Genomic DNA, 115,343 nt, shown 5'->3' with positions numbered 1-115,343 from the left:
CCTCTTCGCCGGTGATCAGCGACGCGCTGGTGGAGCAGGCGCTGGAAGGGGAAAACACCGCGCTGCCGACCTTTGTTGAGGCGCGTAACCAGTTTGAGCTTAACTATCTGCGTAAGCTGCTGCAAATCACCAAGGGCAATGTGACTCACGCGGCAAGAATGGCGGGGCGCAACCGCACCGAATTCTATAAGTTGCTTTCTCGACACGAGCTGGATGCAAACGATTTCAAAGAATAAATCTGCGGATTATGTTAGCTTTATTCGATCAAAAGACAGGCGACCTTTTCAAGGAATAGCATGAAAAAGATTGATGCGATTATTAAACCCTTCAAGCTGGACGACGTCCGCGAAGCGCTGGCAGAAGTCGGTATCACCGGGATGACGGTAACGGAAGTGAAAGGCTTTGGCCGTCAGAAAGGCCATACCGAGCTGTACCGTGGCGCGGAATATATGGTGGATTTTCTGCCGAAGGTAAAAATTGAAATTGTGGTTACCGACGACATCGTCGATACCTGCGTCGACACCATTATCCGTACTGCCCAGACCGGCAAGATCGGCGATGGTAAGATTTTTGTCTTCGACGTGGCTCGCGTTATTCGTATTCGTACCGGTGAAGAAGACGACGCGGCAATCTAAGCCGCGCCGTTAATTTGTCGGCCTGATAAGCGTAGCGCATCAGGCCGAGTGATTGCCGGATGGCGGCGTAAGCGCCTTATCCGGCCTACTCGCACAATACATTACAAGACTTTATGCGGACCGAAGCATTCGTAATGAATGTTCTCGTTTTTCACGCCCAGGCCGACCAGCTGCTTCGCGGCGAACTGCATGAAACCAACCGGACCGCACAGATAAAACTGCATCGCCGGATCGCTGATTGCGCTTTCCAGTTTGTTCAAATCCATCAGACCTACGCTATCAAACGCACCTTTCGCGCGATCGGCTTCGGTTGGCTCACGATACCAGGTGTGTGCACTAAAGCGTGGCAGCGTTTTGCCGAGTTCATTTACTTCATCAGCGAAGGCATGTACATCGCCATTTTCTGCCGCGTGGAACCAGTTAACCTGCGCCGTATGCTTCGCTTTTGCCAACGTGTCCAGCATCGCCAGCATTGGGGTTTGTCCCACGCCCGCGGAGATCAGAGATACCGGGGTGTCGGTCGCGACGTCCATAAAGAAATCGCCCGCAGGTGCGGCCAGGTGAACAACGTCGCCAACATTCGCATGGTTATGCAGCCAGGTGGAAACCTGACCACCGTCTTCACGCTTAACGGCAATACGATAGCCTTTGCCATCAGGTTTACGGGTCAGTGAGTACTGACGAATTTCCTGATGCGGGAAACCTTCCGGCTTTAACCAGACGCCCAGGTATTGTCCCGGATGATATTCAGCTACTGCGCCACCATCGACAGGTTCAAACTCAAAGCTGGTGATCAGTGCACTGCGTGGGGTTTTTGCCACGATGCGGAAAGGACGGGTACCTTCCCAGCCGCCATTTTTATTGGCATTTTCGCTATAGATTTGCGCTTCACGGTTGATGAAAACGTTCGCCAGTACGCCATACGCTTTACCCCACGCATCCAGAACTTCCTGGCCTGGGCTGAACATTTCGTCCAGCGTTGCCAGCAAATGACCACCCACGATGTTGTACTGCTCTGGTTTAATCTGGAAACTGGTATGCTTTTGCGCGATTTTCTCAACCGCTGGCAACAGCGCCGCCAGGTTTTCGATATTGCTGGCATACGCGGCAATCGCGTTAAACAGCGCCTCGCGCTGATCGCCATTACGCTGGTTACTCATGTTGAAAATTTCTTTCAGCTCTGGGTTATGCGTAAACATGCGATCATAGAAATGTGCGGTCAGCTTCGGACCTGTTTCAACCAGCAGGGGAATGGTGGCTTTCACTGTAGCGATGGTTTGTGCGTCAAGCATACGGTCTTCCTTTATCTGAGACTTTAATGATGTATGTAAAATACATCTTATAAAAAATACCCCTGCATTGTAAATGGTTCTTTGTAACTTTGCGTTGTAATGGTTACATCGTGAAAAATCTGCATCACAAACCTGAAAAGAAATCCGTTGAAATTCAGCAGACCTTTGTTCTCCAAAGCCTTGCGTGCCGTGAAGGTAATCGTTTGCGTAAAATCCTTTGTCAAGACCTGTTATCGAAGAATGATTCGGTTATACTGTTGGCCGTCGTCCAACGGGACTGCCTTTTTAGGCCGAAATTCTATTGTTAGCTGAGTCAGGAGATGCGGATGTTAAAGCGTGAAATGAACATTGCCGATTATGATGCCGAACTGTGGCAGGCTATGGAGCAGGAAAAAGTACGTCAGGAAGAGCACATCGAACTGATCGCCTCCGAAAACTACACCAGCCCGCGTGTTATGCAGGCGCAGGGTTCTCAGCTGACCAACAAATATGCTGAAGGTTATCCGGGCAAACGCTACTACGGCGGTTGCGAGTACGTTGATATCGTTGAGCAACTGGCTATCGATCGTGCAAAAGAGCTGTTTGGCGCTGACTACGCTAACGTACAGCCGCACTCTGGTTCTCAGGCTAACTTCGCTGTTTACACCGCTCTGCTGCAACCGGGCGATACCGTTCTGGGTATGAACCTGGCACAAGGCGGCCACCTGACTCACGGCTCCCCGGTTAACTTCTCCGGCAAACTGTACAACATCATCCCTTACGGTATTGATGAGTCCGGCAAAATTGACTACGAAGACATGGCGAAGCAGGCCAAAGAGCACAAACCGAAGATGATCATCGGTGGCTTCTCTGCGTACTCCGGCGTTGTTGACTGGGCAAAAATGCGTGAAATCGCTGACAGCATCGGCGCATACCTGTTCGTCGATATGGCGCACGTTGCGGGTCTGATTGCCGCAGGTGTTTATCCGAACCCGGTTCCACATGCACACGTTGTGACCACCACCACCCACAAAACCCTGGCGGGTCCACGCGGTGGCCTGATCCTGGCGAAAGGCGGTGACGAAGAGCTGTACAAAAAACTGAACTCTGCTGTGTTCCCAAGCGCGCAGGGCGGCCCGCTGATGCACGTGATCGCAGCGAAAGCCGTGGCGCTGAAAGAAGCGATGGAGCCTGAGTTCAAGGTTTACCAGCAGCAGGTTGCTAAAAACGCCAAAGCGATGGTGGAAGTGTTCCTGAACCGTGGATACAAAGTGGTTTCTGGCGGGACTGAAAACCACCTGTTCCTGCTGGATCTGGTTGATAAAAACCTGACCGGTAAAGAAGCTGACGCCGCACTGGGCCGCGCTAACATCACCGTGAACAAAAACAGCGTACCGAACGATCCGAAGAGCCCGTTTGTGACTTCCGGTATCCGTATCGGTTCTCCGGCAATCACTCGCCGTGGCTTCAAAGAAGCGGAAGCGAAAGAGCTGGCTGGCTGGATGTGTGACGTGCTGGACAACATCAATGACGAAGCCGTAATCGAGCGCGTCAAAGGTAAAGTTCTGGATATCTGCGCACGCTTCCCGGTTTACGCGTAAGCCATACTGATTGCTGGATGGCGGTGTAAACACCTTATCCGGCCTACAGGTAACTCACATGTAGGCCGGATAAAAGAAGTGCCATCCGGCAGTTATATTGACTTAAGCAAGATTGTTTCATCGACTAAAGCCGCCATTGGTGGCTTTTTCTTTGCCTGAATCCATTTTCTCAATAAACGTATTTCTCGGCCCTGATTCAACGTTACTGCGCCGACAATCACGCCATTCTGCAGGTTAAACCATATTGCTTTATGCGCATCTGAATTGCCGCGTATGAACCAGCTTTCTCCCTGCATTTCGCCAACAAATTGTAGGTTGTCATTAAATTGGTCGGTCCAGAACCAGTCTGGTGTCTTCTCCGGCAACGGCAGATTTAGCATTGCGGCGGCGGCAATCTGTGCCTGAAAATTGGCGTTTTCCCAGCTTTCCATGCGTACTAACGAACCGTCAGGCTTGCGCGTTATCGCTACGTCACCGGCGGCGAAAATGTCCGGGGCGGCGGTGGTGCAGGCGCTATCAACGATAATGCCGTTCGCCGTCTCCAGCCCCGCTTCGCGGGCCAGCGTATCATTCGCCACGATACCGATGCCGTAAACCATCACATCGGCCAGCAGCGTCTCGCCGTTTTGCAGCATCAGCGAGAGACACTCTCCCGCTTCGGCGTGTTCAATGGCGCTGTTAAGTAACACCCGCACGCCCGCCTGCTGGTGGCGGGCAAGCAGGTAGTCGCGCACCGGAGCAGGCGCGTTACGGCCCATGACCGTTGGTGCCAGCTCCACCACTGTCACCTGACAGCCTCGTTGAGTCGCGCTGGCCGCCAGTTCCAGACCAATGGTGCCCGCACCGACAATGACAATCGACTTACCCGGCAACAAAGTGTCGCGCAGGCGCTCGGCATCAGCGGCATGACGCAGAGTAAAGCATCGATCGCCCAGCTTATCCAACAGCGGAAGGGGGCGTGCCGCAGCGCCCGTCGCAATCAGTAGCCGATCCCACGGATAACTCTGCCCATCAGCCAGCACCAACTGATGCGTTTGGCGGCCGAGCGTCTGTACAGTAACACCCAGATGCAGCTGTACGTTGTGTTCCCGCCACCAGTCAGCGGGGAGTATCGGCTGAAGTTGCGGATTGTCGTCCAGCAGCATCGCTTTGGAGAGCGGTGGACGTTCATAGGGCTGATGCTGCTCATCGGAAAACAGGTGTAATTCGCCGTCAAATCCCTGCTGGCGCAGTGCGGCAGCAGCCATAGCAGCAGCCTGGCCGCCGCCGACGATAGCGATAGTTTTTTGGTTCATAACGCCTCCTCAGAGATCCAGTCCGGCGGCAACGTGACGAATACCGCGAATACCCAGACCGGCGTCGGCATTGATCATTACGCCACTTAATGTGCGGTTGTTGCGTTTTGACGCCAGCATCACATACGGGCCGGTAAAATCCGCAGGTTCAGGGAAGAACTGTAGCGGCAAGATAGCGGCGATTTTTTCCGGTGTCAGCGACTGCATAATCGATGTATCGTTTTGTCCCAACGCCTGCGGGCCGCGTAGATCTGTCGCCATACCGCACGGACCGACACCGTTAACACGTACCTTTGGCGCCAGCTCGTAGGCCAACTGGCGAATCAGCCCGGTAGCTGCATGTTTAGAGGCGGTATACAACGGCCCGCCGCCGCCGGGATACCACGACGCATTGGACAGGGTAAAGATGATGCTGCCTTCGCTGGCGATAAGTGCCGGGGCGCAGGCTTTCGCCCCCAGCAGATAACCCAGCACGTTGACGTTAAACAGCTCATGAAAGCCGCTCTCCAGTGCGTCTGCAGGCGTATTGACCAGCGAGGCGTTGTGATCCCATATGCCCGCATTACCGATAAAACAGTCCAGCTTGCCAAACGCTGTGAGGATTTGATCCACCGCGCGCTGATAGTCGGCGTAGCAGGTGACGTTGCCTTCGATTGCCAGTACATGTTCGCCAAAGCGCTGACGCAGACTGGCAACTTTAGCTGGCGACAGTTCCAGCGTGGCGACCTGCGCACCTTCTTCGATGAAACGCTCGACCAGCGCCAGGCCAAGGCCGGAGCCGCCGCCAGTGATAAAGACCACGTTATCGCGTAAATCGCTCATCTGGCGTCCTCCGGAATATCAACAAACACATCGCTACCGTCCACATATACTGCGTAGGTGGTTAGCGGATCGGTGGCGGGTAAACATAACGCCTTGCCGGTTTTCAGGCAGAAGCTGGCGGCATGCAGTGGGCATTCCACCGTAGCGTCTTCTTCCAGATAACCTTCCGACATCGAGGCGTTACCGTGGCTACAGCGATCGTTAATGGCATAGAACTCGCCGCCAACGTTGAACAGCGCGATGACGGGCGAGGTATCAAGCCGGAGCGCTTCACCCTCCGGCAAATCCCCTACAGGGCAGGCAAATACACGGCTCATCAGAACAGTACACTCAGGTTATGGGAGGTGATCACCGCTTGATCCAGCACGATCTCACGCGCCAGTAAGCGCCACTCATCGCCGGGCAAACGACGGACTTTGTCCACGCGCGTGCCGACGTAAAACGTCTCGTCCCGCTCTTTTTGCGCGCGATACAGCAGATAGTTGAGGCGCACGGCGAACACGTCGGGCACGTCGGTTTCGCTGATTTGTAAGTTACTAATCAGATGACGGGTACGCGACGGCGGTTCTTCCGCCCAGGCCATGCCGGTTTCCAGCCGCGCGATGCGGCGCTCAAGCTGGTCTTTGTTGTCGTTGAAAATCCAGGTGGTTGGTGGCTGCACGCCTTTGCGGCGGTCGCGCGTCTGGGCGTTGACCGTGGTACGCATGGTGTAGCGAATGTCGTCATCCAGCTGCGCCAGCCAGTCGCGAAACTGCCAGTCGTCGAGCATACGCGCTTCTTCATACAGAAACTGGCTGATGCGATGATGCAGTTCGAGAGAAACTAAAGTGCTCATTTCATCACCTCCTGCTGGTAGGCGGCGGTTTTCTCGTGCACTTCCTGCCAGCTTTCGCTGCTGAGCAAATCGGCCCAGCGTTGGTACATGCCACGCGCGGCGGTTTCCGAAAAGATGTAGTTGGTGATCCCCGGAATGCCGTCTTCACGGCGTTTCTCCTGGCCAAGCCCCATTTCCAGACACAATTTCGTGTTGCGTGCGCGATGACCTTTCAGCAGTTTTTGAATTTCACACCAGTTTTCCGAGTCGTCCTGCTCCAGGAACCCGGCGGGGCCAAAAGCCCGCGTGGCGCTGTTTTCAAACGCGGCTTTCACTTCATCAGAGGCGGCTTTATCGGTAATACAGAACGCCCACACCTCAACCTGATCCGGCCCACGCGGGTGCCAGACGCGCAGCGTGGCGGTACCGTTGAGCCAGGAAAGCGTGGGGAAAATGTTGTTGTGACCGGCCAGACGCAGGGCGCGAACTTTACCCAGACGCTGCTCGGCTTCCGCGTAGGTGTCGCGGTAGTAGCTGGAGACCTCACCGTCGACCCAGACGTTGGCATCGGGATTCTCAGTAAAGAAAAATCCGCTGCCGTGCCCATCCTGACCGAACTGTAGCGCGTCTTTGGCGGTTTCCCACACCGGGCGGGCGGTCTGACCATCGCCGAGGCGCTTATCGCTACCGTCGTCTTTCGCTCCCAGCACCTGCACCGCAGAGGCATGGCTGAACAGCGCGTGATACTGGTCGCTGGCAAACTGTTCGGCGGGGAATTTCCAGTTACAATCGATGGTCCACTTTTGTACGCCACCGACGATTTCGGTGCCGCCTTCACGACGATCGAGTACGCCGTCGAGATACCAGGCGATGTCGCCGAGATAATCGCCAAGCGCAGGCGCGGAGGTATCCCAGTTACCGAAAATCAGTCCCTTGTAGCTCTCTACGCCAGGCACTTCGTTCAGCCCCCAGTGCGATTTGCATAAACCTTGCGGATAAGCGCGCGGCTCCAGCGGGACGTCGATCAACTCGCCGTTAATACCGTACGACCAGCCGTGATACGGGCAGGTAAAGGCGCGGGTATTGCCGCAGTCGGCGTAGCTGACGCGCATCGCACGGTGGCGACACTGGTTGAGAAACGCTTTGATGCTGCCGTCTTTCTGGCGAACCACCACCACCGCATCCTCGCCCATGTAGGTGTTAAAAAAATCACCGGGTTTAGGGATTTGGCTTTCGTGGGCGAGAAATAGCCAGCAGCGTCCGAAGATGCGTTCCAGCTCCAGTTGGTAAATTTCAGGGTCGGTATAAATTCGTGGGGTTACGCGACCGTTTTGCGTGTCGATCAGTTGGTAGATGTCTAAATTTGAGGGTGTGGTCATATTTTTTAATCCTGAAAGCTAAGATGTATTGACCTTCTTTTTTTGTACCCTAAGGATGTTGCTGGTTAGTTATCAATCTGTGAAATAGTAAATTTCTACCAGTTGAGACATTTTTTCGATAACAAGGAGAAGGGCATGGAACTGAGGCACTTACGCTATTTCGTAGCAGTGGCGCAGGCGCTGAATTTCACCCGAGCGGCAGAAAAGCTGCATACCTCTCAGCCGTCGTTAAGCAGCCAGATCCGCGATCTTGAAACCTGCGTGGGCGTTCCGTTGCTGGTGCGGGATAAACGAAAAGTTGCGCTGACGGCGGCCGGTGAGTGCTTTTTACAGGATGCGCTGGCGATCCTCGAACAGGCGGAAAACGCCAAAGTTCGTGCCCGTCGAACGGTGCAGGAAGATAATCATTTCTCCATTGGCTTTGTCCCTTCCGCAGAGGTCAATCTGTTGCCGAAGGTGCTGCCTTTGTTTCGTTTAAAACAACCGGATACGCACATTGAACTGGTGAGTCTGATCACCACCGAGCAGGAAGAGAAGATCCTCAGCGGAGAGCTGGACGTTGGCTTAATGCGCCACCCGGTGTACAGCCCGGATCTCGATTATCTGGAGCTGATTCATGAGCCGTTGGTAGTTGTGTTACCGGTGAATCATCCGTTAGCTAATGAGCAGGCAATCTCCGCAGAACAACTACACGGCGTGAATTTCGTCAGTACCGATCCGGCCTATTCCGGCGCGTTAGCGATGATTGTCAAAAACTGGTTTCAGCAGCAAAAAAGCCAGCCTAACATTGTGCAAGTGGCAACCAACATTCTGGTGACCATGAACCTGGTCGGCATGGGGTTGGGGGTGACTTTGATACCCGGTTATATGAATAATTTTAATACCGGACAGGTGGTTTTTCGGCCAATTATTGGTGATGTCCCAACCATCGCGTTGCTGATGGCGTGGAAAAAAGGATCTCTCAAACCGGCACTGACCGATTTTATCGCCACGGTACACGAACGTTTGGCCGTGAGTCTGACGGTGTAATGGTTACAACTCGCTGAGCTGTGACTCGACATACAGATAGCCAATTCCCATGAGTTGCTGGGCACGATTGAGCTGACCGAAGCTTATCTGAGTCGCTCTGGCGCGCGGGTTATCACCGTGATCAAACGGGTTAAACCCGGTTTGCTGCACCAAGGTATTGAGCCAGCTATCGCCAAAAGCACAGCTACGACCGTACAACCATATCTGATTAATATTCAGTATATTCAGAAAGTTATATAAACTAAGCCCAATGGCGTTGGCGGCATGCTCGGCCCAGGCCTGAATACGAACATCACCGTTCTGCCAGGCAGTAATAAGCTGGTCGGTGGTGAGCGTTTCCGGATCGTAAAGGGACGTCGGCTGCGATTTCATCCACACGCGGGCCTGTTTTTTCAACGCGCTCAATGATGCCACCGTTTCCAGACAGCCATAGCGACCGCAGTCACAGGCAATTCCATCGGGATGAACGATGGTGTGTCCAATCTGGCCGCTGCCATACAGGCTACCGCGCCAGATATTGTCGTTAATCACAAACGATGAGCCGATACCGTAATCAACGTTAATCACGCAAAAATCACCGTTAGCCGCTGGGTTTTGCCATTTTTCGGCCAGCGCCAGCATCACGCAGTCATTGTCCAGGCGGACCTGTACGCCGAGCATCTCTTCCAGCAGATATTTTATTTCTACCGGTGTTTTCCACGGGGCCTGGGGCATGGTTTTTGATGCGCCGGTGATCGGATCAACCTGGCCGTGAACGCCGAGCGCCAGATTAATCGTGACCTCGGGAAATTGTCGACGGTATTCCCGCCAGTGTGCAGCCAGGGCTGACAGCAGCGCTTTGGGGGTTTCCGGCTTAATGACCTCATGACGCCAGTCGCCGATGGCAACCAGCCGTGCGTCCGCCAGTTGGCTGGTGATACTGGTAGGGGTGACGTTGATACATAGCGTCCATGCGCCTTTTTCTGGCAAATGATAGCTGCCGCTGCTCAAACCGCGCTGGCTTAAGGTTTTTCGCGAATGACTGATTCTCCCCTCATCCATCAGCTCTTCGAGGATATTGCTGACCGCCGGGATCGACAGGCCGGTGAGCTGCGCCAGCTGTGACTTGCTGAGCTGCTTTTCCCGCCACAGGTGCGACAAAAAGATCTGCTTATTCGCCTGACGAACCCTGGCGTTGTTGAACCCCGAACGCTGCATTCACTTAACTCCCTTAACTATATTGCGTGAGCATTGCGCATTTTAGCGCCACTTAACTGCCGCAGAATAGCATCAAGTTGAATTTTTACTTTTGCTTATTGAGTGGAGAGCGGCATGTACGGTTCAGTTAAAGTCTGGCAAGAAACGATCACCCTCCCAACGTGGACGGCGGGTGAAGAAGATGCCAACCCAATGTTTCTGGAAAAGCGGGTTTACCAGGGATCTTCTGGCGCGGTGTATCCGTATGGCGTGATTGATACGCTGACCGGCAAACGTGAAATGCGCGACTATCAGGCGGTGTGGATGGAGAATGACTTCATTCGCGTCATGCTGTTGCCGGAGTTAGGCGGGCGTATTCATCGAGCGTATGACAAAGTTCAGCAGCGCGATTTTGTCTACTACAACGAAGTGGTGAAGCCCGCTCTGGTTGGTTTGCTTGGGCCGTGGATCTCTGGTGGCATTGAATTTAACTGGCCGCAGCATCATCGCCCAACCACTTTTATGCCAGTCGATTTTACGCAGCAACAGGGTGAACACGGCGAATATACCGTATGGATGGGTGAGGTAGAACCTATGCGCGGTTTACAGGTGATGACCGGATTTACGCTGTATCCGGATCGCGCCCTGATCGAGATAACCGGGAAGGTGTTTAACGGTAACGCTACGCCGCGCCATTTTTTATGGTGGGCGAATCCAGCGGTGAAGGGCGGCGACGATCACCAGAGCGTGTTTCCGCCGGATGTGACCGCAGTATTTGACCACGGTAAGCGTGATGTTTCTGCGTTTCCTATCGCCACCGGTACATACTATAAAGTGGACTACTCGGCTGGCGTGGATATCTCGCGCTACAAAAACGTGCCGGTACCGACCTCCTACATGGCTGAAAAATCAGATTATGATTTTGTTGGCGCATGGCATCACGGTGAGCGAGGCGGTCTGCTACATGTGGCTGACCACCACGTTTCGCCAGGGAAAAAACAGTGGACCTGGGGCTATGGCGACTTTGGCGTTGCCTGGGATCGTAACCTTACCGATGACAACGGTCCTTATATTGAACTGATGACTGGGGTCTTTACCGACAACCAGCCGGATTTCACCTGGCTTGCGCCGTACGAAGAGAAAGTCTTTGTGCAAAACTTCCTGCCCTACAGCGAACTGGGCATGGTGCAAAACGCCAGTACGCAGTTGGCGCTTCGTCTGGTACGTGAGCGTAGCCAGCTTTCTGTGGGCGTTTATGCGATTGCGCCGCTGCACGACGTGCAGATTACGCTTTCTGCCGATGGACAACCGTTCTATGAGCATACGCTGACCCTGGAGCCCGGACAAAGCTGGCTGGCTGATGTGTCTGACGATAACCATGCGCGGGTAACGATGACTGTCACTGGCGCCGATGGCACTACGCTTTTGCAGTACGAAGAGCACATCGCGCAAGAGTTACCACTGCCATCGGCGGCCGTCGCGCCAGCGCTGCCAGAAGCGCTTTCTAATACCGATGAACTCTATTTTATTGGTCAGCATCTGGAGCAGTACAACCATGCCAGCCGCTATGCCGAAGATTATTATCGCCGCGCGCTGGACGTTGATCCGCTGGACTACCGCAATAATGTGGCCCTGGGGACGCTGGCGCTAAACCGCGCCGACTGGGCGCTGGCGGCACAATGTGCCGGCAAGGCGCTGGAGCGGGCGCATAAGCTCAATAAAAATCCGCGTGATGGCGAGGCGAGTATGCTGCTGGCCGCCGCACAGGAACGTCAGGGCGATGATGACAGCGCGTGGGATAATTATTATAAGGCCAGCTGGAGCGGCAACTGCCGGGATGCGGCTTTCTGGTCGTTAGCGCGTCTGGCGATGAAGCGTCAGGACTACGCTGGCGCATTGGAAAAGGTGGAGCAGAGCCTGCGCTTTAACGGCAGTAATAACCTGGCGATGGGATTGAAAGCGCTGGCGCTGGCAAAGCTCGATCGCAATGCGCAAGCGCTGGACTACATTCGCCAACAGCTGGTGGATTATCCGCTGAGCTATACCCTGCACTATGCGCGCTGGGCTATCTGCCAGGACGAGGCGACAGCGCTTGCGCTGATCTCGATTACCGGGCGGCGTGGGACCAACGCGTGTGAACTGGCAGGCTGGCTGACCTCTTTGGGGCAAAAGGATGCTGCCCGTGGCGTGCTGGAACTGCTCGACAGCCAGGAAACGCTGCCGATGCTGTGGCGCGCCTCGCTGAGCGATAATCCACACCCCTTCATTGAACGTGCTCGTGAGTGTCTGCAAAACCGCGTGCGTTTCCCCAATACGCTGGATGAAGTGCAGATGCTGCAAACTCTTGAGCAATGCGCTTTTGCCCGCTATTTACTCGGCTGTTTCTGGTACAGCAAACGGCGTTATGCCGAGGCGGTTTCCTGCTGGCAGTTCACGCTTGCGCAGGAAGCGGATTTCGCTCCGGCGCATCGTTTACTGGGGATTTACGCCTGGAACAAACTGCACGATGCGCAGCAGGCGAAACAGTATCTGTCGCAAGCCGTGGCGCTAGAGCCGCAAAATGCCCGCTTCCTGTTTGAACTCGACTATCTCAACAAGCTGATGGCACAACCGGCTGAACAGCGTCTGCAGCGGCTGGAAGCCAGCAAAGAGATTGTCTTCCAGCGTGATGATCTGACGGTGGAACTGCTCAGCTTGTGGAATGGGTTGGGGCGCTATGACGATGCCGCCGCAGTATTACGTGAGCGGGTGTTCCATCCGTGGGAAGGCGGTGAAGGTAAAGCCACCGGGCAATATCTGCTTAATCAATTACATCGTGCGCTGGCTGCCGTGCAGTCCGGCGACCCGCAAACTGCTATTACGCAACTGCAACAGGCGCTGCACTATCCGCAAAACCTCGGAGAAGGCCGTTTGCCAGGGCAAACGGATAACGACATCTGGTATTTGCTGGGGTATTGCGCGCAGCTGCAAGGCCATTTCGAAGAATCTCAGCGCTACTTCTCCCGTGCGACGCGCGGCGGAAGCTCACTGGATGCCGGACGTTACTACAACGACCAGCCAGTGGACTATCTCTTCTGGCAGGGTATGGCGCAGAGAAAACTTGGCGATGATGCAGAGGCGGACGCTCTGTTCAATAGCTTCCTGCAATGGGTTGAGTCGCATCACGACAACGTGCCGGATGTCGATTTCTTTGCCGTATCGCTACCCGACCTGGTGGTGCTGGATACCTCAGCAGAAGCAAAACACCAGCAACACTGCCTGTTTATCAATGCGCTCGGGCATCTGGGGCTAGGAAATAGCGCCGCCTGTCAGCGTGAACTTGATGAACTCCTGCAACTCAATCCGGCACATGACAAGGCATTACTGCTGCGTCACGCCATTAACGTAAGGCTTTTCCAGTAACACCCGAAACGGGTGGGGGATAACCTCACCCGAAACCTACTGTACCCTGCGTTTCCCTGAAAGAGGAATCATAATGAATAACGCGCAGACACATTTAAAGATTGGTTACGTCTGGACTATCTGCCTGGTTGCGGCCTGCGGAGGTTTACTGTTTGGCTATGACTGGGTGGTGATCGGCGGGGCAAAACCCTTCTATGAAGCATATTTCTCGATTTCCGATCCGGCGCAATCCGGCTGGGCGATGAGTTCCGCGCTGGTTGGTTGTATCTTTGGCGCACTGATTTCCGGCTGGTGCGCCGATAAATTTGGCCGAAAAATGCCGCTGATTCTTTCAGCGATCCTGTTTAGCGCTTCTGCTTGGGGAACTGCCGTCGCCAGCAATTTCGACATGTTTATTGTCTATCGCATTGTGGGTGGCGTGGGGATTGGTCTGGCGTCTGCGCTAAGTCCGCTGTATATCGCCGAGGTCAGCCCCGCTGAAAAGCGAGGTCGCTTTGTTGCCGTTAACCAGCTCACCATCGTCATTGGCGTGCTGGCGGCGCAGCTTATCAACCTGATGATTGCCGAACCTGTAGCCACAGGCGCTACGCAGCAGGCAATTGTTGAAAGCTGGAACGGTCAGACAGGCTGGCGCTGGATGTTTGGTGCTGAATTAGTGCCTGCGGTAATTTTCCTGGTGCTGATGTTCTTTGTACCTGAATCGCCGCGCTGGCTGGTGAAAGCGGGCAAAGCCGATCGTGCGCGTGCCATGCTGCAGCGCATTGGTTCGGCGGAATATGCCGGGCAAACGCTGAAAGAGATTGAACATACGCTGCAAAAAGATAATCACAAGGTCGCGTGGTCAACGCTGTTACAACCGCAGATCAAACCGATCGTGATTATTGGCATGGTGCTGGCAGTGTTCCAGCAGTGGTGTGGGATCAACGTTATTTTCAACTATGCGCAGGAGATCTTCGCCTCTGCCGGATTCGACATCAACGGTACGTTAAAATCGATCGTGGCGACAGGGATCATCAATCTGGTCTTTACCCTTGCTGCTCTGCCGTTAGTGGACAAAATTGGCCGTCGTAAATTGATGCTGTTCGGCGCGTCAGGATTGACGGTTATCTACGTACTGATTGCCGGGGCGTACGGGTTGGGCATTATGGGCTGGCCGGTTCTGGTTCTGGTGCTGGCGGCAATCGCGATTTATGCTCTGACGCTGGCGCCGGTGACCTGGGTGCTGCTATCAGAAATTTTTCCCAACCGCGTGCGCGGGCTGGCAATGTCGCTGGGGACGCTGGCGCTGTGGATTGCTTGTTTCCTGCTGACCTATACCTTCCCGCTGCTCAATGCGAGTCTGGGCGCGTCGGGAAGCTTCCTGCTGTACGGTGTGATTTGCGCGATGGGCTTCATCTATGTTCTGCGTAATGTACCGGAAACCAAAGGCGTGACGCTGGAAGCGCTGGAAGAACAGCTGGCGGCGCAGCATACAAAAGTTGGTGCATCAACCCAACCGCGAAGCGCCCGCTAATGGATGGTCTGCTGACGCTACAAAACGCACATCTGCGGATGTGCGTCGATCCGCAGGGCGGTTCTCTATTAAGCCTGGTTTCGTTACAACATCAACAGGCCATTTTACGCGAAGGTCATGGTCAGCGGCCTGGTGATTGCGGCCTGTTCCCGATGCTGCCGGTCGCGAATCGGGTGGCGGGAAATCGTTTTATGCTGCGCGGTGAAGAGGTGGTTTTACCTCAGCATGGCGCAGACGACACTTTCTTCCTGCACGGTGACGGCTGGCTGCAACGCTGGCAGATTATTACCGCTACCCAAAGCGGCTGTTTGCTGCAGTTGCGCAGTTGGCACCCCTGCGGCTACGACTATACGGCGCGGCTTTGCTATCAACTGGAAACCTCAAGCCTGCACGCCTCGTTGACGCTCACTCATTGCGGTGAACAGCCAATGATCTATGGCTGCGGGTTCCATCCGTTTTTCGCCTTTGATAAGCGCAGCACGGCGCAGTTCACCGCCGGCGGTTACTGGCCGGAGGGGGAACAGCATCTGCCGCTGGAATGGCAACGCGATATCCCTTCAGCGGCGGATTTCATGCATGCGCAATACGGTGAGGATAGCTGGCTGAATGTCGGATATTCTGGCTGGAGCGGGCGGGCCGTTATTCAGCGGGATGTGATGAAAGTCACGATTTTAGCGCAAACTCCGTGGTTGATGCTGTTCAGAATGTCGGGTGAGGAGTTCCTGTGCCTGGAGCCGCAAACGCATCCGGTGAATGCCCACAACATGCAGGGGCAGCCGGGATTGCAGGTTTTAGCGCAGGGAGAACGCTGCCATTTTGCGATGCAAATTAGCGTCGAATAGGGCAAAAATCATGTTATCTGCCTGTTAATGCTCTCTTGCGCCAGCCTGCGTTTGTCGCCAGACTATCGCCTCCAAACGGGAGGGATTCATGGCTTTGCATTCCACGCGCTGGCTGGCGCTCGGTTATTTCACCTACTTCTTTAGCTACGGTATCTTTCTGCCTTTCTGGAGCGTCTGGCTCGAAGGGTTAGGGCTGACGCCGGAAACCATCGGTTTACTGCTGGGCGCGGGGCTGATTGCCCGTTTTCTCGGTAGCTTGCTGATTGCACCGCGTGTGAGCGATCCCTCTCGGCTGATCTCAGCGTTACGTATTCTGGCCTTATTGACGTTGGTGTTTGCGCTGGCCTTCTGGGCGGGGACCAACGTGGCGTGGCTGATGGTGGTGATGGTCGGCTTTAACCTGTTTTTCTCTCCGCTGGTGCCGCTGACCGACGCACTGGCCAACACCTGGCAAAAACAGATAACCATGGATTACGGTCGGGTGCGACTGTGGGGATCCGTGGCCTTTGTGATCGGCTCTGCGTTGACCGGCAAACTGGTGAGCCTGTTCGACTATCGGGTGATCCTGGTCCTGTTATCGCTTGGCGCCGCCTCAATGCTGCTGGGCATGATGATTCGCCCGAGCGTGCAGCCAGCGGGTGAAAACCGTCAGCAGGAGAGCGCAGGATGGCCCGCCTGGCGCGCGCTAATAACCCAAAGCTGGCGCTTTCTGGCCTGCGTGAGTCTGCTGCAGGGCGCGCATGCAGCTTATTACGGTTTCAGCGCCATTTACTGGCAGTCTGCCGGGTATTCCGCTTCGGCGGTGGGCTATTTATGGTCATTAGGCGTGGTGGCGGAAGTGATTATTTTTGCGCTCAGCCACAAGCTGTTCCGCCGTTTTAGCGCTCGCGATCTTCTGCTGCTTTCCGCCGTTTGCGGCGTGGCGCGTTGGGGGCTGATGGGCTGGAGCACAGAGCTGCCATGGCTGATTGTGGTGCAAATCCTGCATTGCGGAACGTTTACCGTCTGCCACCTGGCGGCGATGCGTTACATTGCTGCGCGACAGGGCAGTGAAGTGATTCGTCTCCAGGCGGTATATTCTGCGGTGGCGATGGGCGGCAGTATCGCCATCATGACCGTTTTCGCCGGCTATCTGTACCAGAACTTGGGCAGCGGCGTATTCTGGGTGATGGCGCTGGTGGCGCTACCAGCTATCGTTCTGCGCCCGAAAGTGGTGGCGCAGCCTGCGACGTTATGATTCAAGGATTTTGCGGATCTGCTGCTGCTGGTGAGACGTAAGCGCCAGATCCGCATGAATCAGCGGGGGAGAAAACAGCGGTAGCGGCGTGGTGTACGGTGTAATAATCAGCGTTACGCCACGCGGCGCTCCCTCTTTTTGAAAGTCCTGCATCGGCATATGCTTTACGTTGAGCGGCAGCAGCGTCAGTTCGCGCAGCTGTTGCTCTATATGCGCTTCAAGTTGTTCGTTACTACCGGTCAGCAGGATAATCTGCTTTTCGTGCAAATCCTTCTCCTGCATCAGCCAGGCGCCGAAAATAACGGCGACCAGGCCGATCTCTTCTTCTGAAAACTGGACATCGTATTCCGCTTCAAAGCCGTGAATCGCCTCGCGGGTAGTTCGAACCAGCCGGGGATAAAGTCGGCTGAACTCCTCCGGTAGCGTGTTATCAATGCCGATGGCAAACACGCTGCGGTTCAGTGCCTGGGCCAGGTGGATATACAACTGGTCATTCAGCCCTTGCTCGTCGCTGAAGCGCACGTTGCCATACTCGCGAAAACGCAACACCAGCCGCGCAATAGCAAGGCGCAAGCGGCGATCCTGCTGGTGATTATCGCGGATCGGGTCGGGGATGCGGATCATTGAGAATAACAACGCCATAAACAGCGATTCGCCCAGCGGCGCACTTTGCATGACGTGGCGCTGCCAGTGGCGGCCAATTTCCTCGGCGAGCGGATACTCCGCGCAGGATTGCGCCCACCGTTGCTGGAGTGGATTAAACTCCGGGGTGATCCCCGCGTGGTGCTGTAGCAGACAATATTGTAAATACAAGCGCAGGAACTGGATGTCACGACACTCAAACGGCTTCTGTAAGCGCCGGGAGCACAGGTTGATGAGCGCATGCAGATTGGTGTCGTCATACAGAGTACGTGCGATACCTTGTTGTTTAAGAGCAATTTTTAAAGTGGGCGTGAAATGCTGAGCGATAAAAGTAGGGCAAATCCGCAGGCCACGGCGCAGCCACTGCAACAGACACAGACGCTGATTTAGCGGGGTTCCTTCGATCGCATAGCCACCATTCTGCGCGGTGGCTATCGTGAGCCGGTGATAGCGCTGGATTTCGAGCCCTGCGCCAATAATATCTTCCTGAACCGTGGCATCATCGACACCGTTGAGGCTGCTGAAGGTTTGTGTAGTCGCGATTTGCCCCGGCAGGAAAAGCGTCAGCAGAACCTGGCAACGGCGCTGGGGAGCGGAAAGTACAGATGGCGGAGCAAGCGTTGACATCATCTGTAGGGTCTCCCGTAAGTATGTTTGATAAGAATAGCTAAAGTTTGCTCATAGATTTGAGGAATGGAATGCTTTCCACCAGGAATGCTGGAGAGCGTCACAGAATTTTTAACGTGCGGAACAGATAGCGGGAGTGGAACGCAGCGCGTTAATCCGTTTTTTCACTGTTTTATCTTTTTGTTGAGATATAAAAAATGCCAGAGGGGGGAATGCTGGCGGAGGGAGGTATGAAAATGCTATCTCAGAGAAGTGAAAAACCTAAAGTGAACGTAGCAATACGACGGAGGCAACAGATTCATTACCTCCGTAACAGCTGTCTGGCGTTACTTCTCACGACTCAGCGTTAATCCCACATCGCCGCCCGGATGTACCGCCAGCAGCGTTTCCTTTGAGTATCCGCTCTCGCTCATCAGACAGGCACAGGCGGCGTCAAAGATAGCCAGCACCAGTAAAATAGAGGTGGTAGCCAACATGTTCAGCGGATCGGCCTCGCGCTGTACACCGGTGGAAATCACTAGCCTCGAGGCTTTAGCAATGGCCGAATCGGCGTTTTCAGTCACGCTCAGGATGGGCACATTCCTCGCAGCCAACCCGGGCAGCAGCCGGGTGAGCTCGTCCGAATTCCCCCCGCGTGACAGCATAATCACCAGGTCGTCGGAGCGTAAAAAACCGAGATCGCCATGCGCTGCGTCCGTCGCGTTGAGGTAAATCGCCGGACGTTCCACGCAAGCCAGCATATGTGCGACTTTACGCGCTGCAATGCCAGAGGTACCGACGCCGGTGACGACGATTTTGCCCTGACAACCGCGCAGCTCCGCCATCAGCGACTGCCAGACAGGTTCAGTCAGATGCTGCCCCAGACCCGCCAGGGCATCGCTATAGAGCTGGAATACGCCGCTGGCCTGAGACCAGGAGTTACTCATGCGTCCTCCTGCATCAACTGGCGGTATTTCATATGATCCTGATACATCTCGTGGAATACCCGATATTTGCGATCGTAGTACTGCTTAATGCGATTAGTCTGCGGGGTAACCGTTTTACCAATCCGGCTCATCGCTGACATTGCTTCCGGGAAGGTATCGAACACGCCTGCGGCGATAGTTCCCATCATGGCGCCACCCAGCAGCATGGCTTCGCTCTCTTCAGGCAGCAGCATCGCACAGCCGGTGGCGTTGGCATGCTCCTGAACGAAGATCGGGTTTTTCGTCCCGCCGCCGCTGGCCATAATGGTATCGATCGTGTAGCCGCTTTGATTCATCGTTTCAATGATATGACGGGTTCCCAGCGCAATGGCCTGAATGGTCGCGAGGTACTGTAACGCCATATCTTCCGGCGTGCGCGACAGCTTCAGTCCAGTGATAGCGCCTGTGAGCGTTGGGTTGGCGCGCGGTGAACGGTTGCCGTGGAAATAGGGCAGGATGTGCATGTCACGGGTTAAAAATGCGATATCTTCCGGCTCACCGGCCATTTTACGCAGCAGCGCATTCAACACTTCATAAATGGTCTGCCCTTGAGATTTCGCCTGGGTCAACAAGGTTTCGTAACAAGGATGCGACTGAATAACGTGGTCGATTAACGCCCCGGTTGCCGACTGTCCACCTTCGTTAAGCCAGTATTCTGGCAGCACTGCTGAGTAGTAAGGCCCCCAAACACCGCCGATAAAACGCGGCTCTTTGGAAATCGCCATGTGTCCGGTAGAGGTGCCGCCAATCAGCGCGACGCGGCGATCGAAATCCGCTACCTCGCCGGAAACACCGCTCGCGCCGAGCGTACCGAGCGTACCGGCGTGGGCATCGATGATCGAGACGCTGACAGCGGTCCCCGGAATCAGCCCCATTTCGCTGGCGGCGCGCGCAGAAAGACCATGACCAAGCGGTTCGCCCATAGTTTTCACGTAACGGCCAATTTTGGCGGCATCATGTTCCAGCAAGTCTTCCAGCCCAATCTGGCGGAAATAGCTGGCATCCCATTTGTCTTCATGGCCCATATAGGTCCATTTACACACCGTCGAGCACAGTGAGCGCGTGTCATCGCCCGTTGCGCGCCAGGTCAGGAAATCGGGCAGGTCAAAGTAGTATCCCGCATTGGCCCAGGTGTTGGGCATATGTTGCTTCAACCACAGCAGTTTGGGCGTTTGCATTTCCGGGGAGATAATACCGCCAACGTAGTCCAGCACCCGATGATGCAGGGCGTTAATGCGCTCAGCCTGAGTAATGGCGCGGTGATCCATCCACACAATGATATTCTGTTCGCTGCGCCCGGACGGACTAATGGTCAGTGGTTTACCTTCTTTGTCCAACACCACCAGTGAACAGGTCGCGTCAAAGCCCAGACCTTTCACCTGGATAGGGTTGATATCCGACTGGTTAATCGCATCGCGAACCGCGTTACACACCGCCTGCCAGATGTTATCGGAAGACTGCTCAACAAAATCGGCCTGCGGACGGTAAATCTCGATGGCCCGACTGGCCTGGCCGACCATTCTGCCGTTGAGATCAAACACGCCAGCACGGGCGCTTCCGGTTCCGACATCCACACCAATAAAGTAACTTGCCATAATTTTTTCTCCTGAAATCAGGCTTTACGATTCTGTAATGCGATAAAGAGGATCAGCACCGCGCCCCACAGCGCCATCGTCAGATAGCTGCTGACCCCCAGCAAGTTAAGGCCGCTTTCCAGCATTTGCAGCACAATCAGCGCCAGGACCAGGCCGATAATGCGTCCGAAGCCGCCATCCGGATTGATGCCGCCGAGTACGGAGGCAAGGATGGTGACCAGCAGGTAGGACTCACCGTATCCGGCTTTTGCCGAGTTGAATTTCGCCATCATCAGAATGGCGGCGACCCAGCCGAGCAGGGCTGAAATCACGTACACGGAAATTTGTACCCGTACGGTATTAACACCACTGTAGCGGGTAGCCTGTTCATTGGAGCCGACGAGATAAAGACTGCGCCCCAGCGTGGTGTGCTCCAGCAGTACCCATAGCAGGATTGCCACCAGGAAAAAGAGCAACAGCGCCACCGGAATACCCGCAATCGTGGCGTTGCCAAGGTACTGAATGGCGGTCGGGAAACCCGAAATCACCGTCCCGTTGGAGAGCAGAATATTCAGCCCGGAGATAAGTGTCATCGTGCCGAGGGTAGCGAGAATCGGTGAGACGCCGACCCAGGCAATCAGCGCGCCGTTGAGCGTACCGATAGCCACCGCCACGGCTGCGCCTGCCAGCAGCGCCAGCACCAGAAACAGCGGGTTATCCGGATGGGTAACGATAATCGCTGCCATTACCAGCGAGCAGGCGTTCGCCCCGGCAATAATTGACAGGTTAATGCCGCCGGTCAGCATGGTCATACCCATCCCGAGGGCCAGCATGCCGAGGATCGGTAACTGTGAGCCTATCGACTGGAAGTTAGCGACGCTAAAAAAACGGCTGCCGAGCATGGCTGAGAAAACCAGGGCGACGACCACAATAATGACGCATTGCAGACGAATGATGGCATCACCGGGTAAAAATCTGGCGATTGTTTTCATCTCAAAGCTCCCTTGCCAGTTTGCGTTTTTCGTTCCAGGCCGTGGCACTGATGCTGACCAGGATAATGGCGCCGCTGAATACGGTGTGCCAGTAAGAGGAGACGCTGAGTAGCGTCAGACCATTTTGTAAGAAGGCGAGCAAGACAACGCCTAGCAGGGTTCCGGTCAACGTACCGCGCCCGCCGCTCATGCTGGTTCCGCCGAGCACGACCGCCGCCAGCACCGTCAGCTCAAAGCCGAGCAGCGAATTGGGTGCAACTGACTGGGTGATTTGCGCCTGAACCACGGCGGCAACACCTGCCAGAATGCCCATATAGCCATAGACGTAGAAATGCAGTTTCAGCAGATTCAGCCCCAGGCGTGAGGCCGCGTCGCGGTTGCCGCCCATGGCGTAAACCTGACGGCCAAGACGGGTATAGTTCATCAGCACTGCGGTAAAGACGATCACCGCCGCCAGGCACAGCAGGGGCAGGGTCAGGCCGTAGTCGTAGCCATCTGCCGCGGTGAAGGAGAACCAGTTAATGCCGTTCATAAACCAGTCAGGGAAACCGTACAGCCAGGTACCTTTGGTGGCGTAAACCAGAAGACCGTAGTAGACGTTCAGCGTGGCGATGGTAATGATGATTGCCGGAACGCGCAGCCAGTAGACCAGGAAGCCATTAATCAGCCCAAGCAGCAGGCCCACCGCAATCGCAATGGTTAACGCCAGAGCGAAGTTGCCGCCGTGGCCGATCACCCAACTGGCCATCGCATACTGGGCAATCGCGGTCATCGCCGGAAATGAGATATCGATCCCACCGGAAATCAGCACCACAAACAACCCGCAGGCGAGAATGCCGAGAATCGCGTAGCTGGTGGCCACATCTGTCAGATTGCCGAGCGAGAGGAACTCATCGGTGCTGACACTTAGCCCAACCGCCAGCGCCACGACCAGCAGGCCCAGCCAGAATTCATGTTGCCCGATTAAACGGGACAGATGCATCTTATTCATTGATTACCTCGACCACTTCAGCAATCTCCTCTTCACGGCAGTGATGAGGATTAAATTCCGCCACCAGTCTGCCGCGACGCATCACCAGCACGCGGTGGCTGTTGTAATACGCTTCCGGAATTTCATCGCAAATCATCAGCACCGCCATACCTTGTTCCGCCAGATCGCGGGCGATCTGGTAAATGCCCTCTTTGTTGGCGATATCCACGCCGACGGTAGGCGAGTCGAGGATCAGAATGCGGGGATTGGTCGCCACCCATTTGGCAATGGCGATGCGCTGGGCATTGCCGCCGGAAAGCGTTTTGACCGGCAGGTGCGGATCGGACACTTTGATATTCAGTTCGCGGATCAAATCGGCGACCAGCTTTTGCGCTTTATGGTGATCGAGCAGGCCGCTGCCGGTATGCAGCTGATCAAAGACCGTGACGATGGTGTTGTCGTAGATCGACTGCTCCATGATCAGTCCCTGCGTCAGGCGATCTTCTGAGACGTAGCCGATCCCGTGCTTAATGGCGTCGTGGTTATTACGAAGCGTGACCGGCTGACCGTTAATACGCATCTCGCCGCTTTCCGGGTGCGTCATGCCAAACAGGCTCAAACAAAGCTCGGTACGCCCGGCGCCCAACAGGCCGACAATCGAGACAATCTCGCCGCCATGCAGCGACAGATTAATGTTCTGGTATTTGCCTCTGCGGCTGAGATTGCGCAGCTCCAGCAGGGGTTCTCGATCGTCGAATGATTTCTCCGGCAGCGGGCTGTAGTGGAAGCGTTGTCCGGTCATCAGGAAAGCCAGCTCGTGGCTGTCGAGTTCGCTGGCAGGATATGTGCCCACCAGTTTGCCGTCGCGCATGACGCTGATACGGTCTGCCACTTCCATTACTTCATCCAGACGATGGCTGACAAACACCACGCAAATGCCGGCCGCTTTAAGTTCGTTAACCACCTTCAGCAGTCCATTGACCTCCTGGCGGGTTAGCGAGGCGGTGGGCTCGTCCATAATCACCAGACGCGCATCTGCGGCAATTGCCCGGCAAATAGCGACCAGCTGTCGGTCGGCAATCGAGAGTTTTTCTACTTTTTTATCGGGATCGATATTCACCCCGATACGTTTCATGGCTGCCAGCGCCTGCTGTTTCATAGCACCACGACGCACCCAGATATCACCGCCCGGCAGATAGCGGTTGACCGCGATATTTTCCGCGACGCTAAAGTTGGGGAACAGCGACAGGTCCTGATAAATAACCTGAATGCCATAATGGGAAGAGAGCTGCGGCGTCAGGTGATGGAACAATTTTCCGTCGAGTAAAATCTGCGCGCCTTTTTCCGGGTGATAAACCCCGGAGATCACTTTAATAATGGTACTTTTACCACAGCCGTTTTGACCCGCCAGACAGTGAACTTCGCCTTTTCTCAGCGTCAGATTCACGTTATCCAGCGCCAGCACGCCCGGGAATTGTTTGCTGATATTCTCAAGAGTGATAAATGCGGTGGTGTCTGCCATGGACAATACCCCTGCGAGCGCCCTGACGGACGCTGAGTGTTAGTTTGGTTGATAGCGCCGACCAGACGGTCGGCGTTAAGGTTCCCTGGTGTTGGCTAAAGCCTTAGAAACCAAGTGATTGTGCGTTGTCTTTGGTGACTTCGAGGATCTTGTTAAAGCGGATCACTTTCTTCTCCGTGTCGATATCGGCTTTCCCTAAACCGTCGATACTCAGATCTGCATTGACTTCTTTGCCCTGCAACAGCTGATCGGCAACCGTTACCAGCGCATAGCCCGCATCTTTTGGATCCCACAGCAGCGCTTTTTTGATATCTCCACGCATCAGGTAAGGCGCAGCCTGCGCTGGCATGGCGATCCCGACAACGGCAATTTTATCTTTGGCGCGTTTTTTCTGCACAGCCTGACCCGCACCAATTGGACCCAGTGAGCCGAAGCCGATAATGCCCTTCATCTGCGGATAGGTTTTCATCAGATCCAGCGTTGTGGCGTAGGATTTATCAATGCTTTCCGCGACCGGCAGGCGTGAAGTGACCTCGAACATTTCCGGATATTTTTCTTTCTGGTACTTAATTGCATAATCAGCCCACGCGTTATGCAGTGGGACCGTCAGCGAACCAACATAGATTGCATACCCGCCTTTGCCGCCCATATTTTTCGCTAACTCATCGACGTTGGCTTGTGCGTATTTTTCACTATCGATGGTTTCGATATCCCACTGACCGATTTGCTCGTCCGGGGATTCGTGCGTCAGGACCACAATGCCTTTATCGCGCGCTTTTTTCAGTACTGGCTCAAGAACCTTGGCATCGTTCGGTACCACGATGATTGCGTTGACGTTTTTGGCGATCAGATCCTCAATCACTTTGACCTGCTGTGCCGGGTCCGGCGTAGACGGACCGGTCTGGTAAGCGTTCACATCCAGTTTTTTTGCTGCTTCGTTAACACCGGTTTCCATGCGGTTAAACCAGGGAATACCAGTGACTTTGGCAACCACAGCAATTTCATATTTTTCCGCCGCAAAGGACGTGCCGGACAACATGCATGCAGAAACCAGGGTTGCACTGAGTAATGCGAGTTTGAATTTCATAGTTGTACCTTTCGTAGGGGGCAGGACATGTCACGGCGTGAAGTTAACAACGAATGGAAGAGGGAATGAATCATAAGTTTGGAGAATGTGATATATGCCCATTATTGTTAATTTATGGAAATGAAATGGTTAATAATTGGTTAAATTTACATGATTTTAGATTCAGACATTCAAATTAAGTGTTAATAAAACATTAAAATGAAACTTTTAATTAACATTTTGTTATCATTTAACTTAAGATTTAACGCCGAAAAGGTGTTTGGGTGGAATTTCCCGAAGAAGAAATTATCGAAATTGAGAACTGAATCGATACCGGAAAAGGGTGCTCAACTTTTTTTCGTTCAATGATATCCTCGGCACACTTGCGCCAAATACGGCATCATTATTTGTGGCGGTGTTGATTTTTATCGTGGAGAACTCATGCAAGGCGTTAAACGTATCTTTATGACGTTGTTTCTCGCTGTCCTGTCTTTTGGCGCAGGTGCGCATCCCCACAGCTTTATTCATCTGAAAACCGAAGTTGTGAGCGAAAATGATCGGTTCGTCGCGCTAAAAATGCGCTGGATGATGGATGAAATCACGTCGGCGGATCTGCTTTACGACGCGGGGAATGCTAAACCTGGTGATGAAATTTGGAAAAAACTGGCGGCGGAAGTGATGGCCAACGTTCTCGGGCAGCACTATTTCACCGAAGTGTGGCACGATGGGAAAAAGGTAAAGTTTAAAAACAGACCGACGGAATATGGCATGGCGCGTGAAGAACACCAGGCGGTGCTGACGTTCGTTCTGCCGCTGGCCGAAGCTCAACCACTGAGCGGTCAAAAATATACTATTTCAACCTTCGATCCGACCTACTACGTCGATATGAGCTATGACAAAGACAGCGACGCCCGGCTTTCGCAGACCATAAGCCAGCAATGCCATATTTCAATGCATACGCCGACGCCGAATGAAAACATGTTGAGTTTTGCGCAGTCGCTGGATAAAGAAGACGCACCGCCGGAGGATATGGAGTTGGGTAAACAGTTTGCACAGACGGTGACGCTGCAATGTCAGTAGTTTATCAACAACGCGCAGCCAGACGCCGTTGGCTCACGCTATGGCCGCTGGCGGTCTTTTTGTTGCTGGCGACAGGCGGGGGGCTGTGGTTGTGGCAAGCCTGGCCTCAGGTAATGATGCACAGTGTCGTCTGGCAGCGCGACGTTAACCAGCAGATGAGCGGGTTGCTGAAAGCGGTTGCCGCGAACCCCACACGTGCGGGCGGATCTCTGCTGTTGTTTAGCTTTATATATGGGGTATTGCACGCATTGGGGCCGGGGCACGGCAAAATCGTCATCACGACCTGGCTTGCGACGCATCCGTCGAAGCTCAAGTCGAGCATTGGGCTGACGCTGGCGTCTTCCCTATTGCAGGGGCTGGTGGCAATAGGACTGGTGGTTGTAGTCCTCACGGTGCTGCAACTGCCTGCCCGACAGCTGCATATGAGCAGTTTCTGGCTGGAGAAAGGAAGTTATGCGCTGGTTGGCATGTTGGGCGTTTTATTGTGTGTCCGTGCGCTGAAGAAATTGCGCCAGCTGCTGATGCGCCCGAAATTTACCGCCTTTACGCCGCACCATGTGCATCACGAGGGCTGCGGCTGCGGGCATCAGCATTTGCCCAACCCGGAACAACTGCAAAGCGGCGATGACTGGCGCGCCCGGTTGATGATTATTCTCTCTATGGGCATGCGTCCCTGCTCTGGCGCAATTATGGTGCTGCTGTTCAGTAAAGTGGTTGGCGTCTTTAGCTGGGGTATGGCGTCGGCGTTGGCGATGGCGGCAGGAACCTCTTTGACGATTACGTCACTGGCTTTGCTGGTACATAGCTTTCGCTCATTGGCGGTGAAAATTAGCGGGCATAAAGCGCCGGTGCTGTGGCGACAGATTGGCTGGACGACGCTGGCGTTAGCCGGTGGTGCGGTGCTTATTGTTGCTGCGGTAGTGATGTGGATGAGCGCGGTGCCGGTAGGGCGAGGGATAAGACCATTTTAGGTTAGTGAGCGGAATGGTATGACTTGTAGGCCGGATAAGACGCGAAAGCGTCGCATCCGGCACCACAGCAGATTAACGCTTCAGCGCATCGCTCAGTTCGTCACGCATGTTAGCCAGCATGGCTTTAACAACGCGCGGGTTACCTGCAACGATGTTGCCGGTTGCCAGGTAGTTATGACCACCGGTGAAGTCGCAAACCAGTGCGCCAGCTTCACGTGCAATCAGCTCACCTGCTGCGAAATCCCATGGTTTCAGACCGATTTCGAAGTAACCGTCAACGCGCGCAGCGGCAACGTAAGCCAGATCCAGCGCAGCAGAACCTGTGCGGCGGAAGTCAGCGCACTCGGTAAACATTTTGCCAAGAATTTTCATGTAAGAAGCGGCGTGCTGCTTCGCTTTGAACGGGAAACCGGTGGCGATGATGGTGCCGTCCAGATCGCGGGCGGTGCTGCCACGCAGACGATAGCCGTTCAGCTGTGCGCCCTGGCCGCGAGTGGCGGTGAACAGTTCGTTACGCATTGGATCGTAAACAACGGCGACTTCAGTACGGCCTTTAATGCGTACTGCGATAGATACCGCGAAGTGCGGCAGACGTTTTACGAAGTTGGTAGTGCCATCCAGTGGATCGATAACCCATTGAACATCCTGATCTTCACCTGCGTGCTCACCGCTTTCTTCGGTGATGATGGTGTGCTGTGGGTAAGATTTGCGAATAGTTTCGATAATAATCGCTTCGGCGGCTTTATCGACGTTAGTCACGAAATCATTGCTGCCTTTCTGGCTGGTTTCTACAGAGTCTGGGGTTTCGTAGTGTTTGGCAATTACATTACCCGCCTTGCGCGCTGCGCGCACGGCTATGGTCAGCATCGGATGCATCGGTCTCTCTCACTGGATGTTAAAGAACGGGAAAACGGCGCAGAGTATAGCAGCGAGTTCGGAATATGTCTTCGTTTTATGATAATATGCCCGAATAATCTTTAGCCGAAGAAATACAATGCTGCAAAATATTCGAATCGTGCTGGTGGAAACCTCTCACACTGGCAACATGGGCTCTGTAGCCCGCGCAATGAAAACCATGGGTTTAACCAATCTGTGGCTGGTAAATCCACTGGTTAAACCGGACTCTCAGGCCATCGCTCTGGCGGCAGGTGCCAGTGATGTAATCGGCAGCGCGCAGATCGTCGATACTCTTGATGAAGCGCTGGCAGGTTGCAGCCTGGTAGTAGGCACCAGTGCGCGCTCCCGTACGCTACCGTGGCCGATGCTGGATCCGCGTGAATGCGGTTTAAAAAGCGTCTCTGAAGCGACGAATTCGCCCGTAGCGCTGGTGTTTGGCCGTGAACGTGTTGGCCTGACGAATGAAGAACTGCATAAGTGCCATTACCACGTCGCTATTGCCGCGAACCCGGAATACAGTTCGCTGAACCTGGCGATGGCGGTGCAGGTCATCTCTTATGAAGTGCGCATGGCCTGGCTGGCAACTCAGGAAAGTGAGAAGACCGCAGAATACGAAGAAGCTGAGTATCCGCTGGTCGATGATTTAGAGCGTTTTTACGGTCATCTGGAACAAACGCTGCTGTCGACCGGATTTATCCGTGAAGGGCATCCGGGGCAGGTGATGAACAAGCTGCGCCGTCTGTTTACGCGTGCGCGTCCTGAGAGCCAGGAGCTGAACATTTTGCGCGGAATTTTAGCTTCAATTGAGCAACAGAATAAAGGCAAGTAAACGTAACGCCTCCGGCAAGTAAAAATGGCACTGAAGGTTAAATACCTGACTAAATTAGTCAAGTAAATAGTTGACTGATTTAGTCGGGAATGTCAGACTTGCCCCTGCTATGCAATACCCCCATTTTACAATAAAAAACCCCGGGCAGGGGCGAGTTTGAGGCTAAGTAAGACATGAGACTGACATCAAAAGGGCGTTATGCCGTGACCGCAATGTTGGACGTTGCGCTCAACTCCGAAACGGGCCCGGTACCGTTGGCTGATATTTCTGAACGTCAGGGAATTTCCCTGTCATATCTGGAGCAGCTGTTTTCCCGTTTGCGTAAAAACGGTCTGGTTTCCAGCGTACGTGGACCAGGCGGCGGGTATCTGCTGGGTAAAGATGCCGGCAGCATCGCAGTAGGTGAAGTAATCAGCGCTGTGGACGAGTCTGTAGATGCGACCCGTTGCCAGGGCAAAGGCGGTTGTCAGGGCGGCGATAAATGCCTGACCCACGCGCTGTGGCGCGATCTGAGCGATCGTCTGACCGGTTTCCTCAACAACATTACGTTGGGCGAACTGGTGAATAATCAGGAGGTCCTGGATGTGTCTGGTCGCCAGCACACGCATGACGCTCCACGCACTAATCGTGCACAAGACGCGATCGACGTTAAGTTACGCGCATAATAAAAGTATTTTAGAATCAGGCCGGGGTGCTACACACCCCGTTAACTCGGTCGTACATCCAGCCGGTTGCCTGATTCCTTGCATTGAAGCGATGTACGGAGTTTATAGAGCAATGAAATTACCGATCTATCTCGACTACTCCGCAACCACGCCGGTGGACCCGCGTGTTGCCGAGAAAATGATGCAGTGTCTGACCCTGGACGGAAACTTTGGTAACCCAGCGTCTCGTTCACACCGTTTCGGCTGGCAGGCTGAAGAGGCGGTAGATATCGCCCGTAACCAGATTGCTGACCTCGTGGGCGCTGACCCGCGTGAAATCGTCTTTACTTCCGGTGCGACTGAATCCGATAACCTGGCGATTAAAGGTGCAGCCAACTTTTATCAGAAAAAAGGCAAGCACATCATCACCAGCAAAACCGAACACAAAGCCGTGCTGGACACCTGTCGTCAGCTGGAGCGCGAAGGATTTGAAGTCACCTACCTCGCCCCGCAGCGTAACGGCATTATTGACCTGAAAGAACTTGAAGCGGCAATGCGTGACGACACCATCCTCGTGTCCATCATGCACGTGAATAACGAAATCGGCGTGGTGCAGGATATCGCGACTATCGGCGAAATGTGCCGTGCGCGCGGCATCATCTATCACGTTGATGCGACCCAGAGCGTGGGCAAACTACCTATCGATCTGAGCCAACTGAAAGTTGATCTGATGTCCTTCTCCGGCCACAAAATCTATGGTCCGAAAGGTATCGGTGCGCTGTACGTGCGTCGTAAACCGCGTATTCGTATTGAAGCGCAGATGCACGGCGGCGGTCACGAGCGCGGTATGCGTTCCGGTACGCTGCCTGTGCACCAGATCGTCGGCATGGGTGAAGCTTACCGTATCGCTAAAGAAGAGATGGAAACCGAGATGGCGCGCCTGCGCAGTCTGCGTAACCGTCTGTGGGACGGCGTGAAAGATATGGAAGAAGTGTATCTTAACGGCGATCTCGAGCAGGGCGCACCGAACATTCTCAACGTTAGCTTCAACTATGTTGAAGGCGAATCGCTGATTATGGCGCTGAAAGATCTGGCTGTATCCTCCGGTTCTGCATGTACTTCTGCAAGCCTGGAGCCATCCTACGTGCTGCGCGCGCTGGGGATGACCGACGAGCTGGCACACAGCTCAATTCGTTTCTCTTTAGGTCGTTTCACTACCGAAGAAGAGATTGACTACGCCATTAATCTGGTTCGCAACTCCATCGGCCGCCTGCGTGACCTTTCTCCGCTGTGGGAAATGTTCAAACAGGGCGTGGATCTGAACAGCATTGAATGGTCACATCACTAATCGGTACCGATAAGGAGAATTCAGCATGGCTTACAGCGAAAAAGTAATCGATCATTACGAGAATCCACGTAACGTGGGGTCTTTTGACAACAGCGACGAGAACGTGGGCAGCGGCATGGTGGGTGCACCAGCCTGTGGCGACGTGATGAAGTTGCAGATCAAAGTCAACAATGAGGGTATCATTGAAGACGCGCGTTTCAAGACTTACGGCTGCGGTTCCGCTATTGCTTCCAGCTCTCTGGTTACCGAATGGGTAAAAGGGAAATCTCTGGACGAAGCACAGGCGATTAAAAACACCGATATCGCCGACGAGCTTGAACTGCCACCGGTGAAAATTCACTGCTCTATTCTGGCTGAAGACGCGATTAAAGCCGCGATTGCGGATTACAAAAGCAAACGTGAAGCAAAATAATTAAGAGTTGAGGTTTTATTATGTCGATTACCTTAAGCGACAGTGCAGCAGCGCGTGTAAATACCTTCCTGGCAAACCGCGGTAAAGGGTTTGGTCTGCGTCTGGGCGTGAGAACCTCCGGCTGCTCAGGTATGGCCTATGTACTGGAATTTGTTGACGAGCCGGCGGCTGAAGATACCGTGTTTGAAGACAAAGGCGTTAAAGTTGTGGTCGACGGTAAGAGCCTGCAATTCCTCGACGGTACGCAGTTAGACTTCGTCAAAGAAGGTCTGAACGAAGGGTTTAAGTTTACTAACCCGAACGTGAAAGACGAATGTGGATGCGGCGAAAGCTTCCACGTGTAACGCGCTTACCGATAACCCCACCGTGGTCGCCTGCGCGTGGGGTTTGTTTTACCTGACTCTCTGGTTTTGCTCCCGTGAACAACAGAGAATCGATGCCCTGAGAATGTTATGGACTACTTCACCCTCTTTGGCTTACCGGCCCGTTATCAGCTCGATACTCAGGCGCTGAGCCTACGTTTTCAGGATCTACAACGTCAGTATCATCCTGATAAATTTGCCAGCGGTTCCCAGGCGGAACAACTTGCTGCGGTTTCGCAGTCCGCCACTATCAACCAGGCCTGGCAAACGCTGCGTCATCCTTTGATGCGCGCCGAATACTTATTGTCTTTACACGGCTTTGACATCCGTAGCGAGCAGCACACGGTGCGCGATACCGCGTTTCTGATGGAACAACTGGAGCTGCGGGAAGAGCTGGACGAAATTGAACAGGCAAAAGACAGTCAACGTTTAGATGCGTTTATGCAACGCGTCAGCGAAATGTATAACGTTCGTCATCAACTGATGGTGGAACAGCTGGATAGCGAGACGTGGGACGCAGCGGCAGATACCGTGCGTAAGCTGCGTTTTCTCGATAAACTGCGAAGCAGTGCAGAACAACTCGAAGAAAAACTGCTCGATTTTTAATTTCCGGAAGCGAAAATGGCCTTATTACAAATTAGTGAGCCTGGTCTGAGCGCCGCGCCGCACCAGCGTCGTCTGGCGGTAGGTATCGATTTAGGCACCACCAACTCCCTGGTTGCGACCGTACGCAGCGGCCAGGCCGAAACGTTGGCAGACCATGAAGGTCGCCACCTGTTGCCGTCAGTGGTTCACTATCAGCAGCAGGGTTATTCTGTCGGTTACGATGCCCGCGCCAATGCTGCGCTGGATACGGCAAACACCGTCAGTTCGGTAAAACGCATGATGGGCCGCTCTCTGGCGGATATCCAGGCGCGTTACCCGCATCTGCCATATACGTTCCAGGCAAGCGAAAACGGCTTGCCGATGATTGAAACCGCTGCCGGATTGCTTAATCCGGTGCGCGTCTCCGCGGATATTCTGAAAGCGCTGGCCGCGCGGGCAACCGAATCACTGTCCGGCGAACTGGACGGCGTGGTAATCACCGTTCCGGCTTACTTTGACGATGCACAGCGTCAGGGGACCAAAGACGCCGCGCGTCTGGCGGGCTTGCACGTATTGCGTTTGTTGAACGAACCGACCGCAGCAGCGATTGCCTATGGTCTGGACTCCGGTCAGGAAGGCGTGATTGCTGTCTACGATCTTGGCGGCGGTACTTTTGATATTTCTATTCTGCGTCTGAGCCGCGGCGTGTTTGAAGTGCTGGCGACCGGCGGTGATTCCGCGCTCGGCGGCGACGATTTTGACCATCTGCTGGCCGATTATATTCGCGAGCAGGCTGGCGTGGCCGACCGTAGCGATAACCGCGTACAGCGCGAACTGCTGGATGCTGCTATTGCAGCGAAAATCGCGCTTAGCGACGCTGATTCTGTAACGGTTAACGTGGCGGGATGGCAGGGTGAAATCACCCGTGAAACCTTTAATGAACTCATTTCCGCACTGGTCAAGCGTACGCTGCTGGCCTGCCGTCGCGCGCTGAAAGATGCGGGCGTGGAGCCGCAGGATGTGCTGGAAGTGGTGATGGTCGGTGGTTCAACTCGCGTGCCATTGGTGCGTGAACGCGTCGGTGAATTTTTTGGCCGTACGCCGCTGACTTCTATTGACCCGGACAAAGTGGTCGCTATTGGTGCGGCAATCCAGGCAGATATTCTGGTCGGAAATAAACCGGACAGCGAAATGCTGCTGCTGGACGTTATCCCGCTGTCCCTGGGACTGGAAACCATGGGCGGTCTGGTGGAGAAAGTGATCCCACGTAACACCACGATTCCGGTGGCGCGCGCGCAGGACTTTACCACCTTTAAAGATGGCCAAACCGCGATGTCCATTCACGTAATGCAAGGCGAGCGTGAGCTGGTGCAGGACTGCCGTTCACTGGCGCGTTTTGCGCTGCGCGGCATCCCGGCATTGCCAGCTGGCGGCGCACACATCCGCGTGACCTTCCAGGTGGACGCCGATGGCCTGCTGAGCGTCACCGCCATGGAAAAATCCACCGGCGTTGAGTCCTCAATTCAGGTTAAACCGTCCTACGGTCTGACCGACAGTGAAATCGCCTCCATGATTCAGGATTCGATGAGTTTTGCCGAGCAGGACGTTAAAGCCCGTATGCTGGCAGAACAGAAAGTCGAAGCGGCACGCGTACTGGAAAGTTTATCCGGTGCGTTGAACGCTGATGCCGCGCTGTTAAGCGCCGCAGAACGTCAGGCTATCGACACCGCCGCCGCGCATTTGAGCGAGGTTGCACAGGGTGACGATGTTGACGCGATAGAACAAGCCATTAAAAACGTAGACAAACAAACCCAGGAATTCGCCGCTCGCCGCATGGACAAGTCCGTCCGTAGCGCGCTGAAAGGCCATTCCGTGGACGAGGTTTAATATGCCAAAGATTGTTATTTTGCCTCATCAGGATCTCTGTCCCGATGGCGCAGTTCTGGAAGCTGAGACCGGCGAAACCATTCTTGACGTTGCCCTGCGTAACGGTATCGAGATTGAACACGCCTGTGAAAAATCCTGTGCCTGCACAACCTGCCACTGCATCGTACGTGAAGGTTTTGATTCTTTGCCGGAAAGCACAGAAGAAGAAGACGACATGCTGGATAAAGCCTGGGGACTGGAGCCGGAGAGCCGTTTAAGCTGTCAGGCACGTGTCACCGAGGACGATTTAGTGGTCGAAATCCCACGTTACACAATCAATCATGCACGTGAGCATTAACAGAGGGTAGTATGGGACTGAAGTGGACCGATAGCCGTGAAATCGGCGAGGCGCTGTACGACGCGTTCCCCGATCTCGACCCCAAGACCGTTCGTTTCACCGATCTGCACCAGTGGATCTGTGACCTGGAAGAGTTCGATGATGATCCACAGGCATCGAACGAAAAAATCCTTGAGGCCATTTTGCTGGTCTGGCTGGACGAAGCCGAATAAGTCAACGGGCTGCCCACGGGTGGCCCGTTTTCCTGTATGCGCGAAAATAAGGATAAATAAAATGACAGAAGCCATGAAAATTACGCTTTCCACGCAACCCGCTGATGCCCGCTGGGGTGAAAAGGCGACATACAGCATTAATAATGATGGCATTACCCTGCACCTGAACGGAAAAGATGACCTCGGCCTTATCCAGCGCGCCGCCCGTAAAATTGACGGCCTGGGTATTAAACATGTCCAACTGGACGGTGAAGGCTGGGATACCGAACGTAGCTGGGCGTTCTGGCAGGGCTACAAAGGACCAAAAGGCACCCGCAAAGTTGAGTGGGCCGCTCTGGATGAGGCGCAGTGCAAAGAGCTGGATAACCGCCTGAAAATTATTGACTGGGTGCGCGATACCATTAACGCCCCGGCAGAAGAGCTGGGCCCGGAACAGCTGGCGCAACGCGCAGTAGACCTGCTGTGCTCTGTTGCCTGCGATAACGTCTCTTACCGCATCACTAAAGGCGAAGATCTGCGCGAGCAGAACTACATGGGATTGCATACCGTAGGTCGTGGCTCCGAACGTCCTCCGGTGCTGCTGGCGCTGGATTACAATCCAACTGGCGATAAAGAAGCCCCGGTTTATGCCTGCCTGGTGGGTAAGGGAATTACCTTTGACTCCGGCGGATACAGCATCAAGCAAAGCGCATTTATGGACTCGATGAAGTCTGATATGGGCGGCGCGGCAACGGTGACCGGCGCGCTGGCGTTCGCCATCACCCGTGGTCTGAACAAGCGCGTGAAGCTGTATCTGTGCTGCGCGGATAACCTGATCAGCGGTAACGCCTTTAAGCTCGGCGATATTATACACTATCGCAATGGTAAAAAAGTTGAAGTGATGAATACCGATGCCGAAGGGCGACTGGTACTGGCCGATGGCCTGATCGATGCCAGTGCACAGAAACCGGAACTGATTATTGATGCTGCGACGCTGACCGGCGCGGCGAAAACTGCGCTGGGCAACGATTACCATGCGCTGTTCAGCTTTGACGATCAACTGGCTACCCGTCTGCTGGCAAGTGCGGCGCAAGAAAACGAGCCGTTCTGGCGTCTGCCGTTGGCAGAGTTCCACCGTAGCCAACTGCCGTCTAACTTTGCCGAGCTGAATAATACCGGCAGTGCGGCCTATCCGGCTGGCGCAAGCACCGCGGCGGGCTTCCTGTCCCATTTTGTGGAAAACTATCAGCAAGGCTGGCTGCATATCGACTGCTCTGCAACCTATCGCAAAGCGCCAGTTGAGCAGTGGTCTGCGGGCGCAACTGGTCTGGGTGTGCGCACGATTGCAAATCTGCTGATTGCCTGAACGGTGTTTTTGTAGGCCGGGTAAGCGAAGTGCCACCCGGCATTTTGCCTGATGGCGACGCCGTGCGTCTTATCAGGCCTACAACCCATATACATAATTTGTGATCTCTATGTCCGAAACGAAAAACGAATTAGAAACCCTGCTGGAGCAAGCGGCGACAGAGCCTGCGCATCGTCCGGCATTTTTCCGTACTTTACTGGAGTCTACCGTCTGGGTGCCGGGTACAGCCGCAGAAGGCGAGGCGGTGGTTGAAGACAGCGCCCTCGATCTTCAGCACTGGGAAAAAGAAGACGGCACGACCGTGATCCCGTTCTTCACCTCCCTGGAAGCTCTTCAGCAGGCGGTTGAAGATGAGCAGGCATTTGTCGTCATGCCGGTGCGTACATTGTTTGAAATGACGCTCGGCGAAACGCTGTTTCTCAACGCGAAACTGCCGACCGGCAAAGAGTTTATGCCGCGTGAAATCAGCCTGCTGATGGGGGAAGAAGGGAATCCGCTCAGCACCCAGGAAGTACTGGAAGGCGGTGAATCGCTGATCCTCTCTGAAGTCGCTGAACCTCCGGCGCAGATGATTGACTCGCTGACTACGCTGTTTAAAACCATTAAGCCAGTAAAACGCGCGTTTCTCTGCTCAATCAAAGAAAGCGCGGAAGCCCAGCCGAATCTGCTGATTGGCATTGAAGCGGATGGCGATATTGAAGAGATTATTCATGCCACGGGGAGTGTTGCAACGGATACGTTACCGGGTGATGAACCGATTGATATTTGCCTGGTGAGGAAAGGTGAGAAGGGTGTGAGCCATTTTATCACTGAGCACATCGCACCGTTCTATGAACGTCGCTGGGGCGGTTTCCTGCGCGACTTTAAACAGAATCGGATTATCTGAGTGAAGGAAAGCCGCCCCGAAAGGCGGCTACCAAGCTTACTTGCTCTGGGCGCTGAGCGTCATGCGTGCAGAATTACCTGAGTAACTCTGATCACCGTGAAGACACAATGCACCAGATACAACAAGCACGATACAGAAGTATCGTATCTTCATTGCGCGGTCCATGCGAAGACCGCATCACGACAGCACCACTGGCGATAATGCCGTGATAGCAAGCACTGATGTACGCTTGCTTATACGGCCATGGGACATCCTTTCCTGAAACCAGTGCCCGCTTGCGAGGCGGCGAAAAGGGCCGGAAAAGATAATACCTCAAATAGTGAATAGTTTCGCAGCTAATTAACTTGACATTTACTCCCTTAAAAGGGACTATTTGCCCCCTGATGTACGCTTGCATTGCTATGGTGACATAGCCTGCTGGAAAGGCCGCGAACCGGACCAGCACAAAAAAACCGCTCATTTGAGCGGTTTTTTTGTGGACGAAAAAGATGAATAAATCAGATTTTATTTAGCCTCAGATGGTTCTACCGGTAAATCGTTGCGAGCACCCCACTCGCTCCATGCGCCGTCATACAATGCGACGTTAGAAACGCCCAGCGTGGCAAGCGCCAGCACCACCACGGCAGCCGTTACGCCGGAGCCGCAGCTGGCGATAATCGGGCGGTCAAAGCTCACGCCGTGACTGAAGAAAATAGCATCCAGTTCGTCGGTAGTTTTCAGCTCGCCGTCACGAACCAATTCTGTCCACGGTACATTAAGCGCACCGGGCACATGACCACGCTTCAGGCCAGGACGAGGTTCGTCAACTTCTGCGTTAAAACGCGCAGCCGGTCGCGCATCGACAATCTGTGCGGTTTTTTCATGACTGGCCAGCAGTACATCGGTAACACGCACAACAGCGCCAGGCGTAAAGGCCACGTTAAATTCACCTTCAGGTAAATCCTCATCGCCTTCCTTGAGCATTAGATCATCGCGCTTCCAGCCTGCCAGACCGCCCGCCAGAATGGAGACATTTTCGACGCCAAATGTCCGCAGCATCCACCATGCGCGTGGCGCGGAAAACAGATTACCGTCATCGTAGATAACCAGATGCTTATCCTGATCAACGCCCAGTTCGCGCATCGCAACGGCAAAAGCTTCCGGGCGCGGCATCATATGCGGTAGCGGTGAGGTATGATCGGAAAGCGCTTCAATATCAAAAAAGACTGCGCCAGGAATATGGCCCGCACGATACTCCTCGCCAACGTCGCGATCTTCCTGTCCTGGAGGTGCCATTCGGGCATCAAGAATTTGTATTTCCGGGTCGTCAATGTGTTCGGCAAGCCAGTCGGCAGCGACAAAGAAGGCGGTGGTCATAGGCATCTCCATTTTTACCAGGTTTTGGCAAATTGTCGGATGTTTACCGTAAAGCGACAAGTAAAACAGGCTGATTTGTCAGGTGAATCCACATTAATCACTAAAATTAAGACAACGTTGTTCAGTTACTGACTTCCACCGCCGGAAATCTGACGCATAATAGTTGTTCTACGTAGCTAACGGGCCACTACGGCCAGGGATGAAAAATGAAACATTTACGCGTAGCGGCCTGCATGCTGATGCTGGCACTGGTCGGGTGCGATAATAATAACGAAAAATCACCGACGGCTGCGAAGCCTGATGCGCCTGCGCCACAGACAGCGCCAGCAAAAGATAAGGCTCAATTACAAAAACTGATGCAGCAAAGCCAGGGCAAGTCGCTGACGCTGCTGGATGCCTCAGAGGTCCAGCTCGACGGTGCGGCAACGCTCGTGTTGACATTCTCCATTCCCCTCGATCCGGAACAAGATTTTTCCCGCGTCGTGCATGTTGTTGATAAAAAAAGCGGCAAAGTGGATGGTGCCTGGGAGCTGGCGCCAAATCTGAAAGAGCTACGCTTACGCCATCTTGAACCTAACCGGGAACTGGTCGTTACCATTGAGCGTGATTTGCTGGCGCTAAATAAAGCGACGTTCGCTATTGATTATGAAAAAAACATTACTACTCGCGACGTCCAGCCAAGCGTAGGGTTTGCCAGTCGCGGCTCGCTGCTGCCGGGAAAAGTGATTGAAGGGCTGCCGGTGATGGCCCTTAACGTTAACAGCGTAGATGTGAACTTCTTCCGCGTGAAGCCTGAGTCGCTCGGTGCGTTTGTCAGCCAGTGGGAATACCGCAATTCGTTGACTAACTGGGAATCTGACAATCTGCTGAAAATGGCGGAACTGGTGTATACCGGACGCTTTGACCTCAATCCTGCGCGCAACACCCGTGAGAAGCTGCTGTTGCCGCTGAGCGATATCAAGCCGTTGCAGCAAGCAGGTGTTTACATCGCGGTGATGAATCAGGCTGGACAATACAACTACAGTAATGCCGCTACGCTGTTCACGCTCAGCGATATTGGTGTGTCTGTACACCGTTACCATAATCAACTGGATGTCTTTACGCAGAGTCTGGAAAACGGCGCCGCGCAGCAGGGGATTGAGGTCACGTTACTCAATGAAAAAGGACAGACGTTGGCGCAGGCTACCAGCGACGCTCAGGGTCATGTCAAACTGGAGACTGATAAAGACGCGGCTTTATTGCTGGCCCGCAAAGACGGGCAAACCACGCTGCTGGATCTGAAGCTCCCGGCGTTGGATCTGGCTGAATTTGATATTGCCGGTGCGCCGGGATACAGCAAGCAGTTCTTTATGTTCGGCCCACGCGATCTCTATCGTCCCGGCGAAACGGTGATCCTCAACGGATTACTGCGTGACAGCGATGGCAAAACGTTGCCCGACCAACCGGTGAAGCTGGAGGTCGTGAAGCCCGACGGACAAGTGTTACGCTCGGTGGTTAGCCAACCGGAAAACGGCTTGTACCGCTTTAGCTGGCCGCTGGACACCAACGCGCCAACCGGCATGTGGCATATTCGGGCTAATACCGGTGATAACCAGTCGCGGATGTGGGATTTCCACGTCGAAGATTTTATGCCTGAGCGGATGGCGCTCAATCTCACCGCCAATAAGATCCCGGTGGCACCAACTGATGACGTGAAGTTTTCGGTAGTGGGCTACTACCTGTACGGTGCGCCCGCTAACGGCAATGCTCTGCAAGGGCAGCTTTTCCTGCGCCCGCTGCGCGAAGCGGTGCAGGCATTGCCGGGGTTCCAGTTTGGTAATATTGCCGAAGAAAATCTTTCCCGCAGCCTCGATGAAGTTCAGCTCACGCTGGATGACCACGGACGCGGCGAAGTGACCACCAACAGCCAGTGGCAGGAGACGCATTCCCCGTTACAGGTGGTTTTGCAAGCCAGTCTGCTGGAGTCAGGGGGCCGTCCGGTGACGCGTCGGGTTGAGCAAGCCATCTGGCCTGCGGATACGCTGCCGGGCATTCGTCCGCAGTTTGCAGCAAAAGCCGTCTATGACTACCGCACCGATACCACCGTGAATCAGCCTATCGTTGATGAAAACAGCAACGCCGCTTTCGACATTGTGTATGCCGATGCGCAAGGCGAGAAAAAAGCGGTGTCCGGTTTGCAGGTGCGTTTGATCCGCGAGCGACGAGATTATTACTGGAACTGGTCTGAAGGCGAGGGCTGGCAATCACAGTTCGATCAAAAGGATCTGGTTGAAGGTGAGCAGACTCTGGATCTTAAGGCCGATGAAACCGGTAAAGTCAGCTTCCCGGTTGAGTGGGGCGCCTATCGTCTGGAAGTGAAAGCTCCGAATGATGCGGTGAGCAGCGTACGCTTCTGGGCCGGTTATAGCTGGCAGGATAACAGCGACGGCAGTGGGGCTGTGCGTCCCGATCGCGTGACGCTGAAACTGGACAAACCCAGCTATCGTCCCGGTGATACCATGAAGCTGCACGTTGCCGCTCCCGCTGCTGGCAAAGGTTATGCGATGGTGGAATCCAGCGAAGGCCCGCTGTGGTGGCAAGAAATAGACGTACCGGCGGATGGTCTCGATATCTCCATCCCAATCGATAAAACCTGGAATCGCCACGATTTGTATCTTAGTGCGCTGGTGGTTCGTCCTGGCGACAAGTCCCGTTCGGCAACGCCAAAACGGGCGGTCGGTTTACTGCATTTGCCGTTAGGTGACGAAAACCGTCGTCTGGCGCTGGCGCTGGAAAACCCGGCGAAAATACGTCCAAACCAGCCGTTGACCGTCAAGATTAAAGCCAGCGTCAAAAATGGCGACGTACCAAAACAGGTTAACGTGCTGGTCTCTGCCGTTGATAGCGGGGTGCTAAACATTACCGATTACGCCACGCCGGATCCGTGGCAGGCGTTTTTCGGGCAAAAACGCTATGGCGCGGATATTTATGATATTTACGGCCAGGTGATCGAAGGGCAAGGACGCCTGGCGGCGCTGCGCTTTGGTGGTGATGGCGATGAATTAAAACGCGGCGGTAAGCCACCGGTTAATCACGTCAATATTGTGGCGCAACAGGCGCTGCCGGTCACGCTTAACGATCAGGGCGAAGGTACGGTGACGTTACCTATCGGTGATTTCAACGGCGAGCTGCGGGTAATGGCGCAGGCCTGGACGACGGATGACTTTGGCAGCAGCGAAAGCAAAGTGATTGTCGCCGCACCAGTAATTGCTGAGCTGAATATGCCGCGCTTTCTGGCGGGGGGAGATACGTCGCGCCTGACGCTGGACGTGACTAACCTGACTGACAAACCGCAAACGCTGAATATTAAGCTCGCGGCCAATGGTTTACTGGAGCTGATGGGGCAAGATCCCGCACCGGTAAATCTGGCGCCAGGCGTAAGGACTACGCTGTTTATTCCGGTGCGCGCGCGGGAAGGGTTTGGCGATGGCGAAATTCAGGCAGAAATTAGCGGTCTGACTTTACCGGGTGAAACGCTGCCTGTTCAGCATAAACAGTGGAAGATTGGCGTGCGTCCGGCGTTCCCGGCGCAAACCGTTAATAATGGTGTCGCACTTCAGCCGGGCGCGACCTGGCAGCTTCCGGGCGAAGAACTGACCAATTTCTCCCCTGTGACGATGCAAGGGCAACTGCTGTTCAGCGGTAAGCCGCCGCTAAACCTGGCGCGCTATATCCGCGAACTGAAAGCGTACCCTTACGGTTGTCTGGAGCAAACGGCGAGCGGGTTGTTCCCATCCTTATACACCAACGCAACGCAATTGAAGGCGTTAGGTATTGTGGGCGACAGCGATGAAAAACGTCGCGCGGCAGTTGATATTGGGATTTCCCGTTTAGTGCAGATGCAGCGTGATAACGGCGGTTTTGCGCTGTGGGATAAAAACGGCTCGGAAGAGTACTGGCTGACCGCGTATGTCATGGATTTCCTCGTCCGGGCAAATGAACAGGGCTACAGTGTCCCGGTAGAGGTGATTAACCGGGGCAACGAGCGGCTACTGCGCTATTTGCAGGATCCGGGCATGATGTCGATTCGCTATACCGACGACTCTTCAGCAAGCCGGTTTGCCGTACAAGCCTACGCCGCGTTGGTTCTGGCACATCAGCAAAAAGCTCCGCTCGGCGCATTGCGTGAGATCTGGGAGCGTCGTGCGCAAGCAGCCTCTGGTTTACCGCTGTTACAACTGGGGATCGCGCTGAAAAATATGGGCGATGCCAATCGCAGTGAACAGGCGTTGACGCTGGCCCTGAATACACCGCGCCGCGATACGCAACAGTGGATGGCGGATTACGGCAGTGCCTTACGGGATAACGCGTTGATGCTGGCCTTGCTCGAAGAGAACAAGATCAAACCTGACGTGCAGAATACGCTGCTGAACACGTTGTCAGAACAGGCCTTTGGACAGCGCTGGCTCTCGACTCAGGAAAATAATGCGTTGTTCCTTGCCGCGCGTACGTTACAGGATTTGCCTGGTACGTGGCAGGCGCAAACGTCACTCTCGGAACAACCATTAGCAGGGGATAAATCGCTAACCCGCAATCTGGATGCCGATGCGCTGTCTACGCTGAGCGTCACCAATACCGGTAATCTACCGCTGTGGTTGCGTCTGGATGTGAGTGGTTATCCACAAACCGCACCGACGCCTGCCAGCAACGTTCTGCATATTGAGCGGCAAATCCTGGGAATTGACGGAAATAGCAAATCGCTGGATTCGCTGCGTAGCGGCGAACTGGTGCTGGTCTGGCTGGAGGTAAAAGCCAGCCAGAACGTGCCGGATGCGCTGGTGGTCGATTTACTGCCAGCAGGACTGGAACTGGAAAACCAGAATCTGGCCAACGGCAGTGCCAGCCTGCAGGATAGCGGCAGCGAAGTGGCGAATCTGCTCAATCAGATGCAGCAGGCAGATATCCAGCACGTTGAGTTCCGTGACGATCGCTTTGTCGCCGCGGTGGCGGTCAACGAAGGACAACCGGTTACGCTGGTGTATCTGGCGCGGGCGGTAACGCCGGGGACCTACCGGGTTCCTGTCCCGCAGGTGGAATCAATGTATATTCCGCAGTGGCGCGCGACCGGTGCGACAGAGGGACTTTTGATTGTCAGACCGTAAATGATACGCGGGTTGGGTAAACGCGGCTGCTGGCTCTGGCTGGCAGCCGTTGCACTATTGTTTGTGGCGGCGGTTTGGGCGGCAGATAAAATCTGGCCGCTGCCGCTGCACGAAGTCGATCCGGCGCGGGTCGTGGTGGCGCATGATGGTACGCCGCTGTGGCGCTTTGCCGATGCGGATGGTATCTGGCGGTATCCGGTAACGATTGATGAGGTGTCGCCCCGCTACCTTGAGGCGTTAATTAACTACGAAGACCGCTGGTTCTGGAAGCATCCCGGCGTCAATCCGTTTTCAGTACTGCGCGCGGCATGGCAAGACCTCTCCTCTGGGCGTGTGGTTTCTGGCGGCAGTACGCTCACCATGCAGGTCGCACGATTACTCGATCCCCATCCGCGCACCTTTGGCGGCAAGTTTCGCCAGCTCTGGCGCGCATTGCAGCTGGAATGGCATCTCTCCAAACGCGACATCCTGACACTGTATCTCAACCGCGCGCCGTTTGGCGGTACGCTGCAGGGCGTGGGGGCGGCCAGCTGGGCTTATCTTGGTAAATCACCCGTGCAATTGAGTTACTCCGATGCCGCGCTGCTGGCTGTTTTGCCACAGGCACCGAGCCGTCTGCGTCCGGATCGCTGGCCGGACCGTGCTGAAGCGGCGCGTAATAAAGTGCTCGAACGTATGGCGACCCAGGGCATTTGGCCTGCCAGACAGGTGCAGGAGTCGCGTGAAGAACCGGTCTGGCTGGCGCCCCGGCAAATGCCGCAGTTAGCACCGTTATTCTCGCGCATGATGTTGGGAAAAAGCCGAAGCGATAAAATCGTGACTACCCTTGATGCCGGATTGCAGCGTCAACTGGAAGAGCTGGCGCAAAACTGGAAGGGGCGCTTACCTGCGCGCAGTTCGCTGGCGATGATCGTGGTCGATCACACCGATATGAGCGTGCGTGGCTGGGTGGGGTCGGTAGATATGAATGACGACTCTCGTTTTGGTCATGTGGATATGGTGAATGCGATCCGTTCGCCTGGCTCGGTGCTGAAGCCGTTTGTTTATGGCCTGGCGCTGGATGACGGACTCATCCATCCCGCTTCGTTATTGCAGGATGTCCCGCGGCGAACCGGGGACTATCGACCGGGGAATTTTGACAGCGGTTTTCATGGCCCGGTGAGCATGAGCGAAGCGCTGGTGCGCTCGCTGAATTTACCCGCCGTGCAGGTACTCGAAGCCTATGGCCCGAAGCGTTTTGCCGCATCGTTACGTAACGTCGGCTTACCGCTGTATCTGCCCGCAGGGGCTACGCCGAATCTGTCGCTGATTTTAGGTGGCGCGGGGGCAAGGTTGGAAGATATGGCCGCAGCGTACAGCGCCTTTGCCCGCCAGGGAAAAGCGGGAAAACTGCGTCTGCAGCCGGGTGACCCACTACTGGAACGTCCGTTGATGTCGGCGGGCGCGGCGTGGATTATTCGCCGCATTATGGCTGACGAAGCGCAACCGCTGCCGGATAACGCGCTGAGCAGAGTGGTCCCTCTGGCGTGGAAAACGGGTACCAGCTATGGCTATCGCGATGCCTGGGCGATTGGCGTTAATGCGCGTTATGTGATCGGTATCTGGACCGGCAGGCCCGATGGTACGCCAGTGGTGGGGCAGTTTGGTTTCGCCAGTGCCGTGCCGTTGCTCAATCAGGTCAACAATCTTTTGCTCTCTCGCGGGACAAATCAGCCGGAAGATCCACGCCCTGAATCCGTGAGTCGTGGTGTGGTGTGCTGGCCGGGCGGGCAATCTCTTGCCTCCGGTGACAGCAACTGCCGTCGCCGTCTGGCAACCTGGTTACTGGATGGCAGTCAGCCGCCAACGTTATTATTGCCCGAGCAGGAAGGGGTTAATGGCATTCGTTTTCCTGTCTGGCTGGATGATGAAGGCAAACGTGTGGCGGCGGATTGCCCGCAGGCGCACGAGCAAACGTTAATCGTTTGGCCGTTGCCGCTGGAGCCATGGCTACCGGAATCAGAACGTCGTGGGGCGAGATTACCGCCAGTTTCTGCCACATGTCCGCCGCTGGGACAAGACGCTTCGCAGCCGTTGCAGTTGACAGGCATTCGTGATGGCGCGATTGTGAAGCGTTTACCCGGTTCTGCTCAAGCCTCATTGCCGGTGCAAACCAGCGGTGGGAGCGGTGAACGCTGGTGGTTTCTTAACGGTGAAAGGCTGGATGAACGCGGACGTCGTCTTACGTTACGGCTGGCGACTAAAGGGGATTATCAACTGCTGGTGATGGATGATGCAGGCCAGGTAGCGACGGTGAGATTTTCGATGCAGTAGACCAGTTAGTGACTGTTTGTTGCTAAAATTCATCTTATTTTAAAGAAATGTTACCTTCATCAATAGTCAATTGCCGGGATGCTCTTTATAATCCGCGCCAGGTCGTACATCTATATAGACAACAACAGAACACATTACAGAGGTTATCATGGCTATTGAACGTACTTTTTCCATCATCAAACCAAACGCGGTGGCAAAAAACGTTATTGGGAGCATCTTTGCGCGCTTTGAAGCAGCAGGGTTCAAAATCGTCGGGACTAAAATGCTGCACCTGACCGTTGAGCAGGCGCGTGGTTTCTATGCTGAGCACGATGGCAAACCGTTCTTTGACGGTCTGGTTGAATTCATGACCTCTGGTCCGATCGTTGTTTCTGTTCTGGAAAGCGAAAATGCCGTACAGCGTCATCGCGATCTGCTGGGCGCAACCAACCCAGCGAATGCGCTGGCCGGTACTCTGCGTGCAGACTATGCTGACAGCTTCACCGAGAACGGTACTCACGGTTCCGACTCCGTTGAGTCAGCGGCGCGCGAAATCGCCTATTTCTTTGGTGAAGGTGAGGTTTGCCCGCGCACTCGCTAATCTCCTGCGTCTTTCACGTCGCAGATGCGTTGGCTGCATTCGTTTACCCCGGTCACATAGTTTTCTATGCTCCCGGGGATGCTCGAACTTGCCGCCTTCCTGCGACGCGAAATCCTTTGGAGATGAATTAGCGATTTACATATTATTTTCGCTAATGCTTCGTGCAAACGTGGCATCCCTGCGCCAGACTTTGTACAATGCAACGCCCCGGAAGAGCAGATCGCTTGCCGGGGCGTTTCTTTTTAACCCTCCACGGGCCACAACGTGTAACAACGAGGCCGGAAAAAAATATGTCTGAATTAGTTAACACCTCTGAAGTCGTCATTCCTGCGGTTCCAAATAAAAATGGAAAAATTAACCTGCTGGATCTGAACCGTCAGCAAATGCGCGAATTCTTCAAAGAGATGGGCGAAAAACCATTTCGTGCCGATCAGGTCATGAAGTGGATGTACCACTATTGCAGCGACAACTTTGATGACATGACTGACATCAATAAGGTGCTGCGTAACAAGCTGAAAGAAGTGGCTGAAATTCGCGCCCCGGAAGTGGTGGAAGAGCAGCGTTCTTCTGACGGTACGATCAAATGGGCTATCGCTGTTGGCGATCAGCGCGTTGAAACGGTGTATATCCCGGAAGACGATCGTGCGACCCTGTGTGTTTCTTCACAGGTCGGTTGCGCATTAGAGTGTAAATTCTGCTCTACGGCGCAACAGGGCTTTAACCGTAACCTGCGGGTATCGGAGATCATTGGCCAGGTCTGGCGCGCGGCGAAAATCGTCGGCGCGGTCAAAGCAACGGGCGTGCGTCCTATCACCAACGTGGTGATGATGGGGATGGGTGAGCCGCTGCTCAACCTGACCAACGTAGTGCCGGCGATGGAAATCATGCTGGATGACTTCGGTTTTGGGTTGTCCAAGCGTCGCGTCACGCTCTCCACCTCGGGCGTTGTCCCTGCGCTGGATAAGCTGGGTGATATGATTGACGTCGCGCTGGCGATTTCTCTGCATGCGCCGAACGATGAAATTCGTGACGAAATTGTACCGATCAACAAAAAGTACAATATCGAAACATTCCTTGGCGCGGTTCGTCGTTATCTGGAGAAATCCAACGCTAACCAGGGCCGTGTGACCATTGAGTATGTGATGTTAGATCACATCAATGATGGCACTGAACACGCGCATCAGCTGGCAGAACTGCTGAAAGATACGCCGTGTAAGATCAACCTGATCCCGTGGAACCCGTTCCCGGGCGCGCCGTATGGCCGTAGTTCTAACAGCCGTATCGATCGTTTCTCCAAAGTGTTGATGAGCTATGGTTTCACCACCATTGTGCGTAAAACACGTGGCGATGACATCGATGCAGCCTGTGGTCAGTTGGCGGGCGACGTTATCGACCGTACCAAGCGTACTTTGCGTAAGCGTATGCAGGGCGACGCTATCGACATTAAGACCGTTTGATGTTGGCGCACTACGGTATAATTCTTGTACCGTAGTGCAACGTAAGCCATATGAGGTTTTTTGTTGTCGTCGTCAGGTCAATAATAACGGTGCGTTTTTGTCGACTTTAAGGCAGTATGTAACGGCGTAACAAGTGTTTAGCCCTCAGGTTTACGCCGTTTTGTCATTGATAGTCTGACCGTTTTATACTGTCTGACGAAGGTTAACTGACCAGATGTTTCGCGGTGTGGGTGAGCATTGTGGCTCGCCGGCATCAGAACCCAAATATTACGCAGCTGTAGCGAATGAATACTGAAGCCACGCACGACAAAAATGAAACACTATCCACCGGCATTCGTCTGCGCAATGCCCGTGAACAACTCGGATTCAGCCAGCAGGCAGTCGCGGAGCGACTTTGCCTGAAGGTCTCCACGGTACGCGATATTGAAGAAGATAAGGCGCCAGCCGATCTTGCTTCAACATTCCTGCGCGGGTATATCCGTTCTTATGCGCGTCTGGTGCATATTCCTGAAGAAGAACTGTTGCCAGGGCTGGAAAAACAGGCTCCGATTCGTCCTGCCAAAGTCGCACCGATGCAGAGCTTCTCGCTCGGTAAGCGTCGTAAGAAACGCGACGGCTGGTTAATGACCTTTACCTGGCTGGTACTGTTTGTCGTTGTCGGACTGACTGGCGCCTGGTGGTGGCAGAACCATAAAGCGCAGCAGGAAGAGATCACCACCATGGCCGATCAATCCTCCGCTGAGTTGAATGCCGGTAAAGAGGGTGCGCAGAATGTACCGCTAGATACCAGCGCTGCAGCAAGCCCGGATACCACGTCGGCTGTTGAAAATGGCGCGGTAACGGATTCAGCGCCAGCGCAACAAGATACCGCAGCGGCTCAGGCCCCGGCAGTTGATGCGCAACAAAACGCCGTCGTTGCCCCTTCTCAGGCTAACGTCGATACTGCAACCACAGCGCCAGCTACCGCGGCACCGCTGCCGACCGATCAGGCAGGTGTGACTACACCTGCAGCCGATCCTAACGCGCTGGTGATGAACTTTACCGCCGATTGCTGGCTGGAAGTCACCGATGCGACCGGTAAAAAACTGTTCAGCGGGATGCAGCGTAAAGATGGCAATCTGAATTTGACCGGTCAGGCACCGTACAAACTGAAGATTGGTGCTCCGGCGGCAGTGCAGATTCAGTTCCAGGGTAAACCTGTCGATCTGAGTCGTTTTATCAGAACTAACCAGGTTGCGCGTCTGACCGTTAATGCCGAACAATCACCGGCTCAGTAACAGACGGCAATGCGGGAGATTTTTTAATGCATAACCAGGCTCCAATTCAACGTAGAAAATCGACACGCATTTACGTTGGGAACGTGCCGATCGGCGATGGTGCGCCCATCGCCGTACAGTCTATGACTAATACGCGTACCACGGACGTGGAAGCGACGGTTAATCAGATTAAAGCGCTGGAACGCGTAGGCGCAGACATTGTTCGTGTCTCTGTACCGACAATGGATGCCGCAGAAGCGTTCAGGCTTATCAAACAGCAGGTTAACGTCCCGCTGGTTGCCGATATACACTTCGACTATCGTATCGCACTGAAGGTGGCGGAATACGGCGTTGATTGCCTGCGTATTAACCCAGGTAATATCGGCAGTGAAGAGCGTATTCGCATGGTGGTGGATTGCGCTCGTGATAAAAATATTCCTATCCGTATCGGCGTCAACGCCGGATCGCTGGAAAAAGATCTGCAGGAAAAATACGGTGAACCGACGCCTCAGGCGCTGCTGGAATCCGCGATGCGCCACGTGGATCACCTCGATCGTCTGAACTTCGATCAATTCAAAGTTAGTGTTAAAGCGTCTGACGTTTTCCTCGCCGTAGAATCCTATCGCCTGCTGGCGAAACAGATCGATCAACCGTTGCATCTGGGGATCACCGAAGCTGGTGGCCTGCGTAGTGGTTCGGTGAAGTCCGCGATCGGCCTTGGCCTGCTGTTATCTGAAGGGATCGGCGATACGCTGCGTGTTTCTCTGGCGGCCGATCCGGTGGAAGAGATCAAAGTTGGTTTCGATATCCTGAAATCGCTGCGCATTCGCGCGCGCGGGATCAACTTCATCGCTTGCCCAACCTGTTCGCGTCAGGAGTTTGACGTTATCGGTACGGTTAACGCGCTGGAGCAACGCCTGGAGGATATCATTACGCCAATGGACGTTTCGATCATCGGCTGCGTAGTAAACGGCCCTGGTGAAGCGCTGGTTTCTACGCTGGGCGTGACGGGCGGTAACAAGAAAAGCGGCCTGTATGAAGACGGCGTGCGTAAGGACAGACTCGATAACGACGACATGATTACGCAGCTTGAAGCCCGCATTCGTGCCAAAGCAAGTATTCTGGACGAAGCGCGTCGTATCGACGTGCAGCAGCTTGAAAAATAACAACGTGATGGGAAGCGGCATGCTTCCCGTGTATGATTGAACCCGCATGGCGCCCGCATTGTTCGGGTTAGCGCTGAGGGTTCATTTTTATATTCATAAAGAGAATAAACGTGGCAAAAAACATTCAAGCCATTCGCGGCATGAACGATTATCTGCCTGGCGAAACCGCCATCTGGCAGCGCATTGAAGGCACTCTTAAAAACGTGCTCGGCAGCTACGGTTACAGTGAAATCCGCTTGCCGATTGTAGAGCAGACCCCGTTATTCAAACGCGCGATCGGTGAAGTCACCGACGTGGTTGAAAAAGAGATGTATACCTTTGAGGACCGTAATGGCGACAGCCTGACGTTGCGTCCTGAAGGGACTGCGGGCTGCGTACGCGCCGGCATCGAACATGGTCTCCTGTACAATCAGGAACAGCGTCTGTGGTATATCGGGCCGATGTTCCGCCACGAACGTCCGCAGAAAGGACGCTATCGTCAATTCCATCAGCTGGGTGTCGAAGTGTTTGGCCTGCAAGGCCCGGACATCGATGCGGAACTGATTATGCTGACCGCTCGCTGGTGGCGCGCGCTGGGTATTTCTCAGCATGTCAGCCTGGAGCTGAACTCGATCGGTTCGCTTGAAGCCCGCGCTAACTACCGTGATGCGCTGGTTGCCTACCTGGAACTGCACAAAGAGAAACTGGACGAAGACTGCAAGCGCCGTATGTACACCAACCCGCTGCGCGTTCTCGACTCCAAAAACCCGGAAGTGCAGGCGCTGCTCAACGACGCGCCTGCACTGGGCGACTATCTGGATGACGACTCGCGCGAGCACTTCGCGGGCTTGTGCAAACTGCTGGAGTCCGCAGGCATTGCTTACACCGTCAATCAGCGTCTGGTTCGTGGTCTTGATTACTACAACCGCACCGTATTTGAGTGGGTCACCAGCAGCCTGGGCTCTCAGGGTACCGTGTGTGCCGGTGGTCGTTACGACGGTCTGGTAGAGCAACTTGGCGGTCGTGCAACGCCTGCCGTGGGCTTTGCTATGGGTCTGGAACGACTTGTTTTGTTAGTTCAGGCAGTTAATCCGGAATTTAACGCAGATCCTGTTGTCGATATATACCTGGTCGCTTCAGGGGCGGACACGCAGTCGGCAGCAATGACGCTTGCAGAACGTCTGCGCGATGAAGTTCCTGGTGTGAAACTGATGACAAACCACGGTGGCGGCAACTTTAAGAAACAGTTTGCCCGTGCCGATAAGTGGGGCGCCCGCGTTGCACTGGTACTGGGCGAGTCCGAAGTGGCTGACGGTACTGTTGTAGTGAAGGATTTGCGCTCTGGTGAGCAAACGGCAGTAGCGCAGGATAGCGTTGCCGCGCATTTGCGCACTTTACTGGGCTAAGGAGAAGGACAGCGTGGAAATTTACGAGAACGAACACGACCAGGTTGATGCGGTAAAACGCTTCTTTGCTGAAAACGGCAAGGCGCTGGCTGTTGGGATCATTTTAGGGGTTGGCGCGCTGGTTGGTTGGCGTTACTGGACCAGCCATCAGACGGAGTCCGCACGCTCTGCTTCTCTGGCGTATCAAAATACGGTAACTGCGGTTAGCGCGGGTAAACCGGACAGCATTCCTGCCGCTGAGAAATTTGCTGCAGAGAATAAAAATACCTATGGCGCGCTGGCTTCACTGGAACTGGCGCAGCAGTTTGTTGACCAAAATGAACTTGAGAAAGCCGCAAGCCAACTGCAACAAGGCTTGGCTGCGACCAGCGATGAAAATCTCAAAGCAGTGATAAACCTGCGTCTGGCTCGTGTTCAGGTTCAGCTTAAACAGGCTGATACCGCGCTGAAAACACTCGAAACCATTAAAGGTGAAGGGTGGGCGGCCATTGTTGCCGATCTGCGTGGTGAAGCGTTGTTGAGTAAAGGCGACAAACAAGGTGCGCGTAGCGCATGGGAAGCGGGTGTGAAAAGCGATGCCTCTCCTGCTCTGAGCGAAATGATGCAGATGAAAATCAATAATTTGTCCATCTGAGAGGGACCCGATGCAATTGCGTAAATTACTTCTGCCAGGGCTGCTTTCCGTTACCCTATTGAGCGGCTGTTCACTGTTTAGTGGCGAAGAAGATGTCGTTAAGATGTCCCCATTACCGGTGGTTGAAAACCAGTTTACTCCGTCTACGGAATGGAGCACCTCTGTAGGAAACGGTATTGGTGATTTCTATTCCAATCTTCATCCTGCGCTGGCGGATAACGTTGTCTATGCTGCCTCTCGCGCTGGTGTAGTTAAAGCGTTGAACGCAGGCGACGGCAAAGAAGTCTGGTCTGTGAATCTGGGTGAGAAAGATGGCTGGTTCTCCCGTGCATCTGCACAGCTTTCTGGCGGTGTAACCGTGGCCGGCGGTCATGTTTATATCGGCAGTGAAAAAGCACAGGTTTATGCGCTGAACACCAGTGACGGTACTACCGCATGGCAGACGAAAGTCGCTGGTGAAGCGCTGTCTCGTCCTGTTGTGAGCGATGGCGTGGTATTGATCCACACCAGCAACGGTCAGTTGCAGGCCTTAAACGAAGCCGACGGCGCCATCAAATGGACCGTTAACCTCGACATGCCTTCTCTGTCTCTGCGTGGCGAATCCGCTCCGGCAACCGCCTTTGGCGCAGCTATTGTTGGCGGTGATAACGGTCGCGTAAGCGCTGTGCTGATGCAGCAGGGCCAGATGATTTGGCAGCAGCGTATCTCTCAGGCGACAGGCCCAACGGAAATCGATCGTCTGAGCGACGTTGATACCACGCCGGTTATCGTCAATGGCGTTGTTTACGCGCTGGCTTATAATGGTAACCTGACGGCGTTGGATCTGCGCAGTGGTCAGATCATGTGGAAACGCGAACTGGGCTCGGTGAATGATTTCATCGTCGACGGTAACCGTATCTACCTGGTTGACCAGAACGATCGCGTGCTGGCACTGACCACCGATGGCGGCGTGACGCTGTGGACGCAAAGCGATCTGCTGCACCGTCTGCTGACGTCCCCGGTATTGTATAACGGCAATCTGGTCGTCGGTGATAGCGAAGGCTACCTGCACTGGATTAACGTTGACGATGGCCGTTTTGTTGCCCAGCAGAAAGTTGACAGCTCAGGTTTCCTGACCGAGCCGGTCTCTGCTGATGGTAAACTGCTGATCCAGGCGAAAGACGGTACGCTGTACTCTATTACGCGTTAATCGTCGCGGCCGCTCGCTTTGAAAAACGGCTCCTGGTGCAGGGGCCGTTTTACTGTTTTTAACAACGGAGCAAAAATGTGCCCGTTGTCTGATGATTTTTTAAATGAGGCTTTAAACATGGTACCTGTGGTCGCGCTTGTCGGGCGCCCTAACGTTGGCAAATCCACGTTATTTAACCGTCTAACTCGCACCCGAGATGCGCTGGTTGCGGATTTCCCGGGTCTGACTCGTGACCGTAAGTACGGTCGTGCGGAAATTGAAGGCCGCGAGTTTATCTGTATTGATACCGGCGGTATTGATGGCACCGAAGACGGTGTTGAAACCCGTATGGCGGAACAGTCGCTGTTGGCTATCGAAGAAGCGGACGTTGTGCTGTTCATGGTGGATGCGCGTGCTGGCCTGATGCCAGCGGATGCAGCTATTGCGAAACATCTGCGCTCGCGCCAGAAACCGACGTTCCTGGTAGCCAACAAAACTGACGGACTCGATCCTGACCAGGCGGTTGTTGATTTCTACTCTCTGGGTCTGGGTGAAATTTATCCGATCGCGGCGTCCCATGGTCGTGGCGTTCTCAGCCTGCTGGAGCATGTTCTGCTGCCGTGGATGGATGACGTTGCTCCGCAGGAAGAAGTCGACGAAGACGCGGAATACTGGGCGCAGCTGGAAGCCAAAGAAAATGGCGAAGAAGAGCCTGAAGATGATTTCAATCCGCAGGATTTGCCGATCAAACTGGCGATCGTGGGTCGCCCGAACGTAGGTAAGTCCACACTTACTAACCGTATTCTTGGCGAAGATCGTGTGGTGGTTTACGACATGCCGGGGACCACGCGTGACAGTATTTATATTCCGATGCAGCGCGATGAGCGCGAATATGTGCTTATCGATACCGCGGGCGTGCGTAAGCGCGGCAAAATTACCGAAGCGGTAGAAAAATTCTCAGTTATCAAAACGCTGCAGGCGATTGAAGATGCCAACGTGGTGATGCTGGTGATTGACGCGCGCGAAGGGATTTCCGATCAGGACCTGTCGCTGCTGGGCTTTATCCTCAACAGTGGGCGCTCACTTGTTATCGTTGTGAACAAGTGGGATGGTCTGACGCAGGAAGTAAAAGAGCAGGTCAAAGAGACGCTGGACTTCCGTCTGGGCTTTATTGATTTTGCACGCGTACACTTTATCTCTGCGCTGCACGGCAGCGGTGTGGGTAATCTGTTTGAATCGGTCCGTGAAGCGTATGACAGCTCCACCCGTCGCGTGAGCACCGCGATGCTGACGCGCATCATGACCATGGCAGTAGAAGATCATCAGCCGCCACTGGTGCGTGGTCGTCGTGTGAAGCTGAAATACGCCCACGCGGGCGGTTATAACCCGCCAATTGTGGTGATTCACGGTAACCAGGTCAAAGACCTGCCGGATTCCTACAAGCGTTATCTGATGAACTATTTCCGCAAATCTCTGGACGTAATGGGGACGCCGATCCGTATTCAGTTCAAAGAAGGGGAAAACCCGTTTGCCAACAAACGCAATACGCTGACTCCGACTCAGATGCGTAAACGTAAGCGTTTGATTAAACACATTAAAAAAAGTAAGTAATCGTTGCTGATGCAGATGAAAACCCGCGCTTGTCGCGGGTTTTTTTCGTTATTCCAACGTCAACCTCAGCCCGCGCAATGTCAATCACTATTCGTTTTTTACCAAGTTTAAATCTAAGAAAGTAGACAATTGTCGAGTTTTCATCTTAAAGTCCCCCGGTTGGTACTAGACAAAACTACTGCCAGGTTATCAAATGGTTAAATAAATCTTCGCCGCATGTAAAAAATCGACCAGCTACGTAACTGGTCGGCGTACATCGCGGTGTTTACACGCACGACGACATAACTTTCGGGAGAATTATGCAATCCTCTGTTAATCAAAAAGAAAGCCGAACTTTCTTCGGTCATCCTTATCCGCTCGGCTCATTGTTCTTTACTGAGATGTGGGAGCGTTTTTCGTTTTATGGCATTCGTCCGTTACTGATCCTGTTTATGGCGGCTACCGTTTATGACGGTGGCATGGGACTGGCGCGTGAAAATGCCTCGGCGATTGTCGGTATCTTTGCCGGTACCATGTATCTTGCTGCGCTGCCAGGTGGCTGGCTGGCGGATAACTGGCTTGGTCAGCAAAAAGCGGTGTGGTATGGCTCCATCCTGATAGCACTTGGTCACCTGTCGATTGCACTCTCGGCCATCATGGGTGACAACCTGTTTTTTATTGGCCTGATGTTCATTGTGCTCGGTTCTGGCCTGTTCAAAACCTGTATCTCGGTGATGGTGGGTACGCTGTATAAAAAAGGCGATGCGCGCCGCGACGGCGGTTTCTCGCTGTTCTACATGGGTATCAACCTGGGTTCCTTCATCGCGCCATTGATCTCCGGCTGGCTGATTAAAACTCACGGCTGGCACTGGGGTTTTGGTATCGGTGGTATCGGAATGTTGGTGGCATTGCTCATCTTCCGTATCTTTGCCGTTCCGGCGATGAAACGCTACGATAGCGAAGTGGGCCTGGACTCGACCTGGAACAGCCCGGTTGTGAAACGTAATGGTGTGGGCGCGTGGCTGCTGGCGCTGGCAGTTGGTGTAGCAATTGTTGTTACCCTGATTGCGCAGGGAGTGATTGTGATTAACCCGGTCGCGGTTGCCAGCATGCTGGTGTACGTGATTGCCGCGTCAGTTGCGCTTTACTTTATCTATCTGTTCGTCTTTGCGGGGCTGAACCGTAAAGAACGCGCCAGGCTGCTGGTTTGCTTTATCCTGCTGGTTTCCGCTGCGTTCTTCTGGTCTGCCTTTGAGCAGAAACCTACCTCGTTCAACCTGTTCGCCAACGACTACACTAACCGTATGATCGGCGATTTTGAAATCCCGGCAGTATGGTTCCAGTCGATTAACGCTTTGTTCATCATTCTGCTGGCCCCGGTATTCAGCTGGGCGTGGCCAAAACTGGCGAGCATGAATATTCGCCCAAGCAGTATCACCAAGTTTGTCATCGGCATTCTCTGCGCAGCGGCGGGCTTTGGCGTGATGATGCTGGCGGCGCAAGACGTGCTGGCAAATGGCGGCGCGGGTGTTTCTCCATTCTGGCTGGTAGGCAGTATCCTGATGCTTACGCTCGGCGAGCTGTGTCTGAGCCCAATTGGTCTGGCGACCATGACGCTGTTGGCACCGGAAAGAATGCGTGGACAGATGATGGGTCTGTGGTTCTGCGCCAGTGCGCTGGGTAACCTGGCCGCGGGTCTGATTGGTGGTCATGTGAAGGCCGACCAGCTTGATATGCTGCCAGATCTCTTCGCGCGCTGCTCGATTGCGCTGCTTATCTGCGCCGCGGTACTGATCGTTCTCATTGTTCCGATTCGTCGCATGCTGGAGAATACACAGACTAAACCGGCAACTAGCGCCTGATAGCACCTCGATGATGCCGGGGCAGACGTTATGCCCCGGTAATTCAACTTTTGAGGTGAGAACATGCTGTTAGGGTTTGTTGGGCTGGGCGCAGTCGTTGAAACGGCATACTTGCCCGCATTACGTAGCCTCTTCGGTGATTCATTACGCTGTGTGGGGTTTGATGTTCAACCCACAAAACAGCCAGCAGGCGTGACGCGTTGTACGTCGCTCGAAGAGCTGCTTACTCAGCCTCTTGATACCCTGTTCATCACGACCGCATCCTTGCATCACCTTGAGGTGCTTGAACAGGCCCTGGCCTCTCCCATCGCACGTATCGTGGTTGAAAAACCTATTGTCGCCACGCTCTCCCAAATTGAAAAACTGAAAATGCTGCTGGCTCAACCAGGAGCCGCCGATCGTGTACTGGCACTCGACCACTGGATGGCGCGCATCGAAACGGTGAAACGAGGGTTGGTCAGCACTTTTGCCGAGATTGTGAAAATCGAAGGTTTTTTGCAGGAGCCAAGTGGATTTAACGCTGCAGGGGAGCCGATAGCGCTTAACTTTGCCACCGGTGAACCGGACACGCGTGAACTTCGCCACCCGGATGGCGTGATTCTGGATATCGGTACGCACGTGTTAGCAATGCTGCGGGAAACGGTACGGTATCTGGGAGGGAATAATGAGATGGTGCTGCGGTTAGTGAGTGCTAAAGACCGTCTGGGACGTGATATCCCCCAGAGTGACCTGACCACGGCAGAAGGCGAGGCGCATCTTCAGGGGCAGATTAGTGGCATTCCACTGGATATCTGGCTCAACAAATATGCGGGGCCAGCTGGTGGGCAAAAAGGTCTGCGGCTTTATCTGCGTGACGGACGTATTATCAGCCATGACCGACGCGGTACAGAAGATGTACTGGAAGTGATTGACGGCGAGGTGGTACAACGCTGGAGCATTACCGGTACGATTTACGCCCATTGTCTCGCTGAGCAAATTCTGGGAGCGCAAAGTTTGTTTGAACGTTGTCCGCAGGAGGTGAGCCAAACGACACTGCGCAGGCTGGAAGAAGTGGAGTGCCTGTTAACATTGCAGCAGCAGTTACGTGGGCCACATTAAGTGCATGGTGTTAAAATAAAAGCAGCAATACATTTTCTGTATAAGGACACGATATGTCGATTACCTGCCCGGATTGTCATGCAGAGCTGGAGCCGCAAAATGGTGTGGCGCACTGCGAGCATTGTCACAAAGATATTCAACTGGAAGCGCGTTGTCCGGAATGCCATCTGCCACTGCAAGTATTAAAAGCCTGCGGAGCGGTGGATTATTTCTGTCAGAACGGCCATGGCCTTATTTCGAAGAAACGCGTGGAATATAATGTCATAATATAAATTATATTATGAATAATTTTTGCTGATTAATATTTATTATGAATGCTAATCAGCTTTAATCATTATTATTACAAATATTTTATCTTGCTTTGATAATCTGGCTGATTTTTTAGGATTATATTTAGGTTATAAAGGCATTCATTAGCGTGAATCATAAATATAATGTTCCTGCTGTACAGCAACTTTGTTAATACAGGAACATGTTATGGCCCGAAGGGCGCGCTTTGTTATCTTGCTTGTTCTATTCGTTTCTGGCGCAGTTATTGCCGGGGACAATATTGTTGCGCCTGCAGCAACCAATAACATAAGTGAGTCTACGTTGCCCGATCTCGGCAGTGAGTCGGTACTAAAAGAACAGCATAATAACGAAGATCAATCCATTAAAGAGAAAGGTGTCGACTATTTTATTAACTCTGCGACACAAGGCTTTGAAAACCTGACGCCTGACGCGTTGAAATCACAGGCGCAAAGCTATTTGCAAAATCAAATTACCTCCTCCACGCAATCGTATATAGAAGGGTTAATGTCACCGTACGGAAAAGTACGGACCAGTTTATCTGTTGGCGAAGGGGGCGATCTTGATGGTAGCTCTCTCGACTATTTTGTTCCCTTATACGACAACCAATATACATTGATTTTTACCCAAATCTCCGCGCAGCGTAAAGAGGACCGGACCATTGGAAATATCGGTTTTGGCTTGCGTCAAAATGTGGGGGATTGGTTACTCGGCGGCAACGCTTTTTATGACTACGATTTTAGCCGTGGGCACCGTCGCTTAGGTTTGGGCACTGAGGCATGGACAGATTATCTGAAGCTCTCTGGCAACTATTACCATCCACTTTCTGACTGGAAAGAGTCTGAGGATTTCGAGTTTTATGAAGAGCGCCCCGCCCGGGGATGGGATATTCGGGCTGAAAGCTGGCTGTCATTTTATCCACAGATCGGTGGGAAATTAGTCTACGAGCAGTACTATGGCGATGAAGTGGCATTATTTGGTACCGACAATTTACAAAAAAATCCCCATGCGGTAACCGTTGGTCTCAATTACATGCCTGTGCCGATGGTCACGTTGGGTGCAGATTACAAAGCCGGCACTGGAGATAATGCCGACCTTAGCATCAACGCAACCGTCACTTATCAGTTAGGTACGCCCCTGGCGGCTCAGCTTGATCCGGAAAACGTAAAAATTCAGCGCTCTTTAATGGGCAGTCGTACCGATTTTGTCGAGCGTAATAATTTTATCGTTCTTGAATACCGTGAAAAAGATCCCCTTGATGTTGCGTTATGGCTCAAAGCCGATGCGACCAATGTCCATCCTGAATGCGTAATTGAAGACACGCCTGAGTCTGCGGTGGGACTGGAGAAATGTAAGTGGACGATCAATGCGCTTGTCTCTCATCACTACAAAATCATCTCCGCCTCCTGGCAGGCAAAAAATAATGCCAATCGCACATTAGTGATGCCAGTAGTAAAAGCTGATGCCCTCACTGAAGGGAATAATAACCGCTGGAATCTGGCCCTCCCTGCGTGGGTCAATGCGGATACAGAAGCACAGCGTACAGAGTTAAATACCTGGAAAGTGCGCATGACCCTGGAAGATGAAAAGGGGAATAAGCAAAACTCGGGTGCTGTGGAAATTACCGTCCAGCAGGATCGTAAAATCGAATTGATTGTCGATAACGTCGCCGACGCCGATCGTACCGATCATAGCCATGAGGCCAGCGCTTTGGCGGATGGCGTCGATGGTGTTGTGATGGACCTGGTGCTGACTGATTCATTTGGGGATACGACCGATCGTAACGGTAAAGTGCTGGTGGATGAGGCTATGGCGCCTGAACTCTATGACAGCAATGACAAAAAGGTGTCGCTTTCTTCCACCGCTTGTACCGCCGAATTGCCCTGCGTCTTCATTGCCAGCCGTGACAAAAAGGCGGGAACCGTCACGCTCTCCAGTACGCTTCCTGGGACGTTTCGCTGGAAAGCGAAGGAAGACGTCTACGGCGACAGTAACTATGTTGACGTGACGTTTACCGGTGATGCGTTTGATGCGTTGAATGCGCTCATTTATCAAATGAAAACATCTTCTCCCGTTAATTTGAGCGGCAAACAAGATAGGCATCCTGTCGTTAATAATACCTATCGATTTGTACTGTGGCGTGATGCCAATAAAGACGGCGTTTTCCAGATGTCAGAACAACTGGCAGAAGATGAAATGGCGCTTTATGACTATCAATGGGAATTTACCGGGCAAAGCGTGACGGGAAATACCGGAGCACAAGCCAATACCCGCAATGAAGATCTGGTGTTGCCAGCAACAAATAGAGAGGCTGCGCAAAAATTCGCTGCTCATGAGCAGGATGGTATTCAGGGCTATGGCATACGCGTGGTGTATAGCCAGAAATAGTGTCAGCGTAGTGGCTGACCAGCCAGTCGCTGAATGTTGAAGAAAAAGGAGAGTCTTGATGCAATTAGTATTAAAACGGCGGCTGACGAAGGTCGCACTGGCGTTGGCTGTGGCAGGGTATTGTGCTGTGCCTGCAGTCGCGGCTAATGGGAATCTGAAAGCCGGTCAGTGGCAAAGCGCGACAGAAAGTACCGGTACTATTCAAGGGACTATCCCGTGGATTACACGGGCTGCAGATAAAACGGCGGAAACGGATAAAGCACATGTCACGGTGACGATTGACCGTGGTAGTCGAACCGTGGCAACTGAAGGTGACCGGCAGTTTCACGCGGGCGACAAAGTGAAGGTCAACTGGGCTATCGGCGATACGGAAGGTGACCTGGATGCGGATAACACGGCGACCAAAGCGACTGTGCAGTGGATGAGCTATAGCGATCAGAATGGCGGCGATGCACAAGAGATAGGTACAAAAGGCAGCGACACCTATGAAATTCAGGCTGCGGATGCCGATCGCTACATCGGTATTAAAATTACGCCTACCACAACTACCGGCGATCCGAATGTTGCCACAGAATTGCTGCTAAACGATCTGTCGACCAACGCTGGCGGTGGTTCTGACGATGATGACATTCCGGAAGGTCCGGTGGTCGATGCAAATGTCCACGTCGTCATCTACGAGGCGGGTACAACAACCAATCTGTTGGGCACGAGCACCAAACTTAAAACCAACACCACCTATAAAGTGCTGCTGTGGAAAGATAAAAACGCCAGTCGCTCTTACGATGCAGGTGAAGAAGTTACCAGTGATTACAACTACCGCTGGAAATTCACCGGTAACAGTCTGCAGTTGGGCACTGTGGGTGGGATTGTCAACGCTACCTACAACAATAGCGATCTGGTTATTCCGCTTACCAACGCCGAAGCGAAGGCTGCCTTCGATTATGCCGATGGCGTTACCCTCGGCAACGATGGCGTCCAGGGATATGGCTTGTCTATCGACTACCAACGTAAATAAAACCGTGCAAGACCGCTTCCTTAGGGAGCGGTTTTTCCGCGCCCTGTGTTTAGCTCGGGGTTAAGCAAAGTGTGTTGAAACGCGAACACAGAATAAATGGGTAGTGACTGCTCAAGGATGGGGGATCTGGCAGGTGAATAAAGTTTATCGCTCTTTACTGGCGTTAGCTCTGTTAATGGGTGCAGTGCCGGTACTTTCTGCACTAAAAAGTGGGGCATGGCAGGAGTTGCGCACAGCTACGGATGCGATAAACGGCACCCCGCCGACGGCGGACAGCGCGTTCGTTCCGGTTTATCAGGGCAGCGTTGTCCTCTCTCCCGGTGAAGCGCACGCTGTGGCCTTCAGCGCGATGCCCCGCGACTTCAGCGTTGACGATTCAGCCAGCGCACTGCAGCTGGCTAATCCGCTCGATACCGAGGGCGATCTGTTCGCCATACCGCCGCTGCGCTGGGAAAGCGAACAGACGCCCGCTATCAGTTTAGTCTGGGCAGATGCCGCTACACCGGATGAACCGCTTAACCCACAGCCAGTCGCCAATAAAACGTTCTGTGCGCAGAATATGGCCGGCGGGCATTACGTGGTCTGGCCGCAGCTGGAAGATAGCAGCGCGCTACCCGCGCTTTACCTCATTACGTCGACGGGAACACCGCACAGCAATACGGTTGCTTTAACCGAACAAAAAGTGGCGATTGACGTAGCTACCGCCGTGGGCGAGCCACTGTCACTCAGCGCCGTGCCGATGGACGATACGTTAAAAGCAGCCAAGGTCAAAGCAGGGGAAAGTATCACGCTGACCGTTACCACCCGCGATTGCGCCGGTAACGTGGTGGGCAATACCGCATTTATTATTACCCGCAGCGATGCGCTTAACCGCCAGAACATCGTCAATAATAATGCACCGGTACACGTTGGTGATACGGAACTGACCACCACGGCGACGGAATACCACGGTGTTACGGGCGCTGACGGCAAAGCGACAGTGACCGTCACCCAGGCAAACGGTCCCGGCGTAAAAACTACCCTGACGGTGATGCCGGCAAACAATATGGCGCTAAAAGACAGCGTCGATGTCATTTTCACCACCCTGACCAGCCCGGACAGCGACAAAGCGGCGATGTGGGGGCATATGGAAGAAAGCGCTACGGCAAACGTCGATGGCGTCACCTATACCTTCACGCGTCCAAAACTGGCGGCGGAAACCAGTGGCACTAGTGCTACTTTTGCTGCCAGCAATGAAAGCTGGGCGCAGTTTACCTGGGATAGCGCGGATAACCACTGTGCCATTTTGCCGGATGCCGAACAGCTGGTGGCGCTGCGGGCCGCCCACAGCACCGCGGCGGCCTATCCCGGTTGGCCAATTGATACCTACTGGTCGTCCACGAAAGATCAGCTCGATATTTATCACTACGCCACCAGTATGGGGAGCGGGGCGGTGATACGAGAAAGCAACAGTACGGCTTTACTGGTGAGCTGCGTGGATAAAGCGCTGCCTTTAGCGTATCCACAAATCACGCTTTCTCCCGATGCGCCATACAAGGCGGAAGTCGGCGAGACGATTGATGTGATAGCCAGCGTGGTTGACCGGAATACCAATAAACCGTTGCCTTATCGCTATCTTGAACTGTTTGTCGACCCCGCCTCTAACCGTAAAGGGGAGCATAAAGATGAGTGGGATAATCTGCGGGTCGTTGTCCGTAGTGATGATATGCGTGCATCGTCCCCGGAACACTATACCGGGGTAACGGACGCGAACGGTCAGGTACATTTGTCGTTAAGTCATGACAGTGGGGTAGGGGTAGAAACGCCGATCCACATTGTGATGGCGGATGATGAAGGCGCAAGCATCACGTTCCCCTTTAATGTGATTTTTACGGTGATAACCAGCCCGGACGTTGACGGGGCGAATATGTATGGCCATATGCAACGGGGTATTGTGGAGAAGGGTAATCTCTACAAGCGTCCGCTATTGGCGTCCGAAACAAGTCATAAAACCGGTCAGCAAAGTGAAAATAGCGAAGAATGGGCCACCTTCGATTCTCTGATCTCTGCCACGAATCAATGCGGCGCAGGTCAGGTCCCCGACACGGGTTCTCTTGAAACGCTCTACAGCGCACATCCTGATAATAAAATCCTGACAGAACACGGCTGGCCGACGGCGTCTGATGCTTATATGGCCGATGATGCCACGCAGATGGCGTACTTTAATCTGGACGATGGTAGCAAGGGGGTCGGTGGCTCAGCCCACTATCTGACCTGTTCAGCCAATGAAATGGTGGCTCAACTGAGCGTCTATTTCAATGACGATGTTTCGTTACGCCTGCCCGTCGCCAAAACTGGTGAGCAAATCAAAATGAACGTCCATTCACAAAATGCGTTGAACGGAGCAACGATAGCGAATGTGAAGTTTTCAGTCACCATGGGGCTCGGCAAAAATCGCAGCGGGATGACCACCGGCTTTACTGACCCAAGTCAGGGGGAATTGCTATTTGACAGCGTTGCCTATGGCGCGGGTACATCTTCAATGACGTATGAGGGGATGACGGATGCGAACGGTGACGCGCAAATTATTCTTGCGCAGCCACGCGGCGTGGGGTTAATCACACCGCTAAGCGTAGTACCGATTGATTCACTGCTGAACTCGCCTATCTCGCGTAGCGTGAAGTTTACCGTTCCGACAAGCCCGGATACGCCAAAAGCCCATATGTGGGGGCATATGGCGGACGCCGTAACCGTGGATAATCTCACGTTTGAACGCCCGAAACTGGCGGCAGAGTCAGGGGCAACCCGAACCCAGGATGAAGCGAATGAAACCTGGGCTCGCCTCACACATGCCGATGCGCTGGGAAATACCGCAGCCGGGGGATGTGCGCTTAATCGTCTGCCACGTATCGACCAGCTTACCACTTTGTACAATGCCAACAATGACGGCGAGATACATACGGTTGCCGGATGGCCTGTGGGGCTGGACTACTGGTCCGTCACGTACGCCAGCCAGTCCAGCTGGCAACAGATATCGTTGTCGGGTGGTGAGGTGACGGCGGGGGGCGATGTTTCGGATTACGTCAGTTGCCTGACCAGCGATAACCCGGCGGCGGCGTCCATCACCATTGAACCGGTGGATGCGTCGCAGTGGTATGACAACAACGTTAATAGCGTACATGCGGTAAGAGTGAAGAAAGGCGAGACGCTACAACTGAAGGTCACGGTGAAAGACGCCAATGGAAACCCTGTGCCGCAAGCGCCTTTTGTCATGAGCCGTGGTGATGGTTTTACCCGACAGAATGTTAAACATGCCGCTGGCAGCGGTGATGATATTGTGTCGCCGGTGGTCATTGACGGCGAATCTGTTAACGACACGGCGACGAAAATCGGCGGCCTGACGGGCGTGGACGGCAGCAAAATCATCAATGTGACCCGCCCGGATACGCATGGCACTAAAGTGGCGATAACGGCGGCGCTGTACGGCAATGCCAGCGTGAGTGCCAGCCTCGACACCATCTTTACGGTGGTCACCAGCCCCGACTCGGACAAGGCGACGCTGTGGGGGCATATGACGGACACGCTGACGGCGGCAGACGGTACGAACTACCACCGGCCGCAGCTGTACGGGGAGTTAAGCAGCACCAACAATGTGACGAGCTATACGGAAGATAACGAGGTGTGGGCCGGGTTCTATGGGCCTGATAGCGGTAAGAGCAATCCGGACAGTTGCGCCAAAGGCTACTATCCCACGGTCAGTTCGCTGGATTCTCTGTACAGTAAATATCCTGACAGAAGTATCAAAACAGTGCAGGGCTGGCCTATTGACCGTTCTTACTGGAGCGGCACCTACAGTAGCTCGTTCTCGACTGAAACGTTCTCACGTTATTCGGCAGTTGACCTGGACGATGGCAGCCATCAGACATTATCCGCGACGGACGCTAACGGGAGACAGTACCAGATTTGTTCGGATACGCAGACGGCGCAGGCGGTATTGATTACGCTCACGTCAACGCTGACGCAGGATGCCACTGCGCAGGCGGTGAAGGTAAAAACGGGCGATACCATTCCACTGCTGATCACCACCACCGATGCCGCTGGCAACCCGGTGGGGAATATCCCATTTACCCTTAAACGTGACAAAGGAACAGCCCGTACCACTACTTATACCACCTGGAGTACGCCAACGATGCAACTGACGCAGAGCGGGCAGGCGTCGCAGAGCTGGAGTTTCAACGGAACATACTACGGCGTGACGGGCGCAGACGGTACGCTGGCTGTCGATTTGGCTGAGAGTAGTGGGCCAGGCGTCAAAAACGTGCTGACCGCCGGTCTATATAACAGCACAACGGTTACTGCGTCGCTGCCTGCGGTGTTTACGACAATCACCAGCCCGGACAGCAATAAAGCCAATATGTGGGGCCATATGCCGGAAACCTTCACCGCCAGCAACGGCACTGAATTTATGCGTCCCAGACTTATGGATGAGCTGGATTCAGCCACTGATACGACTGCCGTTATAGAGAATAATGAAAAGTGGTATACGGTGAAAAACATCGAGAAAGGACGTGGCGCCTGCGCAATGAACCGGATGCCGCGAGCCGCTGATTTGACCTCATTGTCTCAAGGTCATCCGAATGGCGCGTTAGCGACAGATTTAGGCCTCCCGATGATAACGTCGAAATCATGGTGGGCGGGTGATATGGCGATAAAAAGTCAAACCTCGCTGGCGTATCAATATATGAGTCTGAAGACGGGTGTTATCAACACGAACTCAGCATCGACCGTAAGTAATGTTGCACAATTGTGTCTGACCACGGCGCATGAGTCGTTCATCTCCCTTGACTCCAGCGCGTGGAATGAAGAAAAACAGGCTTTTGTGGCGAAAAAAGGCGAGGCGATACCGGTAACCGTAACCGTGACGGACGCAGCCGGCAGGCCGCAGGCGAATACGGTTGTGAGGGTGATGCGCGGCTTTTCATCCTCCCGCAGCAATACATCGGTATCCACCAGTGCGGCAACCATGACGCTCACCCCCACTTCGCCATTGGGGACGGTACTGACCAACTTCACTGGCAACAGTAGCTTGTATGAAGCGACCGGTGAGGATGGTATGTTGCAGTTAACATTAAATCAGGACAATACCACCGGGCTGAAAACGACTATTACCGCCAGCCTGGCAAGTGACAGCCTGGTGAAGGCCAGCAAAGACACCACCTTTACCGTCATTACCAGCCCTGATGTGGCGTCAGCAGATTACTGGGGGCATATGCCGGAGACGGTGCCGGGACCGGATAACGTTGTTTATCAGCGTCCCCACTTGCAGGCAGAAGCACCGTCGGGGGTAGGTTATCTCCTGTACAATAACGAAAAATGGGCCGCGCCGACGCCTGGGCAGGTGCTTTCGACGGATAAATCCGTATGCGGTATTGCGTTTACGCCGATGATGAGCGACCAACAGGCGCTGTATCAGCGTTATCCTCATGGTACGCTGGAAGCGCAGTATGGCTGGCCGGTGAAATCCGATCAGCTCTGGTGGCCGGCTGATTTAAAGTCAGGAAATGCCTATCACACTCTGAACCTGAATACTGGTCAGGTATCCAAGCAGACGAATTCCTCAACGAAAGAGATGCAGGCTTGTCTGGTTGACGCGCGTAATATCCCTGGCTTAATCACGCTGACCTCGACGGTGATGGATGTGGCGAAAGCAGCAGCTGTAGTGAAGAAAGGCGAAGCTATTCCGCTGACGGTGACGGTGAAAGACCGCGCTGGTAATCCAATGCCAAATGAGCCGTTTACCCTGAGTCGATCTGATGCGGAAAGTCGGAACGGTACTGCATACACAGTGAATGGCGCAGACGATTTAACATTGCAGGCGCTGTCTCCTTCGTTGTCAACGACATCAATGACGACAACCAGCGTCGTGTTTAGCGGTGTAACTGGGGCTGACGGTACGGCAACCTTTACGGTGCGCCAGGATGCGAGCCTGGGGTTAAAAACGGCGCTAACGGTTACCGCGACCAATGATGTGTTGCTAGCAACCACCTCAACGCTTGACGTGATATTTACCGTAATAACCAGCCCGGACAGCAACAGCGCCGCTATGTGGGGTCATATGCCGGACACTCTAAGTGTTGATAGCATAACGCTACACCGGCCGCTGCTGTATAGGGAATCCCCTGGAGCAACGGACCAGAGGACGGATAATTATGAATCATGGGCCGGTGTCTATTCTCGAGATACTGGTACTGGCTATGATATGAGCAATAACTGTGGTGGGGTGGCCTATTTCCCGGAAAAAAGTTTACTGGAGAAAATGAGAGACGAACAGATAGCAACAGCTAACGGATGGCCTGTGTCTGTACTGCGTTATGTGAGCCGTACACCTTCGACGTATAACTATTGCGAGGTTTCGTTAAATGAAGGGGGCATCACAAATTGCCCAACAACCCCGACGGGGTCGAATTCGGGCGGGATAGGCTATGGGGCCTGTATTGTGCCGTAAATGCTCACATAGAACGAGGCAAGTAAGAACGTTATTGCGAACGGCGTGGCTTTTTAGTTGGGGTAATGTTGTGAACTTCGCTGGTAATCCAGCCGTCCTCCAGTCGGGTGGTCAGTAGATCGCCCGCTTTCACCTGTTTTACTTTTTTCAGCACCTCTCCATTCTGTGCGGTGGAGACGCTATAGCCGCGCGCTAATGTTGCCAGCGGGCTGACGGCTTCCAGATGGGTGACCGCGTTGCCGAAACGCTCGCGCTGCTCGCTTAGCCGCGCGCGAATATTTTCCGCCAGTCGATATTCCAGCTGCTGAATACGTGTTTGCACGCGGTGGATACGCGGCTGTGGGTTCTGCTGGTTCAGCCGCTGCAGCATGCGCTGCTGACGCTGATTGGCCTGTTTAATTTTATTCTCAAGTGCGAAGTTCATTCTCTGACGCAGTCGTTCCAGCACGGTCTGCTGGCGGGCCAGACGCAGCTGCGGATGCTGCTGTTGCAAGCGGTGATTAAGCTGGGTAAATCGGCGAGTTCGGTTGGCGAGATAGTAATCCATCGCCATTTCCAGACGTTGTTGACCATGCTGAATTTGACGCAGCAGCTCGAGCTGATTGCGGCTGACAATTTCTGCAGCCGCCGACGGCGTTGGCGCGCGCAGGTCGCCGACAAAATCGGCAATGGTCACATCGGTTTCATGGCCGACGGCGCTGACCACCGGAATGCGGCTGGCAAATATCGCCCGTGCTACGCGCTCGTCGTTAAAGCTCCACAAATCTTCCAGCGAGCCGCCGCCGCGCCCGACGATTAATACGTCACACTCGCCACGGGCGTTTGCCAGCTCAATTGCGCGCACAATCTGCCCCGGCGCATCGTCGCCCTGGACAGCGGTTGGATAGATAATAACGGGCAGGGAAGGGTCGCGGCGTTTCAATACGTGGAGAATATCGTGTAGCGCTGCCCCGGTTTTCGAGGTGATCACCCCGACGCAGTGGGCCGGTGAGGGCAGCGTTTTTTTGAACTGCTGATCGAACAGCCCTTCAGCCTGCAGTTTGGCCTTCAGTTGCTCATACTTCTGTTGCAACAGACCTTCACCCGCAGGCTGCATGCTCTCAACAATTATCTGGTAGTCCCCACGCGGCTCATACAATGTAATGTTGGCGCGCACCAGCACCTGTTGCCCGTGCTGCGGGCGGAACGTTACCCGGCGGTTGCTGTTGCGAAACATCGCGCAGCGAACCTGAGCGGTGTCATCTTTGAGCGTGAAGTACCAGTGACCGGAGGACGGCTGAGTGAAATTGGAGATTTCACCGCTGATCCACACTTGCCCCATTTCCTGTTCAAGCAGCAAACGAACCGTCTGATTCAGGCGGCTTACGGTAAAAATTGAGGTGGTCTGAGAGGATAACATGTGAGCGGGATCAAATTCTAAATCAGCAGGTTATTCAGTCGAAAGTAACATGCTCACAGAGGAGCGCAAGGTTTTTTTGCAAAAAAGTGTGGATGCAATCGGTTACGCTCTGTATAATGCCGCGGCAATATTTAATAACCTCCCAGGTGAGATATTGCCCATGCTACGTATCGCAAAAGAAGCCCTGACGTTTGACGACGTCCTCCTCGTTCCCGCTCATTCTACCGTTCTGCCGAATACTGCTGACCTCAGCACCCAGTTGACGAAAACCATTCGCCTGAACATTCCTATGCTCTCCGCAGCAATGGACACCGTGACGGAAGCGCGCCTGGCAATTGCCCTGGCCCAGGAAGGCGGCATCGGTTTTATCCACAAAAACATGTCCATCGAGCGCCAGGCTGAAGAAGTTCGCCGCGTGAAAAAACACGAATCTGGCGTGGTAACTGACCCACAGACCGTACTGCCAACCACTACTCTGCGCGAAGTGAAAGAACTGACCGAGCGTAACGGCTTTGCAGGCTACCCGGTGGTGACTGAAGATAACGAACTGGTCGGTATCATCACCGGCCGTGATGTGCGTTTTGTGACTGACCTGAACCAGCCGGTTAGCGTATATATGACGCCAAAAGAGCGTCTGGTGACCGTTCGTGAAGGCGAAGCGCGCGATGTCGTTTTCGCCAAAATGCACGAAAAACGCGTTGAGAAAGCGCTGGTTGTTGATGACAGCTTCCATCTGCTCGGTATGATCACCGTTAAAGATTTCCAGAAAGCTGAACGTAAACCTAACGCCTGTAAAGACGAGCATGGTCGTCTGCGCGTGGGCGCTGCGGTTGGCGCGGGCGCAGGTAACGAAGAGCGTGTTGACGCGCTGGTTGCCGCGGGCGTTGACGTACTGCTGATTGACTCCTCTCACGGCCACTCTGAAGGCGTACTGCAGCGTATTCGTGAAACTCGCGCTAAATATCCTGATCTGCAGATTATCGGCGGGAACGTTGCTACGGGCGCAGGTGCTCGCGCTTTGGCTGAAGCTGGCTGCAGCGCTGTTAAAGTGGGTATCGGCCCTGGCTCCATCTGTACTACCCGTATCGTGACCGGCGTCGGTGTTCCGCAGATCACCGCCGTTTCTGATGCCGTTGAAGCGTTGGAAGGCACTGGTATTCCAGTTATCGCCGATGGCGGTATTCGTTTCTCCGGCGACATCGCTAAAGCGATTGCCGCTGGTGCTGCCGCAGTGATGGTTGGTTCCATGCTGGCGGGTACTGAAGAATCCCCGGGCGAAATCGAACTGTACCAGGGCCGTTCTTACAAATCTTACCGCGGTATGGGTTCTCTGGGCGCGATGTCCAAAGGGTCTTCTGACCGTTACTTCCAGAGCGATAACGCCGCTGACAAACTGGTCCCGGAAGGTATCGAAGGCCGCGTAGCCTATAAAGGCCGCCTGAAAGAGATCATTCACCAGCAGATGGGCGGCCTGCGCTCCTGTATGGGGCTGACCGGCTGTGGTACTATCGACGCGCTGCGAACGAAAGCAGAGTTTGTACGCATCAGCGGTGCGGGTATTCAGGAAAGTCACGTTCACGATGTGACCATCACCAAAGAGTCCCCTAACTACCGCATGGGCTCCTGATAAGTTTCCGCGCCCGGCTATATGCCGGGCGAATTTGTTTCACTTGCCTCGGAATTAGCGTCAATGACAGACAATATTCATAAACATCGCATTCTCATCCTCGATTTCGGCTCGCAGTACACTCAGCTGGTTGCACGTCGCGTACGTGAACTGGGCGTCTACTGTGAACTGTGGGCATGGGATGTTACGGAAGCACAAATTCGCGAATTCAACCCAAGCGGTATTATTCTTTCCGGTGGCCCGGAAAGTACCACCGAAGAAAACAGCCCGCGTGCGCCGGAATACGTTTTCAATGCGGGCGTGCCGGTGTTCGGCGTGTGCTACGGCATGCAGACCATGGCAATGCAGCTCGGTGGTCATGTTGAAGGTTCTAACGAACGTGAATTTGGCTATGCGCAGGTTGAAGTTCAGACCGACAGCGCGCTTGTCCGCGGTATTGAAGACTCCCTGACCGCAGACGGTAAACCGTTGCTGGATGTGTGGATGAGCCACGGCGACAAAGTGACTGCCATTCCGGAAGGTTTCGTGACTGTTGCCAGCACCGACAGCTGCCCGTTTGCTATCATGGCGCACGAAGAAAAACGCTTCTATGGCGTGCAGTTCCACCCGGAAGTTACCCACACCCGTCAGGGCATGCGCATGCTGGAGCGTTTTGTGCGCGATATCTGCCAGTGTGAAGCGCTGTGGACGCCGGCAAAAATTATCGATGACGCCGTTGCCCGCATTCGTGAGCAGGTTGGCAATGACAAAGTTATCCTCGGTCTGTCCGGTGGCGTTGACTCCTCTGTGACTGCGATGCTACTGCACCGTGCGATCGGTAAAAACCTGACCTGCGTGTTCGTCGACAACGGTCTGCTGCGCCTGAACGAAGCCCAGCAGGTAATGGATATGTTTGGTGACCATTTCGGCCTGAACATCGTTCACGTTGAAGGCGAACAGCGTTTCCTCGACGCGCTGAAAGGCGAGAACGACCCGGAAGCGAAACGTAAGATCATCGGCCGCGTATTCGTTGAAGTGTTCGACGAAGAAGCGCTGAAGCTGGAAGACGTTAAGTGGCTGGCACAGGGAACCATCTACCCGGACGTGATCGAATCCGCGGCATCTGCCACCGGTAAAGCGCACGTTATCAAATCTCACCACAACGTGGGCGGTTTGCCGAAAGAGATGAAGATGGGTCTGGTTGAGCCGCTGCGTGAGCTGTTCAAAGACGAAGTGCGTAAAATCGGTCTGGAACTGGGTCTGCCGTACGACATGCTGTACCGTCACCCGTTCCCGGGACCGGGGCTGGGGGTACGTGTGCTTGGCGAAGTGAAGAAAGAGTACTGCGACCTGCTGCGTCGCGCGGATGCTATCTTCATTGAAGAACTGCACAAAGCTGACCTGTACAACAAGGTAAGCCAGGCGTTCACCGTGTTCCTGCCGGTACGTTCCGTTGGCGTCATGGGCGATGGCCGTAAGTACGACTGGGTTGTTTCCCTGCGTGCAGTAGAAACCATCGACTTTATGACCGCGCACTGGGCGCACCTGCCGTATGATTTCTTAGGCCGCGTCTCTAACCGCATCATTAACGAAGTGAACGGCATTTCCCGCGTCGTTTATGATATCAGCGGTAAGCCACCGGCTACCATTGAGTGGGAATGATTCCGCGTCTGGCACAGCCAGGCACCTGATGGCATGAAATGCCGCTAAGCCCGCGTAATTGCGGGCTTTTTTTTGTTTGTGTTTGGCACGATCTGGCAACGGGAGGAAGCGCCAAGCACCGTTTGAGCATGGCATTAAAGCTGGTATTATGGTTTGGCGATGCCATGATTGATGCCGATACCATGCTGCGTTCTTTTGTGTGTTCATGGTATTAATATTCTATAAGTTACTGTTTCGTAAGAAAAAATACGATAAATTCGAGATTTTTTCAGCATGGTATCGGAGACGAAGAAGGACAAGGTACATGCTGACCGATACCAAGCTGCGCAATCTCAAGCCCAGGGACAAACTCTACAAAGTGAATGACCGGGAAGGTCTCTATGTGGCAGTGACTCCAGCCGGCTCCATCTCGTTCCGTTACAACTACTCAATCAACGGTCGGCAGGAGACCATCACCTTTGGGCGTTATGGTGTCGGTGGCATCACCCTGGCCGAAGCCCGCGAGCTGTTGGGTGACGCCAAGAAGATGGTTGCGGCGGGCAAGTCGCCGGCCAAGGAGAAAGCCCGAGACAAGGCGCGGGTGAAAGATGCAGAGACGTTCGGTGCCTGGGCGGAGAAGTGGCTGCGTGGCTACCAGATGGCCGACTCCACCCGCGATATGCGCCGCTCGGTTTATGAGCGTGAGCTGAAGCCGAAATTCAGCAATCAGAAGCTGGTGGAGATCACCCACGAAGACTTGCGGGCGCTGGCTGATGCCATTGTTGAGCGAGGCGCACCGGCCACCGCCGTTCATGTGCGTGAAATCGTGTTGCAGGTATTTCGCTGGGCCATCGAGCGTGGGCAGAAGGTCGAAAACCCGGCAGAACTGGTGCGCCCAACAAGCATCGCTCGATTCGAGCCACGTGACCGAGCGTTGACGCCAGAAGAAATTGGGCTGATGTACCAGTACATGGAGCGAGTGGGCACAAGCCCAACAAACCGTGCGGCGGCCAAGCTGTTATTGCTGACGATGGTGCGCAAGAGCGAGCTGACCAATGCGACCTGGAGCGAGATCAATTTCAGCGAAGCGTTGTGGACGATTCCAAAGGAGCGGATGAAACGCCGTAACCCGCACCTGGTATTTCTGTCCCAGCAGGCTCTGGATATTTTCATTGCCATGAAAACCTTTGCCGGTGGTTCCGACTTCGTTTTGCCATCACGGTACGACTCGGATGCGCCGATGAGCGCTGCCACACTTAACCAGGTGCTGACGCTGACTTACAAGGCGGCGCAGAAAGATGGGAAGTCACTTACCAAGTTCGGACCGCATGATTTGCGGCGCACAGCCAGCACGCTGTTGCATGAGGCCGGCTACAACACCGACTGGATCGAGAAGTGCCTGGCGCACGAGCAGAAGGGCGTGAGGGCTGTCTACAACAAGGCTGAGTACCGCGAGCAGCGGGCGGCGATGTTGCAGGATTGGGCCGATATGATTGATGAGTGGACTTCGGGAGGCAGTAAGGGTTGATGTTTTTGCTATCTTTGATAGCATTGAAGTTGATGCCGTGAATTTATAAATAAGGCCGCCATTGGCATCGGGCAGGTCAATTACCGATTAGCTGCTTCGCGCAGCTACTCGATGAATAGCAACTATTCATTTGAGAGGTATTGACCCATGCAAAATATAAAGACCCTCATCAACAGGAAGAAGCTCCTGGAGATGATCCCGCTTTCGACACGAACAATTTATAACCTGGAGCAGCGAGGGGATTTTCCACGCCGTATCGCGTTAACCAGTAGAAATGTCGCCTGGGATTTGTCAGAGGTCGAAGAGTGGATTGAGGCACGTAAATCATCGGGTGATCAAGCTGCGCGACCTGGCCCTATAGAGGGCTAGTTATATGGCTCTTGATCTTATGGCGGCTTTCACGGAATTGCCGCCACCCATTGATTATGTTCTGCCTAATATGGTTGCTGGCACTGTTGGTGCTCTTGTGTCGCCTGGTGGGGCTGGTAAATCCATGTTGGCCCTTCAATTGGCTGCACAGATTGCAGGCGGGCCTGATTTACTTGAAATAGGCGAGTTTCCCACCGGGCAAGTGGTCTATCTGCCTGCTGAAGATCCACCGGCCGCTATTCACCATCGTCTGCACGCCCTTGGGGCACACCTCAGCGCAGCGGAACGGCAAGCCGTGGCTGATGGTTTGCTCATTGAACCCTTGATCGGTAAATGCCCAAACATCATGGCTGCTAGCTGGTTCGATGCTCTCAAACGAGCCGCTGAAGGTCGTCGCTTGATGATCTTGGACACTTTGCGGCGCTTCCACATTGAGGAGGAGAACGCTAGCGGGCCGATGGCGCAGGTTGTTGGGCACATGGAGGCCATAGCCGCTGATACAGGCTGCTCCATTGTGTTTCTGCACCACGCGAGTAAAAGCGCAGCCATGATGGGGTCGGGCGATCAACAGCAGGCCAGTCGTGGATCGTCCGTACTGGTTGATAACATCCGTTGGCAATCGTACCTATCCGGCATGACGCAAGGCGAGGCCGAGATACTGGGGGTCGATGATTGTCAGCGTGGGTATTTTGTCCGCTTTGGCGTCAGCAAGGCCAACTATGGCGCACCTTTTCAAGAACTCTGGTTTAGACGGCACGACGGCGGCGTGTTGAAGCCTGCTGTACTGGAGCGGCAGTGCAAGGTGAAAAGGAGACAGCGTGAAGAAGCCTAAGCATGACCTGACCCACGTCCGACATGATCCCGCGCACTGTTTGGCACCTGGCCTGTTCCGCAGCCTCAAGCGTGGCGATCGCAAACGCTGCAAGCTGGACGTGACCTACACCTTTGGCGAGGACGAATCCATGCGTTTCGTCGGATTCGAACCTCTCGGGGCCGATGATATGCGTCTTTTGCAAGGCATCGTGGCCCTTGGCGGCCCGAACGGCATCTTGCTAACCCCGGAACCGACCAGTGAGACGGGGCGACAGCTACGGCTATTCCTTGAACCCCGTTTCGAAGCCATTGAGCAAGACGGCTTGGTGGTTCGTGAGAGCCTGACCAAACTGCTCTCAGAAACGGGCATGACGGATAGCGGCGACAACATCAAGGCGCTCAAAGCCAGCCTGCTGCGCATGTCGAACGTCACCATCCTTGTGACGAAGGGACGGCGGCAAGCCGCGTTCCACCTGATGAGTCATGCTTTTGACGAGACGGACGGCAGGCTATGGGTTGCCCTGAATCCGCGTATTGCCGAAGCGATCCTGGGGCATCGTCCATATGCCCGTATCGACATGGCGGAAGTGCGGGTGCTACAGACTGATCCGGCACGGCTGATGCACCAACGGCTATGCGGCTGGATCGACCCCGGCAAATCCGGGCGCGTGGAACTGGACACGCTTTGCGGCTATGTCTGGCCAGATGAAGCCAATGCCGAAGCTATGAAAAAACGCCGTCAGACTGCCCGGAAGGCACTGGCCGAACTTGCCGCCGTGGGTTGGGTAGTGAACGAATACGCCAAGGGAAAATGGGAGATCAAGAGGCCTGGCCCCACGGCAACTGCACCCGTTTACCGTCGTAACGTTCCCTTGTTACCGTCGTAACGCTCCCCTTCTGCCGTCGTAACGTTCCCCGTCCCAATTTGGAAAACCCAGACGGTGCGCTGCTTTGCGGGCAGTTTGGGAAATCCATCCAAGATTATCTAAAGATAATCCATCATGCGCGGTGCAGCTCGCGCCTTGAGGGCGCGTTCTGACCTTGCCAATAAAGCCCTGGCGGGCTTTATCAATCGGCCATAGGCCGATGGTTTAACGCCAAGAAGAGAAGGCGGCTTCAGTGGCCGCTGAAACGCCTTGTGAGAGGGGAAAACAACCCGGAGTCCCTTATTCCATGAGCTGAAGCAGAATCTGCGTCTAACGGTGCTGGAGGGCCGCTGTGTGCACTTGTAGTTATCTGTACTGAAACCTTGGCTCGAAACGTGAAATGGCTAAGCAGTGCCCATTCGTTCGGTAAGAATAATAAGAAGATTATTATTCTTATTATTACCAAGCAGGAATGAGCCGTGTGTGTTGGACGCCCATAACCAGTAACCTGCGTGAAGGTGTCAACATCAGGAAAGGTTGCCCCTCAAGTATCAATACGTCGCCTTAGTGGTATGACGGGAGGGGAGGCAAATTTCTTGTGTTCATTGACACTTGAGGGGCGGGTTATGCCCTTCTTTTTTGGCGTCCAACTCGCCCCATCGGGGCGAATGGTTTGTGTCGATTGTTGGCATTTTAGGTTCCGATTTAAAGCCGATTGAGCAGCGATTTTGAAGCGACTATGTCGATTGCAGGCCGATTTGGTGACGATTACGGTTATGTTGCCAAGAATCGGTGTTTGTTTGACGATAAAACGCTTTACGTTCGATATGCGCTAGATTTTCAATAGTGGGTGAAATGCGGGCAGGATGGGTGAAGTTAGCTAACCGGCAAGCCGGTTATCTATCTTCACTGTCCCTTATTCGCGCCGGGGGCACTCAACGGGAATCCTGCCCTGCGGGGCTGATCGGCTACCGCCGGTTGCAAGAGTATAGGTCTTGCTATTTTTAATATCTTTGATAGCATGGTTGTCGGGTACACCAAAAGGGTATTGATATGGCAAATGTGCTTATCAGGAATTTACCCGCCGAGGTGCACCGTGCGTTGAAAGTTCGAGCAGCGCTCAACGATAGGAGCACCGACGCGGAAATACGCGAAATACTGACGGCGGCAGTACAGCCGCTAGAGCTTGAAGAGATTGGCCGGGAAGTTGGCTTGTCCGAAAGCGATAAAAAAACAGAGTAGTTTTACGTTTGTAAGTCCGGGCCTCAGCGCCAAGGGCAATACCGATCAGCTAGTGGCGTAGCTCTTCGATGAAACGTTGCCGAGAACAAGCACAACGCTTGGTCAAGGCAATGCCTTCTTTTCATCGACGGAGTACGACCATGAAGTCCAAAATTTTAGCGGCTAAAAAAACCGCTCTAGCCGTTGCACTCGCAACCGGCTTTATCACCACTACCACCGCCCCTGTGCAAGCTGGTATCCCCGTCATCGACGGCGGCAACCTGGCCCAGAACATCATGACGGCCATCGAGTCGGTGGCGCAGACGCTCAAGCAGATTGAGCAGTACCAGACCCAGTTGCAGCAGTACGAAAATCAGCTCCAGAACACGATGGCCCCAGCCGCGTATATCTGGGATCAGGCGCAGACTACGATCAACCGGCTGATTGCCGCGCAAAACACGCTGGCCTATTACGAGAACCAGCTAGGCAGCCTGGATCGTTACCTGGCCAAGTTTCAGGACGTGGCCTATTACCGCAGCTCGCCATGCTTCAACGGCAGCGGCGGATGCACGCCGGCCGAAAAGGCAGCGATGGAAGAGAACCGCCGCCTGGCGTCAGAGTCGCAAAAGAAGGCCAACGATGCCCTGTTCCAGACCGTTGCCGACCAGCAAAAGGCTTTGAAGGATGACGCCCGTACCCTGGAGCGGCTGCAAGGCGCGGCCCAGGGTGCAACTGGCCAGCTACAGGCCATCGGCTACGCCAACCAGCTCGCCAGCCAGCAGGCCAATCAGCTCTTGCAGATTCGCACCATGTTGACCGCCCAACACAACGCGGAGGCAGCCCGGATTGCAGCAGAACTCGATGCCGAGGCGCGAGGTGATGCCAGGGCCGAGCAAATGCGTACCTGGACGTTTCGCCCGAGTCCGGCAGACAACTACTAGGGAGGCGGTGAGATGAAAAAAATCTTTTTTACTACCGCGGCTACGTTGCTGTTGTTGGCTGGATGTGAACAGGAAAGGATGCCCGAACCAAATGCGGCGACGTGTGCCCCCGATGCGTTCCAGGCAGCACTGAATGAAATGCGCAGCGAAGCGAACCGAGAGGCCTTTACCGAGGAATGCAGAGCATTCCAGAAGGCCAAGCAGATGCGTCAGTGGGAGTTCAAGCCCAGCCCTAAAGATGATTATTGAGGTGGTCGCCATGAGAAAGAAAATTGCTCTAGGTGGCTTGATGATGGTCGCCACAATGGTGCTGGCTGAACCTGCAATGGCGCAGGAGCTAAGTAGCAGCGGTGTTATGAATGATGTGCTCAAGCGTTTTCATGATGCTGCCGCAACATGGGGGCCAGCTATTGAGTCCGCTGCATCGCGTTTGTTCTGGACGCTGGTTGTGATTTCGATGGTCTGGACATTCGGCATGATGGCTTTGCGCAAGGCCGACATTGGCGAGTTCTTCGCGGAGTTCGTTCGCTTCACGATCTTCACCGGCTTTTTCTGGTGGTTGCTGACGAATGCGAACCAGGGCATGAATATCGCCGGTACGATTGTTCAGTCATTGCAAACTCTGGGCGCGCAGGCGGGGGGACTTTCCAATAGCAATCTTGGGCCCTCCAGCATCCTTGATCTTGGTTTCGAGTTATACAACCGCACAGTACAGGCCACCTCGGAGCTGGGATGGCGGCAGATGGCAACTGCTCTGGTCATGGAGCTAATGGCCCTGGCTGTTTTGTTTATCCTGGCGTTGATTGCGGTCAACCTGTTGCTGTTGCTCGCATCAGCCTGGATTCTGTTGTATGCCGGTGTGTTCTTCCTTGGCTTTGGTGGAAGTCGTTGGACTTCCGACATGGCGATCAATTACTACAAGACCGTGCTGGGCCTGGCCGCACAGCTTATGGCAATGGTGCTTCTGGTTGCGATTGGCAAAGAGTTCATCAATCACTACTACACGCAAATCAGCGAGAACATGGCATCCCAGGAACTGGCCGTGATGTTGGTTATATCGGTCATCTTGCTTTTCTTGGTCAACAAAGTTCCGCCGATGATTTCTGGTCTTGTGTCTGGTGGTGGTATTGGCGCAGCCGGTGGAATTGGAAACTTCGGTGCGGGTGCGGCAGTTGGGGCGGCGGTGACGGCGGCCAGTATGGCAACTGGCGGCGCTGCCCTGGCAGGTAAAGCGGTTATGGGTGCCGCAGCCGGTGCAGCCGGAGGTGCAAGTGCACTCCAAGCGGCTTTTCAGAAAGCATCAGCGAGTATGGAAACCGGCGGTGACATGTCCAGCATGGGGTCAGTTGTCAGCAGTGGCGGAAACGGTGGTGGTGAAGCGGGTACTGCTGGCAGTAGCCCATTCGCCCAAGCGGCTGGCTTTGGTGACAGCGGCAGTAGCTCAAGCGGTGGCGGCTTTGCCAAGGCCGCGAAGCTGGCCACAGGCACGGCCTCCGAGTTAGCCAAGGGTGTCGGCTCTCAAGTGAAGCAGGGATTCCAGGAGCGAGTGAGCGAAACCACAGGCGGAAAACTGGCTGCTTCGATACGCGAAAGCATGGAGCCGAAAGAAGCAAGCCAATCTGGCCAGTTCGAGGGCAATAGCTTGGGCGCCGATTCTGGCCCAGATAGTAACGAAGTCAGGAGTTAGCACGATGACGACATCAACATACATGGCCGCATTGGCGGCCCTGGATGAAGCGCCAAGGGAAGAAGTCAGCCAGGTATTTATTTCGCCGCTGGGTGATCAATCGACCGAGGTCGATGCAGAGACAGAAACAGCCGCTTTTGTATCACGGCCAGACCCTATGAGAGAGAGCGAAACTAAGCCGATAAGTATTGAGGTTAATGGCGGCAGGAATGAGCGGTCAGCATTCGCGGAGGCGGCGGGGCTGTACCTGTAGGCGCACCGGGCTGGCCACAACCAGCCCGGCACTTTCAATCAACACCTACTGGAGAGGTGAATTATGACAACACAACATATTATCGAACCAGGGCAAGCAGTGCATCAAGCAGCGGCTATTCTTTCTTCTTTGGAGTACATCAACCAAGCGGAAGCGCGGAGCCTTGGGCCATTGGCCGAAGCCGTCGCTAATGCTTTTATGGTGGTGTACTACCAAGCTGAAACGGGCCGGGCGACACAGGCTGATTTTCAAGAAGCAATGAACGCCTTGCGCCAAGCGTGCAGCTAATGACGAAAGGGCGGCCACTCGAACTGGCCGCCTTTTTCAATCTTCACTGTTTGGCCATTCCCGACCCACAGACGGCGCATCCATCCATTCGCGTTCCTCCGGCGGCAGCGGGTAAGCCCCGGATGCTTCCGCGTCGGCCAGTAGTTCGGCCAGTGTGTAGCGCACCCGACCAGTGGAAACGGCGCGGGCCGGGTCGGCCTTCTCATGCAGCCTGTTCTCTAGGTTCTTTGGGTCTGTCATCGGGCGACCTCAGCAAGCATGGATACTAGGTGTTCCAGGTCAGTGATCGAATGCGCCAGGAAGCGGCCGGCGCGGCAATCTGCAATCATTTCCTCAGTTTTTTCCTACTCATGTTCAACCTCGTTCGTACCAGCTCTTCGAGCGATTCACCACGCGCACGACCAGCAGCATCACCGGCACTTCGACCAGGACGCCGACCACGGTTGCCAATGCAGCGCCGGAGTGCAGACCGAACAAGCTGATGGCGGCCGCCACGGCCAGCTCGAAGAAGTTGCTGGCACCGATCAGGGCCGAAGGACAGGCGACAGAGTGCTTTTCCCCCGCCCGCTTGTTCAGCCAGTAGGCTAACCCGGAATTGAAGAACACTTGAATCAAGATCGGCACGGCTAGCATGGCGATCACTAACGGCTGCCGGATGATGGCCTCGCCCTGGAAGGCGAACAGTAGAACCAACGTCAGCAGCAGCGCGGCCATCGACCACGGCCCGATCTTCTGCATGGCCCGTTCAAAGGCGGCCTGTCCTTGCTTGAGCAGATGCCGCCGCAAGAGCTGCGCCAGGATCACCGGCACGATGATGTAGAGCACGACCGAAATCAGCAGCGTGTCCCAAGGCACCGAGATCGAGGACATGCCCAGCAGCAGGCCGACGATGGGCGCGAAGGCCACGATCATGATGGCGTCGTTCAGAGCCACTTGCGAGAGCGTGAAAAGCGGGTCGCCGTTGGTAAGGCGGCTCCACACGAACACCATTGCCGTGCAGGGCGCGGCGGCCAGCAAGATCAAGCCCGCGATGTAGCTGTCCAGTTGATCGGCCGGCAGGAACGGAGCGAACACTTGTCGGATGAACAGCCACCCCAGCAGGGCCATCGAGAATGGCTTGACGGCCCAATTCACGAACAGCGTGACGCCGATGCCGCGCCAATGCTCTTTGACCTGGTGCAGCGCCCCGAAGTCGATCTTGACCAGCATCGGGACGATCATTACCCAAATCAGCAGGCCCACCGGCAAATTGACCTGGGCCACTTCCATGCGGCCTATGGCCTGGAACACGTCAGGAAGGCCCTGGCCGAGCGCAACACCGGCGACGATGCACAGGGCCACCCACAGCGTCAGGTAACGCTCGAAGCCGCTCATCGGGGCCTGGCGCGGCTTCGCGGCGATGGCCTGTGCGCCGGCGCTCATGCTTCCTGCTCGGTCTTGCCGATGTTCGCCAGCTCGCGCTTGATGGCCGTCTGGTCAAGCATTTTGAGAGGCAGATTCACGAACAGGCGGACGCGGTTCATCATGTGCCGGAAGGTTTGTTCGAAGGCCCGGCGCTTCTCGGCGTCAGTGCCTTCGACGGCGGCCGGGTCTTCAAATCCCCAATGCGCCGAGATCGGCTGACCAGGCCACACCGGACACATTTCGCCGGCGGCGTTGTCGCAGACGGTGATGATGAAGTCCATCTTCGGTGCGTCGGGCGTGGCGTACTCGTCCCAGCTCTTGCTGCGCAGATTCTCGGTCGGGTAATTCACCGACTCCACCTTTTCGACGGCGAAGGGATTGACCTTGCCGGTTGGGTGACTGCCGGCGCTGTAGGCGCGGAAGCGCCCTTGCCCCATCGTGTTGATGAGAGCTTCGGCCATGATGCTGCGCGCCGAATTGCCGGTGCAGAGGATGAGGACGTTATAGATTCTTTCGGTCATGATGTTTCGCTTTCTGGTAGTGGCTGGGGAGCAATGGCGATGGATGAAAGATCGGTGGCCTCGTCGATGACGTGGCCGGCCGCTTTCCGTTCGGAATAGCGGTCTGTCAGTGCTTCACGGTGCGGCCGTACCAGCGCCGTGAAGCGCACCAGTTCTTCCATCACATCGGCTATTCGGTCGTAGTACGGCGAGGGCTTCATGCGGCCCGCCGCGTCGAACTCTTGGAACGCTTTGGCGATACTCGACTGGTTCGGAATGGTGAACATTCGCATCCAGCGGCCGAGCAGACGCAAGGTGTTCACGGCGTTGAAGCTCTGCGAGCCGCCGGATACCTGCATCACGGCCAGGGTGCGGCCTTGGGTCGGCCGGATGCCGGCCATTTCAAGCGGCAGATGGTCAATCTGCGCCTTCATGACACTGGTAATCTGACCGTGGCGTTCCGGGCTGCACCAGACTTGTCCCTCTGACCACTCGGACAGGGCGCGCAGCTCCTTGACGGCCGGGTGATCGTCGCTTTGCACTTGATCGGGCAACGGCAAATCGGACGGGTCGAAGATGCGTGTTTCTGCGCCAAAGAATTGCAGCAGCCGGGCCGCTTCCTCGACGGCCAGCCGTGAGAACGAGCGGGCGCGCAGCGAGCCATACAGCAGCAGGATACGCACCGGCGGGGCGTCGGGTGCCAGCCCGAGCGCCGGGCGCTCGATGGCAAAGGATTTGTCCAAAGCGGGCAAAGAATCGGGGTCGGAAAGATGGCGAAGTCTCATGCCAACACCTTCCCGGCTTCCGTGGTGCAAGACAGGTTGCACACCTGGCCGCCGCAGCAGTTTTCCGTGAGAAAGGCCACCAGGTTAGTGGCCGTCGAAAAGTTCGCCTCGTAGATCACAAATCGGCCTTCTTGCCGCGACGTGACCATGCCGGCGTGTGCCAGCTCTTTCAGGTGGAAGGATAGCGAAGACGGCGGGATGCCGGCCGCTTCGCTGATTTTTCCGGCGGCCATGCCGGCGGGGCCGGCCTGGACGAGAAGCCGGAACACCGCGAGGCGCGATTCTTGAGCGATGGCCGCCAGGGCGGCTACAGCATTTATCGTTTCCATGTTTCAATAATAGTCGAAATATGGAGTGTGCTCAATAGCTCATTTAAGCTGTAAAAATGAGCTAGGCGCATTTAGATCGATATGTGATAAATTGGCCTGCCAGTTTAAGATGGGTGCATTTGAGTATGCCCAAAGGAGCCCGCAAGTATGCGCAGGACGAAGCCAGTAGCCGCGCCGATGGTGGCGCGGGTCTATCTGCGCGTCAGCACCGACGCGCAGGACTTGGAACGCCAAGAGGCGATCACTACGGCCGCGAAGGCCGCCGGCTACTACGTCGCCGGCATCTACCGTGAGAAGGCATCCGGCGCACGCGCCGACCGGCCTGAGCTGCTGCGCATGATCGGCGACCTACAGCCCGGCGAGGTGGTCATTGCCGAGAAGATCGACCGCATCAGCCGCCTACCTTTGCCCGAGGCCGAGCGCCTGGTGGCCTCGATACAGGCCAAAGGCGCACGCCTGGCCGTCCCTGGCGTGGTCGATCTATCCGACCTGGCGGCCGAGGCCCAGGGCGTCGCCAAGATCGTGCTGGAAGCCGTGCAGATCATGCTTTTTCGCCTGGCCTTGCAGATGGCCCGCGACGACTACGAGGACAGGCGCGAACGCCAGCGCCAAGGCATTGAGTTGGCCCGCCAGGCCGGGCGGTACAAGGGCCGCCGTGCTGATCCGAAGCGCCGCGCCCAAGTTGTCGCGCTGCGCAAGTCCGGCTACAGCATCAACAAGACCGCCGAGCTGGCCGGGTACAGTGCGGCCCAGGTGAAACGGATATGGGCCGAGGTCAGCCAGGCCGAAGCGAAGCAGCACGGCGCGTTCGTGGAGGACGCATTGACGGAAGCCGATGCCCTGGCCGCTGTCGGCCAGGATGAGCGCCAGGAGGAAAGGGCATGAAGAAGCCGAACCAAGACGACGAGCCGTTTTTCATCACCGAGGAGATTGCGGCCGAAATGATCGCCGGCGGCTATGAGTTCGAGCTGCCGCCCATTCCTTGCACCATCCGCCTACGCGACGTGCTGGAGCGCATGACCGATGCTGAGCTAGCATTGCAGCCGGGCGAGATCGCCGACCAGGAGCGTGAACGCTGCCGGCGCAAGCCGTGTTCAACCTCATGATCTGGTCATGGTATTTTTCATGGCACTGAGCCTGATAGTTCTTGCAAATTGTTGTCACTAAAGGGTTTTGTGTGCTTGTTTACAATCGAGTGGGAGTGACGGGCACTGGCTGGCAATGTCTAGCAACGGCAGGCATTTCGGCTGAGGGTAAAAGAACTTTCCGCTAAGCGATAGACTGTATGTAAACACAGTATTGCAAGGACGCGGAACATGCCTCATGTGGCGGCCAGGACGGCCAGCCGGGATCGGGATACTGGTCGTTACCAGAGCCACCGACCCGAGCAAACCCTTCTCTATCAGATCGTTGACGAGTATTACCCGGCATTCGCTGCGCTTATGGCAGAGCAGGGAAAGGAATTGCCGGGCTATGTGCAACGGGAATTTGAAGAATTTCTCCAATGCGGGCGGCTGGAGCATGGCTTTCTACGGGTTCGCTGCGAGTCTTGCCACGCCGAGCACCTGGTCGCTTTCAGCTGTAAGCGTCGCGGTTTCTGCCCGAGCTGTGGGGCGCGGCGGATGGCCGAAAGTGCCGCCTTGCTGGTTGATGAAGTACTGCCTGAACAACCCATGCGTCAGTGGGTGTTGAGCTTCCCGTTTCAGCTGCGTTTCCTGTTTGCCAGCCGGCCCGAGATCATGGGGTGGGTGCTGGGCATCGTTTACCGCGTCATTGCCACGCACCTGGTCAAGAAAGCGGGCCATACCCACCAAGTGGCCAAGACGGGCGCGGTCACCCTGATCCAGCGTTTTGGATCGGCGCTCAATCTGAATGTTCACTTCCACATGCTGTTTCTCGACGGTGTGTATGTCGAGCAATCCCACGGCTCAGCGCGTTTCCGCTGGGTCAAGGCGCCGACCAGCCCAGAGCTCACCCAGCTGACGCACACCATCGCCCACCGGGTGGGTCGCTATCTGGAACGGCAAGGCCTGCTGGAACGGGATGTCGAAAACAGCTATCTGGCCTCGGATGCGGTGGATGACGACCCGATGACACCCCTGCTGGGGCACTCGATCACTTACCGTATCGCTGTCGGTTCACAGGCGGGGCGAAAGGTGTTCACTTTGCAAACTCTGCCGACCAGTGGTGATCCGTTCGGTGACGGGATTGGCAAGGTAGCCGGGTCCAGCCTGCACGCCGGCGTGGCGGCCAGGGCCGATGAACGCAAGAAGCTCGAACGGCTGTGCCGGTACATCAGCCGCCCGGCGGTATCCGAGAAGCGGCTGTCGTTAACACGAGGCGGCAACGTGCGCTACCAGCTCAAGACGCCGTACCGGGACGGCACCACGCACGTCATTTTCGAACCATTGGATTTCATTGCAAGGCTGGCCGCCCTGGTACCGAAGCCCAGAGTCAACCTAACCCGCTTCCACGGGGTGTTCGCACCCAACAGTCGGCACCGGGCGTTGGTCACGCCGGCAAAACGGGGCAGGGGCAACAAGGTCAGGGTGGCTGATGAACCGGCAACACCAGCACAACGGCGAGCGTCGATGACATGGGCGCAACGGCTCAAGCGTGTTTTCAATATCGACATCGAGACCTGCAGCGGCTGCGGCGGCGCCATGAAAGTCATCGCCTGCATTGAAGACCCTATAGTGATCAAGCAGATCCTTGATCACCTGAAGCACAAAGCCGAAACCAGCGGGACCAGGGCGTTACCCGAAAGCCGGGCGCCACCGGCTGAGCTGCTCCTGGGTCTGTTTGACTGACGAGCCTGAAGGCCAACGATACCAATCAAAATGCTGCGTTCACAGCGCCGCGGCAGGGATCCGCCGTGCTGGTTGTCGGAAAAGGAGCCGCTAGTGGGAAAGAGGAGGGTAAATTTTCAGCGTTGCTGGCTCCCCGTCAGCCGGATTGGGTTGCATCGCAGGGGTGTCGAAAGAGTCAACTGCGGTCCAAAGCTGTTGGACTTGGGTGAAAAGGGCGTTTATTCTTCCTATACGTTGTCGGCAGCGGGCCAAAAAGGAATACGTCCATGCCCATCGAGGTGAAACCGGCTGTGAGCGCGGGTTCAAGCATATAGCCCGACAGGCGCGTATCCTTGCCGATCACGACACGATGGCGGTGGTCACCGCGACGAAAGACACGGCCAGCCGCCATGCCGACGCGCAAGGCGGTTTCCGCCGTCATCGCGCCTTCGTTGGCTTTGCCACGAATACCGTCTGTGCCGAAATATTTGCGCACCATAAGGTCGATTATCCTGTCGTCGGGTCGCCCTCAAAGGGGACATGCCTGCTGAACCGCGAATATAGAGAAATATCCCGAATGTGCAGTTAACGAATTCTTGCGGTTTCTTTCAGCGCCGCCAATACCGCCAGCCCGTCGCGCAAGGGGCGCGGCTCGTGTGTGCGGATGAAGTCAGCTCCACCTGCGGCGGCGGCAAGCTCTGCAGCGAGTGTCGCGGCCCCGACATCCCCCGGACCACGGCCTGTGAGCGCGCGCAGAAAGGATTTGCGCGAAACAGACAGAAGCACCGGCAAATCGAAGCGCAGCCGCAATTCATCGAACCGCGCCAGCACCGAGAGCGAGGTTTCGGGAGCAGCCCCCAGAAAAAACCCCATGCCGGGATCAAGGACAAGGCGGTTGCGTTTGATACCGGCACCCGTCAGCGCCGCGATGCGCGCGTCAAAGAACGCCGCAATGTGATCCATGATGTCGCCAGCGGGTGCCTCGCGCCGATCTGCCTGCCCGTCTTGCACCGAATGCATAACGACGAGTTTGGCAGATGATTTCGCCAATTGCGGATAGAACGCAGCGTCTGGAAAACCGCGAATATCATTGAGATAGGCCACACCACGCGACAAGGCATAGGCTTGCGTCGCGGGTTGATAACTGTCGAGCGAGACGGGAATGCCATCTGCCTTGAGCGCGTCCAGCACCGGCGCGATACGCGCGATTTCTGTGTCGGACGAAACAGGCGCGGCGTCGGGATTGCTGGATGCCGGACCGAGGTCGATCACATCTGCCCCCTCGGCCATCAGCTTACGCGCCTGCGCAATGGCTGCGTCTGGCGCCAGATACCGGCCTCCATCGGAGAAACTGTCCGAGGTTATGTTGACGATGCCGAAAATGATGAGCGATTTATTCATGGGGGCTTCTATAATAATAATAATCGAGCATGAGTCTCATACGGATGCTCGGGTCGAAAGGGAATCCCCAGGCGAGTAACCTGTTTGCGGTGATCCATTAGCTGCAGGAGCAGAAGAGCATACATCTGGAAGCAAAGCAAGGAAAGCGGCCTATGGAGCTGTGCGGCAGCGCTCAGTAGGCAATTTTTCAAAATATTGTTAAGCCTTTTCTGAGCATGGTATTTTTCATGGTATTACCAATTAGCAGGAAAATAAGCCATTGAATATAAAAGATAAAAATGTCTTGTTTACAATAGAGTGGGAATAATAGCCCTTTCTGTTAGCGGTTTCTGAACCGGTAATATGTAAAAAAAACCCTCTTTTTATAGAGGGGTTTTTATTGCGCTCATACCGAAGCGCTGTGAATTAATCAACCAACTGTAGCTGGGGTTGAGATTGGGGGGCTACGTTCTCAACGCGAATATCCATCTGCGGATACGGCAGGGAGATATGGTTGGCGTCCAGGGCTTCTTTAATGTTTTCCAGCAAATCGTAATAGGTATTCCAGTATTCGATGTTGGGCACCCATACGCGGACGTAAAAATTCAATGCTGAAGCGCCCAGTTCGCCCAGACGAACGGTTACCCCACGTTGCTTATCGATGCGGGTATCCTGATCGATAATATGGTTAATCACGCGCTTAACGTCAGCTATCCGGCTCTGATAGCCGACGCCAATCACCAGATCGATACGGCGGAAAGGGTGGCGGGAATAGTTAATGATATTGTCAGCGATGATCTTACCGTTTGGAATGACCACTTCTTTGCTGTCGGCGGTGAGCAGGGTGGTGGAGAAAATATGTACCTTTTCCACCGTTCCGGTGACTGCCCCAATTTGTACCACTTCTCCGGCGCGGAATGGACGCAGGGAGACCAATAGTACGCCAGCGGCAAAGTTGGAAAGCGATCCTTGTAGCGCGAGTCCAATGGCCAACCCGGCGGCACCAATGACGGCAATAATGGAGGATGTTTCGATACCGACGCGACCCAATGCGGCAACAACGGCAAAGGCGAGAGTAATGTAACGTACCAGCGCGGTGAAGAACTGGATAATGGTTCGGTCAACTTTACGTTTTAAAAGTAATTTTTCCAGACCACTGGAGATCAGGCGAGAGACAAATTTACCGACAAACAGTAAAATTACGGCGGCAACGATATTCCAGCCGAATTGAATAACCGCATCGCTGTGTCCAGCGATCCATTCAAGACCGCTGCTTATTTTCGGAAATAATGAAAAACCACTCATGGTATTACCCTGTAGAATTTAAAATGGTAATGATTCAAATAAGCATTTAATTTCATACATAATATTAATGCTTTCACCTGTGATATTTTCTGGTGATATTAATTGGCGTCTATTTGAACACAGTGTGTCTTTTTATACCCAGTAAATCGGAACGTAAAAATGAGCGCGAATGGTGCAGTGAAGTGAGATTAAAAGATTGTGAATTTGTGCGAAAAACACGGTCTGTTATCGGATAACTCCGTGCGTGTGGTGGGTAAGGCAGCGTATTGTTTCATCACTCAAATCCCTTACCGGATGGTTAAATGTCAGGCGATTAGCCATCCGGTAAGGAATCTTAATGCTGAGATATTACAGGCGCGAGCGATCAGCGCGCGTCGGTTTGAGCAGGAGATGCCTGTTGCGGCTGGGTGATCTGCTGAGAGTCTTTTTTGTTCTGGTGGTGGTGCCACGCACCTATAGCGGAGTAGACGAAGCGTCCGAAGAAGAAGAGAAAGCTGATAAGCAGTACGATCCGGATCATGCGACTATTAAATCGGTGTCGTTTGCGTAGGCTGGTAACCTGGCTCACAAAAGGTTCCTTGTAGTGTACCCAACTGAGGGCGATACTCACATTAAGGCATACTGTGAGGCAATGGTCAATTTTTCGTTATGTAAAATTGCTTCAGTTGTTTTATCCTCATATGTTATGAAAATTAATATTATTATTTGCATTAATAATGAATTAACGATAAGAAACGATGAAAATAGTAATAATTGATTAATGAGGGGCTTTTTTTTTGATATATATCAAACGTCACCCTTTACTGATAACTAAAATTGATGAGACATAGTAATGTATTTAACTTCATCATTTTAGAGTCAGGTGGGATGCCTGTCTGAATACCCCCTGCAGGATGTGCGGGATTCTACTGAGCATCTATGAAACTCAATAAAAATTATATTTGTATGAGAGATAGATGGTGGGCGTTACCTCTCATCATACCATCTTTGCTGTTGCCTATATTGAGCACTGCCAATACCTATGCCCATATTAGTACTGGGACCGTAATTCTTTTCTACATGCCTTTGGCGTTGATGATTAGCCTGATGCTATTTTTTGGCTGGGCGGCATTGCCGGGAATTATCATTTCCATTATCTGCTACAAATATCCGCAGGTTGGGTTATTTGAAACGCTCGGTAATGACTCCAACTTATTGATAGTGTTTTATGTTCAGATAATGCCCGATGACTTTGTCATGCAGCTCCACCGATTTTGAGAACGACAGCGACTTCCGTCCCAGCCGTGCCAGGTGCTGCCTCAGATTCAGGTTATGCCGCTCAATTCGCTGCGTATATCGCTTGCTGATTACGTGCAGCTTTCCCTTCAGGCGGGATTCATACAGCGGCCAGCCATCCGTCATCCATATCACCACGTCAAAGGGTGACAGCAGGCTCATAAGACGCCCCAGCGTCGCCATAGTGCGTTCACCGAATACGTGCGCAACAACCGTCTTCCGGAGCCTGTCATACGCGTAAAACAGCCAGCGCTGGCGCGATTTAGCCCCGACGTATCCCCACTGTTCGTCCATTTCCGCGCAGACGATGACGTCACTGCCCGGCTGTATGCGCGAGGTTACCGACTGCGGCCTGAGTTTTTTAAATGGCGGAAAATCGTGTTGAGGCCAACGCCCATAATGCGGGCGGTTGCCCGGCATCCAACGCCATTCATGGCCATATCAATGATTTTCTGGTGCGTACCGGGTTGAGAAGCGGTGTAAGTGAACTGCAGTTGCCATGTTTTACGGCAGTGAGAGCAGAGATAGCGCTGATGTCCGGCGGTGCTTTTGCCGTTACGCACCACCCCGTCAGTAGCTGAACAGGAGGGACAGCTGATAGAAACAGAAGCCACTGGAGCACCTCAAAAACACCATCATACACTAAATCAGTAAGTTGGCAGCATCACCGAAACGCTCTCAATAATTTCGCACTTTATTGTAACGATAGTGCTGAGTTGGGGAGGGTATAAAGTATTTGCACCCCGGCGGAACAACGTGTCTCACGGTGACTCCCACCTGATGTTTCAGCGCATGTTTTGGCAGGTCTTTTGCCCGGCGACGCTGTTTCTGATCCTCTTCCAGTTTGCCGCGTTTGTGGGCGTTTATGAGAGTAAATCCGGCATGGTGGGGGTTATGCCCTTTAATACTGGCACGTTGATCAACTATCAGGCTATGCTGGTCGGGAATCTGATTGGGGTTCCTTTGTGCTACTTTATTATTCGCACGATCCGCAACCCTTTGCATGTCAGAGGCTATTTTTCTCAATTAAAGCAGCAGTTTGATACCAAAGTTACCAAAACTGAGGTTGCGGTCTGGCTGATTATATTGGCTGTACTTATGGCATTGCTGTGTATGCCGTTAAATGAACAAAGCTCAATATTCAGCACAAATTATACTCTGTCGTTGTTGCTACCTGTCATGCTCTGGGGAGCAATGCGTTACGGTTACAGATTTATTTCGCTGATATGGTCTGTCGTACTTATTACCGCAATTCATTATTACCAGCGCTATATGCCCTGGTATTCTGGCTACGATACCCAGCTTGCCATTACCTCATCGAGTTATCTTGTTTTCTCCTTCATCGTGAACTTCATTGCCGTACTGGCAACGCGCCAACGCTTTGTTACCCGGCGCAACCATCGTCTGGCATTCTTTGATCCGATGGTGCATCTGCCAAATTTGCGCGCATTGAACCGGGATTTGAAAAAAACGCCATGGTCAGTGCTCTGCTTTTTGCGTGTTCCGGGCATGGAGCTACTGGTAAAAAATTACGGCATTATGCTGCGTATCCAGTACAAGCAAAAACTCTCACAGTGGATAACGCCACTGTTGGCACAGGATGAGCATGTCTATCAGTTATCGGGTAATGACTTAGTTTTGCGTTTTAACACTGAGTCGTATCAGGAGCGCATTGAAGCCCTGGATAGGCATATCAAGCAGTTCCGTTTTATTTGGGATGGCATGCTTTTACAGCCGCAGGTGGGGATCAGTTTTTGCTGTGTCCGTTCTCCTGTTAACCATATCTATCTGTTACTGGGAGAGTTAAGCACCATTGCCGAGCTTTCTCTGGCGACCAATTCACCAGAGAACTTGCAGCGCCGAGGCGTCATGCACTTGCAACGTGACCTGAAAGATAAGGTTGCGATGATGAATCGTCTACAGCTGGCGCTGGAGCACAATCGTTTTTTCCTGATGGCGCAGCCGATTTTTGGCGTACGCGGCGACGTTTATCATGAAATCCTGCTGCGCCTTGAGGGAGATGACGGTGAAACCATCCCGCCTGATTGCTTCTTGCCGATTGCACATGAGTTTGGCTTGTCGTCCAGCATCGATATGTGGGTGATTGAAAATACGCTGAAGTTTATGGCACAGAATCGGGAAAAAATGCCCGCCCGTCGGTTTGCCATTAACTTGTCACCCACGTCGATATGTCGCGCCCGACTTCCGCATGACATCAAGCAGCTACTGGTTAAGTATAAGGTTGAAGCGTGGCAGTTGATTTTTGAAGTCACGGAAAGCAACGCCTTAACCAATGCGGAACAGGCACAGGCAACGTTACTGCAGCTGCAATCACTGGGCTGTCAGATTGCGATTGATGATTTTGGTACGGGTTACGCCAGCTATGCGCGGCTGAAGAATGTGAGTGCCGATATCCTGAAAATTGATGGCAGCTTTATTCGCAGTATCGTTTCGAATAGCCTCGACTACCAGATCGTGGCCTCTATTTGCCATCTGGCTCGGATGAAAAGAATGCTGGTGGTTGCGGAGTACGTCGAAAGTGAAGAAATACGCAGTGCGGTAATTTCGCTGGGGATTGACTACATGCAGGGGTACTTGATTGGCAAACCACAGCCATTGCATGAAACGCTGGAAGAACAGGCACCAGACGCGCTGGCACCTGTTCTGAGTTTATGCGGCGATATCGGGTGAGGTTTCTTCTTCAATTTTGAGACGCCAGCCGGTTACGCCCTCCCAGTATTGCTGCTCTTTTTCCAGATCGAGCAGCACCAGCGCATTTTGGCTAAACCAGTCATGCGGGAAACGTAAGGTCCAGTGGTTGTCGTCGGTTATCAGAGTCAGGGTTGGCGGCGTGGTGGTCGCCTGACGCTGATTATTCAGCAGCACGCCGAGGCGTAACAGTTGAATTAATGGCAGAAACTGTTTTTTCTTGAACAGTGTAAAGCGGGGCAAATCATCCAGTTTCACCGCTTTGCGATGATAACGAACTAATGTTGCCATCATCAGTTGTTGCTCCTGATTAAACCCCGGTAAATCGCTGTTTTGTAAGATATAAGCAGAGTGGCGATGTAAGCCGCTGTGGTTGATGTTCAGCCCAACCTCATGCAGCATCGCTGCCCAGCGCAGTAATGCTTCCAGTTGAGGATTGGCTAGTTTGGGCTGTTGCGTATGCCACTGGTCGTACATTTGCATCGTTGTTTCCAGTACGCGCCGGGCCTGTTCACTGTCAATGTTGTACTGGTTCGCCAGACTGCTGGCGGTACGGCTGCGAACGTCCTGGTGGCGAAAACGTCCTTCCATCTCGTACAGTACGCCTTCGCGTAGTGCGCCATCAGAAAGGCGAAGTTCGCGGATAGCCAACGCGTCAAAAACGCCGCACAGAATCGCGAGTCCGGGTACAAACACTGCTTTTCGTTCTTCTGACAATCCCGGCAAGCTGAGCGCATCAAATGACGCATGCTTCAGCACTTCAGATGTCAGTTTGTCCAGGCGTTCGGGGGTGATAAAACCGTCTTTTTCACCCATCTCCAGCAGCACTTCGTGTGCCGCTTTAATCGTGCCTGACGCGCCCATTGCGACGTTCCAGCCCTGAATGCGAAACTGCCACGTTAAGGTTTCAAGCTTTTGCGCTGCCGCCATGCGGGCACGCTGGAAGTTTTCCCGGCTGATAACACCGCCCGGGAAATACATCTGGGCAAAACTGACGCAGCCCATACGGCGGCTTTCGACCAGCTTGGGTTCGAAATCTTCGCCGATCACCAGTTCTGTTGAGCCACCGCCGATATCGATAACCAGCTTGCGGCCTTTTTCCGGCTGAGTGTGCTCCACGCCCATAAAAATCAGTCGGGCTTCTTCGTTACCGGAGATAATCTCAATCGGGTAGGGGATGACTTTTTCCGCTCGCTTGAGAAAATCGGTCGCATTCAGCGCCTGACGCAAAGTATGGGTTCCCACGATGCATACGCTTGACGGGGGAAAGCCCTGCAGGCGTTCGGCGAACAGCGACAGGCAGCTTAATCCGCGTTCCATTGCCTCTTCGCTCAGCTTGTTATCTTCGCCGAGACCATCCGCCAGATGAACGCGCTGTTTCAGCCGCCCGATAATCTGCATTGCGCCATCTACCACGCGGGCAATGACCATATGGAAACTGTTTGAACCAAGGTCGACCGCAGCAAATTCCTGCGGTCGTGGAGTCTTGTCGTGTATTGGCATAGCGTTAGTCAGGTTGCTCGAGTGATTTGATGTAGTCGTAAATCGCCAATTGTGACTGAACCTTACGGCGGTTTCCGCGCGGTACGTAGCGATTACTGAGTTCTTTATCGATGAAGCGGGCCTTCACCGTGTCGCTGAACAGGATATCGATAATATCCAGCACGCGCTGCTTAAGGCGCGGGTCAAGAAGCGGTGTAGCAACTTCGATACGATAATCGATGTTTCTTGTCATCCAGTCTGCGGAGGAGAGATACACCTGCTTGTCGCCCCCGTTCTCGAAGATGTAGACCCGGTCATGTTCAAGATAGCGATCAACGATGCTGATAACACGAATATTGTCGCTAATGCCTTCCAGGTTTGGAATCAGTGAGCACATTCCGCGAATCAACAAATTAACCGGTACGCCTGAGCTTGAGGCCGCATAGAGACGATCAACCAGGCCTTTATCGACCAGGTTGTTCAGTTTTAGCGTGATACCGGAAGGCTGGCCTTGCTGCGCATTGGCGATCTCTTTGTCGATCATCGCGTACAGCAGACGGCGTGAGTTCTGCGGAGAAACCAGCAGATAATCGAACGTCACCGGACGATACGGGTTTTCGATGAAGTTGAACACCCGACGCACTTCGTTGGTGATGCGTGAATCAGCGGTCAGCAACGAGTAGTCGGTGTACAGCCGCGCCGTTTTTTCGTTGAAGTTGCCCGTCCCGATATGCGCATAGCGCACGACTTCATCACCTTCTTTACGCGAGATAAGGAACAGTTTGGCGTGAATTTTCAGACCCGGCGCGGAGAAGATGACGTGAACGCCCGCTTCGGTCAGGCGCTTGGCCCAATGAATGTTGGCTTCTTCATCAAAGCGCGCCTGCAATTCCACTACCACGGTGACTTTTTTACTGTTATGCGCGGCATGGATCATCGCGTCGATGATGCGCGAGTCTTTCGCCACACGGTAGATGTTGATCTTTATCGCCAGCACGCTCGGGTCGAAAGACGCCTGGCGCAACAGTTCAAGAACGTGCTCAAAGGTGTGATACGGGTAATACAGCAGCACATCGCGCTCGCGGATTGCATCAAATCCGTTACGGAATTTCTCATTGTCGAACCAGATGTGGCGCAGACGCGGCAGCGGTTTATTCACCAGGTTGGCTTTGCCAACGTTGGGGAAGTTAATAAAGTCTTTGAAGTTATGGTAACGCCCGCCGGGAACAATTGAGTCGTAGCGAGAAATCGTCAGTTTTTCACGTAGCACCTCGACCAACGCATTGGGCATGTCGCGCTGATAGACGAAACGCACAGGCTCTGCGGTCAGACGCTGTTTCAGGCTGGAGGACATCAGCTCCATCAGGCTCGATTCCATCTCGTGCACCAAATCGTATTCGGCGTCACGGGTCATTTTCATCGAATAGGCGTTAAGTGCGTCGTAATCAAAGAACCCTTTGAAAATATCGTCCAGGCAGTAGCGTAAGATGTTGTCCAGCAGGATCATCGGTTTGCGACGCCGCGGGGTTTCCGGCGGCAAATTCACAAAACGGGGAACCTTGTCGGAAGGGATTTCCAGCAGCGCGTAGCGGATTGTATCGCCGCGGATAATCTCTACCGCCAGATAGGTGTAGTCATCTTTCAAAAACTGGACTAAATCCGTCTCGCGGTTAATCAGGATCGGCGTGATGTGCTGGCGAAGATATTGCTTGAAGTAATGACGCAACCAGCTCTGCTGATTGGCCGATAGCTGACGTTCGTTGATTAAGAAAATCTGATTGCGCGCCATCTCCAGCAGCAACTCGTTGTACAGACCGTCAAATTCCTGATCGGCTTTTAATACGCGGGCCTGGATTTTGCCTAACAGATGGCGGGAGTGAGAGTTTGAACCCTGTTCTTCGCTAATAATGATTCGGCGCTTCAGTTCGGCAAAACGAACCTTATAAAACTCGTCGAGGTTATTGGAATAGATGCCTAAGAAACGCATCCGTTCGATCAACGGGTTTGACTTATCAGCAGCTTCCTGGAGTACGCGTTCGTTGAACGCTAACCAACTGAGTTCTTTCTCGATGTATAGCTTTTCCTGACCCATTACCACTTTTACTCCGTTTCATTCACGGGACACTACCGATTTATTATGGCGAGCATTGCTCTCAGATGTCCAACTGTGCCAGAAAAATATGACAATAAACCGTCTGATAGCAAAGAGAAAGGGGGAGCGTAGATGAATACCGGTGGTATTAACCGGAAAAGGTAGTTATGCCTGTAAGCCGGATGGTGACATGCGGCTTACAGGTTGAATTTTATTATTCGTCGGCGGCGTAGCCTTGCGGCGGCAGACGAACGCCATCCAGCCATGTAGCGTTATCACGCATCTTCAGGCGACCATCAATAAACCAGCTTACCACCAGTGGGTAAATGGTATGTTCCTGAGCCTGAACCCGTGCCGTGACATCATCTTCGCTGTCGCCTTCAAATACCGGAACTTTGGCCTGAAGAATAACGGGTCCGCCGTCCAGTTCATCAGTGACGAAGTGGACTGAGGTACCATGCTCTTCATCGCCGTTTTCCAGTACCTGGCGGTGCGTATGCAGGCCGGGATACTTTGGCAATAAAGACGGGTGGATATTCAGCAATCGTTCAGAATAGTGCGCGACAAACGCCGGGCTGAGAATGCGCATATAACCGGCCAGCACCACGACATCCGGCGCCCAGGCGTCAATTTCTTGTATCAGTTGGCGGTCGAAGGCTTCGCGACTTGCAAACTGGGCGGCTTCCAGCGAGTACGCTGGAATATTCGCTTCGCGTGCGCGTTCAAGGCCGAACGCATCGGCCTTGTTACTGAATACTGCACGTATGGTGCCATTGATTTTTTTCTGTTCGCAGGCGTCTATTATCGCCTGCAAATTGCTTCCGTTACCGGAAATGAGCACCACAATGTTTTTCATTCAATGACCACACGCTGTTCGGAATCAGAAGCTTTGATGATACCGATTTTCCATGCGTTTTCACCTTTCTCATTGAGCAAAGCCAGGGCTTTATCCACTTCCGGAGCTGGCAGGGCGATAACCATACCTACGCCGCAGTTAAAGGTGCGATACATCTCATGCTGGCTGACGTTACCCGCCGTTTGCAGCCAGTTGAAGACGGCTGGCCACTGCCAGGAAGACTCGTCGATCACGGCCTGCGTGTTGTCTGGCAGAACGCGTGGAATATTTTCCCAGAAGCCGCCGCCGGTCAGGTGGGCAATGGCGTGCACATCAACCTTCTCGATCAGTTCCAGAATGGATTTTACGTAAATGCGGGTCGGAGCCAGCAGGTGATCGGCCAGCGACTTGCCTTCAAGCTCGGTGGTTTCCGGGTCACAACCGCTGACTTCAACGATTTTACGCACCAGAGAGTAACCGTTGGAGTGCGGACCGCTGGAGCCGAGCGCAATCAGTACGTCGCCGTCAGCCACTTTAGAACCGTCGATAATCTCTGATTTTTCGACGACGCCAACGCAGAAACCAGCCACGTCGTAATCTTCGCCGTGGTACATCCCCGGCATTTCAGCTGTTTCCCCACCGACCAGCGCACAGCCAGACTGCAGGCAGCCTTCGGCAATCCCGTTAATGACGCTGGCTGCGGTGTCCACATCCAGTTTGCCGGTTGCATAGTAGTCGAGGAAGAACAGCGGCTCAGCGCCCTGAACCACGAGGTCGTTGACGCACATTGCGACGAGGTCAATGCCGATAGTGTCGTGGCGTTTCAGATCCATCGCCAGACGCAGTTTTGTACCAACGCCATCAGTGCCGGAAACCAGTACCGGTTCACGATATTTTTGCGGCAATGCGCACAGCGCACCGAAGCCACCCAGACCACCCATAACTTCCGGACGACGCGTTTTCTTTACTACGCCTTTGATTCGATCAACCAGAGCATTACCTGCATCAATATCAACACCGGCATCTTTGTAGCTAAGAGAGGTTTTATCGGTCACTGCCTGCTTCCCCACATGTTTACTTGCAGTAAAAGTTAAATTCGGCGCAATTCTAACAGGGAAAGCAAACGTTTGCGAGCCTGCTCTGCATCAAGTTTTATCTGCTGGTTTTTTCAGCATTTTACAATCATTTATCTATTTGTTTGAACTGCGCCACGAAAATGAAACCGGGTACAGCCTTGTGCTTGAAACCTGCCAGCCGAATGCACAGTATCGTACTGAAACCGGTTTCTGTTTTCTGTTGCGGGCCTCATTTGGAGCGTTTTGCGCAGAGTCATCACGATAGGGGAAGGGGATGTCAGGATTTAAAGCAGATTTCATGTGGGGTGGCGCTGTCGCCGCTCATCAACTGGAAGGTGGCTGGCAGGAGGGCGGTAAAGGAATTAGCGTTGCCGATGTCATGACGGCGGGGGCGCATGGCGTGGCGCGTGAAATTACTGACGGTGTGATTGCCGGTAAAAACTACCCTAACCACGATGCCATCGATTTTTATCATCGCTATAAAGACGACATCAAGCTGTTTGCCGAAATGGGGTTTAAATGTTTTCGCACTTCTATTGCCTGGACGCGGATTTTCCCTTTAGGTGACGAAGCGCAACCTAATGAAGCTGGCCTGCAGTTCTATGATGATCTGTTCGACGAATGTCTGAAATATGGCATTGAACCGGTGATTACGTTGTCGCACTTCGAGATGCCCTACCATCTGGTGACGGAGTACGGCGGCTGGCGCAACCGTAAGCTTATCGACTTTTTTGTCCGTTTTGCCCGGGTGGTTTTCACTCGTTACCAGCACAAAGTGAAGTACTGGATGACGTTTAATGAGATTAACAATCAGGCAAATTATCACGAAGACTTCGCGCCCTTTACTAACTCTGGCCTGAAATATCTGCCTGGTGAAGACCGCGAGCCGGTCATGTACCAGGCTGCGCACTACGAGCTGGTGGCAAGCGCGCTGTCGGTGAAGGTCGCGCGTGAAATTAACCCGGCGCTGCAAATTGGCTGCATGATTGCGATGTGCCCAATTTATCCGCTGACCTGTGCGCCGAACGACATGATGATGGCGATGAATGCTATGCACCGGCGTTACTGGTTTACTGACGTCCATGTGCGCGGCAAATACCCGCAGCATCTTCTCAATTACTTTGCCCGTCGTGGCTTTGAACTGGATATCACCGAGGAAGACCGTCAGGCGCTGACCGAGGGCTGCGTTGATTACATCGGCTTTAGCTATTATATGTCTTTCGCGACCCAGGCAACGGCGGACAACCCACAGCTGGATTACGACGAGTCGAAAAGCCTGGTTTCTAACCCGTACGTGCAGAAGTCGGACTGGGGCTGGCAGATTGATCCCGTCGGTCTGCGCTATTCGCTGAACTGGTTCTGGGATCATTATCAGTTGCCGCTGTTTATTGTAGAAAACGGCTTTGGGGCGATTGACGTGCAGCAGGCCGACGGTTCGGTGGATGATTCCTATCGTATTGACTATATGGCCGCGCATATCCGCGAAATGAAAAAAGCGGTGGTGGAAGATGGCGTGGATCTGATGGGCTATACCCCGTGGGGCTGTATTGATTTAGTCTCGGCCGGGACGGGGGAGATGAAAAAACGCTACGGCTTTATCTATGTTGATAAAAATAATGACGGGAGTGGGACATTAGCACGCTCGCCGAAGAAATCTTTTTCATGGTATCAAAACGTCATCCAGAGTAATGCTGAAAATCTATAAAATTCATAGCATTGATAACAACCCCCGCACTTATTGTGGGGGTTGTTTTATACTCATCATCCAGACGCAAACGATTTTGGTTGATCCATATCAAGCGTATGCAGTGTTGCGCCAGAGACGAAAAGCGGTATAATCCGGCGATTTTTTTTGTGGTTGCCACTCGTCTGAGGAAAGGAGAAGAGTATGAAGATCGTGGAAGTCAAACACCCACTCGTCAAACACAAGCTGGGACTGATGCGTGAAAACGACATCAGCACTAAACGCTTTCGTGAACTCGCCTCGGAAGTTGGCAGCCTGCTGACTTATGAAGCAACCGCCGGTCTGGAAACCGAAAAGGTGACCATTGAAGGCTGGAACGGTCCGGTTGAAGTTGACCAAATCAAAGGTAAAAAAATCACCGTTGTGCCAATCCTGCGTGCGGGCCTGGGCATGATGGAAGGCGTTCTGGAAAACGTTCCGAGCGCGCGTATCAGCGTGGTCGGTATGTACCGTAATGAAGAGACGCTGGAGCCGGTTCCGTACTTCCAGAAGCTGGTTTCTAACATTGATGAGCGTATGGCGCTGATCGTTGACCCGATGCTGGCAACCGGCGGTTCCGTTATCGCTACCATCGACCTGCTGAAAAAAGCAGGCTGCAGCAGCATTAAAGTCCTGGTGCTGGTTGCAGCGCCGGAAGGTATCGCGGCGCTGGAAAAAGCGCACCCGGATGTTGAGCTGTACACTGCCTCCATCGATCAGGGACTGAACGAGCACGGATACATTATTCCGGGGCTCGGCGATGCCGGCGATAAGATTTTTGGTACCAAGTAAACGAATAAGTGAAAAGAAGCCGACTTTAAGAGTCGGCTTTTTTTTGAATAAAACAACCCAATCGCTAATAACAAACAACACTCAGAGGAAAACACTATGACGCGCCGTGCTATCGGGGTGAGTGAAAGACCGCCGCTTTTACAGACAATCCCGCTTAGTTTACAGCACCTGTTCGCCATGTTTGGCGCAACGGTACTGGTGCCAGTCCTGTTTCATATCAACCCAGCTACCGTTCTGCTGTTTAACGGTATTGGTACTTTACTGTATCTCTTTATTTGTAAAGGTAAAATTCCAGCTTACCTCGGTTCAAGCTTTGCGTTCATTTCCCCGGTTCTGCTGCTGCTGCCGCTAGGGTATGAAGTGGCGCTGGGCGGTTTCATTATGTGTGGCATCCTGTTCTGCCTGGTTTCGTTCATCGTTAAGAAAGCCGGTACTGGCTGGCTGGATGTAATGTTCCCGCCTGCGGCGATGGGCGCAATCGTTGCCGTTATCGGTCTGGAGCTGGCGGGTGTCGCTGCGGGTATGGCGGGATTGCTGCCTGCGGAAGGACAAGCGCCAGACTCAACAACCATCATCATCTCAATGGTGACGCTGGCGGTGACGGTATTTGGTTCCGTGCTGTTCCGTGGCTTTATGGCGATTATCCCGATTTTGATTGGGGTGCTGGCCGGGTACGCGCTCTCCTTCGTGATGGGCGTCGTGGACACCACGCCGATAGCGCAGGCCCACTGGTTTGCTCTGCCGACGTTCTACACGCCGCGCTTTGAATGGGTCGCTATTCTGACTATTCTGCCTGCGGCGCTGGTGGTTATCGCTGAACACGTCGGCCACCTGGTGGTAACGGCGAATATCGTGAAAAAAGATTTGATTCGCGATCCTGGCCTGCATCGTTCTATGTTTGCTAACGGCCTGTCGACGGTGATCTCCGGCTTCTTCGGTTCTACGCCGAACACCACGTACGGCGAGAACATCGGCGTCATGGCGATTACCCGCGTTTACAGTACCTGGGTTATTGGCGGTGCGGCGATTTTCGCCATTCTGCTCTCCTGCGTGGGTAAACTGGCTGCGGCGATCCAAATCATTCCGCTGCCGGTCATGGGCGGTGTATCTCTGCTGTTATACGGAGTGATTGGCGCTTCCGGTATTCGCGTGCTGATCGAGTCAAAAGTTGACTACAACAAAGCACAGAACCTGATCCTGACCTCGGTCATTTTGATCATCGGCGTCAGCGGCGCGAAAGTTCACATCGGTGCTGCTGAGCTGAAAGGCATGGCGCTGGCGACCATTGTGGGTGTCTGTCTGAGCCTGATTTTCAAAGTTATCAGCCTGCTGCGTCCAGAAGAAGTGGTGCTCGACGCCAAAGATGCCGACACTGAGCAACAGTAAACCTTTGACCGGGTGGCGATGCTGCCCGGTTCTATCGCGACGCATTTCTGTGTTAAACTCAACGCGATTTTATGAAATCCTGGGTTGAGGTATCTCTGAACACACCGGCACAGCTCTCTTTGCCACTTTATCTTCCTGACGACGAAACTTTCGCAAGTTTCTGGCCGGGGGATAACTCCTCTTTACTGGCTGCACTGCAAAACGTGCTGCGTCAGGAACATAGCGGGTATATTTATCTCTGGTCGCGTGAAGGCGCTGGCCGTAGTCATTTGCTGCATGCAGCCTGTGCGGAACTGTCCGCGCGCGGCGATGCGGTAGGCTACGTGCCGCTCGACAAACGTACCTGGTTCGTCCCCGAGGTGCTCGACGGGATGGAGCATTTATCGCTGGTATGCATCGATAACATCGAATGTGTGGCCGGTGATTCGCTGTGGGAAATGGCGATCTTTGATCTCTACAACCGTATCCTGGAGTCGGGGAAAACACGCCTGCTGATCACCGGCGATCGTCCACCAAGACAGCTGAATCTGGGATTGCCAGATCTCGCTTCGCGTCTGGACTGGGGGCAAATCTACAAGCTGCAACCACTTTCCGATGAAGATAAGCTGCAGGCGTTGCAATTACGCGCCAGACTTCGCGGATTTGAACTGCCGGAAGATGTGGGCCGCTTTCTGCTTAAGCGTCTGGATCGGGAAATGCGTACGCTGTTTATGACGTTGGATCAGCTTGATCACGCATCGATCACCGCCCAGCGTAAGCTGACCATTCCGTTCGTAAAAGAAATTCTGAAGCTGTAAGCGCCGCAGCCAAATGACTGCGGCAGGTTTCGGTTAACCGACGATTTCCAGTACCTGCTCCGGCGGGCGTCCAATTCGAGCCTGACCTTTGGCAACTACGATCGGGCGCTCCATCAGTTTCGGGTTTTCCACCATTGCCTGAATCAGCGCATCTTCACTCAGATTTTTGTCCGCCAGGTTAAGCGATTTATAGAGATCCTCTTTCTGGCGCATCAGCTCACGCGCGCTGGACATACCCAGCATCTGCAGAAGTTCACGCAGGGTCGCGGCGTCAGCCGGGGTTTCCAGATACAGCACCACTTCCGGGTCCACGCCATTGGACTTCAGTAATTCCAGCGTTTCACGGCTCTTGGAGCAGCGTGGGTTATGGTAGATTTTAATCGCGTCTGACATGACTTCTCCTTGCATAACAATACTGCCGGATGGCGGCCAAAAGACCTTATCCGGCCTACATATCGCGTCTGACGTAGGCCGGATAAGACGCTACAGCGTCGCCATCCGGCAAGGGTTCGATAATTACATCTTCGTGTAGGGTTTAAAGCGTTCTTGCAGCTGGCGTAGCTGGTCGATACGGGCATCGTATCTGGCCTGTTGCTGGCTACCCAGTTTCACCTGAGAGCTTGCGCTGCTGAGCATCGAAATCGCCTGATCCAGACGTCCGGCGAGGGCATACCCCTCCGCCCGCGCCGCCAGCTCCTGATCGCGGTTGTTCAGGTTGGCTTCCGTTTGCGCTAACAGATCCCAGCCGTTAGGGTCGTCCTTATGGTTAAACGTATAGCGATTCAGGATGGTTGCCGCCTCTTTGGCTTGTCCGCCCTGTAGATACGCATTCGCCAGGTTGAGCTGCAGTACCGGGTTAGTGCGCAGGTCGCGGGCGTTTTTCAGGCGGTTAATGGCATCACTGGTTTTCTTCTGGCCGAGATCGATATCCGTTGCCAGGTCGAGATACCAGGCATTGTTCGCGTCTGCAGCCAGCAGCGGTTGCAGCGCTTTACGCGCCTCGTCATATTTGCTGGCTTCCATCGCCTGCAATGCCCGGCCATATTGTGCCGCACGTTGCTCACGTATGTTGCCTTTCGACCAGTTACTCAGCAGGTCATCGGTCAACTGGTTACGACCTGAGTTGTACATGCCCAAGGTTCGTGCCTTAGCCAGATAAAAATCTTCTGACGACTGGACGACCACCGGACGCATTTGGTTGGCGCGGTTACGGGCATCCGACAGGCGGCTTTCAGGCAGGGGGTGAGTCAGCAAAATTTCCGGCGGACGCGAAGAGTAACGGGCCTGATCGAGCAGTTTTTCGAGGAACGTCGGCATGGCCTGGGGATCGAATCCCGAGCGTTGCAGCACCTGAATACCGATGCGGTCTGCTTCCTGTTCATTTTGTTGCGTAAAGCTAATCATCCCCTGGCGTGTACCCGCCAGCGTACCGGTCAGCGCCGCCATACCCGCCTGCGGGCTAGCCATCGCTAATAAAATTGAACCTAGCGCACCTACCCACGTTAGCGGCGCACTGCGTTTCTGATCTTCCATTGCACGCGCCAGGTGGCGCTGAGTGACGTGGGAGATTTCATGCGCCATGACCGATGCTAACTGGCTTTCGTTGTCGGAATAGCGGAACAGTGCGGAGTGCAAGACAACGTTGCCGCCAAAGAAAGCAAAGGCGTTGATTTCATCGTTGTTGATCAAAAAGAATGTGAAGGGTGTTTTTACCGAGTCGGCGTGCGAGACCAGACGCATCCCCAGCGCATTAATGTATTGGGTGAGCAATGGATCATTAATTAATGGCGCACTGCCGCGCAGTTGGCGTACGTAATAATCGCCCATCTGCATTTCCTGTCCTATGGAAAGCGTACTGCCTGCCGACGTTCCCATATCAGGCAGGGTGTCCGCAGTATCAGCAAATGCGGGCGCAACCTGACCGATAGTCAGTGCGGCAATGAGGGTAGCAACCAGGTTTTTTTTCAACTGCCTGAACATAACCTCTGTCCTGTATTCTTTTTTGAGATAGCCATTTGACCAATGCTGTGAAGTATCGTTCACACTCCGCAAGCTTACGGAGTGTAACTGCGAAACCTGACGATGAACACCCAGGAAAAATGTCTTTTCACTTTGCGTAATCAGCCATAAAAAGCGAAGTCTTTTTTGTGACATTTCGATACAATTCGGGATCGCAATCCCGCTATTGGGTTCATGGAAGGGTTTTATGCTCGAAATGTTGATGCAATGGTATCGTCGCCGCTTTAGCGACCCCGAAGCCATCGCCCTGCTGATTATTCTGGTTGCCGGTTTTGGCATCCTGTTCTTTTTTAGCGGTCTTCTGGCGCCGCTACTGGTCGCCATAGTGCTGGCGTACCTGCTTGAATGGCCGACTGTGCGGCTGGAACATATTGGGTGTTCACGGCGTTGGGCGACATCGATTGTGCTGGTGGTGTTTGTCGGTATTTTGCTGCTGATGGCCTTTGTGGTGATGCCCGTTGCGTGGCAGCAGGGTATTTACCTGATCCGCGACATGCCCGGTATGCTCAATAAATTGTCTGATTTTGCCGCCACCTTGCCAAGACGTTATCCGGCGCTGATGGATGCGGGCATCATTGATGCGATGGCGGAAAATATGCGCTCGCGAATGCTCACCATGGGCGATTCGGTGGTGAAATATTCGTTAGCCTCACTGGTTGGATTACTGACCCTGGCGGTCTATCTGGTTCTCGTCCCGTTGATGGTGTTCTTCCTGATCAAAGATAAAGGACAGATGCTGAACGCCGTGCGCCGGGTGCTGCCGCGTAATCGTGGGCTGGCGGGGCAGGTGTGGAAAGAGATGAACCAGCAAATCACCAACTATATTCGCGGAAAGGTGCTGGAAATGGTGGTGGTCGGCGTGGCGACCTGGCTCGGCTTCCTGCTGTTTGGTCTCAACTATTCGCTGCTGCTGGCGGTGCTGGTAGGGTTCTCTGTGCTGATCCCGTATATCGGCGCTTTTGTGGTGACGATTCCGGTGGTCGGCGTGGCGCTGTTTCAGTTCGGGCTTGGCACCGAGTTCTGGAGCTGTTTTGCCGTGTACCTGATAATCCAGGCGCTGGACGGCAATCTGCTGGTTCCCGTGCTGTTCTCCGAGGCGGTCAATCTGCATCCATTGGTGATTATTCTCTCCGTGGTGATTTTCGGCGGTCTGTGGGGATTCTGGGGCGTATTCTTTGCGATCCCTCTGGCGACGTTAATCAAAGCGGTAATGCACGCCTGGCCGGATGGTCAGGTCGTTGACGAACCCTAATCTGCAAGATCCGGCGATATCATGTCGCCGGATCCGAACTTGTCTGACCTCTATCCACACTTTCTGAATAATCTCTTCTGCTGTCGTTTTTCTCCGCATTTGTCTTTAACTTGACCTGCGTGATGTCTTTCTGTCACGCAAGGAATAAGACCAACAGGAGAACAAAATGGGTCACAACACACACACGCAGCAAAAGGTGGGATGGGGCGGTTATCTCGCTTTTTTTATCACGATTATCCTTTTTTCCGGCATGTTTGCGAAAAGTACCGAATGGTGGCGGGTCTTTGACTTCACCGTCCTCAACGGCGCGTTTGGGCAGATTAATGCTGCAGGCGATACGGCGGTCTCTTTTCGCGGCTCTGGAGGGATGGGAGCCAAAGACGGCTTCTTATTCGCGCTTGAGCTGGCACCTTCCGTCATTCTTTCACTCGGGATTATTTCCGTCACCGAAGGGCTAGGTGGTTTACGTGCGGCACAACAGCTGATGACGCCGGTCCTGCGCCCGTTACTCGGTATTCCGGGAGTTTGTTCGCTGGCGCTAATTGCGAATTTGCAAAATACCGATGCCGCGGCCGGGATGACCAAAGAGATGGCGGAAGAGGGTATTATTACTGAACAGGAGCGTGCCATTTTTGCCTGCTGGCAAACCAGCGGCAGCGCGTGTATTACCAACTATTTTTCCTCTGGTGCTGCGCTGTTTACGGTGGTTACCGTTCCGGTGATTACGCCGCTGGCGGTTATCCTTGTCTTCAAATTTGTGGGTGCGAACCTGCTGCGTTTGTGGATTGCGCAGCTTGAAAATCGCCGTCTGCAGCAGGAGGTCTGAGATGACAACGCAGGTACGTAAAAACGTCATGGATATGTTTATCGATGGCGCGCGGCGCGGGTTTACAATTGCTACAACCAGCCTGTTACCTAACGTGGTGATGGCTTTTGTGATTATTCAGGCGCTGAAGGTGACGGGATTGCTCGAGATTGTCGGGCGGGTGTGCGAACCGGTGATGGCGTTGTGGGGGCTACCGGGGGAATCTGCCACCGTGCTGCTGGCGGCGGTGATGAGTATGGGAGGCGGCGTCGGCGTTTGTGCCAGTCTGGTTGTTGCTGGTACGCTTTCGGGACATGATGCGACTGTATTGCTACCGGCAATCTACCTGATGGGCAATCCGGTGCAAAATGTGGGACGCTGCCTGGGAACTGCGGGGGTCCATCCCCGTTACTACCCGCTGATTATTGCGGTATGCGTCATTAATGCGCTGCTCTCTATTTGGGTTATGCAGGTAATTGCCTGACAAGGAAGGTTATGAACTGTTCAATTCTTAATTTGACGTTGTTCCAGCAGGGACACGTGTACGCACCGGAAGATTTAGGGCGACAGGATATACTGGTCTCCGGCAGTAAAATTGTTGCCATCGCCCCGTCAATTTCTCCTGAAGACTTTCCCGGTTGCGAGTGTATCAATCTTGACGGCGCGATTGTGTGCCCAGGATTTATCGATCAACACGTCCATCTGATTGGCGGAGGCGGGGAAGCAGGGCCGCATACCCGCACGCCGGAAGTGCGCTTGTCACGCCTGGTTGAAGCTGGTGTAACTTCGGTGGTGGGTTTGCTGGGTACCGATGGCATTACCCGTCATCCGGAATCGCTGCTGGCAAAAACCCGCGCGCTGGAGATTGAAGGCATCAGCGCATGGATGCTTACTGGGGCGTATTCTCTGCCTTCCCCGACGATCACCGGCAGCATCGATCGTGACGTGGCGCTGATCGATAAAATCATTGGCGTGAAATGTGCGATTTCGGACCATCGTTCCTCAGCCCCAGATACCTCGGTGCTGGCAAACATGGCAGCGCAGTCGCGCGTCGGTGGATTGTTAGGACGCAAACCGGGGATCAGTGTATTCCATATGGGCGATAGCCCGCGCATGCTGGAACCGTTGTACCAGATCCTCAACTACTGCGATGTGCCGATTACTAAACTGTTGCCGACACACGTTAACCGTGCGGAACCGTTGTTCCAGGCGGCGCTGGAGTATGCCCGTAAAGGCGGTTATATCGACATTACCAGCAGCATTGAGGAGCCCGTCGACCCCGCCACGGCTATCGCTACGGCGCTGCGACAGAACGTGCCACTGTCGCGCATTACCCTTAGCTCGGATGGCAACGGCAGCCAGCCGGAATTTGATGAGTTAGGTAATCTCACCGGTATCGGTGTCGCGGGGTTTGAATCACTGGCTGAAACGGTGCGCCAGTTGGTGAAAGTTCATGCCATACCGCTGGAACAGGCGCTCTGTCCGCTGACGCGTACGGTTGCAGAATTTTTGGGGCTCGAACATAAGGGGCGCCTGGCGGTGGGATGCGATGCGGACATTCTGGTGCTTAACGATGCGATGGCGGTTAATCACCTTTGGGCGAAGGGAAAAGCCGTGGTCAGAGAGAAGAAAGCCTGCGTAAAAGGGACGTTTGAATAAACGTTTATGCGGATGTCAGCCTGAAAAAGTACAGATTCACGTTTATGCCGGGTGGCGGCTACGCCTCACCCGGCCTACAAGTTTCGCAATATTAATAAGCTGCGTAGGCCTGATAAGCGAAGCGCCATCAGGCTTTTTCCAGCAAAACGTAAATCAGGCGTTCTCTTTCAGCCAGTTCAGTACCACGTCGTGGTGATTGCTGGTTTTGAAGTCATCGAACACGTGCTCAATTTTGCCTTCGGCATCAATCAGGAAGCTGATGCGGTGGATGCCATCGTAGGTTTTGCCCATAAATGACTTCTCACCCCAGACGCCGAACTGCTCGCAAACCTGGTGATCTTCATCGGACAGGAGCGTGAAATTCAGGACTTCTTTCTCCGCGAATCGGGAAAGCTTCTCTGGTTTGTCGGTGCTGATCCCCAGCACCTCAACACCAGCTTTTTTTAACTCATCCATGTTATCGCGCAAGCCGCAGGCCTGTACGGTACAGCCGGGTGTCATGGCTTTCGGGTAAAAATAAACCAGAACACGCTGTCCCTGGAAGTCGGTTAAATTTACTTGTTCTCCGTCTTGATCCGGCAAGCTAAATTTCGGTGCGATATCACCGGCTTTCAGTGGGTTCATTACTTAACTCCATCCTGTTCATCATGCTGTGAGTAATTGACGACGTTAATACTGCCTTGCGCATTGAGTTCTGTACAGAGTGCTTTAAACGCATCTTCAATATTTGCCGAATCATGTGACGCAGGACTATGTGCGGTAATTTGAATAAACAACTGCGCCGCCTTTCCATTCTCAGCCGGTTGCGTGCGTGAAACCAGTTCCGCAATATTCATTTGGTGGCTGTCAAACAGTGCGGTGAAGCGTTCAATCAAATGGGGAGAATCAGGGACATCGACCTGCACCCATACCGTAGCAGGCATCGCCGGACGAGGGCGCGCGGTCGTGCGCTTCATCACAATGAGTAAATCCAGCTCTGCGCCTTTTAATGGCAAGGTTGATTCAATCAGGGTGATGGCATTCCAGGTGCCCGACAGCAACATGATAAACGTGAACTCATCACCCAGCATGGCCAGTCGGCTGTCTTCGATATTACAGCCGCAACTGCTGACATGACGTGTGATGGTGTTCACAATTCCTGGGCGGTCGGCACCCAGCGCAGTAATGACCAGATAGTGTTGCGATGACGATGTCAAACCTGTTCTTCCTTTGAGCGGTGAGGTAATCATAAGGAAAGCATAAAAAAAACATGCATACAACAATCAGAACGGCTCTGGTCGCTTGCTTTTATTGTCGTACCAAACGTACCATTGAGACACTTGTTTGCACAGAGGATGGCCCATGTTCACGGGAAGTATTGTCGCGCTTGTTACGCCGATGGATGAGAAAGGTAAAGTCTGCCGGTCGAGCCTGAAAAAACTGATTGATTATCATGTCGCCAGCGGCACCTCGGCGATCGTTTCTGTTGGCACCACCGGTGAGTCCGCCACCCTGAGTCATGATGAACATGGCGATGTGGTGATGATGACGCTGGAGCTGGCTGACGGGCGTATTCCGGTTATTGCCGGAACCGGCGCCAATGCGACCGCGGAAGCCATTAGTCTGACGCAGCGTTTCAACGACAGCGGTGTTGTTGGCTGCCTGACGGTGACGCCTTACTACAACCGCCCAACCCAGGAAGGTTTGTTCCAGCATTTCAAAGCCATCGCTGAGCATACTGACCTGCCGCAAATTCTGTATAATGTGCCGTCCCGTACTGGCTGCGATATGCTGCCGGAAACCGTTGGTCGTCTGGCGAAAGTTAAAAATATTATCGCTATTAAAGAGGCCACGGGGAACTTAAGTCGCGTTCACCAGATCAAAGAGCTGGTTTCGGACGACTTTATTCTGCTCAGCGGTGATGACGCGACCGGACTGGATTTTATGCAGCTCGGTGGTCATGGCGTGATTTCTGTAACGTCTAACGTTGCGGCACGTGATATGGCTGAAATGTGCAAACTGGCGGCAGCCGGGCAATTTGCCGAGGCGCGGGTGATTAACCAGCGTCTGATGCCGTTACACAACAAACTATTTGTCGAACCCAATCCTATTCCCGTGAAATGGGCGTGTAAGGAATTGGGACTTGTGGCGACCGATACGCTACGTCTGCCGATGACGCCAATCACGGACAATGCTCGTGAAATCGTCAAAGCGGCACTTAAGCATGCCGGTTTGCTGTAAAGTTTAGGGAGATTTGATGGCTTACTCAGTACAAAAGTCGCGCCTGGCCAAGGTTGCGGGTGTTTCGCTTGTTATGTTGCTCGCGGCCTGTAGCTCTGACTCGCGCTATAAGCGCCAGGTGAGCGGTGATGAATCCTATCTGGAGGCCGCACCGCTTGCTGAGCTTCATGCTCCAGCTGGGATGATTTTGCCGGTTATGTCGGGCGACTATAATATCCCGGTAACCAACGGCAGTGGTGCCGTGGGTAAAGCGCTGGATATTCGTCCACCGGCTCAGCCGTTAGCGTTAGTCACTGGCGCTCGCACGCAAATCGCAGGCGATACCTCAACGTTGCTGGTGGAAAATGGTCGTGGCAACACGCTGTGGCCGCAGGTCGTGAGCGTCATTCAGTCTAAAAACTACACGATCACCAAACGTGATGATGCCAGCCAGACGCTGACCACCGATTGGGTTGACTGGAACCGTCTGGATGAAGACGAGCAGTACCGTGGACGTTATCAAATCTCGGTTAAACCGCAGGGCTATCAGCAAGCGGTAACGGTGAAACTGATTAACCTCGAGCAGGCGGGTAAACCCGTAGCCGATGCGGCATCAATGCAGCGTTACAGCGCTGAGATGATGAACGTTATCTCTGCTGGTCTGGATAAGAACGCCACCGACGCCGCGAATGCCGCGCAGAACCGCTCTGCAGCCACCATGGATGTTCAGAGCGCAGCCGATGACACCGGTTTACCAATGCTGGTGGTACGCGGGCCGTTCAACGTGGTGTGGCAGCGTTTGCCAGCAGCGCTTGAGAAAGTGGGGATGAAGGTAACCGACAGCACCCGTTCTCAGGGTAGCATCGCGGTGACCTACAAACCTCTGTCTGATAGCAGCTGGCAGGAGCTGGGCGCAAGTGACCCAGGTCTGGTATCCGGCGACTATAAACTGCAGGTCGGTGATTTAGACAACCGCAGTAGCTTGCAGTTTATCGATCCGAAGGGGCATACCCTGACGCAAAGCCAGAACGACGCGCTGGTCGCTGTCTTCCAGGCAGCGTTCAGTAAGTAAAAATAAAGGGCTGGATAACTCCAGCCCTTTTTTTCTGATATGATACGCAAACGTGTGCGTCGGCAGAAAAACGCAATATTTATCGTTAATTCACACCCAGGAGTAATAAAGATGCAAAAGCAAGCTGAGTTGTATCGTGGTAAAGCGAAGACCGTATACAGCACGGAAAACCCGGACCTGTTGGTGCTCGAATTCCGCAATGATACGTCAGCAGGGGATGGCGCGCGCATTGAACAGTTTGACCGTAAAGGCATGGTGAACAACAAATTCAACCATTTCATTATGACTAAACTGCAAGAAGCGGGTATTCCTACCCAGATGGAGCGACTGCTTTCTGATACCGAATGTCTGGTGAAAAAGCTGGATATGGTACCGGTTGAATGTGTGGTACGTAACCGCGCAGCAGGCTCTCTGGTTAAGCGTTTAGGCGTTGAGGAAGGTATTGAACTGAATCCGCCGCTGTTTGATCTGTTCCTGAAAAACGATGCTATGCACGATCCAATGATTAACGATTCCTATTGCGAAACTTTTGGTTGGGTGAGCAAAGAGAATCTGGCACGTATGAAAGAGCTGACCTACAAAGCTAACGACGTGCTGAAAAAGATGTTTGATGATGCTGGTCTGATTCTGGTCGACTTCAAACTTGAGTTTGGTTTGTATAAAGGTGAAGTAGTCCTGGGTGATGAATTCTCACCGGACGGTAGCCGCCTGTGGGACAAAGAAACGCTGGATAAAATGGACAAAGATCGCTTCCGCCAGAGTCTGGGCGGCCTGATCGAAGCCTATGAAGCCGTCGCGCATCGCCTGGGTGTGAAGTTAGACTAATCTTCCCCTGAGCCGGCGATCTCTCTCCGGCTCATTAACCCCACCTGATTTGATTACTATTTCTTATGGTAATCCTGTTCCGAACCGCCTACGATCATCATCATAATGAATAAAAAGTTGAGGTGATTATGCGCTGGCAAGGGCGTCGTGAAAGTGACAACGTGGAAGACAGACGAAACAGCTCTGGCGGCGGCCCCTCTATGGGTGGGCCTGGTTTTCGTCTGCCCAGTGGTAAAGGCGGTATCATCCTGCTGATTGTGGTGCTGGTGGCGGGTTATTATGGCGTGGATCTCACCGGATTAATGACCGGCCAGCCGGTCTCCCAACAACAATCATCACGCTCCATCAGCCCAAACGATGATGAAGCGGCAAAATTTACCTCGGTGATTCTGGCTACAACAGAAGATACCTGGGGACAGCAGTTTGAAAAAATGGGCCGCACCTACCAACAGCCGAAGCTGGTGATGTACCGGGGCGCGACGCGCACCGGCTGCGGCGCGGGCCAGTCCGTGATGGGGCCGTTTTATTGTCCGGCAGATGGTACGGTATATATCGACCTTTCATTCTATGATGACATGAAAAACAAGCTGGGCGCTGATGGTGATTTTGCGCAGGGCTATGTTATCGCCCATGAAGTGGGTCACCACGTGCAGAAACTGCTGGGTATTGAACCGAAAGTTCGCCAGATGCAACAAAACGCCTCACAAGCTGAGGTGAACCGTCTTTCCGTTCGTATGGAACTGCAGGCGGACTGCTTTGCCGGTGTCTGGGGCCACAGCATGCAGCAGCAGGGCGTGCTGGAGTCTGGTGACCTGGAAGAGGCACTAAACGCCGCACAGGCCATTGGTGACGATCGCCTGCAACAGCAAGGACAAGGACGCGTCGTACCGGACAGCTTTACTCACGGAACCTCTGAACAGCGTTTTACCTGGTTCAAGCGCGGCTTTGATAGCGGCGATCCGGGACAATGTAATACCTTTGGTAAAGGTATTTAAGATACAGAGGCAGGGATGTCCGATAACACGGCGCTGAGGGCGTTAACCGAACAGATGGCTCGTGAGGGGATCCGTCGTTTGCTGATTATCAGCGGCGAGGAGAACTGGTGTCAGGGGCAGGCGTTAGCGCTACGCGACATATTACCCGGCGACTGGTTGTGGGTAGGGGCGAATGCCCCTGCTGAACCGAACTGTACGCCACAGGCGCTGCAAACGTTACTGGGGCGCGAGTTTCGTCATGCAGTTTTCGACGCCGGGCAGGGATTTGACGCTGCGGCGTTTGCCGCCTTAAGCGGTACACTGCTTGCCGGCAGTTGGCTGGTTTTGCTGACCCCACCCTGGCATTCCTGGCACACGCATCCGGACGTGGATTCACTACGCTGGAGCGATTGTGCTGAGCCCATTCCCACACCGCACTTTGTTGAGCACGTCAAACGGGTGATTTCCCTCGATAGACAGGCTCTGCACTGGCAGCAGCATCAGCCGGTTTCCTGTCCGCACTTTCCTGCTCGCGCAGCCTGGCTTGCGGCAACCGGCGAACCCCAACCAGAACAGGCGATGATATTAAATCATTTGCTGGCTATGCCTCCCGGTGTGGTTGCGGTGACGGCCGCACGGGGTCGGGGCAAATCCGCTCTGGCAGGGCAACTCATAGCGCGGATTAACGGCACTGCGATTGTGACCGCACCTGCCAAAGCTGCAACGGATGTGCTGGCACAATTTGCCGCAGAGCGTTACCGCTTTATGGCGCCGGATGCACTATTAAGCAGTTCTGAAACCGCAGACTGGCTGATTGTGGATGAAGCCGCCGCGATCCCCGCGCCGCTGCTACACCAACTGGTGGCGCGTTTTCCTCGTACGCTGTTAACCACTACAGTACAAGGCTACGAGGGAAC

At 54.0% G+C, this 115,343-nt stretch carries 101 protein-coding genes and 2 pseudogenes (2 of these 103 running past the window's edge); 67 read left to right on the top strand and 36 right to left on the bottom strand.

Annotated features, from left to right (window positions below):
- Positions 1 to 236, top strand: partial view of a two-component system response regulator GlrR gene (gene glrR / locus WN16_RS21240; RefSeq protein WP_304502307.1) — the 3' end only. Its footprint begins 1,099 nt before the window's first position; the window shows 236 of its 1,335 coding nt (coding positions 1,100–1,335); its start codon lies beyond the left edge, outside the window; the stop codon is at positions 234 to 236.
- A 60-nt stretch (positions 237 to 296) separates the two neighbouring features.
- Positions 297 to 635, top strand: coding sequence for a nitrogen regulatory protein P-II (gene glnB / locus WN16_RS21235; RefSeq protein ID WP_002914032.1), 339 nt, complete (start codon positions 297 to 299; stop codon positions 633 to 635).
- 101 nt (positions 636 to 736) lie between these two features.
- On the opposite strand, the gene hmpA is transcribed toward glnB, so the two are convergent.
- Positions 737 to 1,927: an NO-inducible flavohemoprotein gene (gene hmpA, locus WN16_RS21230; protein ID WP_003037624.1), complete on the bottom strand. Its 1,191-nt coding sequence runs from the start codon at positions 1,925 to 1,927 to the stop codon at positions 737 to 739.
- A 326-nt stretch (positions 1,928 to 2,253) separates the two neighbouring features.
- On the opposite strand from hmpA, the gene glyA reads away from it, so the two are divergent.
- Positions 2,254 to 3,507: a serine hydroxymethyltransferase gene (gene glyA / locus WN16_RS21225; RefSeq protein ID WP_003037627.1), complete on the top strand. Its 1,254-nt coding sequence runs from the start codon at positions 2,254 to 2,256 to the stop codon at positions 3,505 to 3,507.
- Between the two features lie 92 nt (positions 3,508 to 3,599).
- On the opposite strand, the gene hcaD is transcribed toward glyA, so the two are convergent.
- Genes hcaD through hcaE form a run of 5 tightly spaced genes read right to left on the bottom strand, consistent with a single transcriptional unit; the run spans position 3,600 to position 7,817 of the window.
- Positions 3,600 to 4,802, bottom strand: a complete 1,203-nt coding sequence (gene hcaD, locus WN16_RS21220) for a phenylpropionate dioxygenase ferredoxin reductase subunit (RefSeq protein WP_044701976.1) — start codon at positions 4,800 to 4,802, stop codon at positions 3,600 to 3,602.
- Positions 4,803 to 4,811: 9 nt separating this feature from the next.
- Entirely contained in the window at positions 4,812 to 5,624 is an 813-nt protein-coding gene (gene hcaB, locus WN16_RS21215) for a 3-phenylpropionate-dihydrodiol/cinnamic acid-dihydrodiol dehydrogenase (protein WP_044701978.1), read from the bottom strand.
- On the bottom strand, positions 5,621 to 5,941 hold the full coding sequence (gene hcaC / locus WN16_RS21210; protein WP_003838408.1) for a 3-phenylpropionate/cinnamic acid dioxygenase ferredoxin subunit: 321 nt from the start codon (positions 5,939 to 5,941) through the stop codon (positions 5,621 to 5,623). Before hcaC ends, hcaB begins: the two co-directional genes overlap by 4 nt.
- Entirely contained in the window at positions 5,941 to 6,459 is a 519-nt protein-coding gene (gene hcaF, locus WN16_RS21205; protein WP_003838410.1) for a 3-phenylpropionate/cinnamic acid dioxygenase subunit beta, read from the bottom strand. The genes hcaC and hcaF overlap by 1 nt, the downstream gene beginning before the upstream one ends.
- A complete protein-coding gene (gene hcaE, locus WN16_RS21200) occupies positions 6,456 to 7,817 on the bottom strand; it encodes a 3-phenylpropionate/cinnamic acid dioxygenase subunit alpha (protein ID WP_003847087.1) in 1,362 nt (453 codons plus the stop codon). The genes hcaF and hcaE overlap by 4 nt, the downstream gene beginning before the upstream one ends.
- 135 nt (positions 7,818 to 7,952) lie before the next feature.
- Between hcaE and hcaR the strand changes: the two genes are divergently transcribed.
- Positions 7,953 to 8,846: a DNA-binding transcriptional regulator HcaR gene (gene hcaR / locus WN16_RS21195; protein ID WP_044701979.1), complete on the top strand. Its 894-nt coding sequence runs from the start codon at positions 7,953 to 7,955 to the stop codon at positions 8,844 to 8,846.
- A 3-nt stretch (positions 8,847 to 8,849) separates the two neighbouring features.
- Here the strand turns inward: hcaR and WN16_RS21190 are convergent, their stop codons facing one another.
- On the bottom strand, positions 8,850 to 10,043 hold the full coding sequence (locus tag WN16_RS21190) for an ROK family transcriptional regulator (protein WP_044701981.1): 1,194 nt from the start codon (positions 10,041 to 10,043) through the stop codon (positions 8,850 to 8,852).
- Positions 10,044 to 10,157: 114 nt separating this feature from the next.
- Here WN16_RS21190 and WN16_RS21185 point away from each other — a divergent pair, with 114 nt between their 5' ends.
- From WN16_RS21185 to WN16_RS21170, 4 genes are all read left to right on the top strand, one after another.
- Entirely contained in the window at positions 10,158 to 13,424 is a 3,267-nt protein-coding gene (locus tag WN16_RS21185; protein WP_103790856.1) for a DUF5107 domain-containing protein, read from the top strand.
- A gap of 73 nt (positions 13,425 to 13,497) precedes the next feature.
- A complete protein-coding gene (locus WN16_RS21180; protein ID WP_044701985.1) occupies positions 13,498 to 14,937 on the top strand; it encodes a sugar porter family MFS transporter in 1,440 nt (479 codons plus the stop codon).
- Positions 14,937 to 15,779, top strand: a complete 843-nt coding sequence (locus WN16_RS21175) for an aldose 1-epimerase (RefSeq protein WP_047715916.1) — start codon at positions 14,937 to 14,939, stop codon at positions 15,777 to 15,779. Before WN16_RS21180 ends, WN16_RS21175 begins: the two co-directional genes overlap by 1 nt.
- Positions 15,780 to 15,867: 88 nt before the next feature.
- On the top strand, positions 15,868 to 17,016 hold the full coding sequence (locus WN16_RS21170; protein WP_003037650.1) for a 3-phenylpropionate MFS transporter: 1,149 nt from the start codon (positions 15,868 to 15,870) through the stop codon (positions 17,014 to 17,016).
- On the opposite strand, the gene csiE is transcribed toward WN16_RS21170, so the two are convergent.
- From csiE to WN16_RS21135, 7 genes are all read right to left on the bottom strand, one after another.
- A complete protein-coding gene (gene csiE / locus WN16_RS21165) occupies positions 17,011 to 18,288 on the bottom strand; it encodes a stationary phase inducible protein CsiE (protein ID WP_003037652.1) in 1,278 nt (425 codons plus the stop codon). The genes WN16_RS21170 and csiE overlap by 6 nt on opposite strands.
- Positions 18,289 to 18,611: 323 nt before the next feature.
- Positions 18,612 to 19,211, bottom strand: coding sequence for an SIS domain-containing protein (locus WN16_RS21160; RefSeq protein WP_044701989.1), 600 nt, complete (start codon positions 19,209 to 19,211; stop codon positions 18,612 to 18,614).
- A complete protein-coding gene (locus WN16_RS21155) occupies positions 19,208 to 20,845 on the bottom strand; it encodes an FGGY-family carbohydrate kinase (protein ID WP_003847100.1) in 1,638 nt (545 codons plus the stop codon). Before WN16_RS21155 ends, WN16_RS21160 begins: the two co-directional genes overlap by 4 nt.
- A 17-nt stretch (positions 20,846 to 20,862) precedes the next feature.
- Complete coding sequence (locus tag WN16_RS21150) at positions 20,863 to 21,816, bottom strand: ABC transporter permease (RefSeq protein ID WP_044701990.1); 954 nt, start codon at positions 21,814 to 21,816, stop codon at positions 20,863 to 20,865.
- 1 nt (position 21,817) lies between these two features.
- Positions 21,818 to 22,807 carry an ABC transporter permease gene (locus tag WN16_RS21145; RefSeq protein WP_003037661.1) on the bottom strand — a complete coding sequence of 330 codons (990 nt, stop codon included), beginning with the start codon at positions 22,805 to 22,807 and terminating at the stop codon, positions 21,818 to 21,820.
- Complete coding sequence (locus WN16_RS21140; RefSeq protein WP_044701991.1) at positions 22,800 to 24,308, bottom strand: sugar ABC transporter ATP-binding protein; 1,509 nt, start codon at positions 24,306 to 24,308, stop codon at positions 22,800 to 22,802. The genes WN16_RS21145 and WN16_RS21140 overlap by 8 nt, the downstream gene beginning before the upstream one ends.
- Before the next feature lie 103 nt (positions 24,309 to 24,411).
- On the bottom strand, positions 24,412 to 25,395 hold the full coding sequence (locus WN16_RS21135) for an autoinducer 2 ABC transporter substrate-binding protein (protein WP_003037665.1): 984 nt from the start codon (positions 25,393 to 25,395) through the stop codon (positions 24,412 to 24,414).
- Positions 25,396 to 25,815: 420 nt separating this feature from the next.
- Between WN16_RS21135 and WN16_RS21130 the strand changes: the two genes are divergently transcribed.
- Positions 25,816 to 26,454 carry a DUF1007 family protein gene (locus WN16_RS21130; protein ID WP_044701993.1) on the top strand — a complete coding sequence of 213 codons (639 nt, stop codon included), beginning with the start codon at positions 25,816 to 25,818 and terminating at the stop codon, positions 26,452 to 26,454.
- Complete coding sequence (locus WN16_RS21125) at positions 26,445 to 27,425, top strand: nickel/cobalt transporter (RefSeq protein WP_003838430.1); 981 nt, start codon at positions 26,445 to 26,447, stop codon at positions 27,423 to 27,425. Before WN16_RS21130 ends, WN16_RS21125 begins: the two co-directional genes overlap by 10 nt.
- A gap of 72 nt (positions 27,426 to 27,497) precedes the next feature.
- Here the strand turns inward: WN16_RS21125 and suhB are convergent, their stop codons facing one another.
- Entirely contained in the window at positions 27,498 to 28,301 is an 804-nt protein-coding gene (gene suhB, locus WN16_RS21120) for an inositol-1-monophosphatase (protein ID WP_003037670.1), read from the bottom strand.
- Between the two features lie 118 nt (positions 28,302 to 28,419).
- Here suhB and trmJ point away from each other — a divergent pair, with 118 nt between their 5' ends.
- The 11 genes from trmJ to sseB all read left to right on the top strand — a co-directional run bounded on the left by trmJ (position 28,420) and on the right by sseB (position 37,169).
- Entirely contained in the window at positions 28,420 to 29,151 is a 732-nt protein-coding gene (gene trmJ / locus WN16_RS21115) for a tRNA (cytosine(32)/uridine(32)-2'-O)-methyltransferase TrmJ (RefSeq protein ID WP_044701994.1), read from the top strand.
- Between the two features lie 173 nt (positions 29,152 to 29,324).
- Positions 29,325 to 29,816 carry a Fe-S cluster assembly transcriptional regulator IscR gene (gene iscR / locus WN16_RS21110; RefSeq protein ID WP_003037674.1) on the top strand — a complete coding sequence of 164 codons (492 nt, stop codon included), beginning with the start codon at positions 29,325 to 29,327 and terminating at the stop codon, positions 29,814 to 29,816.
- A 112-nt stretch (positions 29,817 to 29,928) separates the two neighbouring features.
- Positions 29,929 to 31,143, top strand: coding sequence for a cysteine desulfurase (gene iscS, locus WN16_RS21105; protein WP_003037677.1), 1,215 nt, complete (start codon positions 29,929 to 29,931; stop codon positions 31,141 to 31,143).
- 25 nt (positions 31,144 to 31,168) lie between these two features.
- Positions 31,169 to 31,555, top strand: coding sequence for a Fe-S cluster assembly scaffold IscU (gene iscU / locus WN16_RS21100; RefSeq protein WP_002913991.1), 387 nt, complete (start codon positions 31,169 to 31,171; stop codon positions 31,553 to 31,555).
- 20 nt (positions 31,556 to 31,575) lie between these two features.
- Positions 31,576 to 31,899 (top strand): iron-sulfur cluster assembly protein IscA, encoded by a 324-nt coding sequence (gene iscA / locus WN16_RS21095; RefSeq protein WP_003037681.1) that lies wholly within the window; start codon positions 31,576 to 31,578, stop codon positions 31,897 to 31,899.
- Between the two features lie 108 nt (positions 31,900 to 32,007).
- A complete protein-coding gene (gene hscB / locus WN16_RS21085; protein ID WP_003838436.1) occupies positions 32,008 to 32,523 on the top strand; it encodes a co-chaperone HscB in 516 nt (171 codons plus the stop codon).
- 15 nt (positions 32,524 to 32,538) lie between these two features.
- The gene (gene hscA, locus WN16_RS21080; protein ID WP_003838439.1) at positions 32,539 to 34,389 is read left to right on the top strand and encodes a Fe-S protein assembly chaperone HscA; all 1,851 of its coding nucleotides are present in this window, start codon (positions 32,539 to 32,541) and stop codon (positions 34,387 to 34,389) included.
- Position 34,390: 1 nt separating this feature from the next.
- Positions 34,391 to 34,726, top strand: coding sequence for an ISC system 2Fe-2S type ferredoxin (gene fdx, locus WN16_RS21075; protein ID WP_003037690.1), 336 nt, complete (start codon positions 34,391 to 34,393; stop codon positions 34,724 to 34,726).
- Between the two features lie 11 nt (positions 34,727 to 34,737).
- Positions 34,738 to 34,938, top strand: coding sequence for a Fe-S cluster assembly protein IscX (gene iscX, locus WN16_RS21070; RefSeq protein ID WP_003037694.1), 201 nt, complete (start codon positions 34,738 to 34,740; stop codon positions 34,936 to 34,938).
- Positions 34,939 to 34,999: 61 nt separating this feature from the next.
- Positions 35,000 to 36,283: an aminopeptidase PepB gene (gene pepB, locus WN16_RS21065; RefSeq protein ID WP_044701997.1), complete on the top strand. Its 1,284-nt coding sequence runs from the start codon at positions 35,000 to 35,002 to the stop codon at positions 36,281 to 36,283.
- A gap of 109 nt (positions 36,284 to 36,392) precedes the next feature.
- Positions 36,393 to 37,169 (top strand): enhanced serine sensitivity protein SseB, encoded by a 777-nt coding sequence (gene sseB / locus WN16_RS21060; protein WP_016150758.1) that lies wholly within the window; start codon positions 36,393 to 36,395, stop codon positions 37,167 to 37,169.
- A 36-nt stretch (positions 37,170 to 37,205) separates the two neighbouring features.
- On the opposite strand, the gene timP is transcribed toward sseB, so the two are convergent.
- The gene (gene timP / locus WN16_RS24635; RefSeq protein WP_242670821.1) at positions 37,206 to 37,322 is read right to left on the bottom strand and encodes a small toxic inner membrane protein TimP; all 117 of its coding nucleotides are present in this window, start codon (positions 37,320 to 37,322) and stop codon (positions 37,206 to 37,208) included.
- 351 nt (positions 37,323 to 37,673) lie between these two features.
- Positions 37,674 to 38,525: a 3-mercaptopyruvate sulfurtransferase gene (gene sseA, locus WN16_RS21055; RefSeq protein ID WP_003037701.1), complete on the bottom strand. Its 852-nt coding sequence runs from the start codon at positions 38,523 to 38,525 to the stop codon at positions 37,674 to 37,676.
- A gap of 206 nt (positions 38,526 to 38,731) precedes the next feature.
- Between sseA and WN16_RS21050 the strand changes: the two genes are divergently transcribed.
- The 16 genes from WN16_RS21050 to WN16_RS20975 all read left to right on the top strand — a co-directional run bounded on the left by WN16_RS21050 (position 38,732) and on the right by WN16_RS20975 (position 68,350).
- The gene (locus WN16_RS21050; protein WP_016150757.1) at positions 38,732 to 43,666 is read left to right on the top strand and encodes an alpha-2-macroglobulin; all 4,935 of its coding nucleotides are present in this window, start codon (positions 38,732 to 38,734) and stop codon (positions 43,664 to 43,666) included.
- Positions 43,667 to 45,979 carry a peptidoglycan glycosyltransferase PbpC gene (gene pbpC, locus WN16_RS21045; protein WP_016150756.1) on the top strand — a complete coding sequence of 771 codons (2,313 nt, stop codon included), beginning with the start codon at positions 43,667 to 43,669 and terminating at the stop codon, positions 45,977 to 45,979.
- Between the two features lie 148 nt (positions 45,980 to 46,127).
- Complete coding sequence (gene ndk / locus WN16_RS21040; protein ID WP_003037710.1) at positions 46,128 to 46,559, top strand: nucleoside-diphosphate kinase; 432 nt, start codon at positions 46,128 to 46,130, stop codon at positions 46,557 to 46,559.
- A gap of 290 nt (positions 46,560 to 46,849) precedes the next feature.
- Positions 46,850 to 48,016: a bifunctional tRNA (adenosine(37)-C2)-methyltransferase TrmG/ribosomal RNA large subunit methyltransferase RlmN gene (locus tag WN16_RS21035; RefSeq protein ID WP_003037713.1), complete on the top strand. Its 1,167-nt coding sequence runs from the start codon at positions 46,850 to 46,852 to the stop codon at positions 48,014 to 48,016.
- 284 nt (positions 48,017 to 48,300) lie between these two features.
- On the top strand, positions 48,301 to 49,293 hold the full coding sequence (rodZ, locus tag WN16_RS21030) for a cytoskeleton protein RodZ (RefSeq protein ID WP_016150755.1): 993 nt from the start codon (positions 48,301 to 48,303) through the stop codon (positions 49,291 to 49,293).
- A 26-nt stretch (positions 49,294 to 49,319) separates the two neighbouring features.
- Complete coding sequence (ispG, locus tag WN16_RS21025) at positions 49,320 to 50,438, top strand: flavodoxin-dependent (E)-4-hydroxy-3-methylbut-2-enyl-diphosphate synthase (RefSeq protein WP_003838451.1); 1,119 nt, start codon at positions 49,320 to 49,322, stop codon at positions 50,436 to 50,438.
- Between the two features lie 110 nt (positions 50,439 to 50,548).
- Positions 50,549 to 51,823 carry a histidine--tRNA ligase gene (hisS, locus tag WN16_RS21020; RefSeq protein ID WP_003835173.1) on the top strand — a complete coding sequence of 425 codons (1,275 nt, stop codon included), beginning with the start codon at positions 50,549 to 50,551 and terminating at the stop codon, positions 51,821 to 51,823.
- A gap of 13 nt (positions 51,824 to 51,836) precedes the next feature.
- On the top strand, positions 51,837 to 52,457 hold the full coding sequence (locus tag WN16_RS21015) for a YfgM family protein (protein ID WP_003037727.1): 621 nt from the start codon (positions 51,837 to 51,839) through the stop codon (positions 52,455 to 52,457).
- Positions 52,458 to 52,467: 10 nt separating this feature from the next.
- Positions 52,468 to 53,646: an outer membrane protein assembly factor BamB gene (gene bamB / locus WN16_RS21010; protein ID WP_003838454.1), complete on the top strand. Its 1,179-nt coding sequence runs from the start codon at positions 52,468 to 52,470 to the stop codon at positions 53,644 to 53,646.
- 117 nt (positions 53,647 to 53,763) lie between these two features.
- A complete protein-coding gene (gene der / locus WN16_RS21005) occupies positions 53,764 to 55,236 on the top strand; it encodes a ribosome biogenesis GTPase Der (RefSeq protein WP_003037733.1) in 1,473 nt (490 codons plus the stop codon).
- A 299-nt stretch (positions 55,237 to 55,535) separates the two neighbouring features.
- On the top strand, positions 55,536 to 57,077 hold the full coding sequence (locus WN16_RS21000; protein ID WP_003037736.1) for a peptide MFS transporter: 1,542 nt from the start codon (positions 55,536 to 55,538) through the stop codon (positions 57,075 to 57,077).
- 63 nt (positions 57,078 to 57,140) lie between these two features.
- Positions 57,141 to 58,175: a Gfo/Idh/MocA family oxidoreductase gene (locus tag WN16_RS20995; RefSeq protein WP_016150754.1), complete on the top strand. Its 1,035-nt coding sequence runs from the start codon at positions 57,141 to 57,143 to the stop codon at positions 58,173 to 58,175.
- Positions 58,176 to 58,228: 53 nt separating this feature from the next.
- Positions 58,229 to 58,447 carry a zinc ribbon domain-containing protein gene (locus WN16_RS20990; protein ID WP_003838464.1) on the top strand — a complete coding sequence of 73 codons (219 nt, stop codon included), beginning with the start codon at positions 58,229 to 58,231 and terminating at the stop codon, positions 58,445 to 58,447.
- A gap of 205 nt (positions 58,448 to 58,652) precedes the next feature.
- Entirely contained in the window at positions 58,653 to 60,851 is a 2,199-nt protein-coding gene (gene sinH, locus WN16_RS20985; protein ID WP_044702000.1) for an intimin-like inverse autotransporter SinH, read from the top strand.
- 58 nt (positions 60,852 to 60,909) lie between these two features.
- Positions 60,910 to 61,866: a SinI family autotransporter-associated protein gene (locus tag WN16_RS20980; protein ID WP_044702002.1), complete on the top strand. Its 957-nt coding sequence runs from the start codon at positions 60,910 to 60,912 to the stop codon at positions 61,864 to 61,866.
- 133 nt (positions 61,867 to 61,999) lie between these two features.
- Positions 62,000 to 68,350 carry a DUF823 domain-containing adhesin gene (locus WN16_RS20975; protein WP_044702009.1) on the top strand — a complete coding sequence of 2,117 codons (6,351 nt, stop codon included), beginning with the start codon at positions 62,000 to 62,002 and terminating at the stop codon, positions 68,348 to 68,350.
- Positions 68,351 to 68,381: 31 nt separating this feature from the next.
- Here WN16_RS20975 and xseA read toward each other — a convergent pair whose 3' ends face one another.
- Positions 68,382 to 69,749: an exodeoxyribonuclease VII large subunit gene (gene xseA, locus WN16_RS20970; protein WP_016150751.1), complete on the bottom strand. Its 1,368-nt coding sequence runs from the start codon at positions 69,747 to 69,749 to the stop codon at positions 68,382 to 68,384.
- 160 nt (positions 69,750 to 69,909) lie between these two features.
- On the opposite strand from xseA, the gene guaB reads away from it, so the two are divergent.
- The 12 genes from guaB (at position 69,910) to WN16_RS20910 (ending at position 80,962) form a co-directional block, all read left to right on the top strand.
- Positions 69,910 to 71,376, top strand: a complete 1,467-nt coding sequence (guaB, locus tag WN16_RS20965) for an IMP dehydrogenase (RefSeq protein WP_003037756.1) — start codon at positions 69,910 to 69,912, stop codon at positions 71,374 to 71,376.
- Between the two features lie 63 nt (positions 71,377 to 71,439).
- Positions 71,440 to 73,017 (top strand): glutamine-hydrolyzing GMP synthase, encoded by a 1,578-nt coding sequence (gene guaA, locus WN16_RS20960; protein WP_003037760.1) that lies wholly within the window; start codon positions 71,440 to 71,442, stop codon positions 73,015 to 73,017.
- 304 nt (positions 73,018 to 73,321) lie between these two features.
- On the top strand, positions 73,322 to 74,524 hold the full coding sequence (locus WN16_RS20955; RefSeq protein ID WP_000954590.1) for a site-specific integrase: 1,203 nt from the start codon (positions 73,322 to 73,324) through the stop codon (positions 74,522 to 74,524).
- Positions 74,525 to 74,671: 147 nt separating this feature from the next.
- On the top strand, positions 74,672 to 74,893 hold the full coding sequence (locus WN16_RS20950; RefSeq protein ID WP_001179606.1) for an AlpA family phage regulatory protein: 222 nt from the start codon (positions 74,672 to 74,674) through the stop codon (positions 74,891 to 74,893).
- A gap of 4 nt (positions 74,894 to 74,897) precedes the next feature.
- Positions 74,898 to 75,725 (top strand): helicase RepA family protein, encoded by an 828-nt coding sequence (locus WN16_RS20945; protein WP_001162384.1) that lies wholly within the window; start codon positions 74,898 to 74,900, stop codon positions 75,723 to 75,725.
- A complete protein-coding gene (repC, locus tag WN16_RS20940; protein ID WP_000743064.1) occupies positions 75,712 to 76,593 on the top strand; it encodes a replication protein C, IncQ-type in 882 nt (293 codons plus the stop codon). Before WN16_RS20945 ends, repC begins: the two co-directional genes overlap by 14 nt.
- A 1,032-nt stretch (positions 76,594 to 77,625) precedes the next feature.
- A complete protein-coding gene (locus WN16_RS20935) occupies positions 77,626 to 77,814 on the top strand; it encodes a stabilization protein (RefSeq protein ID WP_000024442.1) in 189 nt (62 codons plus the stop codon).
- A 140-nt stretch (positions 77,815 to 77,954) separates the two neighbouring features.
- Positions 77,955 to 78,734 (top strand): P-type conjugative transfer protein TrbJ, encoded by a 780-nt coding sequence (gene trbJ, locus WN16_RS20930; protein WP_000836966.1) that lies wholly within the window; start codon positions 77,955 to 77,957, stop codon positions 78,732 to 78,734.
- 12 nt (positions 78,735 to 78,746) lie between these two features.
- Entirely contained in the window at positions 78,747 to 78,983 is a 237-nt protein-coding gene (gene trbK, locus WN16_RS20925) for an entry exclusion lipoprotein TrbK (RefSeq protein WP_000718002.1), read from the top strand.
- Positions 78,984 to 78,993: 10 nt separating this feature from the next.
- A complete protein-coding gene (trbL, locus tag WN16_RS20920) occupies positions 78,994 to 80,421 on the top strand; it encodes a P-type conjugative transfer protein TrbL (protein WP_103790857.1) in 1,428 nt (475 codons plus the stop codon).
- Positions 80,422 to 80,425: 4 nt separating this feature from the next.
- Entirely contained in the window at positions 80,426 to 80,674 is a 249-nt protein-coding gene (locus WN16_RS20915; RefSeq protein ID WP_000213809.1) for a hypothetical protein, read from the top strand.
- Positions 80,675 to 80,737: 63 nt separating this feature from the next.
- Positions 80,738 to 80,962, top strand: a complete 225-nt coding sequence (locus tag WN16_RS20910; RefSeq protein ID WP_000211355.1) for a type I toxin-antitoxin system ptaRNA1 family toxin — start codon at positions 80,738 to 80,740, stop codon at positions 80,960 to 80,962.
- Between the two features lie 36 nt (positions 80,963 to 80,998).
- Here the strand turns inward: WN16_RS20910 and WN16_RS24715 are convergent, their stop codons facing one another.
- The 5 genes from WN16_RS24715 to WN16_RS20885 all read right to left on the bottom strand — a co-directional run bounded on the left by WN16_RS24715 (position 80,999) and on the right by WN16_RS20885 (position 83,980).
- Entirely contained in the window at positions 80,999 to 81,202 is a 204-nt protein-coding gene (locus WN16_RS24715; RefSeq protein ID WP_000131871.1) for a hypothetical protein, read from the bottom strand.
- A 114-nt stretch (positions 81,203 to 81,316) separates the two neighbouring features.
- Positions 81,317 to 82,384, bottom strand: a complete 1,068-nt coding sequence (gene arsB / locus WN16_RS20900) for an ACR3 family arsenite efflux transporter (RefSeq protein ID WP_001272375.1) — start codon at positions 82,382 to 82,384, stop codon at positions 81,317 to 81,319.
- On the bottom strand, positions 82,381 to 82,887 hold the full coding sequence (locus WN16_RS20895) for an arsenate reductase ArsC (protein ID WP_000140066.1): 507 nt from the start codon (positions 82,885 to 82,887) through the stop codon (positions 82,381 to 82,383). The genes arsB and WN16_RS20895 overlap by 4 nt, the downstream gene beginning before the upstream one ends.
- Entirely contained in the window at positions 82,884 to 83,651 is a 768-nt protein-coding gene (gene arsH, locus WN16_RS20890; RefSeq protein ID WP_001239389.1) for an arsenical resistance protein ArsH, read from the bottom strand. Before arsH ends, WN16_RS20895 begins: the two co-directional genes overlap by 4 nt.
- The gene (locus tag WN16_RS20885; protein WP_000447876.1) at positions 83,648 to 83,980 is read right to left on the bottom strand and encodes a metalloregulator ArsR/SmtB family transcription factor; all 333 of its coding nucleotides are present in this window, start codon (positions 83,978 to 83,980) and stop codon (positions 83,648 to 83,650) included. The genes arsH and WN16_RS20885 overlap by 4 nt, the downstream gene beginning before the upstream one ends.
- Before the next feature lie 147 nt (positions 83,981 to 84,127).
- On the opposite strand from WN16_RS20885, the gene WN16_RS20880 reads away from it, so the two are divergent.
- From WN16_RS20880 to WN16_RS20870, 3 genes are all read left to right on the top strand, one after another.
- Positions 84,128 to 84,865, top strand: coding sequence for a recombinase family protein (locus WN16_RS20880; protein ID WP_001366550.1), 738 nt, complete (start codon positions 84,128 to 84,130; stop codon positions 84,863 to 84,865).
- Positions 84,862 to 85,086 (top strand): hypothetical protein, encoded by a 225-nt coding sequence (locus tag WN16_RS20875; protein WP_000743213.1) that lies wholly within the window; start codon positions 84,862 to 84,864, stop codon positions 85,084 to 85,086. The genes WN16_RS20880 and WN16_RS20875 overlap by 4 nt, the downstream gene beginning before the upstream one ends.
- A gap of 210 nt (positions 85,087 to 85,296) precedes the next feature.
- A complete protein-coding gene (locus WN16_RS20870) occupies positions 85,297 to 86,790 on the top strand; it encodes an IS91-like element ISVsa3 family transposase (protein ID WP_001120888.1) in 1,494 nt (497 codons plus the stop codon).
- A gap of 175 nt (positions 86,791 to 86,965) precedes the next feature.
- Here WN16_RS20870 and WN16_RS20860 read toward each other — a convergent pair whose 3' ends face one another.
- The 4 genes from WN16_RS20860 to WN16_RS20840 all read right to left on the bottom strand — a co-directional run bounded on the left by WN16_RS20860 (position 86,966) and on the right by WN16_RS20840 (position 90,022).
- Entirely contained in the window at positions 86,966 to 87,268 is a 303-nt protein-coding gene (locus WN16_RS20860) for a phosphoglucosamine mutase (RefSeq protein ID WP_000251875.1), read from the bottom strand.
- A gap of 86 nt (positions 87,269 to 87,354) precedes the next feature.
- Positions 87,355 to 88,170 (bottom strand): sulfonamide-resistant dihydropteroate synthase Sul2, encoded by an 816-nt coding sequence (gene sul2 / locus WN16_RS20855; RefSeq protein ID WP_001043260.1) that lies wholly within the window; start codon positions 88,168 to 88,170, stop codon positions 87,355 to 87,357.
- A gap of 405 nt (positions 88,171 to 88,575) precedes the next feature.
- Positions 88,576 to 89,454 carry a small-conductance mechanosensitive channel MscS gene (mscS, locus tag WN16_RS20845; protein WP_003838477.1) on the bottom strand — a complete coding sequence of 293 codons (879 nt, stop codon included), beginning with the start codon at positions 89,452 to 89,454 and terminating at the stop codon, positions 88,576 to 88,578.
- 364 nt (positions 89,455 to 89,818) lie between these two features.
- Positions 89,819 to 90,022: a YfgG family protein gene (locus WN16_RS20840; protein WP_049002457.1), complete on the bottom strand. Its 204-nt coding sequence runs from the start codon at positions 90,020 to 90,022 to the stop codon at positions 89,819 to 89,821.
- Positions 90,023 to 90,372: 350 nt separating this feature from the next.
- On the opposite strand from WN16_RS20840, the pseudogene WN16_RS20835 reads away from it, so the two are divergent.
- Positions 90,373 to 90,630, top strand: a pseudogene (locus WN16_RS20835) (MASE1 domain-containing protein); the annotation flags it as partial.
- Between the two features lie 15 nt (positions 90,631 to 90,645).
- On the opposite strand, the gene WN16_RS20830 reads toward WN16_RS20835, so the two are convergent.
- Positions 90,646 to 91,343 (bottom strand): IS1-like element IS1B family transposase gene (locus WN16_RS20830; protein ID WP_095033700.1). Its coding sequence is split into 2 segments (ribosomal slippage): positions 90,646 to 91,094 and positions 91,094 to 91,343, totalling 699 coding nucleotides; the frame shifts between segments, so codons are not numbered across the junction.
- A 55-nt stretch (positions 91,344 to 91,398) separates the two neighbouring features.
- Between WN16_RS20830 and WN16_RS20825 the strand changes: the two are divergent.
- Positions 91,399 to 93,420: pseudogene (locus WN16_RS20825) on the top strand (sensor domain-containing phosphodiesterase); the annotation flags it as partial.
- Here WN16_RS20825 and ppx read toward each other — a convergent pair.
- The 4 genes from ppx to purM form a co-directional block, all read right to left on the bottom strand.
- On the bottom strand, positions 93,400 to 94,941 hold the full coding sequence (ppx, locus tag WN16_RS20820) for an exopolyphosphatase (RefSeq protein ID WP_003037914.1): 1,542 nt from the start codon (positions 94,939 to 94,941) through the stop codon (positions 93,400 to 93,402). The pseudogene WN16_RS20825 and the gene ppx sit on opposite strands and share 21 nt — an antisense overlap.
- A gap of 4 nt (positions 94,942 to 94,945) precedes the next feature.
- Entirely contained in the window at positions 94,946 to 97,012 is a 2,067-nt protein-coding gene (gene ppk1, locus WN16_RS20815; RefSeq protein ID WP_003037917.1) for a polyphosphate kinase 1, read from the bottom strand.
- A 214-nt stretch (positions 97,013 to 97,226) separates the two neighbouring features.
- Positions 97,227 to 97,868: a phosphoribosylglycinamide formyltransferase gene (purN, locus tag WN16_RS20810; protein ID WP_044701788.1), complete on the bottom strand. Its 642-nt coding sequence runs from the start codon at positions 97,866 to 97,868 to the stop codon at positions 97,227 to 97,229.
- Positions 97,865 to 98,902: a phosphoribosylformylglycinamidine cyclo-ligase gene (gene purM, locus WN16_RS20805; RefSeq protein ID WP_003838485.1), complete on the bottom strand. Its 1,038-nt coding sequence runs from the start codon at positions 98,900 to 98,902 to the stop codon at positions 97,865 to 97,867. Before purM ends, purN begins: the two co-directional genes overlap by 4 nt.
- A 295-nt stretch (positions 98,903 to 99,197) precedes the next feature.
- Between purM and WN16_RS20800 the strand changes: the two genes are divergently transcribed.
- The 4 genes from WN16_RS20800 to WN16_RS20785 all read left to right on the top strand — a co-directional run bounded on the left by WN16_RS20800 (position 99,198) and on the right by WN16_RS20785 (position 103,621).
- Positions 99,198 to 100,628, top strand: coding sequence for a 6-phospho-beta-glucosidase (locus WN16_RS20800; protein ID WP_044701787.1), 1,431 nt, complete (start codon positions 99,198 to 99,200; stop codon positions 100,626 to 100,628).
- 183 nt (positions 100,629 to 100,811) lie between these two features.
- Entirely contained in the window at positions 100,812 to 101,438 is a 627-nt protein-coding gene (gene upp / locus WN16_RS20795) for a uracil phosphoribosyltransferase (RefSeq protein ID WP_003037929.1), read from the top strand.
- A gap of 96 nt (positions 101,439 to 101,534) precedes the next feature.
- Complete coding sequence (gene uraA / locus WN16_RS20790; RefSeq protein WP_003037932.1) at positions 101,535 to 102,824, top strand: uracil permease; 1,290 nt, start codon at positions 101,535 to 101,537, stop codon at positions 102,822 to 102,824.
- 95 nt (positions 102,825 to 102,919) lie between these two features.
- Positions 102,920 to 103,621 carry a DnaA inactivator Hda gene (locus WN16_RS20785; protein WP_211924219.1) on the top strand — a complete coding sequence of 234 codons (702 nt, stop codon included), beginning with the start codon at positions 102,920 to 102,922 and terminating at the stop codon, positions 103,619 to 103,621.
- Positions 103,622 to 103,654: 33 nt separating this feature from the next.
- On the opposite strand, the gene arsC is transcribed toward WN16_RS20785, so the two are convergent.
- Positions 103,655 to 104,014, bottom strand: coding sequence for an arsenate reductase (glutaredoxin) (gene arsC / locus WN16_RS20780; protein ID WP_003037937.1), 360 nt, complete (start codon positions 104,012 to 104,014; stop codon positions 103,655 to 103,657).
- A 123-nt stretch (positions 104,015 to 104,137) separates the two neighbouring features.
- Positions 104,138 to 105,601, bottom strand: a complete 1,464-nt coding sequence (gene bepA, locus WN16_RS20775) for a beta-barrel assembly-enhancing protease (protein ID WP_044701785.1) — start codon at positions 105,599 to 105,601, stop codon at positions 104,138 to 104,140.
- Positions 105,602 to 105,827: 226 nt separating this feature from the next.
- Here bepA and WN16_RS20770 point away from each other — a divergent pair, with 226 nt between their 5' ends.
- The 4 genes from WN16_RS20770 to iadA all read left to right on the top strand — a co-directional run bounded on the left by WN16_RS20770 (position 105,828) and on the right by iadA (position 109,356).
- Complete coding sequence (locus WN16_RS20770; protein WP_003037941.1) at positions 105,828 to 106,892, top strand: AI-2E family transporter; 1,065 nt, start codon at positions 105,828 to 105,830, stop codon at positions 106,890 to 106,892.
- 166 nt (positions 106,893 to 107,058) lie between these two features.
- Positions 107,059 to 107,718 carry a nucleoside recognition domain-containing protein gene (locus tag WN16_RS20765; protein WP_003847228.1) on the top strand — a complete coding sequence of 220 codons (660 nt, stop codon included), beginning with the start codon at positions 107,059 to 107,061 and terminating at the stop codon, positions 107,716 to 107,718.
- A gap of 1 nt (position 107,719) precedes the next feature.
- Positions 107,720 to 108,181 (top strand): YjiG family protein, encoded by a 462-nt coding sequence (locus tag WN16_RS20760; RefSeq protein WP_003037948.1) that lies wholly within the window; start codon positions 107,720 to 107,722, stop codon positions 108,179 to 108,181.
- Positions 108,182 to 108,192: 11 nt separating this feature from the next.
- A complete protein-coding gene (gene iadA, locus WN16_RS20755; RefSeq protein WP_044701782.1) occupies positions 108,193 to 109,356 on the top strand; it encodes a beta-aspartyl-peptidase in 1,164 nt (387 codons plus the stop codon).
- Positions 109,357 to 109,509: 153 nt separating this feature from the next.
- On the opposite strand, the gene bcp is transcribed toward iadA, so the two are convergent.
- Complete coding sequence (bcp, locus tag WN16_RS20750; protein ID WP_003037951.1) at positions 109,510 to 109,980, bottom strand: thioredoxin-dependent thiol peroxidase; 471 nt, start codon at positions 109,978 to 109,980, stop codon at positions 109,510 to 109,512.
- Positions 109,980 to 110,552: a glycine cleavage system transcriptional repressor gene (locus WN16_RS20745; protein ID WP_003037954.1), complete on the bottom strand. Its 573-nt coding sequence runs from the start codon at positions 110,550 to 110,552 to the stop codon at positions 109,980 to 109,982. The genes bcp and WN16_RS20745 overlap by 1 nt, the downstream gene beginning before the upstream one ends.
- 145 nt (positions 110,553 to 110,697) lie before the next feature.
- On the opposite strand from WN16_RS20745, the gene dapA reads away from it, so the two are divergent.
- The 5 genes from dapA to WN16_RS20720 form a co-directional block, all read left to right on the top strand.
- A complete protein-coding gene (gene dapA / locus WN16_RS20740; RefSeq protein WP_003037957.1) occupies positions 110,698 to 111,576 on the top strand; it encodes a 4-hydroxy-tetrahydrodipicolinate synthase in 879 nt (292 codons plus the stop codon).
- Between the two features lie 16 nt (positions 111,577 to 111,592).
- Entirely contained in the window at positions 111,593 to 112,627 is a 1,035-nt protein-coding gene (gene bamC, locus WN16_RS20735; RefSeq protein WP_003037961.1) for an outer membrane protein assembly factor BamC, read from the top strand.
- A 111-nt stretch (positions 112,628 to 112,738) separates the two neighbouring features.
- A complete protein-coding gene (purC, locus tag WN16_RS20730; RefSeq protein WP_003037964.1) occupies positions 112,739 to 113,452 on the top strand; it encodes a phosphoribosylaminoimidazolesuccinocarboxamide synthase in 714 nt (237 codons plus the stop codon).
- A gap of 128 nt (positions 113,453 to 113,580) precedes the next feature.
- Entirely contained in the window at positions 113,581 to 114,447 is an 867-nt protein-coding gene (locus WN16_RS20725) for a neutral zinc metallopeptidase (protein WP_003037967.1), read from the top strand.
- Positions 114,448 to 114,462: 15 nt separating this feature from the next.
- On the top strand, positions 114,463 to 115,343 hold the 5' end (the start) of the coding sequence (locus WN16_RS20720) for a GNAT family N-acetyltransferase (protein WP_044701777.1). Its footprint extends 1,135 nt past the window's final position; 881 of the gene's 2,016 nt are visible here — the first part of the coding sequence; the start codon lies at positions 114,463 to 114,465; its stop codon lies off the right edge, out of view.

This window comes from Citrobacter sp. ABFQG (assembly GCF_004322975.1).
In the GTDB taxonomy this organism is placed as follows: domain Bacteria; phylum Pseudomonadota; class Gammaproteobacteria; order Enterobacterales; family Enterobacteriaceae; genus Citrobacter; species Citrobacter freundii.
This window is presented reverse-complemented; position numbering and strand designations above follow the sequence as displayed.

What these genes read in the sequence shown, in the direction of transcription:
- glnB (WP_002914032.1), top strand. Translation starts at nt 297, where the DNA reads ATGAAAAAGATTGATGCGATTATTAAACCCTTCAAGCTGGACGACGTC.
- hmpA (WP_003037624.1), bottom strand. Translation starts at nt 1,927, where the DNA reads ATGCTTGACGCACAAACCATCGCTACAGTGAAAGCCACCATTCCCCTG.
- glyA (WP_003037627.1), top strand. Translation starts at nt 2,254, where the DNA reads ATGTTAAAGCGTGAAATGAACATTGCCGATTATGATGCCGAACTGTGG.
- hcaD (WP_044701976.1), bottom strand. Translation starts at nt 4,802, where the DNA reads ATGAACCAAAAAACTATCGCTATCGTCGGCGGCGGCCAGGCTGCTGCT.
- hcaB (WP_044701978.1), bottom strand. Translation starts at nt 5,624, where the DNA reads ATGAGCGATTTACGCGATAACGTGGTCTTTATCACTGGCGGCGGCTCC.
- hcaC (WP_003838408.1), bottom strand. Translation starts at nt 5,941, where the DNA reads ATGAGCCGTGTATTTGCCTGCCCTGTAGGGGATTTGCCGGAGGGTGAA.
- hcaF (WP_003838410.1), bottom strand. Translation starts at nt 6,459, where the DNA reads ATGAGCACTTTAGTTTCTCTCGAACTGCATCATCGCATCAGCCAGTTT.
- hcaE (WP_003847087.1), bottom strand. Translation starts at nt 7,817, where the DNA reads ATGACCACACCCTCAAATTTAGACATCTACCAACTGATCGACACGCAA.
- hcaR (WP_044701979.1), top strand. Translation starts at nt 7,953, where the DNA reads ATGGAACTGAGGCACTTACGCTATTTCGTAGCAGTGGCGCAGGCGCTG.
- WN16_RS21190 (WP_044701981.1), bottom strand. Translation starts at nt 10,043, where the DNA reads ATGCAGCGTTCGGGGTTCAACAACGCCAGGGTTCGTCAGGCGAATAAG.
- WN16_RS21185 (WP_103790856.1), top strand. Translation starts at nt 10,158, where the DNA reads ATGTACGGTTCAGTTAAAGTCTGGCAAGAAACGATCACCCTCCCAACG.
- WN16_RS21180 (WP_044701985.1), top strand. Translation starts at nt 13,498, where the DNA reads ATGAATAACGCGCAGACACATTTAAAGATTGGTTACGTCTGGACTATC.
- WN16_RS21175 (WP_047715916.1), top strand. Translation starts at nt 14,937, where the DNA reads ATGGATGGTCTGCTGACGCTACAAAACGCACATCTGCGGATGTGCGTC.
- WN16_RS21170 (WP_003037650.1), top strand. Translation starts at nt 15,868, where the DNA reads ATGGCTTTGCATTCCACGCGCTGGCTGGCGCTCGGTTATTTCACCTAC.
- csiE (WP_003037652.1), bottom strand. Translation starts at nt 18,288, where the DNA reads ATGATGTCAACGCTTGCTCCGCCATCTGTACTTTCCGCTCCCCAGCGC.
- WN16_RS21160 (WP_044701989.1), bottom strand. Translation starts at nt 19,211, where the DNA reads ATGAGTAACTCCTGGTCTCAGGCCAGCGGCGTATTCCAGCTCTATAGC.
- WN16_RS21155 (WP_003847100.1), bottom strand. Translation starts at nt 20,845, where the DNA reads ATGGCAAGTTACTTTATTGGTGTGGATGTCGGAACCGGAAGCGCCCGT.
- WN16_RS21150 (WP_044701990.1), bottom strand. Translation starts at nt 21,816, where the DNA reads ATGAAAACAATCGCCAGATTTTTACCCGGTGATGCCATCATTCGTCTG.
- WN16_RS21145 (WP_003037661.1), bottom strand. Translation starts at nt 22,807, where the DNA reads ATGAATAAGATGCATCTGTCCCGTTTAATCGGGCAACATGAATTCTGG.
- WN16_RS21140 (WP_044701991.1), bottom strand. Translation starts at nt 24,308, where the DNA reads ATGGCAGACACCACCGCATTTATCACTCTTGAGAATATCAGCAAACAA.
- WN16_RS21135 (WP_003037665.1), bottom strand. Translation starts at nt 25,395, where the DNA reads ATGAAATTCAAACTCGCATTACTCAGTGCAACCCTGGTTTCTGCATGC.
- WN16_RS21130 (WP_044701993.1), top strand. Translation starts at nt 25,816, where the DNA reads ATGCAAGGCGTTAAACGTATCTTTATGACGTTGTTTCTCGCTGTCCTG.
- WN16_RS21125 (WP_003838430.1), top strand. Translation starts at nt 26,445, where the DNA reads ATGTCAGTAGTTTATCAACAACGCGCAGCCAGACGCCGTTGGCTCACG.
- suhB (WP_003037670.1), bottom strand. Translation starts at nt 28,301, where the DNA reads ATGCATCCGATGCTGACCATAGCCGTGCGCGCAGCGCGCAAGGCGGGT.
- trmJ (WP_044701994.1), top strand. Translation starts at nt 28,420, where the DNA reads ATGCTGCAAAATATTCGAATCGTGCTGGTGGAAACCTCTCACACTGGC.
- iscR (WP_003037674.1), top strand. Translation starts at nt 29,325, where the DNA reads ATGAGACTGACATCAAAAGGGCGTTATGCCGTGACCGCAATGTTGGAC.
- iscS (WP_003037677.1), top strand. Translation starts at nt 29,929, where the DNA reads ATGAAATTACCGATCTATCTCGACTACTCCGCAACCACGCCGGTGGAC.
- iscU (WP_002913991.1), top strand. Translation starts at nt 31,169, where the DNA reads ATGGCTTACAGCGAAAAAGTAATCGATCATTACGAGAATCCACGTAAC.
- iscA (WP_003037681.1), top strand. Translation starts at nt 31,576, where the DNA reads ATGTCGATTACCTTAAGCGACAGTGCAGCAGCGCGTGTAAATACCTTC.
- hscB (WP_003838436.1), top strand. Translation starts at nt 32,008, where the DNA reads ATGGACTACTTCACCCTCTTTGGCTTACCGGCCCGTTATCAGCTCGAT.
- hscA (WP_003838439.1), top strand. Translation starts at nt 32,539, where the DNA reads ATGGCCTTATTACAAATTAGTGAGCCTGGTCTGAGCGCCGCGCCGCAC.
- fdx (WP_003037690.1), top strand. Translation starts at nt 34,391, where the DNA reads ATGCCAAAGATTGTTATTTTGCCTCATCAGGATCTCTGTCCCGATGGC.
- iscX (WP_003037694.1), top strand. Translation starts at nt 34,738, where the DNA reads ATGGGACTGAAGTGGACCGATAGCCGTGAAATCGGCGAGGCGCTGTAC.
- pepB (WP_044701997.1), top strand. Translation starts at nt 35,000, where the DNA reads ATGACAGAAGCCATGAAAATTACGCTTTCCACGCAACCCGCTGATGCC.
- sseB (WP_016150758.1), top strand. Translation starts at nt 36,393, where the DNA reads ATGTCCGAAACGAAAAACGAATTAGAAACCCTGCTGGAGCAAGCGGCG.
- timP (WP_242670821.1), bottom strand. Translation starts at nt 37,322, where the DNA reads ATGAAGATACGATACTTCTGTATCGTGCTTGTTGTATCTGGTGCATTG.
- sseA (WP_003037701.1), bottom strand. Translation starts at nt 38,525, where the DNA reads ATGACCACCGCCTTCTTTGTCGCTGCCGACTGGCTTGCCGAACACATT.
- WN16_RS21050 (WP_016150757.1), top strand. Translation starts at nt 38,732, where the DNA reads ATGAAACATTTACGCGTAGCGGCCTGCATGCTGATGCTGGCACTGGTC.
- pbpC (WP_016150756.1), top strand. Translation starts at nt 43,667, where the DNA reads ATGATACGCGGGTTGGGTAAACGCGGCTGCTGGCTCTGGCTGGCAGCC.
- ndk (WP_003037710.1), top strand. Translation starts at nt 46,128, where the DNA reads ATGGCTATTGAACGTACTTTTTCCATCATCAAACCAAACGCGGTGGCA.
- WN16_RS21035 (WP_003037713.1), top strand. Translation starts at nt 46,850, where the DNA reads ATGTCTGAATTAGTTAACACCTCTGAAGTCGTCATTCCTGCGGTTCCA.
- rodZ (WP_016150755.1), top strand. Translation starts at nt 48,301, where the DNA reads ATGAATACTGAAGCCACGCACGACAAAAATGAAACACTATCCACCGGC.
- ispG (WP_003838451.1), top strand. Translation starts at nt 49,320, where the DNA reads ATGCATAACCAGGCTCCAATTCAACGTAGAAAATCGACACGCATTTAC.
- bamB (WP_003838454.1), top strand. Translation starts at nt 52,468, where the DNA reads ATGCAATTGCGTAAATTACTTCTGCCAGGGCTGCTTTCCGTTACCCTA.
- der (WP_003037733.1), top strand. Translation starts at nt 53,764, where the DNA reads ATGGTACCTGTGGTCGCGCTTGTCGGGCGCCCTAACGTTGGCAAATCC.
- WN16_RS21000 (WP_003037736.1), top strand. Translation starts at nt 55,536, where the DNA reads ATGCAATCCTCTGTTAATCAAAAAGAAAGCCGAACTTTCTTCGGTCAT.
- WN16_RS20995 (WP_016150754.1), top strand. Translation starts at nt 57,141, where the DNA reads ATGCTGTTAGGGTTTGTTGGGCTGGGCGCAGTCGTTGAAACGGCATAC.
- WN16_RS20990 (WP_003838464.1), top strand. Translation starts at nt 58,229, where the DNA reads ATGTCGATTACCTGCCCGGATTGTCATGCAGAGCTGGAGCCGCAAAAT.
- sinH (WP_044702000.1), top strand. Translation starts at nt 58,653, where the DNA reads ATGGCCCGAAGGGCGCGCTTTGTTATCTTGCTTGTTCTATTCGTTTCT.
- WN16_RS20980 (WP_044702002.1), top strand. Translation starts at nt 60,910, where the DNA reads ATGCAATTAGTATTAAAACGGCGGCTGACGAAGGTCGCACTGGCGTTG.
- xseA (WP_016150751.1), bottom strand. Translation starts at nt 69,749, where the DNA reads ATGTTATCCTCTCAGACCACCTCAATTTTTACCGTAAGCCGCCTGAAT.
- guaB (WP_003037756.1), top strand. Translation starts at nt 69,910, where the DNA reads ATGCTACGTATCGCAAAAGAAGCCCTGACGTTTGACGACGTCCTCCTC.
- guaA (WP_003037760.1), top strand. Translation starts at nt 71,440, where the DNA reads ATGACAGACAATATTCATAAACATCGCATTCTCATCCTCGATTTCGGC.
- WN16_RS20955 (WP_000954590.1), top strand. Translation starts at nt 73,322, where the DNA reads ATGCTGACCGATACCAAGCTGCGCAATCTCAAGCCCAGGGACAAACTC.
- WN16_RS20950 (WP_001179606.1), top strand. Translation starts at nt 74,672, where the DNA reads ATGCAAAATATAAAGACCCTCATCAACAGGAAGAAGCTCCTGGAGATG.
- WN16_RS20945 (WP_001162384.1), top strand. Translation starts at nt 74,898, where the DNA reads ATGGCTCTTGATCTTATGGCGGCTTTCACGGAATTGCCGCCACCCATT.
- WN16_RS20935 (WP_000024442.1), top strand. Translation starts at nt 77,626, where the DNA reads ATGGCAAATGTGCTTATCAGGAATTTACCCGCCGAGGTGCACCGTGCG.
- trbJ (WP_000836966.1), top strand. Translation starts at nt 77,955, where the DNA reads ATGAAGTCCAAAATTTTAGCGGCTAAAAAAACCGCTCTAGCCGTTGCA.
- trbK (WP_000718002.1), top strand. Translation starts at nt 78,747, where the DNA reads ATGAAAAAAATCTTTTTTACTACCGCGGCTACGTTGCTGTTGTTGGCT.
- trbL (WP_103790857.1), top strand. Translation starts at nt 78,994, where the DNA reads ATGAGAAAGAAAATTGCTCTAGGTGGCTTGATGATGGTCGCCACAATG.
- WN16_RS20915 (WP_000213809.1), top strand. Translation starts at nt 80,426, where the DNA reads ATGACGACATCAACATACATGGCCGCATTGGCGGCCCTGGATGAAGCG.
- WN16_RS20910 (WP_000211355.1), top strand. Translation starts at nt 80,738, where the DNA reads ATGACAACACAACATATTATCGAACCAGGGCAAGCAGTGCATCAAGCA.
- WN16_RS24715 (WP_000131871.1), bottom strand. Translation starts at nt 81,202, where the DNA reads ATGACAGACCCAAAGAACCTAGAGAACAGGCTGCATGAGAAGGCCGAC.
- arsB (WP_001272375.1), bottom strand. Translation starts at nt 82,384, where the DNA reads ATGAGCGCCGGCGCACAGGCCATCGCCGCGAAGCCGCGCCAGGCCCCG.
- WN16_RS20895 (WP_000140066.1), bottom strand. Translation starts at nt 82,887, where the DNA reads ATGACCGAAAGAATCTATAACGTCCTCATCCTCTGCACCGGCAATTCG.
- arsH (WP_001239389.1), bottom strand. Translation starts at nt 83,651, where the DNA reads ATGAGACTTCGCCATCTTTCCGACCCCGATTCTTTGCCCGCTTTGGAC.
- WN16_RS20885 (WP_000447876.1), bottom strand. Translation starts at nt 83,980, where the DNA reads ATGGAAACGATAAATGCTGTAGCCGCCCTGGCGGCCATCGCTCAAGAA.
- WN16_RS20880 (WP_001366550.1), top strand. Translation starts at nt 84,128, where the DNA reads ATGCGCAGGACGAAGCCAGTAGCCGCGCCGATGGTGGCGCGGGTCTAT.
- WN16_RS20875 (WP_000743213.1), top strand. Translation starts at nt 84,862, where the DNA reads ATGAAGAAGCCGAACCAAGACGACGAGCCGTTTTTCATCACCGAGGAG.
- WN16_RS20870 (WP_001120888.1), top strand. Translation starts at nt 85,297, where the DNA reads ATGCCTCATGTGGCGGCCAGGACGGCCAGCCGGGATCGGGATACTGGT.
- WN16_RS20860 (WP_000251875.1), bottom strand. Translation starts at nt 87,268, where the DNA reads ATGGTGCGCAAATATTTCGGCACAGACGGTATTCGTGGCAAAGCCAAC.
- sul2 (WP_001043260.1), bottom strand. Translation starts at nt 88,170, where the DNA reads ATGAATAAATCGCTCATCATTTTCGGCATCGTCAACATAACCTCGGAC.
- mscS (WP_003838477.1), bottom strand. Translation starts at nt 89,454, where the DNA reads ATGAGTGGTTTTTCATTATTTCCGAAAATAAGCAGCGGTCTTGAATGG.
- ppx (WP_003037914.1), bottom strand. Translation starts at nt 94,941, where the DNA reads ATGCCAATACACGACAAGACTCCACGACCGCAGGAATTTGCTGCGGTC.
- ppk1 (WP_003037917.1), bottom strand. Translation starts at nt 97,012, where the DNA reads ATGGGTCAGGAAAAGCTATACATCGAGAAAGAACTCAGTTGGTTAGCG.
- purN (WP_044701788.1), bottom strand. Translation starts at nt 97,868, where the DNA reads ATGAAAAACATTGTGGTGCTCATTTCCGGTAACGGAAGCAATTTGCAG.
- WN16_RS20800 (WP_044701787.1), top strand. Translation starts at nt 99,198, where the DNA reads ATGTCAGGATTTAAAGCAGATTTCATGTGGGGTGGCGCTGTCGCCGCT.
- upp (WP_003037929.1), top strand. Translation starts at nt 100,812, where the DNA reads ATGAAGATCGTGGAAGTCAAACACCCACTCGTCAAACACAAGCTGGGA.
- uraA (WP_003037932.1), top strand. Translation starts at nt 101,535, where the DNA reads ATGACGCGCCGTGCTATCGGGGTGAGTGAAAGACCGCCGCTTTTACAG.
- arsC (WP_003037937.1), bottom strand. Translation starts at nt 104,014, where the DNA reads ATGTCAGACGCGATTAAAATCTACCATAACCCACGCTGCTCCAAGAGC.
- bepA (WP_044701785.1), bottom strand. Translation starts at nt 105,601, where the DNA reads ATGTTCAGGCAGTTGAAAAAAAACCTGGTTGCTACCCTCATTGCCGCA.
- WN16_RS20770 (WP_003037941.1), top strand. Translation starts at nt 105,828, where the DNA reads ATGCTCGAAATGTTGATGCAATGGTATCGTCGCCGCTTTAGCGACCCC.
- WN16_RS20765 (WP_003847228.1), top strand. Translation starts at nt 107,059, where the DNA reads ATGGGTCACAACACACACACGCAGCAAAAGGTGGGATGGGGCGGTTAT.
- WN16_RS20760 (WP_003037948.1), top strand. Translation starts at nt 107,720, where the DNA reads ATGACAACGCAGGTACGTAAAAACGTCATGGATATGTTTATCGATGGC.
- iadA (WP_044701782.1), top strand. Translation starts at nt 108,193, where the DNA reads ATGAACTGTTCAATTCTTAATTTGACGTTGTTCCAGCAGGGACACGTG.
- bcp (WP_003037951.1), bottom strand. Translation starts at nt 109,980, where the DNA reads ATGAACCCACTGAAAGCCGGTGATATCGCACCGAAATTTAGCTTGCCG.
- dapA (WP_003037957.1), top strand. Translation starts at nt 110,698, where the DNA reads ATGTTCACGGGAAGTATTGTCGCGCTTGTTACGCCGATGGATGAGAAA.
- bamC (WP_003037961.1), top strand. Translation starts at nt 111,593, where the DNA reads ATGGCTTACTCAGTACAAAAGTCGCGCCTGGCCAAGGTTGCGGGTGTT.
- purC (WP_003037964.1), top strand. Translation starts at nt 112,739, where the DNA reads ATGCAAAAGCAAGCTGAGTTGTATCGTGGTAAAGCGAAGACCGTATAC.
- WN16_RS20725 (WP_003037967.1), top strand. Translation starts at nt 113,581, where the DNA reads ATGCGCTGGCAAGGGCGTCGTGAAAGTGACAACGTGGAAGACAGACGA.